The 115,343-nt window shown below is 38.5% G+C and carries 94 protein-coding genes, 1 tRNA gene and 2 pseudogenes (2 of these 97 only partly in view); 65 read left to right on the top strand and 32 right to left on the bottom strand.

The annotated features are described in order from the left end of the window. On the bottom strand, positions 1 to 368 hold the 5' portion of the coding sequence (locus PLEUR7319_RS0122590; RefSeq protein ID WP_019507512.1) for a DMT family transporter. Its footprint begins 502 nt before the window's first position; the window shows 368 of its 870 coding nt (coding positions 1-368); its start codon is at positions 366 to 368; its stop codon lies off the left edge, out of view. Positions 369 to 479: 111 nt separating this feature from the next. Between PLEUR7319_RS0122590 and PLEUR7319_RS0122585 the strand changes: the two genes are divergently transcribed. The 7 genes from PLEUR7319_RS0122585 to PLEUR7319_RS0122560 all read left to right on the top strand — a co-directional run bounded on the left by PLEUR7319_RS0122585 (position 480) and on the right by PLEUR7319_RS0122560 (position 7,964). Then, a complete protein-coding gene (locus PLEUR7319_RS0122585) occupies positions 480 to 1,151 on the top strand; it encodes an HAD-IA family hydrolase (RefSeq protein ID WP_026102710.1) in 672 nt (223 codons plus the stop codon). Positions 1,152 to 1,329: 178 nt separating this feature from the next. Then, on the top strand, positions 1,330 to 4,533 hold the full coding sequence (locus PLEUR7319_RS0122580; RefSeq protein ID WP_019507510.1) for a DEAD/DEAH box helicase: 3,204 nt from the start codon (positions 1,330 to 1,332) through the stop codon (positions 4,531 to 4,533). A gap of 270 nt (positions 4,534 to 4,803) precedes the next feature. Continuing rightward, positions 4,804 to 5,298 (top strand): GAF domain-containing protein, encoded by a 495-nt coding sequence (locus PLEUR7319_RS0122575; RefSeq protein ID WP_019507509.1) that lies wholly within the window; start codon positions 4,804 to 4,806, stop codon positions 5,296 to 5,298. A gap of 49 nt (positions 5,299 to 5,347) precedes the next feature. After that, a complete protein-coding gene (locus PLEUR7319_RS42830) occupies positions 5,348 to 5,872 on the top strand; it encodes an LptF/LptG family permease (protein ID WP_051044459.1) in 525 nt (174 codons plus the stop codon). Beyond that, complete coding sequence (locus PLEUR7319_RS42825; protein ID WP_371265401.1) at positions 5,812 to 6,513, top strand: LptF/LptG family permease; 702 nt, start codon at positions 5,812 to 5,814, stop codon at positions 6,511 to 6,513. Before PLEUR7319_RS42830 ends, PLEUR7319_RS42825 begins: the two co-directional genes overlap by 61 nt. A 3-nt stretch (positions 6,514 to 6,516) precedes the next feature. Next, a complete protein-coding gene (hetL, locus tag PLEUR7319_RS0122565) occupies positions 6,517 to 7,236 on the top strand; it encodes a heterocyst differentiation pentapeptide repeat protein HetL (RefSeq protein ID WP_019507508.1) in 720 nt (239 codons plus the stop codon). Positions 7,237 to 7,328: 92 nt separating this feature from the next. Beyond that, positions 7,329 to 7,964 carry a glutathione S-transferase family protein gene (locus PLEUR7319_RS0122560; RefSeq protein ID WP_019507507.1) on the top strand — a complete coding sequence of 212 codons (636 nt, stop codon included), beginning with the start codon at positions 7,329 to 7,331 and terminating at the stop codon, positions 7,962 to 7,964. A gap of 52 nt (positions 7,965 to 8,016) precedes the next feature. Here PLEUR7319_RS0122560 and acsF read toward each other — a convergent pair whose 3' ends face one another. Further along, complete coding sequence (acsF, locus tag PLEUR7319_RS0122555; protein WP_019507506.1) at positions 8,017 to 9,072, bottom strand: magnesium-protoporphyrin IX monomethyl ester (oxidative) cyclase; 1,056 nt, start codon at positions 9,070 to 9,072, stop codon at positions 8,017 to 8,019. A 237-nt stretch (positions 9,073 to 9,309) separates the two neighbouring features. Between acsF and hemF the strand changes: the two genes are divergently transcribed. From hemF to PLEUR7319_RS0122535, 4 genes are all read left to right on the top strand, one after another. After that, positions 9,310 to 10,335: an oxygen-dependent coproporphyrinogen oxidase gene (gene hemF, locus PLEUR7319_RS0122550; RefSeq protein WP_019507505.1), complete on the top strand. Its 1,026-nt coding sequence runs from the start codon at positions 9,310 to 9,312 to the stop codon at positions 10,333 to 10,335. A 33-nt stretch (positions 10,336 to 10,368) separates the two neighbouring features. Next, positions 10,369 to 10,590: a hypothetical protein gene (locus PLEUR7319_RS0122545; protein ID WP_019507504.1), complete on the top strand. Its 222-nt coding sequence runs from the start codon at positions 10,369 to 10,371 to the stop codon at positions 10,588 to 10,590. Between the two features lie 44 nt (positions 10,591 to 10,634). Then, positions 10,635 to 11,390 (top strand): heme oxygenase (biliverdin-producing), encoded by a 756-nt coding sequence (locus tag PLEUR7319_RS0122540; RefSeq protein WP_019507503.1) that lies wholly within the window; start codon positions 10,635 to 10,637, stop codon positions 11,388 to 11,390. Positions 11,391 to 11,534: 144 nt separating this feature from the next. After that, positions 11,535 to 11,840, top strand: coding sequence for a hypothetical protein (locus PLEUR7319_RS0122535; RefSeq protein WP_019507502.1), 306 nt, complete (start codon positions 11,535 to 11,537; stop codon positions 11,838 to 11,840). Positions 11,841 to 11,902: 62 nt separating this feature from the next. Here PLEUR7319_RS0122535 and PLEUR7319_RS0122530 read toward each other — a convergent pair whose 3' ends face one another. Then, a complete protein-coding gene (locus PLEUR7319_RS0122530; RefSeq protein WP_019507501.1) occupies positions 11,903 to 12,094 on the bottom strand; it encodes a hypothetical protein in 192 nt (63 codons plus the stop codon). 19 nt (positions 12,095 to 12,113) lie between these two features. On the opposite strand from PLEUR7319_RS0122530, the gene PLEUR7319_RS0122525 reads away from it, so the two are divergent. The 3 genes from PLEUR7319_RS0122525 to PLEUR7319_RS0122510 all read left to right on the top strand — a co-directional run bounded on the left by PLEUR7319_RS0122525 (position 12,114) and on the right by PLEUR7319_RS0122510 (position 15,049). Further along, positions 12,114 to 13,316, top strand: coding sequence for an RNA-guided endonuclease TnpB family protein (locus tag PLEUR7319_RS0122525; RefSeq protein WP_019507500.1), 1,203 nt, complete (start codon positions 12,114 to 12,116; stop codon positions 13,314 to 13,316). Between the two features lie 565 nt (positions 13,317 to 13,881). Then, entirely contained in the window at positions 13,882 to 14,415 is a 534-nt protein-coding gene (gene petC / locus PLEUR7319_RS0122515) for a cytochrome b6-f complex iron-sulfur subunit (RefSeq protein WP_019507498.1), read from the top strand. 295 nt (positions 14,416 to 14,710) lie between these two features. After that, positions 14,711 to 15,049: a hypothetical protein gene (locus tag PLEUR7319_RS0122510; RefSeq protein ID WP_019507497.1), complete on the top strand. Its 339-nt coding sequence runs from the start codon at positions 14,711 to 14,713 to the stop codon at positions 15,047 to 15,049. 26 nt (positions 15,050 to 15,075) lie between these two features. Here PLEUR7319_RS0122510 and PLEUR7319_RS0122505 read toward each other — a convergent pair whose 3' ends face one another. Then, the gene (locus PLEUR7319_RS0122505) at positions 15,076 to 15,816 is read right to left on the bottom strand and encodes an SDR family NAD(P)-dependent oxidoreductase (protein WP_019507496.1); all 741 of its coding nucleotides are present in this window, start codon (positions 15,814 to 15,816) and stop codon (positions 15,076 to 15,078) included. Positions 15,817 to 16,128: 312 nt separating this feature from the next. Here PLEUR7319_RS0122505 and PLEUR7319_RS0122500 point away from each other — a divergent pair. After that, positions 16,129 to 16,332 (top strand): annotated as a pseudogene (locus PLEUR7319_RS0122500) (nitronate monooxygenase); the annotation flags it as partial. A gap of 134 nt (positions 16,333 to 16,466) precedes the next feature. Continuing rightward, a complete protein-coding gene (locus tag PLEUR7319_RS0122495; RefSeq protein WP_144054359.1) occupies positions 16,467 to 16,898 on the top strand; it encodes an HPP family protein in 432 nt (143 codons plus the stop codon). 31 nt (positions 16,899 to 16,929) lie between these two features. Here PLEUR7319_RS0122495 and PLEUR7319_RS0122490 read toward each other — a convergent pair whose 3' ends face one another. The 6 genes from PLEUR7319_RS0122490 to PLEUR7319_RS0122465 all read right to left on the bottom strand — a co-directional run bounded on the left by PLEUR7319_RS0122490 (position 16,930) and on the right by PLEUR7319_RS0122465 (position 22,573). Continuing rightward, positions 16,930 to 17,289, bottom strand: a complete 360-nt coding sequence (locus tag PLEUR7319_RS0122490) for a helix-turn-helix transcriptional regulator (protein ID WP_019507493.1) — start codon at positions 17,287 to 17,289, stop codon at positions 16,930 to 16,932. A gap of 146 nt (positions 17,290 to 17,435) precedes the next feature. After that, positions 17,436 to 18,380: an SUMF1/EgtB/PvdO family nonheme iron enzyme gene (locus PLEUR7319_RS0122485; protein WP_019507492.1), complete on the bottom strand. Its 945-nt coding sequence runs from the start codon at positions 18,378 to 18,380 to the stop codon at positions 17,436 to 17,438. 33 nt (positions 18,381 to 18,413) lie between these two features. Next, positions 18,414 to 19,343, bottom strand: a complete 930-nt coding sequence (gene crtB, locus PLEUR7319_RS0122480) for a 15-cis-phytoene synthase CrtB (RefSeq protein ID WP_019507491.1) — start codon at positions 19,341 to 19,343, stop codon at positions 18,414 to 18,416. Between the two features lie 134 nt (positions 19,344 to 19,477). Then, complete coding sequence (gene pds, locus PLEUR7319_RS0122475; RefSeq protein WP_019507490.1) at positions 19,478 to 20,896, bottom strand: 15-cis-phytoene desaturase; 1,419 nt, start codon at positions 20,894 to 20,896, stop codon at positions 19,478 to 19,480. Between the two features lie 134 nt (positions 20,897 to 21,030). After that, positions 21,031 to 22,158, bottom strand: coding sequence for a 5-(carboxyamino)imidazole ribonucleotide synthase (locus tag PLEUR7319_RS0122470; RefSeq protein WP_019507489.1), 1,128 nt, complete (start codon positions 22,156 to 22,158; stop codon positions 21,031 to 21,033). Between the two features lie 97 nt (positions 22,159 to 22,255). After that, complete coding sequence (locus PLEUR7319_RS0122465; RefSeq protein WP_019507488.1) at positions 22,256 to 22,573, bottom strand: DUF3067 family protein; 318 nt, start codon at positions 22,571 to 22,573, stop codon at positions 22,256 to 22,258. A 273-nt stretch (positions 22,574 to 22,846) separates the two neighbouring features. Between PLEUR7319_RS0122465 and petC (PLEUR7319_RS0122460) the strand changes: the two genes are divergently transcribed. The 5 genes from petC (PLEUR7319_RS0122460) (at position 22,847) to psbA (ending at position 28,037) form a co-directional block, all read left to right on the top strand. After that, entirely contained in the window at positions 22,847 to 23,386 is a 540-nt protein-coding gene (petC, locus tag PLEUR7319_RS0122460) for a cytochrome b6-f complex iron-sulfur subunit (RefSeq protein ID WP_019507487.1), read from the top strand. 68 nt (positions 23,387 to 23,454) lie between these two features. Then, positions 23,455 to 24,441, top strand: coding sequence for a cytochrome f (petA, locus tag PLEUR7319_RS0122455; RefSeq protein ID WP_019507486.1), 987 nt, complete (start codon positions 23,455 to 23,457; stop codon positions 24,439 to 24,441). A gap of 176 nt (positions 24,442 to 24,617) precedes the next feature. Next, positions 24,618 to 25,823, top strand: coding sequence for an RNA-guided endonuclease TnpB family protein (locus PLEUR7319_RS0122450; protein WP_019507485.1), 1,206 nt, complete (start codon positions 24,618 to 24,620; stop codon positions 25,821 to 25,823). Positions 25,824 to 26,156: 333 nt separating this feature from the next. After that, positions 26,157 to 26,747 (top strand): pseudouridine synthase, encoded by a 591-nt coding sequence (locus tag PLEUR7319_RS0122445; RefSeq protein ID WP_019507484.1) that lies wholly within the window; start codon positions 26,157 to 26,159, stop codon positions 26,745 to 26,747. A 207-nt stretch (positions 26,748 to 26,954) separates the two neighbouring features. Then, the gene (gene psbA / locus PLEUR7319_RS0122440) at positions 26,955 to 28,037 is read left to right on the top strand and encodes a photosystem II q(b) protein (protein ID WP_019507483.1); all 1,083 of its coding nucleotides are present in this window, start codon (positions 26,955 to 26,957) and stop codon (positions 28,035 to 28,037) included. A 331-nt stretch (positions 28,038 to 28,368) separates the two neighbouring features. Here the strand turns inward: psbA and PLEUR7319_RS0122435 are convergent, their stop codons facing one another. Then, positions 28,369 to 30,015, bottom strand: a complete 1,647-nt coding sequence (locus PLEUR7319_RS0122435) for an NAD(P)H-quinone oxidoreductase subunit 4 (RefSeq protein WP_019507482.1) — start codon at positions 30,013 to 30,015, stop codon at positions 28,369 to 28,371. 386 nt (positions 30,016 to 30,401) lie between these two features. Between PLEUR7319_RS0122435 and lgt the strand changes: the two genes are divergently transcribed. The 10 genes from lgt to PLEUR7319_RS0122385 all read left to right on the top strand — a co-directional run bounded on the left by lgt (position 30,402) and on the right by PLEUR7319_RS0122385 (position 42,548). Then, positions 30,402 to 31,262, top strand: a complete 861-nt coding sequence (gene lgt / locus PLEUR7319_RS0122430; protein ID WP_019507481.1) for a prolipoprotein diacylglyceryl transferase — start codon at positions 30,402 to 30,404, stop codon at positions 31,260 to 31,262. A 26-nt stretch (positions 31,263 to 31,288) separates the two neighbouring features. Then, entirely contained in the window at positions 31,289 to 32,092 is an 804-nt protein-coding gene (cobM, locus tag PLEUR7319_RS0122425; protein WP_019507480.1) for a precorrin-4 C(11)-methyltransferase, read from the top strand. Positions 32,093 to 32,238: 146 nt separating this feature from the next. After that, a complete protein-coding gene (locus PLEUR7319_RS0122420) occupies positions 32,239 to 33,108 on the top strand; it encodes a 3'(2'),5'-bisphosphate nucleotidase CysQ (RefSeq protein ID WP_019507479.1) in 870 nt (289 codons plus the stop codon). Positions 33,109 to 33,868: 760 nt separating this feature from the next. Further along, the gene (locus tag PLEUR7319_RS0122415) at positions 33,869 to 34,657 is read left to right on the top strand and encodes an MOSC domain-containing protein (protein ID WP_019507478.1); all 789 of its coding nucleotides are present in this window, start codon (positions 33,869 to 33,871) and stop codon (positions 34,655 to 34,657) included. A 244-nt stretch (positions 34,658 to 34,901) separates the two neighbouring features. Continuing rightward, entirely contained in the window at positions 34,902 to 36,053 is a 1,152-nt protein-coding gene (gene corA, locus PLEUR7319_RS0122410; RefSeq protein ID WP_019507477.1) for a magnesium/cobalt transporter CorA, read from the top strand. Between the two features lie 271 nt (positions 36,054 to 36,324). Beyond that, positions 36,325 to 38,109, top strand: coding sequence for a penicillin-binding protein 2 (gene mrdA, locus PLEUR7319_RS0122405; RefSeq protein WP_019507476.1), 1,785 nt, complete (start codon positions 36,325 to 36,327; stop codon positions 38,107 to 38,109). A 71-nt stretch (positions 38,110 to 38,180) separates the two neighbouring features. Further along, on the top strand, positions 38,181 to 39,278 hold the full coding sequence (locus PLEUR7319_RS0122400; RefSeq protein WP_019507475.1) for an amino acid ABC transporter substrate-binding protein: 1,098 nt from the start codon (positions 38,181 to 38,183) through the stop codon (positions 39,276 to 39,278). 146 nt (positions 39,279 to 39,424) lie between these two features. Next, entirely contained in the window at positions 39,425 to 40,585 is a 1,161-nt protein-coding gene (locus tag PLEUR7319_RS0122395; protein WP_019507474.1) for an amino acid ABC transporter permease, read from the top strand. Beyond that, positions 40,582 to 41,799 (top strand): amino acid ABC transporter permease, encoded by a 1,218-nt coding sequence (locus tag PLEUR7319_RS0122390; protein WP_019507473.1) that lies wholly within the window; start codon positions 40,582 to 40,584, stop codon positions 41,797 to 41,799. The genes PLEUR7319_RS0122395 and PLEUR7319_RS0122390 overlap by 4 nt, the downstream gene beginning before the upstream one ends. Continuing rightward, positions 41,796 to 42,548, top strand: coding sequence for an amino acid ABC transporter ATP-binding protein (locus PLEUR7319_RS0122385; RefSeq protein WP_019507472.1), 753 nt, complete (start codon positions 41,796 to 41,798; stop codon positions 42,546 to 42,548). Before PLEUR7319_RS0122390 ends, PLEUR7319_RS0122385 begins: the two co-directional genes overlap by 4 nt. A gap of 11 nt (positions 42,549 to 42,559) precedes the next feature. On the opposite strand, the gene PLEUR7319_RS0122380 is transcribed toward PLEUR7319_RS0122385, so the two are convergent. From PLEUR7319_RS0122380 to rlmD, 3 genes are all read right to left on the bottom strand, one after another. Beyond that, positions 42,560 to 42,631, bottom strand: a tRNA-Cys gene (locus PLEUR7319_RS0122380). 79 nt (positions 42,632 to 42,710) lie between these two features. Next, the gene (locus PLEUR7319_RS0122375) at positions 42,711 to 43,187 is read right to left on the bottom strand and encodes an ATP-binding protein (protein WP_026102706.1); all 477 of its coding nucleotides are present in this window, start codon (positions 43,185 to 43,187) and stop codon (positions 42,711 to 42,713) included. Positions 43,188 to 43,531: 344 nt separating this feature from the next. Continuing rightward, the gene (gene rlmD / locus PLEUR7319_RS0122370) at positions 43,532 to 44,893 is read right to left on the bottom strand and encodes a 23S rRNA (uracil(1939)-C(5))-methyltransferase RlmD (RefSeq protein ID WP_019507470.1); all 1,362 of its coding nucleotides are present in this window, start codon (positions 44,891 to 44,893) and stop codon (positions 43,532 to 43,534) included. A 231-nt stretch (positions 44,894 to 45,124) separates the two neighbouring features. On the opposite strand from rlmD, the gene PLEUR7319_RS0122365 reads away from it, so the two are divergent. Next, entirely contained in the window at positions 45,125 to 46,825 is a 1,701-nt protein-coding gene (locus PLEUR7319_RS0122365) for an iron uptake porin (RefSeq protein WP_019507469.1), read from the top strand. A gap of 123 nt (positions 46,826 to 46,948) precedes the next feature. Here the strand turns inward: PLEUR7319_RS0122365 and PLEUR7319_RS0122360 are convergent, their stop codons facing one another. Beyond that, entirely contained in the window at positions 46,949 to 47,572 is a 624-nt protein-coding gene (locus tag PLEUR7319_RS0122360; RefSeq protein WP_019507468.1) for an RraA family protein, read from the bottom strand. A gap of 193 nt (positions 47,573 to 47,765) precedes the next feature. Here PLEUR7319_RS0122360 and def point away from each other — a divergent pair, with 193 nt between their 5' ends. Next, complete coding sequence (def, locus tag PLEUR7319_RS0122355; protein WP_019507467.1) at positions 47,766 to 48,332, top strand: peptide deformylase; 567 nt, start codon at positions 47,766 to 47,768, stop codon at positions 48,330 to 48,332. 60 nt (positions 48,333 to 48,392) lie between these two features. Continuing rightward, positions 48,393 to 48,593: a hypothetical protein gene (locus tag PLEUR7319_RS0122350; RefSeq protein ID WP_026102705.1), complete on the top strand. Its 201-nt coding sequence runs from the start codon at positions 48,393 to 48,395 to the stop codon at positions 48,591 to 48,593. A gap of 265 nt (positions 48,594 to 48,858) precedes the next feature. Here the strand turns inward: PLEUR7319_RS0122350 and infC are convergent, their stop codons facing one another. Continuing rightward, positions 48,859 to 49,395 (bottom strand): translation initiation factor IF-3, encoded by a 537-nt coding sequence (gene infC / locus PLEUR7319_RS0122345; protein WP_019507465.1) that lies wholly within the window; start codon positions 49,393 to 49,395, stop codon positions 48,859 to 48,861. Between the two features lie 251 nt (positions 49,396 to 49,646). Between infC and PLEUR7319_RS0122340 the strand changes: the two genes are divergently transcribed. The 5 genes from PLEUR7319_RS0122340 (at position 49,647) to PLEUR7319_RS0122320 (ending at position 54,747) form a co-directional block, all read left to right on the top strand. Beyond that, positions 49,647 to 50,555: an alpha/beta fold hydrolase gene (locus PLEUR7319_RS0122340; protein WP_019507464.1), complete on the top strand. Its 909-nt coding sequence runs from the start codon at positions 49,647 to 49,649 to the stop codon at positions 50,553 to 50,555. A 47-nt stretch (positions 50,556 to 50,602) separates the two neighbouring features. Next, positions 50,603 to 50,818, top strand: coding sequence for an NAD(P)H-quinone oxidoreductase subunit O (locus PLEUR7319_RS0122335; protein ID WP_019507463.1), 216 nt, complete (start codon positions 50,603 to 50,605; stop codon positions 50,816 to 50,818). Between the two features lie 125 nt (positions 50,819 to 50,943). Beyond that, a complete protein-coding gene (locus PLEUR7319_RS0122330) occupies positions 50,944 to 51,246 on the top strand; it encodes a hypothetical protein (protein ID WP_026102704.1) in 303 nt (100 codons plus the stop codon). A gap of 322 nt (positions 51,247 to 51,568) precedes the next feature. Further along, on the top strand, positions 51,569 to 52,768 hold the full coding sequence (gene pgk, locus PLEUR7319_RS0122325; protein ID WP_019507461.1) for a phosphoglycerate kinase: 1,200 nt from the start codon (positions 51,569 to 51,571) through the stop codon (positions 52,766 to 52,768). 851 nt (positions 52,769 to 53,619) lie between these two features. Next, on the top strand, positions 53,620 to 54,747 hold the full coding sequence (locus PLEUR7319_RS0122320) for a DUF1972 domain-containing protein (protein WP_019507460.1): 1,128 nt from the start codon (positions 53,620 to 53,622) through the stop codon (positions 54,745 to 54,747). A gap of 50 nt (positions 54,748 to 54,797) precedes the next feature. Here PLEUR7319_RS0122320 and PLEUR7319_RS0122315 read toward each other — a convergent pair whose 3' ends face one another. From PLEUR7319_RS0122315 to PLEUR7319_RS0122295, 5 genes are all read right to left on the bottom strand, one after another. Continuing rightward, a complete protein-coding gene (locus tag PLEUR7319_RS0122315; RefSeq protein ID WP_144054358.1) occupies positions 54,798 to 55,619 on the bottom strand; it encodes a sulfotransferase family 2 domain-containing protein in 822 nt (273 codons plus the stop codon). A 35-nt stretch (positions 55,620 to 55,654) separates the two neighbouring features. Then, positions 55,655 to 56,278 (bottom strand): sulfotransferase family protein, encoded by a 624-nt coding sequence (locus PLEUR7319_RS0122310; RefSeq protein ID WP_019507458.1) that lies wholly within the window; start codon positions 56,276 to 56,278, stop codon positions 55,655 to 55,657. 65 nt (positions 56,279 to 56,343) lie between these two features. Beyond that, complete coding sequence (locus tag PLEUR7319_RS0122305; protein WP_019507457.1) at positions 56,344 to 57,024, bottom strand: FkbM family methyltransferase; 681 nt, start codon at positions 57,022 to 57,024, stop codon at positions 56,344 to 56,346. 263 nt (positions 57,025 to 57,287) lie between these two features. Then, positions 57,288 to 58,331, bottom strand: coding sequence for a hypothetical protein (locus PLEUR7319_RS0122300; RefSeq protein WP_144054357.1), 1,044 nt, complete (start codon positions 58,329 to 58,331; stop codon positions 57,288 to 57,290). Next, positions 58,321 to 59,166, bottom strand: coding sequence for a sulfotransferase (locus tag PLEUR7319_RS0122295; RefSeq protein ID WP_019507455.1), 846 nt, complete (start codon positions 59,164 to 59,166; stop codon positions 58,321 to 58,323). The genes PLEUR7319_RS0122300 and PLEUR7319_RS0122295 overlap by 11 nt, the downstream gene beginning before the upstream one ends. 338 nt (positions 59,167 to 59,504) lie before the next feature. Here PLEUR7319_RS0122295 and PLEUR7319_RS38425 point away from each other — a divergent pair, with 338 nt between their 5' ends. From PLEUR7319_RS38425 to PLEUR7319_RS0122280, 3 genes are all read left to right on the top strand, one after another. Then, positions 59,505 to 60,398 (top strand): aspartyl/asparaginyl beta-hydroxylase domain-containing protein, encoded by an 894-nt coding sequence (locus PLEUR7319_RS38425; protein WP_019507454.1) that lies wholly within the window; start codon positions 59,505 to 59,507, stop codon positions 60,396 to 60,398. Between the two features lie 32 nt (positions 60,399 to 60,430). Further along, positions 60,431 to 60,943 (top strand): cupin domain-containing protein, encoded by a 513-nt coding sequence (locus PLEUR7319_RS0122285; RefSeq protein ID WP_019507453.1) that lies wholly within the window; start codon positions 60,431 to 60,433, stop codon positions 60,941 to 60,943. 189 nt (positions 60,944 to 61,132) lie between these two features. Then, the gene (locus PLEUR7319_RS0122280; RefSeq protein ID WP_019507452.1) at positions 61,133 to 62,032 is read left to right on the top strand and encodes a hypothetical protein; all 900 of its coding nucleotides are present in this window, start codon (positions 61,133 to 61,135) and stop codon (positions 62,030 to 62,032) included. 14 nt (positions 62,033 to 62,046) lie between these two features. Here PLEUR7319_RS0122280 and PLEUR7319_RS0122275 read toward each other — a convergent pair whose 3' ends face one another. Both PLEUR7319_RS0122275 and PLEUR7319_RS0122265 read right to left on the bottom strand, forming a co-directional pair. Further along, positions 62,047 to 63,405, bottom strand: a complete 1,359-nt coding sequence (locus PLEUR7319_RS0122275; protein WP_019507451.1) for a flippase — start codon at positions 63,403 to 63,405, stop codon at positions 62,047 to 62,049. Positions 63,406 to 64,071: 666 nt separating this feature from the next. After that, the gene (locus tag PLEUR7319_RS0122265; protein WP_019507449.1) at positions 64,072 to 65,430 is read right to left on the bottom strand and encodes a flippase; all 1,359 of its coding nucleotides are present in this window, start codon (positions 65,428 to 65,430) and stop codon (positions 64,072 to 64,074) included. A 928-nt stretch (positions 65,431 to 66,358) separates the two neighbouring features. Between PLEUR7319_RS0122265 and PLEUR7319_RS0122260 the strand changes: the two genes are divergently transcribed. Both PLEUR7319_RS0122260 and PLEUR7319_RS0122255 read left to right on the top strand, forming a co-directional pair. Then, on the top strand, positions 66,359 to 68,284 hold the full coding sequence (locus PLEUR7319_RS0122260) for a response regulator (protein ID WP_019507448.1): 1,926 nt from the start codon (positions 66,359 to 66,361) through the stop codon (positions 68,282 to 68,284). Positions 68,285 to 68,295: 11 nt separating this feature from the next. Continuing rightward, positions 68,296 to 69,177 carry a glycosyltransferase family 2 protein gene (locus tag PLEUR7319_RS0122255; RefSeq protein ID WP_019507447.1) on the top strand — a complete coding sequence of 294 codons (882 nt, stop codon included), beginning with the start codon at positions 68,296 to 68,298 and terminating at the stop codon, positions 69,175 to 69,177. 95 nt (positions 69,178 to 69,272) lie between these two features. On the opposite strand, the gene PLEUR7319_RS0122250 is transcribed toward PLEUR7319_RS0122255, so the two are convergent. The 3 genes from PLEUR7319_RS0122250 to PLEUR7319_RS36405 form a co-directional block, all read right to left on the bottom strand. Further along, positions 69,273 to 70,382, bottom strand: coding sequence for a glycosyltransferase (locus PLEUR7319_RS0122250; protein WP_019507446.1), 1,110 nt, complete (start codon positions 70,380 to 70,382; stop codon positions 69,273 to 69,275). A 238-nt stretch (positions 70,383 to 70,620) separates the two neighbouring features. After that, complete coding sequence (locus PLEUR7319_RS0122245; protein WP_019507445.1) at positions 70,621 to 71,541, bottom strand: sulfotransferase domain-containing protein; 921 nt, start codon at positions 71,539 to 71,541, stop codon at positions 70,621 to 70,623. A gap of 55 nt (positions 71,542 to 71,596) precedes the next feature. After that, positions 71,597 to 72,409 carry a sulfotransferase gene (locus PLEUR7319_RS36405; RefSeq protein ID WP_083892519.1) on the bottom strand — a complete coding sequence of 271 codons (813 nt, stop codon included), beginning with the start codon at positions 72,407 to 72,409 and terminating at the stop codon, positions 71,597 to 71,599. 250 nt (positions 72,410 to 72,659) lie between these two features. On the opposite strand from PLEUR7319_RS36405, the gene PLEUR7319_RS0122235 reads away from it, so the two are divergent. The 10 genes from PLEUR7319_RS0122235 to PLEUR7319_RS0122190 all read left to right on the top strand — a co-directional run bounded on the left by PLEUR7319_RS0122235 (position 72,660) and on the right by PLEUR7319_RS0122190 (position 85,290). Continuing rightward, a complete protein-coding gene (locus PLEUR7319_RS0122235) occupies positions 72,660 to 73,610 on the top strand; it encodes a glycosyltransferase (RefSeq protein ID WP_019507443.1) in 951 nt (316 codons plus the stop codon). Positions 73,611 to 73,971: 361 nt separating this feature from the next. Continuing rightward, a complete protein-coding gene (locus PLEUR7319_RS0122230; RefSeq protein WP_019507442.1) occupies positions 73,972 to 74,748 on the top strand; it encodes a right-handed parallel beta-helix repeat-containing protein in 777 nt (258 codons plus the stop codon). A 182-nt stretch (positions 74,749 to 74,930) separates the two neighbouring features. Next, positions 74,931 to 75,884, top strand: a complete 954-nt coding sequence (locus PLEUR7319_RS36400) for a glycosyltransferase family A protein (protein WP_019507441.1) — start codon at positions 74,931 to 74,933, stop codon at positions 75,882 to 75,884. 269 nt (positions 75,885 to 76,153) lie between these two features. Continuing rightward, on the top strand, positions 76,154 to 77,638 hold the full coding sequence (locus PLEUR7319_RS0122220) for a hypothetical protein (protein WP_019507440.1): 1,485 nt from the start codon (positions 76,154 to 76,156) through the stop codon (positions 77,636 to 77,638). Between the two features lie 52 nt (positions 77,639 to 77,690). After that, a complete protein-coding gene (locus tag PLEUR7319_RS0122215; RefSeq protein WP_019507439.1) occupies positions 77,691 to 79,457 on the top strand; it encodes a hypothetical protein in 1,767 nt (588 codons plus the stop codon). A gap of 314 nt (positions 79,458 to 79,771) precedes the next feature. Further along, complete coding sequence (locus PLEUR7319_RS0122210; protein WP_019507438.1) at positions 79,772 to 81,025, top strand: dipeptidase; 1,254 nt, start codon at positions 79,772 to 79,774, stop codon at positions 81,023 to 81,025. Positions 81,026 to 81,135: 110 nt separating this feature from the next. Then, positions 81,136 to 83,763 (top strand): PD-(D/E)XK nuclease family protein, encoded by a 2,628-nt coding sequence (locus PLEUR7319_RS0122205; protein ID WP_019507437.1) that lies wholly within the window; start codon positions 81,136 to 81,138, stop codon positions 83,761 to 83,763. Positions 83,764 to 83,874: 111 nt separating this feature from the next. Further along, positions 83,875 to 84,270, top strand: a complete 396-nt coding sequence (locus PLEUR7319_RS0122200) for a universal stress protein (protein WP_019507436.1) — start codon at positions 83,875 to 83,877, stop codon at positions 84,268 to 84,270. 23 nt (positions 84,271 to 84,293) lie between these two features. After that, on the top strand, positions 84,294 to 84,428 hold the full coding sequence (locus tag PLEUR7319_RS40855) for an MOSC N-terminal beta barrel domain-containing protein (protein ID WP_019507435.1): 135 nt from the start codon (positions 84,294 to 84,296) through the stop codon (positions 84,426 to 84,428). A gap of 172 nt (positions 84,429 to 84,600) precedes the next feature. Beyond that, positions 84,601 to 85,290: a TVP38/TMEM64 family protein gene (locus PLEUR7319_RS0122190; RefSeq protein WP_019507434.1), complete on the top strand. Its 690-nt coding sequence runs from the start codon at positions 84,601 to 84,603 to the stop codon at positions 85,288 to 85,290. 25 nt (positions 85,291 to 85,315) lie between these two features. Here the strand turns inward: PLEUR7319_RS0122190 and PLEUR7319_RS36395 are convergent, their stop codons facing one another. The 3 genes from PLEUR7319_RS36395 to bchI form a co-directional block, all read right to left on the bottom strand. Further along, positions 85,316 to 86,533 carry an MlaD family protein gene (locus PLEUR7319_RS36395; protein WP_019507433.1) on the bottom strand — a complete coding sequence of 406 codons (1,218 nt, stop codon included), beginning with the start codon at positions 86,531 to 86,533 and terminating at the stop codon, positions 85,316 to 85,318. Between the two features lie 27 nt (positions 86,534 to 86,560). Beyond that, a complete protein-coding gene (locus tag PLEUR7319_RS0122180; protein ID WP_019507432.1) occupies positions 86,561 to 87,385 on the bottom strand; it encodes an ABC transporter ATP-binding protein in 825 nt (274 codons plus the stop codon). Between the two features lie 81 nt (positions 87,386 to 87,466). After that, positions 87,467 to 88,540 (bottom strand): magnesium chelatase ATPase subunit I, encoded by a 1,074-nt coding sequence (gene bchI, locus PLEUR7319_RS0122175; protein ID WP_019507431.1) that lies wholly within the window; start codon positions 88,538 to 88,540, stop codon positions 87,467 to 87,469. A 731-nt stretch (positions 88,541 to 89,271) separates the two neighbouring features. Here bchI and PLEUR7319_RS0122170 point away from each other — a divergent pair. The 3 genes from PLEUR7319_RS0122170 to PLEUR7319_RS0122160 all read left to right on the top strand — a co-directional run bounded on the left by PLEUR7319_RS0122170 (position 89,272) and on the right by PLEUR7319_RS0122160 (position 92,608). Further along, positions 89,272 to 89,499, top strand: a complete 228-nt coding sequence (locus PLEUR7319_RS0122170) for a hypothetical protein (protein ID WP_019507430.1) — start codon at positions 89,272 to 89,274, stop codon at positions 89,497 to 89,499. An 89-nt stretch (positions 89,500 to 89,588) separates the two neighbouring features. Continuing rightward, positions 89,589 to 90,872 carry a ketopantoate reductase family protein gene (locus PLEUR7319_RS0122165; protein ID WP_019507429.1) on the top strand — a complete coding sequence of 428 codons (1,284 nt, stop codon included), beginning with the start codon at positions 89,589 to 89,591 and terminating at the stop codon, positions 90,870 to 90,872. 89 nt (positions 90,873 to 90,961) lie between these two features. After that, on the top strand, positions 90,962 to 92,608 hold the full coding sequence (locus PLEUR7319_RS0122160) for an anion permease (RefSeq protein WP_019507428.1): 1,647 nt from the start codon (positions 90,962 to 90,964) through the stop codon (positions 92,606 to 92,608). Here the strand turns inward: PLEUR7319_RS0122160 and PLEUR7319_RS0122155 are convergent. Both PLEUR7319_RS0122155 and PLEUR7319_RS40220 read right to left on the bottom strand, forming a co-directional pair. Beyond that, positions 92,556 to 94,031 (bottom strand): ABC transporter substrate-binding protein, encoded by a 1,476-nt coding sequence (locus tag PLEUR7319_RS0122155; protein ID WP_019507427.1) that lies wholly within the window; start codon positions 94,029 to 94,031, stop codon positions 92,556 to 92,558. The two genes, PLEUR7319_RS0122160 and PLEUR7319_RS0122155, sit on opposite strands and share 53 nt — an antisense overlap. Before the next feature lie 576 nt (positions 94,032 to 94,607). Further along, the gene (locus PLEUR7319_RS40220) at positions 94,608 to 95,459 is read right to left on the bottom strand and encodes an MgtC/SapB family protein (protein ID WP_019507426.1); all 852 of its coding nucleotides are present in this window, start codon (positions 95,457 to 95,459) and stop codon (positions 94,608 to 94,610) included. Between the two features lie 398 nt (positions 95,460 to 95,857). Here PLEUR7319_RS40220 and PLEUR7319_RS36385 point away from each other — a divergent pair, with 398 nt between their 5' ends. Next, complete coding sequence (locus PLEUR7319_RS36385; RefSeq protein WP_019507425.1) at positions 95,858 to 97,792, top strand: tetratricopeptide repeat protein; 1,935 nt, start codon at positions 95,858 to 95,860, stop codon at positions 97,790 to 97,792. 133 nt (positions 97,793 to 97,925) lie between these two features. Here the strand turns inward: PLEUR7319_RS36385 and PLEUR7319_RS0122135 are convergent, their stop codons facing one another. Continuing rightward, the gene (locus tag PLEUR7319_RS0122135; RefSeq protein ID WP_019507424.1) at positions 97,926 to 98,453 is read right to left on the bottom strand and encodes a COP23 domain-containing protein; all 528 of its coding nucleotides are present in this window, start codon (positions 98,451 to 98,453) and stop codon (positions 97,926 to 97,928) included. Positions 98,454 to 98,754: 301 nt separating this feature from the next. On the opposite strand from PLEUR7319_RS0122135, the gene PLEUR7319_RS0122130 reads away from it, so the two are divergent. The 7 genes and pseudogenes from PLEUR7319_RS0122130 to PLEUR7319_RS0122100 all read left to right on the top strand — a co-directional run. Beyond that, positions 98,755 to 102,645 (top strand): filamentous hemagglutinin N-terminal domain-containing protein, encoded by a 3,891-nt coding sequence (locus PLEUR7319_RS0122130; RefSeq protein WP_019507423.1) that lies wholly within the window; start codon positions 98,755 to 98,757, stop codon positions 102,643 to 102,645. Then, positions 102,635 to 104,560 (top strand): ShlB/FhaC/HecB family hemolysin secretion/activation protein, encoded by a 1,926-nt coding sequence (locus PLEUR7319_RS0122125; protein WP_019507422.1) that lies wholly within the window; start codon positions 102,635 to 102,637, stop codon positions 104,558 to 104,560. The genes PLEUR7319_RS0122130 and PLEUR7319_RS0122125 overlap by 11 nt, the downstream gene beginning before the upstream one ends. Positions 104,561 to 104,596: 36 nt before the next feature. Beyond that, entirely contained in the window at positions 104,597 to 107,251 is a 2,655-nt protein-coding gene (locus PLEUR7319_RS0122120; RefSeq protein ID WP_019507421.1) for a CHAT domain-containing protein, read from the top strand. 130 nt (positions 107,252 to 107,381) lie between these two features. Further along, positions 107,382 to 108,659 carry a serine protease gene (locus PLEUR7319_RS0122115; RefSeq protein WP_019507420.1) on the top strand — a complete coding sequence of 426 codons (1,278 nt, stop codon included), beginning with the start codon at positions 107,382 to 107,384 and terminating at the stop codon, positions 108,657 to 108,659. Positions 108,660 to 108,893: 234 nt separating this feature from the next. Further along, positions 108,894 to 111,050 carry an iron uptake porin gene (locus PLEUR7319_RS0122110; RefSeq protein ID WP_019507419.1) on the top strand — a complete coding sequence of 719 codons (2,157 nt, stop codon included), beginning with the start codon at positions 108,894 to 108,896 and terminating at the stop codon, positions 111,048 to 111,050. A gap of 331 nt (positions 111,051 to 111,381) precedes the next feature. Continuing rightward, positions 111,382 to 113,579 (top strand): annotated as a pseudogene (locus PLEUR7319_RS42820) (iron uptake porin). Positions 113,580 to 113,902: 323 nt separating this feature from the next. Continuing rightward, positions 113,903 to 115,343 carry the 5' portion of an iron uptake porin gene (locus tag PLEUR7319_RS0122100; RefSeq protein ID WP_019507416.1) on the top strand. The gene runs 773 nt beyond the window's last position, so 1,441 of the gene's 2,214 nt are visible here — the first part of the coding sequence; it begins with the start codon at positions 113,903 to 113,905; its stop codon lies off the right edge, out of view.

The raw sequence follows: 115,343 nt of genomic DNA, 5'->3' as shown, positions 1-115,343 counted from the left end.
TGCGTAATACTTTCTTGAAGCCAGAACCAAGAGATAAAGGGGATAATTAAAGGGATAGTTGACTTGATCAACATTGAATCTCCCAGAGGAATATGTGCCAAAGCATAAAAAAAGGTATACATAGCCGCCATCCCAAAACCAGACCGGAGCAAATGCAGATGCAAGCAATTTGTATGTAGTATTTTAGAGCCAGCTTTGATTAATAAAGGAGTTAGGATAACTAATCCAAATAAATTGCGGAAAAATACAATCGATTCATTAGGTAAGCTGGCTGATACCAACTTAATAATGGTTGCACTGAGAGCAAAACTGAATTCGGAAGCAACAATGTAACATGCCCCATAGATAATATTTTGACTTTTGGTCATATAAAAAATAGCAATTTTAGGGGACTAGTATTAATCGTAATCTAGCTAAATTTTTTGAATTAATAATGTAGTGTTAAATCAATATAAGGTCAATTGTTATTTTTAAAATCTATGTTTAAATCCATTACCCACGTTATCTATGACATGGATGGATTGCTGTTAGATACAGAATCCCTAAATGAACAAGTAAATAGTGAGATTGTGCAACGCTACGGCAAATCTTTTGATGCGAAGCTTAAAATTGCGATCGCGGGAAGAACAACCATAGATTCAGCCAGAATAATCATAGATACTTTGTCAATTCCTCTCACAGTTGAAGAATATATTGTTGAGAGAAATAAACTACTTTATCCTTTGTATTCCACAGCTCAAGCTTTACCAGGAACCAGAGAACTGATTCAACACCTAGCAAAACATAAAATTCCTCAGGCGATCGCCTCTAGTTCGACCCGTAAACATTTTGAGATGAAAATGGTGAATCATCAGCAATGGTCAAACATGATTCAAGTAATGACCCTAGGGGATGATCCTGAACTAAAGCGAGGAAAACCGGCCCCAGATATTTTTCTACTGACAGCTCAGAGATTAAATGCTGACCCTAGACAGTGCTTAGTGTTTGAAGATTCTCTGGCGGGAATGAAAGCGGCGATCGCGGCAGAGATGTCTGTAGTTATTATTCCCGATCCTGTATTTGACAAACAACCGTTTCAGGATGCAACTCAGGTACTAAATTCGATGACAGAGTTCAATCCTCAAGCATGGAATTTACCAGGAATGTCCTGATTTTAGTCGTATAAGCCAGCAAAAGTAAAAAGGCAACGGAAATTAACTCTTTTTATAGAAATCTATTTAATCTCTGAAAATTGGTAAACTGAGGCAATGTCTTAATTAGTTTCTTCTCGAACGTAATTTAAAGATGTGTTTAGAGATGAGACGACTTTTTGCTTTTAAGTTATCAATTATGTCAATTATTCACGGCAGTTGGAGTGTTAATGCAGGTAAAGATTATTTCTTTATCTGGGGAGAAGTATGGCGTTCTTTAGTTAACGAAAATTATACGACTAATGAAGCAGGTGATTTAATTCATCCTTTTGATTTATCTTGCCCAGAGTTATTGGAGCTACTTAAAAGCCATGAACTAGATTTTGCAGAATTATTTGACAATAGTAAGTGGCAAACTCAATTGATTGCCATTCCGACGATTATTACTGGCTCAGGAGAAAACAAGAAGATACAACCCGTTTTTGCCAAGGATAACGTAGAATCTGAGTCAACTTTAGACTCATATCTTTGGGAGGTAGAAGGGTTTCGCTTAACTCCCCATGAAACCATAAAATTATTGCAAGTTTTATCTCTGAGTTCTTTACAGGCAAGTACTCAGTATCTAGCAGGAGATATTTGTTTTTGGTCGCACATTTATCGCTGGGTATTAGATTTAATTGTCAGGCAAAAGTTTTTACCTGGAATTGAAGCTCCTAAGTCAACAGAAACTAGTTACAGAAGTATCTGGCAACCCTTAATCGATAGCGAAGTTGATCGTGTGCGGTTAGCAAAATTCACCCAAGCTATCCCAGAAGCTTGTTTGGCCTATCTTGATGCTGAAGAATCGGAAGCAGAAACCACTGACGAAGAGCTGTTATTGCGATCGCTTTCCTTAATTTTAGATGCTCAATTGCGTATCTGGACAGATTACAAAGCTAGTAACGTTAAGGATGTTACGGTTTATCCTTGGTTAGAATCACTTTCAGAGTCTCCAGTATTAGAAGCAGAACAGAAAAGTATTAATCGCTTAAATAATGCTCTATATAATTGGACGTTACCCATCAGCGAATATATTGTCAATCGTCAGAATAATAACTTAGGACAAAATCGCTATCGTGTTTGTTTTGTCCTCACTCCGCCGACCAAAACTACACCCGACGGAGAACAGAATGATTGGTATTTAGATTATTATTTACAGGCGTTAGATAATCCTGATTATATTATTGGTGCTGCCACAATTTGGCAATGTGCCATCGATACCCTAACGATTAATCGTCGTACAGTCGAAAATCCCCAAGAAATTCTCTTAAAAGGTTTGGGTTTGGCTAGTCGTATTTATGAACCAATTAAAATAAGTCTCGAACAAAGCCAGCCCTTATCTTGTCTCCTCAATCCCATCCAAGTCTATGAATTTATCAGAGCGATCGCTTGGCAATTAAAAGACAATGGTTTAGGAGTAGTTATGCCTCCTGGTTTAACCCCAGGCACAAGCGAACAAAGGTTAGGCATTAAAATGACTGCTAGCGTGAATCAAAAAAAAGGAGAACGTTTAAGTCTGCAAAGTTTACTGAAATACAAATTAGAAATTGCCTTCGGTGAACACACTGTTTCTAAGCGAGATTTCAAAAAATTGCTGGCTCAAAAGTCCCCCTTAGTAGAAATAGATGGGCAGTGGATTGCACTCCAACCTGCTGATGTTAAAGCTGCTCAGGCGGTATTAGATAAATCTAATGAGCAGTTGAATTTATCGGTGGAAGATGCCTTACGTTTATCCACTGGGGATACCAAAACCCTAGCCAAATTACCTGTAGTTAAGTTTGAGTCTAAGGGAGTATTAGCAGGATTAATTGATAATTTATCGGATCATAAAACTGTTGAACCAGTTAAAAAGATCAAAGGTTTTTCGGGTGAGTTACGCCCTTATCAGGCAAAAGGAGTTGGTTGGTTATCTTTCTTGGAAACTTGGGGTTTAGGGGCTTGTTTGGCGGATGATATGGGTTTAGGGAAAACGATACAACTAATAGCTTTCCTGCTTAATTTGCAACAACAAGATATTTTAACTAAGCCGACTTTACTAGTTTGTCCTACTTCCGTAATTAGCAACTGGGAGCGAGAAGTGAAGAAATTTGCCCCTAAATTAAAAACAATTATTCACCATGGCGATAAACGAGAGCAGGGAAAAACCTTCGCTAAACAGGTCCAAGATAAACAATTGGTAATTACCAGTTACTCCTTGGTTTATCGAGATTTAAAAACTTTTTCAGCTATAGAATGGCAAGGAGTAGTATTAGACGAAGCCCAAAATATCAAAAATCCCTCCGCTAAACAATCTCAAGCCGTCAGAGAAATTCCCGCAGGATTCCGTATTGCCTTAACGGGAACCCCTGTAGAAAATCGCCTCGGAGAATTATGGTCAATTTTAGACTTTCTCAATCCTGGTTTTTTGGGGAATCGTAATTTTTTCCAAAAAAGATTTGCCGTGCCGATCGAAAAATATGGCGATCGCGAATCTTTAAATATCTTAAGATCTTTGACGCAACCATTTATTCTTCGCCGTTTAAAAACTGATAAGAATATCATTCAAGACTTACCAGAAAAGCAGGAAATGAATGTCTACTGTGGACTTTCTACCGAACAAGCAGAACTTTATCAACAACTGGTAGATAATTCTCTCCAAGAAATCGAAGACTCTGAAGGAATTAAACGTCGTGGGTTGATTCTGACTCTTTTGTTGCGTCTCAAACAACTCTGTAATCATCCTGAATTACTCGCAGAAACTAAGAATAAAAAAGTCAAAGTCAAATTAGAGTCAGACAATTTTGGCGATTGCCCGAAGGGCAGTGGCTTCGCCAATCGTTCTGGTAAATTATTACGCCTGGAGGAGATGTTAGATGAGATTATTGCCGAAGGCGATCGGGCATTGATTTTTACCCAATTTTCTGAGTGGGGCAAAATCTTAAAACCTTATTTAGAAAGTAAATTACAAGGAGAAGTTTTATTCTTGTATGGTGCTACTCGCCGTCAAGCCAGACAAGAAATGGTAGACCGCTTCCAAAATGAACCCAATGGACCTAAAATATTTATTCTCTCTCTGAAAGCTGGTGGTACGGGGCTTAATCTAACCAGAGCCAATCATGTATTTCATGTCGATCGCTGGTGGAATCCGGCGGTAGAAAACCAGGCAACAGATCGAGCTTTTCGCATTGGACAAAAACGCAATGTTCAGGTACATAAATTTGTCTGCACAGGTACTTTGGAAGAACGCATCAATGACATTATTGAAAGTAAAAAAGACCTTGCAGAACAGACGGTAAATGCTGGAGAACAATGGCTCACAGACTTTGATAATAGTAGTTTACGTAATTTATTGCTATTGGATAGAGATGCAATTATCGATGAGTAGAGTCAAATAAGTAGTCGTGCAAAATTAATTTAATAGTTAGGATTGGTAAAAGGGAAAGGGGGAAGGGGAAAAGGAGTATCGAATATACAATCAATTTTGCATATGTACTTACTGAACCAAAGATTAGCATTCAAAAAAAACTTATTTATCTTAAAAAAAAATTTAAGTATCTGACTGAAGCGCCAAAAAACTTTATGATGTTACCCAGTCTTGGAAATTAACTGAGCAATTAGACGTATCAAGGAATTTTACAGTGTTACTCCCTCTATTATGCCCGATCCTGGTTTAGAAAAGCTGTTTAATCGTCTGTCTAAAAGTCTTGCTGAAGATAAACTAGTTCAGGACGTGACCAACGATATCAGAGCAAAACTTGATGTTGATCGAGTGGTTCTTTATTATTTTTATCGTCAATGGCAGGGCAGAGTGACTTTTGAATCTCTTAGTTCCTCAAAGTATTCAATTTTTGGTTCAACGGGACCTGATGAATGTTTTAACGGCGAGTATGCTGCTCTATATCAGAAAGGCAGAGTCAGTGCGATCGCTAATATTGAAACGGCACCGATTGCGGAATGTCACCGAGATTTTTTAACCACAATTCAGGTAAAGGCTAATTTAGTTGTACCCGTTTTACCTCCCAAAGGATTATGGGGTTTACTAATTGCTCATCATTGCCAAAGTCCTTTTGATTGGTCAGCAGACAATATCCAAACTATGCAAACAGGGGCAGCAACTCTTGCTCAAGCTCATGCAATTCGTCAGGGTTGATAAAGTGAGTTTGGAATTCGGAGTTCGAAGTTAGGAGTTTCAAAAATAAATGAAATTAAAGGTCAACAGTATTAAGAACCTGCTTCGCTGCCGTATATCTTTAATAGATCGTTATTTAGTCAAAGAACTAAGTGTATTTTTTTTATTTAGTGTCGGCTTATTTTCTTCTTTGGGAGTAACGATAGGAACAGTTTCCGACTTAGGGTATAAAATTACCGAACACCAATTACCAATTACTGTCGCCATTTTGATTTTTGGCTACAAAATACCAGAATATATCGCTTATGCCTTACCTATTTCGATATTACTCGCTAGTTTAATCATTTATGGTCGCCTGAGTCGCGATCGCGAACTAGTTGCTTTAGCTAGTTTTGGGATTAATTTTTATCGCATCATTACCCCAGCTTTGGTATTTAGCTTAATAGTCACTGGAGTAACTTTTTTATTTAATGAATTAATCGTGCCTGGGGCAAATTATCAAGCAAACTTAGTCCAAACTCCTTTTGTTGATCAATCAGAATTAAACCTGCAAAAAAAAATATCTTTTATGCTGAATATCAATCAAAGGGTCTAAATGCTTCATCTGCACCAGGAAAGCTAAATAAAATCTATTTTGCCGAGCAATATCAGGAGCGAATTTTACAAGGAATAACAGTTATTTATTTTGCTCAGGGAAAAATAAGTCAGATTGTTACGGCTAAATCTGCTACTTGGAATCAAGAACAACAACTATGGAATTTAGTTGCTGCTGAAATTAACCATATAAACCCCCGTATTGAAGACATGGTTACGGAAAACTTCGGTAGCCTCAAATTACCCCTATCGGCAACTATGTTTGAAATTGCCAGGAAAAAACGTAGTCCCGAAGAGATGAATATTCGTCAGGCACAAGAATATTTAAAGATCATCAAAAATAACGGTAAAAAAACTGAGATAACTAAGTTTGAGGTAAAAATTCAACAAAAATATGCCTTCCCTTTTATCTGCCTGGTGTTTGCTTTGGTAGGGTCAACTTTAGGGGCTAAATATTCCCAAATCAATAGAGGAAAAGGATTTAGTCTTTGTGTCGGGATTGTATTTTTTTATTATCTATTAGGATTTGCCAGCGATTCATTGGGCATTGTGGGAGTCCTATCACCTTGGTTAGCAGCTTGGCTACCCAATATTTTATGTTTAATTGGGGGTATTTACTTGTTAGTCAATGTTAATCGTTAAACTATGGTACTAGAAACAATATTGACACGATATGCAGCAGGGGAAAGAAGCTTTCCTCAGTTGAATTTACGAGAAGCTGAATTAATCAAAGTCAATCTCAGCAGTATTAATTTAAATGCAGCAGATTTGCGACAAGCACGACTTGGCAGAACTAATTTTAGTTATGCTTGTTTGCGTTCAGCGGATTTAAGTGAGTCCATACTTTGGGGTACAGACTTAACTCAAGCGGATTTATTTGAAGCTAAATTAAGAGAAGCCGATCTTAGTGGAGCAATCTTAACTCAAGCTAATTTAGAAAAAGCTAACCTGATTAAAGCTATTTTAGAAGGAGCAAATTTCAGTAGTGCTAAACTTTGCCACGCCCTAATGATTGAAGTAGACTTACGCCCAGCCTCAGATTATCGCACTAATCTTAGTCAAGCTGATTTGAGTCATGCGGATCTTAGCTACGCCAATTTGAGTATGGCTCTTTTATATCAAGCTAAGTTAGATGGAGCTAGGCTTTGTCGGGCTAATTTGAGTAAGGGTAGGAGAGAAACTGCTTTAGCTACGGATTTAACTGAAGTGAGTATGCGTGGTGCAGATTTAAGCTATGCCGATTTCACCGGTGCAATTTTATCCAAAGCTGATTTAACGGGTGCTGATTTAACAGGAACAATCTTAACAGATGCCGATCTTAGAGAAGCAATTATGCCTGATGGTACTGTTTATAAAAGTGTTTAGAATAGTTTTTTTTGAGTATTTTACTTATATATTCAAGATATTCAAACTCAGCAATGCTTTTAATCAAAATCTAGTTTTTTATAGTTCGAGAAATGAAACTTTACTATATTCCCACAACAAGAGCAGTTCGCCCTCGATGGCTTTTAGAGGAAATGGGTATTGAATACGAATTAATTACCGTTTCCATGGAAATGTCTCGCCAACCTGAGTATCGTATACTCCATCCTCATGGGAAAGTTCCCGTTTTAGTTGACGATCAGGTAACTATTTTTGAGTCCGCAGCAATTTGTACTTATCTTGCTGATAAATATCTTGAAAAAGGCTTTGCTCCAAAGATCAATTCACCTGCTCGGGCTTATTATTATCAATGGTTATTTTATGCTTCCCTGACCTTAGAGGCTCCAGTGGAACAATATTTGTTTCACGTATTACCCAATTTGCCAGAAAAAGTATTACCGAAAGCAGAAAAAACCAGAGTGACCTCAGAAGAAGTAAAGGAATGGTTTGCAAAAGTATGTCAACCACTTAATCAATTACTTCAAGATAATGATTATTTAGTAGAAAATCGTTTCACTGCTGCGGATATAGTAACCGGTGGTGTATTGTTATGGGCATCGAAATTAGGAATGCTAACTGATGAGAGTCCAGTTAAAGCTTATATAACTAAATTAGGACAGCGTTCTGCTCTACAAAGGGCTGATATTGATGTTGATGCCCAAGTAGATTAGGGCGATCGCCCTAACAGTAAGATTGAGAACTAGCGATCGCTGATTTTATTTTCTAACGTACAGTCCCTCGTAAAGATTCAGCATCAATTGGCTTGAGTAAATATAAACGCAATAAATCAACAAAAATACCAGTAATTAACGGTAACTTACGCAAAAACTTAACTAACTTGGAAGCATTACTAGAATCGATCGCTTTTAACTTTTCATTGCGATCTGCACAACGTTCTAACCGTGGGAAAAATTGAGGATGATCTATATTGAGATTTACAGGAAAAGCTCTGGCTGCGGTTTCATTAGTCTTACGAATTACTTTGCGATCATATTTCTGGGCATCTAAGCCTACAGCTTCATAAAAATCAGCCCGTTCATGAACAGTTAGGGTATGGGTGGCAAATACGGTTAAGAGGAAGAAACGCGCCCATAATCTAGCTTGCCAATTGTTCCACATCTTTGATTGCGATCGCAGTAACGCTTTAAAAATATCTCCGTGACGGTTTTCATCCTGACACCAACTTTCAAACATCCGAAAGAGGGGATAAAATTGATATTCGGGATGTTTTTCTAAGTGACGATACATCAAAATATAACGCCAGTAACCAATTTTTTCAGAAAGATAGACAGCGTAAATTACCCACTCTGGTTTAAAGAATGTATAGGTACGATGTTTCGTTAAATATCCCAGATCGAGAGAAATATTAAAATCGCTCATCGCTTTATTGAGGAAACCAGCATGACGAGCTTCATCCCGCGCCATTAAATGAAAAATCTCGGCTAAAATTGGGTTGCGACCTTTGAGTTTACGAGATAATTCCTTAAACAGTAGAAAACCCGAAAATTCCGAAGTACACGAGCGTTCCAGAAAATCGACAAAAACACGGCGAGTTTTCTCATCAATATGTTCCCAAGATTGTTTAAACTCTTCGTCTCGGACAAAATGATAGCGATTATAATCTGTCTTCATCTCGGCAATCATGGCTTTAAGTTCTTCTTCTTGAGAAGAAATATCCATCTTGGCGATCGCATCAAAGTCTGTAGTGTAAAAACGAGGTGAGAGTAAGGTTTCTTCAGTAGAGGTTTTAACAGTGGATTGAGGCGTAGTAGCAATCATATTCAATAGCTATATAACTGATTGGCTATTTAATATATAAATCGCAATAGACTAAATTTGAACCTGTATTTATCAATTCTTAACAGAATATGTCTCCTCGTTAACTGGTTGATAGATAGTAAAAATCATTAAGTTCATAGGCTAAATAGAGAAACATAAAGTTTTATCAAACAAGCTAGTAACTAAAATACATTGCTATATAGTTATATATCAGGAAAACAAACTAAAATTATCCAAATGAGAAATCAAACTGTAATTGATCCTCAAACTACAAATAAATCTATTCTTCCTCCTACAAATTCCAGAGAACAAGTCAAGAATTTTGTACAGCAGTTACAAGATGATATCTGTCAGGGTTTAGAACAACTTGATGGTCAAGCTAAATTTAGGGAGGACAATTGGCAGAGAACAGAAGGAGGCGGAGGACGTTCTCGTGTAATCAAAGACGGGAGAGTGTTTGAGCAAGGAGGAGTGAACTTTTCTGAAGTTTGGGGAGATAGTCTTCCCCCTTCAATTTTGGTACAGCATCCTGAAGCAGCCGGTCAAGATTTTTACGCCACAGGAACATCAATGGTGCTACATCCTCGTAATCCTTATGTTCCCACGGTACATCTTAACTATCGTTATTTTGAGGCGGGTTCTGTTTGGTGGTTTGGTGGTGGAGTGGATCTAACTCCTTACTATCCTTTTAGAGAAGATGCAGTACATTTTCATCAAACAATTAAACAAGCCTGCGATAGACATCACTCAGAATACTATCCAACTTTTAAACGTTGGTGCGATCAATATTTCTATTTAAAACATCGTCAAGAAGCAAGAGGTATTGGTGGAATCTTTTTTGATTATCAAGACGGTAATAGTCAGCTATATTCTGGTTCCGATACGGATAGCCCTGCTGGGGTTTATAGCGATCGCGTTGGTAAGGTAAATCGTAGTTGGGAGGAAATATTTGCTTTCGTTCAAAGTTGTGGCAATTCCTTTTTACCAGCTTATGTTCCCATTGCTGAAAAAAGACAAGATACTGGCTATGGACAAAGAGAAAGAAACTTTCAGCTATACCGTAGGGGACGTTATGTAGAGTTTAATCTGGTTTATGATCGCGGTACTATTTTTGGCTTGCAAACCAATGGACGGACTGAATCTATCTTGATGTCTTTGCCTCCCTTAGTACGTTGGGAGTACGACTATCAACCCGAACCGGGAACCCCTGAAACAGAATTATACGAAGTATTTCTCAAGCCTCAAGATTGGGTTAATCAATAAAAATCAAGCAGATAGGAGAATAACATGAAACTCATGACAAAATCCAAAACCCAAGATATTCGCTTCAAGTTATATCATCAGCTAGACGAAACCTACCATCAACTCTTAGATAATTTGGCTCAAGCCGAACTTACCGATGGCGAAATTGGCAAAATTGCCCAAATGTTAATGCGTTCTCGCCTGGAAGCACTCAAACCTTTAGTTTCAGAGAAAGAAATGGACGCATATTACGAAACCTATCCCCAAGATCGATAAAACCATTCAGACCATCTCTAATAAAATCATGAGGTAACTTTTAGATGAGTAGTAATTTAGCAAGTCAATTAAGAGAAGGAACAAAACAATCCCATACTTTGGCAGAAAATACAGCGTATATGAAATGTTTTCTCAAAGGTATGGTGGCGAGAGAACCCTTTCGTAAACTGCTGAGTAATTTGTATTTTGTGTATAGTGCTTTAGAAGCAGAACTATTGTGCCATCGCTATCATCCAATTTTAGGTAAGATCTATTTTCCTCAATTAGATCGCAAAGCTCATTTAGAAGAGGACTTAGCCTACTATTACGGTAATAATTGGCGGGATAAAATAACGCCATCAGAAGCTGGAATGGATTATGTGGCTCGTCTACATCAGATACCTAATATCGATGAACCCGCCTTATTAGTTGCCCATGGTTATGTACGTTATCTAGGCGATCTTTCTGGAGGTCAAGCTTTAAAAAATATCGTTCGTTCAGCGTTGGAATTACCAGAAGCGTTAGGAACTCGGTTTTATGAATTTGATAATTTTTCCTCTGTCGCTGAAATAAGAGCTTTTAAAGGTCAATATCGCGATGCTTTAAATTCTCTTCCTGTAGATGAGGAATTAGCAGCCAAGATTGTTGCAGAAGCTAATTATGCATTTAGTCTTAACCGTGATGTTCTTCATTCTCTTGAACCAGAAGTGAAAGCAGCTATTGGCGAGAATAGGTTTGCGGAAATTACCAGTGAAGATCGAGGAGGTAGTACGGAACACTCTTCAGAAGATAGTTCTGAGAATTTAGTTACTGCTGAGTAGGGTAAATTGAGCAGGCGATCGCGAGGAATAGAATGTATATACGAGAGGCATCAGATTCAGATCTGAACGATGTATTATCTGTCGAACGTATAGCTTTTGGGAATTATAATATCGTTGTATAAAAATGCCATTATTAAACAAAGAATGAATCTCGAAGCTGAAAATCCTTTAGAAAACAAACTAAAAGCAGAACTGCAAAACTCTGAATGGCTGCAAAAATTCAAGCAGTTAGGGGATACTTTGAGATACGTGAAATCTGAAATTCCCTTAACTCAACTCTGCGATCTGAAGTGGAACACCGAAGATGATAGTTTAATCATTAATTGCCCTAATGAAGAAATCTGGCAAGAATTATCTCAACAGCCAGAAAAAATAGCTAAATTGAACCAAAAAGTCAATCGTTTGATTCTTAAATATGCTAACTATCAAGAGCTTATTTTTGATAAATAGAATCGCGATCGCTAACAATTGATAATCAAAAAAGTTTGGTCAGCATATTTAATTATTTATTTTTAGGGATCTTTATTGCTGTCTTTCTCAGTTGGTTTAAACGGAGGAATAGAAACCTGACAAGCATCTATATTTCCCTTCACCGAAAATTTGGGTCTGAAGCCCTGTCCTTCTTGCTCAATAAGCTCAACGGGGGGAACCCCCGCAACGCTTTTTCGCGCTTTTAGGACGGCTTTATATTTCTTGGTATTCATATGTGATATAATTAATCGTATGAAACAAGTATTGACAATCGTTTGCAAACTCAACCCTTCTAATGAAGTGATTCAAAAAATTGAATCTACATTAAAGGCGTTTGCTAATGCTTGTAACTATGCCAATCAAACTGTAAAGCCAACTATAACTAGCAAAACTACTATTCAATCTTTGGTTTATCAAACCATAAGAAAAGAATTTGATTTGTCGGCTAACTTGGCAGTTAGGGCTTGCGCGAGGGTCGGTGCTAACAGAAAGACTGCTAAACAAAAGAAAAAGCCTGTCAAAGAATTCAAACCAACATCGGCTGATTACGATGCTCGAATTTTTGCTTTTCGAGAAAAAGACTGGACTGTTAGTTTGACTCTTGTTGGTGGTAGAGAGCATATTCCAATTGTTACTAGTAACTATCAAATTGGAAAACTCAAAGGTAGAAAGCCAACTTCTGCACAGCTTTGCAAGTATAACGATGGTAAGTACTATATTCATATTCAACTTAAAGACGATGCTCCTAAACCAATCAAAGCTAATAATGTAATTGGCATTGACTTGGGAAGGACAGATTTGGCTTATACTTCTCAAGACAAAAAATGGTCTGGCAAAGATATAAAAGACGTGAGAGATAAATACTCTCGACTCAGAGCTTCGAGCCAAAAGAAAGCCTCGAAAGGCACGCGCAGTAGCAGACGTAGATGTCGGCAACTGTTGAAACTGCTGTCGGGGAAAGAGCGAAGGTTTCAGCGTCATATCAACCATGTCATCAGCAAGACAGTAGTAGCTGATGCACTTCAAGCTAACAGCATCATTGCACTTGAAGATCTTACTGGCATTAGAGAAGATACTAATCAACAACCAAGAACTAAGACTGAAAGACGACGCTCTAACTCGTGGGCATTTTTTCAACTTCGACAATTTATCGAGTACAAAGGAATTACTCAAGGAGTTGAAACTTATATTGTTCCACCAGCCTACAGTAGTAAAAGTTGTCATAAATGCCTACACCTTGGTTTAAGAAGTGGAAAGAAATTCAAATGCGCTAATAGTGCGTGTAAATGGTCGGGAGATGCCGATCAAAATGCTAGTCGAGTTCTAGCAATTATTGGAGGGGTTGTAAGCCTCCTTCGAGGTTCGGATTCTTTGTCTTGTACATGGGATTCAGGGCTACTGAAACATTCCACTGACGGCGGAGTGCGAAAGCCCCGTCACTTCAGTGCGGGGTGAGCTTACATAGACATTAAGTAATTTACAGTAACCCCAGCGATATCCTTCAAGTTTAAAATTACGACAAAAACAGAAGTGATATTGATTATTATTAGATTTTGTAGTATTCATTAATGATTCTGAACTTGTAATAAGAGCGTATCTAAGTTATTTGGCAGAAATACAACTATACTTTTTTATAACCCCATTCCCATACCAGACCAACTTCTTGATGCTCTATTTCTCTCAAAAACTCAAAACCAGACTTCTTTAAAACTGATGTAGAGGCGTTCTCTTCCAGCAAAGTTTCAGCAGTTATACAAACTTTGGCATTCCACAATTACTGGAGCAGAAAGCAATATTTCTATTTCTAAAGGGTTTTCTGCTGCCAAAGAGAAGACCAACTTCACCGAGCGATCGCAGGTAAGGTTAGAAATAATCTCTTTAATATAAAGAAAATATTAAGCACATCGTTATATTGCTAAATAGTTATGTAATATAAATACATGATTGCTAAGAAATGTAACCGAGAATTACGTTTTAGCAAAACAATTATCAACAGAGGTTTTTAAGAGGCATTTTGACGATGGAAGAAAGTTTCCCTTTAGACAGTCCTTCAATGTCACGAAGGCAATTACTCAATTTTCTCACTGGTGCAGTCGTTGCGGCTAGTGCTGGTGCAGCCTTATATCCTACTGCCAAGTTTTTTGTTCCACCCCAAGAAGTTGGCGAAGATGGTTCGATTATTGCTAAGGACATTAATGGGAATATCATTCCTGTCAGCCAAATTTTAGCAGAACAACCAGGAACTCGTGCTTTAGTTGCGGGATTAGCAGGAGAACCCACTTATCTCACCGTTCAACAAGACGGTACGCTACATCCTTGGGGAATCGTCGATAACTGCACCCATTTAGGCTGTACTTTTCCTTGGAATCCTAATGACAACCAATTCCAATGTCCCTGCCATGGTTCTCGCTATGACAACGAGGGGAGAGTAGTACGAGGTCCAGCACCTCTTCCTTTACGACTAGCTCACGTTAACGTTACAGGGAACTATATTCGCATCTCTCCCTGGATAGAAACTGACCCCCGTACAGGACAAAAACCTTGGTGGGTTTAGTATTTTTATTGCAGTTTATCCCGATTTATCCCTTCTTTCTACTAATTTCTCTTGCTCTGGCGATCGCTATTACCGTATTTGGAACTTAGGAAGGAGTCGAAATCATCTTGATTATTGGGATAGGTTACATCATCCTGGTTCGGGCTGCTGCATGGTATGTGAAGTTAACCAATAAAGTTTTTGGTACATTCCATAAAGCCAGTCCAGACTTAAGCTTTGAGAGCGTCACAAGTTTCTCAATTTGTTTTTTTAATCTCTAAATTGAAGGCTCATATTTTGCTTAGGAGTTAGCATTATGACTGGTCAATATTTAACTTGCAATCTCGAAACTGATGATATAACCGTCTCAAGTCATCTCTCTTCTCTTACCGTAGTAGGTGATAAAATATCTCAACTACAAGGAGAAGGCAAAGATTCAACATCGATTCATCTCAATTTTGCAGTCAAGGAACGTCAAGATGAACCCTGTATTTTAGCTGGAGCAGAAGAATTAGAATTGATTCTTGACTCTAAAGATGCTTTTGAATTGGGTTTACTCTTAACTGCTATGGGCATGAAAAATCATAAATCCTCAGAATTATCAGTAGTTGAAGTGAAGCTCTACAATTTGATTGCAGAGTTAAATCAGATGTAACCAAGATCCAAGTCTCACGATCTGTATTATTTAGAGAAAATACTGGAAGTAGATTCTCCACCGTCGACCGAATAAAGCCCTCCGGTAACATACGACGCGCGATCGGAAGCAAGAAAAACCGCAACGTTGGCGACATCTTCAGGAGTGCCGATTTTCTTCATAGGATTCGCTTGAGCATACAACTCCAAATCAGCTTCAGATGTTAGGCAATCTCGCAAGAGATCTGTATCGATTGGTCCGGGTAAAATTGCGTTAACACGAATCCCTTCCTGAGCATACCTTTGAGCGAGACACTTAGTGAGCATTACGATTGCCGCTTTCGAAGCGCAGTAAGCTGGTGATTCTGGTTCCGGGACGAATGCTAGTCCGGAAGCTATGTTAATGAAGCAGCCTTTCGACTCGCGAACCAGTGGAAGAAGGCGTTTGGTAATTAAATAGGTACCTTTGAAATTCGTATCTATAATCTTATCAAGATCAACAACTTCGGTTTCTTCCACACTTGCTTGAGCATATACTCCTGCATTGTTGACAACAATATCTATCTTTTTGAGTATGTGAGTTGCCTCAAGAATTTGCTCATCGTTTCGGACATCAACCTGATAGAACACGACATCGTCCTCAGACGGGAGCAGATCGAAGACCACGACGGACGCACCACTCTCTAAGAAAGCTTGCACGATCGCCCGTCCAATTCCCTTGGTTCCGCCGGTGACGAGAGCTGTTTTGTTTTTCAGGCTAATTTCTATGTACTTGTATCTTGATAACAAACAAATTGGGACAGGCAGTCAACTAGCTATTATAAGTAAACTTTCTTATTTAGAAAAAAATATAAATTTTGCCAACTAATTATAAAACCAATTAGTTATATAATTAGTTGGCATGTTAAAGATGAGTAAAAAAATCTATGATGATTTTTTTGCTTGCTTCGACTCACTTTGTATAAATGACGAGTTTTGTTTCCAAAGCAAGATAAATATTAACCATGACAATACTTCCACCGCTTCGTATTGGTAAACATATTGCTCCATATCCCATCATTCAAGGGGGAATGGGAATCAGAAGAAGCGATCGCCTGTGACCCAAATTTAGAAAGACGTTGTATTGCTAACTGTTTGCAATCTTGTAAATGTCGTGACTTTAAAGAAACCTATTGCCTTATCCAAGCCTTAGATAAAGCTACTCGCGGAGATGTGGAGAACGGTCTTATTTTTGCGGGGAGTAATGCTGGACGTGCAGCAAAAATTATGCCTGTAGCGGAATTGATGCAGGAATTAGTTAACTAAGATTATGTAAGGAGAAAGAGCATGATCGCTAAACTAATTTGATTTTTTAAGATTATTTCCATATTTATCTTGGTCTATTAACTTCAGGATTGTCTAAACTTGTGTCGTATAAGTTCAGCCAGATGTCTTAACCAATGACGCTTTTAGACCATAAAAGAATGCCTACTGTTGCGACTTTAATGCAGCCTTTCCCCTATTTTGCCGAACTTAATGATTCTGTTGCACGTATCTTAGAATTGATGCACGATCATAATATTCGTCATATACCAATTAAACAAGGTGATCGAGTTATCGGTATTATTTCCGAAAGAGACTTACGCTGGATGAAAAGTCCTGCAATAGTGATCCCCGCAGCCGATGAAATTCCCGTTCATCATGTCATGACTTACAACCCTTATGTAGTTGATATTAATACTCCTTTAACAACAGTAATTTCTAGAATTACTAAAGAGAAAATTGGGGCAGCGATCGTAACTAGTTCTGGTAGACTAGCGGGTATTGTCACTGTTATTGATCTGTGCCGCGCTTTGGCAGAGCTATTAGATACAGAATTTAGCGCTAGTTGATAGCCTGAGATTCATTGCCAATACTATCCAATTAACGTTTAGCAGTAGAACTGAAACTATTGAATTTTTTAAACTGTTTTGCTTGCTCCTGCATTCGTTCATAAAGGCGATCGCAGACTAACTCACATAACTCAAAAATTAAAGGGTCGCTAATCTCATAGTAAACACTTACTCCTTGAGGCTTACGAGATAAAATACCTGCTTGAGTCAACACTTTAAGGTGTTTTGAAAGATTAGCTTGTCCTAACCCAGTTTCAGCACCAATTTCGCTAACATTCATTGCTCCTGATTTTAAGCAACTTACAATTTGAAGCCGACTAATTTCTGAAAGAACCTTAAAATATTCAGCTACTGGAGTGAGAAACTCGGTAGTGCTTTGTATCTGCGACATAAATATTATGGAGATTAATTTGGTATTGGTAAAACGAAAAAATTTTATGAATGATAATATTATATAGCCATACAGTTAAATAGCAAAAAAGCGTAGTCATTCTGAAATATTTACTCAACATTGCCAATGGCAAAATTAATAATTAATTATTCTTCCCGAACTAAACGAAAGCCAAACAGAATATGGCGAGAATTAACGGGGCGGGTGTGTTGATAAGCAGCGCGGCAAAAACCTGGTAAATCGTCCCAAGAACATCCTTTCATAACTGAGCGAGTACCTTGCCATTGCAGAGTTGAAGTGTATTCAAAAACATTACCTGCCATATCTTCCACGCCATAAACACTTTTACTGAGGGGGAATGTCGCGATCGCATTAGTATAGTCCAAACCACTTACTCCGGTATTTGTTGCTTCATCTAGCCAATTATTACCCCAGGGGAAATATCTTCCATCTTCGCCTCTGGCAGCTTTTTCCCATTCTTTAGCAGTAGGTAAGCGATAGGTTGCACCTGTTTGTGCTCCATACCAAAGAGCATAAGCCAGGGCATCTTCATAAGATATCAGTACCACAGGATGTTGCTCTTTTCCGGTCGGATATTGTCCGTCCTGCCATAAAAAATCTTGAACTTTTGAGTAGGGATGAACTAAAAACCCCTGTTTTTGATATTCTGCTGCGCTAATACCTGGGGATTGATGGTCAGTGGCTTGGATAAATTGCTGATATTCTTGATTAGTGACTAAATTACGACCGATACAAACGGCTGGAAGAGAAAAAGTTTTACGGGAGGCCTCTCGATCAAACCAACCTGTTGCCCGTAACTTTTGTTCAGCCTGAGTAATTTCTGACTCCGTATCAGCAATTGCCTGTGCCGAAATACTATAAGCAAAATCTTGTTCCTGGCGATCGCTACCAAGAATAAATTCACCAGCAGGAACATACACAAAAGCTTGGTCTTGTTCGCATTCTTGACGGGTAATTGACTCAGAAGAACCAGCGGACTGGGAGATTTCACAACCGCCCAAGGCGATCAACGAAGCAATTAAAGTGACAATTACCCTAATTTGTTTATTTAAGCCTTTAGTGAACACCATGCTTTCATATAGAATCAGACAAGCATTCAAAGTTTACAACACTTGCGCTCTTAGCCAAGCAATTGGCAGAGACAGAGTTTTCTTATGTTTAGCTACATAAGCTCTCTTATTAAATACGTCATAATTATTGGCTTCAATCTCATTTAAGATACCCTGATAGAGCATCAATGAAGCCCAGACAGGTAATCGGGAGTCAGGAATTAGATAGCGGATACCTGCTTCTGCTTGCTTATAGTATTCTCTGGCTCGTTTGATTTGAAATTTCATAACCGCTTTCCAACGATCATCAATTACCCTAGCCAATAAATCTGCTTCTGTGTAATCGAAGGCATGTAAATCATCGAGAGGCAAATAAATGCGATCTCGCTGCAGATCTTCCCCCACATCCCGCAAAATATTGGTGAGCTGCATCGCTATTCCTAAGGCGATCGCTTCTTCTGTCGGTACATAAATTGGCTTATCTTTTTGCCAAGGTACACCATTAGAGTCTGTTCCAATGCCTAAGACCGCATTGGACATTAAGCCTACTGTACCAGCAACGCGGTAACAATAGAGTTTTAATTCTTCAAAAGTTTGATAGCGATTACGCTCCAGATCCATTTGCTGTCCAGCAATCATGTCCCTAAAGGGTTTAATTCCCATGGGATAGCGTTGTATAGTGTCTACCAGAGCAACATCCGTATCATCTATTGGGTATCCAGCAAATACAGATTCTAGCTGTTGTTCCCATTTCACCAAGGTTTCTTCAGTCGTATATATAGCTTTGGCACCGTCTACCAGTTCGTCTGTGAGGCGACACCAAGCATAGATTGCCCAAATAGCCTTACTTTTCTCTTTGGGCATTAACAAAGTGCCCAGATAAAAAGTTTTAGCGTATTCTGCCGTAATTTGACGACAGAGTTCGTATGCCTCGTCTACCGAGACTAATTTTTTTTTCGTTTTTGATTTTGGTAATTGCAACATTCAGAAGCAAGCAGAGATACTGTCTTTTGTTTGGCAGGAGTTAGGGTGATTTTTATCTATGTTTGTTGCCCTAGCCAATTAGCATTGTCTCATCCTATTAGCTACTAGAGGCAAATAACAAGTAACAAATATTATCAAATTGCGACGGCAGCGGTTTCTTTGTCAACTTGTTTGGTGGCTGGATAGTCTTGGTTGATCGCTTTGGCTGCTAGTTTACCAGAAAGCACCGCACCTTCCATACTCCCCAAGTACTCTTGCTTGGTATAGCTTCCCGCCAGATAAAAATTATTAATAGGGGTTTTTTGAGTAGGTTTACAGGATTGGGTTCCCGCTACAGCACGATAGACAGAACGGGGTGTTTTAACTACTTTCGATTTAAGCAACTTGGCTTGATCATCACTATCAAAATGATGAGGAAATAATTTTTTTAGCTCCGCCATCGTAGCGGCAATTATCTCTTCGTCAGACTTGTTGATCCAGTCTTTAGCAGGGGCTAGAACTAGTTCCAACATTGACTGATCGGGATTAGCATATTCTCGACAAGTATTGCTCATGTCAGCATAGACACTGAGTAAAGGCGATCGCGAAAATAGTAAATGATCAATTTCGGTAATTTTGCGATCAAACCAGAGATGGAGGTTGATTACTTCTACTCCCTCTAATTTAGCCATCTGTTTAAAGAAAGTTTGCTCTTTCCAAGATGTGGGCAGCATTAGTTTTAAAGCATCAACAGACATAGCTGAAACATAGGCATCAGCAGCTAAGACTTCATCTGCCGCACCGTTTAGACCTCTGAGTAAAAATCCAGTTACTGTACCATCTTCTGCGGTCATAATTTCTTTTAGAGGTGCATTGAGGCGTACTTCGCCACCCCTTTGGGTGATGTAATCAACCATCGGCTGACAAAGTCTTTCGGTAGGTGAACCATCCAGAAAAGCCACCTTGGAACCATAACGCTCTTTAAGGAAGCGATTGATGGCTGTTAGGGGAATAGTTGCAGAAACATCTTCAGGATTGATAAAAGTCAGCGCTTTTGAAGCCGCAATAAAGATATCACTATTGACTCGGTCGTCAATTCCCTGCTGTTCTAACCAAGCTAATAAATCATACTTATCCATATTTTCGACATACTGTTGTCCCCGGATAATGGCAGGTAACAACCCCAGAGCAAACTTGAATTTCTGTGTCCAAGTCAACATGTCATTGTTGCGTAAAATGGAAATAATAACGTTAAAGGGAGCGGGAATATCGGGAACATTGAAACGAGAGTATGTCCCTGGCTTCTCTGGTTGATTGAAAATTAAAGCGTGTTGCTTCCACTGTAGTCTGTCTTCAATTCCTAACTCTTTAAATAATTGAATCATATTGGGATATGCCCCAAAAAAGACGTGTAGACCTGTTTCGTACCAGTCTCCATCCTCATCTTTCCAAGCAGCCACCAAGCCACCAAGAACATCTCTTCGTTCTAGAACAATCGGCTGATGTCCTGCATCAACTAAATATTTAGCACAGGCTAATCCTGCTAATCCTGCTCCGGCGATCGCAACTCGCATTTAAAAATACTAATCTCAAATAATGGTTTGTACTTTGGGTCACTAATTAAATTTTTGTGACTTAATTTGATTATTATACTTTGCAATTCGTTACATTTGCTCAAATCGATCAACAATTATCGACTGATTACTGATTATTTGTACCAAATTGACTCAATTTTTTTGATAATTGATGGAGCTTGAGCCATTTGTTCTGCGTCGAGAAGGACGGTAGCATGACCTAATTTTCTGCCCGGGCGAGATGATTTACCGTACCAGTGAACAAAGCTATGGGGAATTTCTAAAATGCGATCGCGTTTTTCTAGATAATCAGATGCCGATTCTTCAAAGCCCAATAAGTTAACCATCAATGCTCCCCCAGATTTTAAATTAGTATCTCCTAAAGGCAAATCGGTAACAGCTCTTAGCTGCATAGCAAACTGAGAAGTATGACAACCATCGAGGGTGTAATGTCCTGAGTTGTGGGTACGGGGAGCAATTTCGTTAACCAAAACTCGGCGATCGGCAGTGAGAAAAAATTCAATCCCTAATACTCCAACCACCTGGAGCTGTTCTAAAATAGTGCGGGCGATCGCTTTAACTTTAGTAGCTATCTGGTCATCAATATCTGCTGGGGTAATTGTCCAGTGACAGACTTGATTTTGCTGATAGGTTTCGGTAACAGGATAAAGGGCAATTTCTCCTGATGCATTTCGGGCCGCAATAATGCCTAATTCCCTTTCAAAAGGAATAAATTCTTCGACTAATAACTCAGGAATGGGAACGTGCTGAGCCAAGATATTTAAAGCCTGAGCATCTTTAATAATAAAAGTTCCTTGTCCATCGTAGCCATGACGACGAGCTTTTAAAACTACAGGAAATCCAAAATTTGAGGTAATATCCTCGGAAGATGAACCCAAATTAAATTTGGGAACGGGAACACCAATATCTTTGAGGTAACTTCTCTGATGGTATTTATCTAAAAGAGGAGCTAGGGTATCTAAACTTGGTCGAAAACATACTCCTTGTTGAACTAGTTTTTGTAAGGCTTCGAGGTCGATGAATTCGTTTTCAAAGGTAATGACATCGCAAAAAGTTGCTAATTTTGCCGTAGCCTCAGCATCATCAATGGCGGCCTGAACTAATCCACTTGCTCGGCTAACGGCTGGATCATCTTGGCTGGGAGTCTGCACCAACAACTTTATGTTCAAACTAGGTGCTGCGCTCCCCATCATCCAAGCCAATTGTCCGCCACCGATCACCCCAACTCGTTTCCCTTTCATATTGCTTCTCGTCAGTAACCATTAATAAGTTTACTGTTTAGGCATGGGCAAACCGAGCAAAATTTTTGTTGTTTTTCGTAACTTTTATTAACAAAACTCAAGCATCATCGAGAATCCATTCGGAACTTCGTTCCCCTAAATCTAATTGAATACTCACGGCTTTTCCCAGTCGGGGACGTTCACGGGTTTTGGCAATAAAAGATTGTAGTTGTCCTACTCCACCCCAACCATTTACATAGTTGGCGATCGCGTTTAAGTTTTCCGCATATTGTTGGGGAGATAGAGGAAAAGAAGCTTGTTCCAGATATTTCCACATCACCTGAACATAAATCTTGCCTTTGACTTTTCTCAGTTGTACATCGTAAGAACAGCCCCACTTCTCCAATAAAATTTGGTGTAATTGTTCGCCTGTCATCATTATTTTTACTCAAAAAGTAACTACTCTATGTGGAATGGATACTCGATCTCTGTAATAATCTAATACATTGGTTCATATTGCGTTTTAAGTACAGCTTAAATGAGTACGATCAGATCTATCTGGCAACAACTCTTAAGTAAACTTCAAAAACTGACACGCAACTGTTAACTTTTAAAGACGGAGAACTCCCTGGATATTTCTGGGAATCAAGAGTAAGAAATCTCCTCGTCATTATCCTACGTTTACAAAAAATACAATTTATCTATAGTTATGGCTCAAATTTCTGGCTCCTCTGATGTCCCCGATATGGGGCGCAGACAATTTATGAATTTGCTTACCTTTGGCTCAATCACAGGAGTAGCCTTAGGGGCTTTATATCCAGTAGTAAAATATTTTATTCCCCCTTCCAGTGGTGGTGCTGGTGGTGGGGTAACTGCTAAAGACGCTTTGGGTAACGATATCGTTGTCAGCGAATTCATTGCATCTCACCAGGCAGGCGATCGCACTTTGGCTCAAGGTCTAAAAGGTGATCCCACTTATGTCGTCATTGAAGGGGATTCAACTCTGCGTAACTACGGTATCAATGCTGTATGTACTCACTTGGGTTGCGTAGTTCCCTGGAACGCTAGTGAAAATAAATTCATGTGTCCTTGTCATGGTTCTCAGTATGATGAGACGGGCAAAGTAGTTAGAGGACCAGCACCTTTGTCCTTGGCACTAGTTCACGCTGAAGAGACTGACGACAAACTAGTCTTTAGTCAGTGGACAGAAACTGATTTTCGTACCGGTAAGAAACCTTACTGGGCATAAAGAGTGCGTTAATTAACTAACAAATATTATTCATAAAAGTAATCTTTTCGAGATTTTTGACCAAACACATGAGAACACTAAAACCATTGGCAATAGTAAGATTTGCCAAGGAAATAATTGCTAAATCTGCCGTTGTGGCGATCGCTACCGTTGCTATTTTCTTCGCTAGCGATCTTGTTATATCCCAATCTGCAGCAGCATATCCTTTCTGGGCGCAACAAACTGCTCCAGAAACTCCTAGAGAGGCTACAGGTAGAATTGTTTGTGCCAACTGTCATCTAGCATCAAAAGAAGCAGAAGTAGAAATTCCCCAAGCAGTATTGCCAGACTCTGTATTTGAAGCTGTAGTGAAAATACCCTACGATTTAGACAGTCAACAGGTATTAGCAGACGGCTCTAAAGGTGGCTTAAATGTTGGTGCGGTGTTGATGTTGCCTGAAGGATTCAAAATCGCTCCTGATGACCGTATTCCTGAAGAAATGAAGGAGAAAACTAGCGGTGTTTACTTCCAAGAATATAAAGAAGGTGATGATAACGTAGTTATCGTTGGTCCGTTACCTGGCGATCAACATCAAGAAATTACTTTTCCTGTGCTTTCTCCTAATCCTAAGACTGACAAAAATATCCGTTTTGGTAAGTATGCAGTTCACTTAGGTGCTAACCGCGGACGCGGACAGGTATATCCTACTGGTGAGCCTAGCAACAATAATCAAATCAAAGCTTCGGCAGCGGGAACAATTGCAGCTATCACTCCTCAAGATGGTGGTGGTTACGAAGTAACGATCAATACTGCAGATGGAACAGCAACCGATGCTATCCCAGCTGGACCTGAACCAATCGTTACCGAAGGACAAGAAATTGCTGCTGGTGAAGCTTTAACTAATAATCCTAACGTTGGTGGTTTCGGTCAAATGGATACTGAAGTTGTACTACAAAGTCCAGCTCGTATTGCTGGTTTGATGGCTTTTGCTGGCGGTATTATGATTTGCCAAATTTTACTTGTAGTTAAGAAGAAACAAGTAGAAACCGTTCAAGCAGCAGAAATGAATTTCTAATCAATTCTATTGATAAGAATTTCTCAATTTTCAGGCAGGTTTCACACCTGTCTTTTTTTTATTTTTTAGCTTAATTGGCATTCATCCCAGACTGATTGCTAGCGCAATACAGTGTGGGATGAATGCCAGTCCACGATAACATTTAACAACAAAATAATATGTGTTAAAATACAGTCATGAGAAACGTAGTGAAAGTCAGACTGTATCCAACCCTAGAGCAAAAACTCTCATTGGCAAAAGCTTTTGGAAGTTGTAGGTTTATTTGGAATTATTGTCTTGCTGAAAATAACCGTATCTATAAAGAAACGGGGAAAGGTATATCTGCTATTGCTATGAAAAAATGGATACCTCAACTGAAGAAAAAAGAGGATACGGAATGGTTAAAAGAAACCTATTCTCAATGTCTTCAGTCTTCAGTAATTAATCTTGGTATTGCTTTTAAAAATTTCTTTGAGAAACGAGGTGGTTATCCTCGTTTCAAAAGCAGGTATGGGAAGCAATCACTACAATATCCACAAAATGTCAAGGTAATAGATACTGGTCTTTATTTTCCTAAGATGGGAAAGGTTAAGGCTAATTTACATCGTTTGTTTGACGGTGAACTTAAGACAGTAACTATAAGCAAAACCAAGACTAATAAATACTATGCTTCTTTATTGTTTGACGATGGCTTGCCCGAAGTTAACCCAAGTAGTAATGGCAAAGTGCTAGGTATCGATCTTGGTATCTCTAGCTACTGTATTACTAGCGATGGAAGCAAATACGATAATCCACGACATTTCAAAAAGCACGAAGCTAACTTAAAACGAAAACAACGTAAGTTATCTCGCAAACAAAAAGGCTCAAATTCTAGAAATAAAGCTAGAAGACTAGTAGCCAGAGCGCACGAAAAGATAGGTAATGCGCGTCAAGATTTTTGGCACAAACTGTCTCGTAAATTGGTAGACAAAAGCCAAGTTATCGTTTGCGAAGACTTAAATATTAAAGGACTTGTCCGTAACCACAAACTAGCTAAAGCTATAAATGATTGTGGTTGGGGAATGTTCCTTAATTTTCTTGAATACAAGTGCCAGAAAGAGGGTAAAGTTTTTCTTCAAATAGATAGATTTTTTCCTAGCTCAAAAACTTGTAATCATTGCCTGAATGTAGTTGATAGTTTGCCTCTTGATATCCGTACTTGGGATTGCCCCAGTTGTCATGCCCAAGGCATAGATAGAGATGTTAATGCAGCTAGAAATTGCAGAGATGAAGGTATAAGAATATTGTCTTGTGGAACGCGAGACACTGCCAATGGAGGCAATGTAAGACAACGCAGAGGGCGTAAGTCAACTGTTCTTGATGCAGTAGCTCATGGGGCAAACCCCGCCGCGAGAGTGGAATAAGCTGGGGTTTCCCCAGCATTTCCCCTCGCAAAGACCGCTCTGCATCGCTTGTTGCTGTTGCCGATGAATTTGGAAGCCCACACCGTACCGCGTAGCGTGTCGGTGCTGGGTAGTTCACAGCGATTAGCTTTCAGCTTTTGATTATTAACTGCTTAAAGAAATTGTCACACCTGAAATGATATAAGACCCCAAAGTCTACTTTTGTTTACAATCTCGAATGGAGACGGCGGGGTAATCTGTGACCAGACCTAAAATAGTGCGATCGCGAAGCGTACCCTGCGGGTAATCGCCTCTGGCGGTGAGCTTCGCTCAATCGCAGTCTGCATACTAAAAATGAAATATATTCTGTTTTATAAACCCTATGGAGTCTTGTGTCAGTTTACTGATGGTGGTAGCGATATTAAACGTCCTACCCTAAAAGATTATATTTCTGTTCCGAGAGTATACCCCGTTGGCAGATTAGATTTAGACAGCGAGGGGCTATTACTATTAACTGATAATGGGCAATTGCAGCATCGATTAGCTAACCCTAAGTTTGCTCATCCCCGTACATATTTTGTTCAAGTAGAGCGTATCCCAGACGAAAAAGCATTAACCAAGCTACGAAACGGAATTACAATTAAAAACTACCGTACTCGAAAAGCAAAAGTATACCTCTTACCAGAGGAGCCTCAATTACCTCCCCGTATTCCCCCTATTCGCGATCGCCGAACTATTCCTACCTGCTGGTTAGCGATTACTCTTTACGAAGGACGCAACCGTCAAGTAAGACGAATGACTGCGGCAGTTGGCTTCCCTACTCTTAGGCTAGTAAGAGTTTCTCTAGGTTCTAATTCCCAACAAATAAATTTAACAGGTTTACAACCTGGTCAATGGCGTAAATTAACTGATCAAGAAATTAAAATGTTAATTAATTTCAGATAAATACATCATATTTTTGCAGTAATTAATATTGAGAAATAAAAGTTTTCAATGTAATTGAATACAACAAAATATTAAGTTTTTCTTAAAATAAAGATAGATAATTTTACTAAAAATTACGTCTCAACTAAAAGAGATGTAAATATACTTATGAAGAGAGACAAAAAATTGTCTCAATTTAATGCAAATACATTCAGCTATACATAATCTATGACAACAACTATCCGTACAGACGATAAATATAACTCCTGGGAGAAATTTTGTCGCTGGGTTACTAACACAAACAACCGTATTTATGTCGGTTGGTTTGGTGTTTTAATGATCCCTTGTCTCCTTTCAGCTACCATCTGTTTCATAATCGCGTTTATCGCGGCTCCTGCAGTTGATATTGACGGTATTCGTGAGCCTGTTGCTGGTTCACTGCTCTACGGAAATAATATTATTTCTGGTGCAGTTGTTCCTTCCAGTAATGCTATTGGTCTACATTTTTATCCAATTTGGGAAGCAGCTTCTTTAGATGAGTGGCTCTATAACGGTGGTCCTTATCAGCTAATCATATTCCACTTCCTCATCGGTATTTTTTGCTGGATGGGTCGTCAGTGGGAACTTAGCTTCCGTTTAGGGATGCGTCCCTGGATCTGTGTTGCATATAGTGCACCTGTATCCGCAGCCACAGCAGTATTCTTAATCTATCCTCTAGGACAAGGTTCCTTCTCTGATGGAATGCCTTTAGGAATCAGCGGAACATTCAACTTCATGTTGGTCTTCCAAGCAGAACACAACATCTTAATGCACCCCTTCCACATGTTAGGTGTAGCTGGTGTCTTCGGTGGTTCTCTGTTCTCCGCAATGCACGGTTCTTTGGTAACTTCTTCCTTAGTACGTGAAACTACTGAAGTAGAATCACAAAACTACGGTTACAAATTCGGTCAAGAAGAAGAGACTTACAACATCGTGGCAGCACACGGCTACTTCGGTCGTCTCATCTTCCAATATGCTTCTTTCAACAACTCTCGTTCCTTGCACTTCTTCTTAGGTGCATGGCCCGTAATCGGAATCTGGTTTACTGCAATGGGTATTAGCACCATGGCATTCAACCTCAACGGATTCAACTTCAACCAATCGATTATGGATTCTCAAGGACGTGTAGTTAACACTTGGGCTGATGTCCTCAACCGTGCTAACCTCGGTTTTGAAGTAATGCACGAACGTAACGCCCATAATTTCCCCTTAGATTTAGCTAGTGGCGAAGCTGCACCAGTAGCAATAAGCGCACCCGCTATCAACGGTTAATTATAATTTTGGCTAATTGGCTAATTACAGCAAAACGCTCTTCTAGTGAAGGGCGTTTTTTCTTGTTGATGAGCAATATTATGCTAAATGATGAGTAATGATTGCTCCAGTCTCCCAATCAGCCCGATACTGTTCGGAGAAGCATAATTTATGCTTCACTTGTTTCCCTTGCTCCCCTGCCTCCTTATCCGAAGGTGTACCACAAGGGCATTATATATCCTTTAGGGCTGCTACCCTGCTTTTCTTATACCAGTAACTTTTCTTAGCCGAACAGTATTGCTAATCAGCCTGCATAAATAACTTTTGTCAATCTGATTTAGTATCAGCAATTCTATTGCATTTCTTCATTAGTCAACATTTGAGCGATAGCTACCTGCTTCTGTTGAGCAATTACCGCTTGAGACTGAACAACCTCAGTATTAATTGCCACTGTCTTAACGTCATATATTTGAGTAGCAAGTTTAGGATAGATCCCGATACCTAAGATTAAAGTTAAGAAACAGGCGGCAATAAAAATTTCTCTGGGGTTCGCATCCTCAAAAGGAGCTTCACCAGGTAGAGCACAGTTATTACCAAAACAAACTGCGGCATCGTTAGTAGGTAGTTTCAATTTGGCTCGATCAATATCACAAGCTAATGCTTCGTTGGAACTGAAAAACACTAGTCTCAGCATAGACAGAAGGTAGATAGGAGTCATGATAATTCCTACTGCTGCGAGAAATATAAGTACCGTAGAGAAAGTAGGATTATAGACATCGTTAGTTGTTATTCCTACGAATACAGAAATTTCACTAGCAAAACCACTCATTCCTGGAAGAGCTAAGGAAGCCATTGCGCCTGCGGTGAAGAGAGCGAAAACTTTGGGCATCACTTGAGCAACACCATCCATTCTATCCATAAATAGGGTATGGGTGCGATCGTAAGTAACCCCGGTTAAGAAGAATAGTACTGAAGCAATCAAACCGTGAGATAGCATCTGAAGCATTGCGCCACTAGTACCAATATCTGTAAAGGAAGCAATCCCTAACAGAACGAAACCCATATGAGAAACGGAAGAATAAGCCAGACGGCGTTTCATATTGGTTTGACCGAAGGAGGTAAAGCCACCATAGATGATATTAATTACCCCTAAGGTTGCTAATAAAGGAGCAAAATAAATATGGGCATCGGTTAGTAGTTCCATATTGAAACGAATTAAACCATAACCACCCATTTTGAGGAGAACACCTGCCAAAATCATAGATACAGGAGCAGAGGCTTCTCCATGAGCATCGGGCAACCATGTATGTAAAGGAAAAATTGCCAGTTTAACACCAAAAGCAATTAATAGTCCTGCATACAGAGGAAGCTCTAGAGCCAGAGGAAAATCTTTTAATGCCAGCGCAGCAATATCAAAAGTATGATTGTCACCGTAGAAGACCATGCCCAATCCCGCTACCAGGATGAATACGGATGAAGCTGCCGTATAGAGTAAAAATTTGGTAGCTGCATAACGACGTTTTGAGCCACCCCAAATCGAAACTAGTAAGTAGACAGGAACTAGCTCTAGCTCCCACATGATGAAGAACAACAATACATCTTGAGCAACAAAAACCCCTATTTGGGCTGAATATAGCACCAACATCAAAAAGTAAAATAGACGGGGTTTTCTGTCTAATTGCCATGCGGAGAACATGGCTAGGGTGGTGACAAATCCTGCAAGCAAGACTAAAGGGGCAGATATGCCGTCTACCGAAATTGTCCAACCAATTCCTAATTGAGGAATCCAGGAATAATTTTCGGTTAACTGAAACTGAGCACTACTGGGATCGTAATGATTCCAAAACGCAAAACTGATTAAGATTAAATCTGCAATACCAACAATTAGGGCATACCAACGGACGGTCTTACCTTTTGTGTCGGGGATAAGAGGAATTGCTAACGCAGCTAGAAAAGGTAAGGAGATGATCGCGGTAAGCCAGGGAAATTGAGCTACCATAGTAAATTTTTGCCGTAAAACTTAGTACTTAGCAGAAGTATACTATATTAATATTTGTTAAGAAAGCCTTTAAATAAATTTAAAATTGAGAGAAAAAAGCCTAACTGAGTTCAAAGTACGTAGTGGTAGTATTTTGAGACAATTAAAGTCATAGAGCATAAGCCGGAAAAAATTATTTTTGACATAATCTTGACAAACAATTTTCAAAATAATTACTATAGTAATTTAGCTATAATTACTGCCTGCAGTTTGATATTGGGCTTCAATTTGAATTGGGAATGCTTTGATTCAAATTGATTCAAAAGTTGTTAAACCTGAGATAATAGTCAGCGATTAGAAAATAGACTAACTAGAGTTCAAACAAAATCTTGCCAACTAATTTAGACATGCTGCTTGCTTTTCAGTTTCAATCTCCTGGGCCAATTATTTTGGAAGTTGGTCCAATTGTGGTTCGTTGGTATGGTTTATTAATCGCCTCGGCAGTTCTAATTGGTGTAACTTTGTCTCAGTATTTAGCCAAGTTTCGAGATGTAAATCCGGATTTATTAGGTGATTTGGCTATTTGGTTAGTTGTTTCAGCAATTCCCTCTGCCAGACTCTACTATGTTTTGTTTGAATGGCAGGAATATTCTCAACGCCCTGGAGATATCATTGCGATTTGGAAAGGAGGAATTGCAATTCATGGAGCGATTATCGGTGGAACGATCGCCACAATTTTATTTGCCCGTTGGAAGCGTATTTCTTTCTGGCAGCTATTAGATTTAGTTGCTCCCTCTTTAATTTTGGGTCAGGCGATCGGGCGGTGGGGGAATTTTTTTAATTCAGAGGCTTTTGGTAAACCGACAGATTTACCCTGGAAACTCTATATTGCACCCAACTATCGCCCTTTAGAATTATTGAATTTTGATTATTTCCACCCTACTTTTCTATATGAATCTCTTTGGAATCTGGGAGTTTTTATTTTGCTCCTATCTTTGTTTTTTTGGGGTCTTCAACCATATAATCGCTTGAAAACGGGGACTCTTGCCGCCGTATATCTAATTGCCTACAGTTTAGGTCGAGTTTGGATTGAATGGTTGCGCACTGACAGTTTAATGCTTGGTCCTTTAAAAATTGCTCAGATCGTTAGTTTGAGTGCGATCGCCTTAGGCCTAGTAATTCTTGCATGGCTCTACTGGTATAAACGAACTCTACCTGATGTGGTATCTCCTCAAAAACAGCAGAGAACCATAAGCGATAAATCATAAGCGATAAATCATCACTTATTTAATCAATGAAATCAACCCAAACCTTTCTAAAGCCAGCAGTTTACATTATTGGAGCTGGACCTGGAGATCCAGAATTATTAACTCTTAAAGCTTATAAAATTCTCACCCAAGCAGATGTAATTCTCTATGCTGATTCCTTAGTTCCGAAGCAAATTTTAGAGGATGTTCGTACTGATGCGGAATTAATCCAAACTGGCAATAAAACCCTAGAGCAAATTATTCCTCTGACGATTGAACGAGTGAAGCAAAATAAATCAGTTGTACGTCTTCACTCGGGGGATCTTAGTTTATACAGTGCGATTAGCGAACAAATGCAAGCCCTTGAAAAAGCTAAGATTCCATTTGAATTAATTCCTGGAATCAGTGCTTTTCAGGCTGCTGCGGCGAAACTTAGTACTGAACTAACTGTTCCAGAACTAGTACAAACAATTATCTTAACGAGAATCAGTGGTAAAGCCTCTTCTGTACCTGAAACAGAAGAATTAGCTTCTCTAGCTACCCATAAAGCCAGTTTATGTCTCTATTTAGCTGCTCGTCATGTCGAAAAAGCTCAAGCCAAGCTATTAGAACATTACCCCAAAGATACCCCCGTGGCAGTGTGTTACCGTGTTGGTTGGCAAGATGAACAAATTTGGGTTGTACCCTTAGCGGAAATGGTTGCCGTGACTCAGAAGTACAATTTAATTAGAACCACATTGTATTTAATTAGCCCTGCCCTTCAAAAATCTCTAACTTCTCGTTCTCGCTTATATCATCCCGAACATTCCCATTTATTTCGTCCTGCCAATACTCAATACCAGGAGTTATAGAAGGCGAAAACCCACGCGCTTTAGCCGTGGGAGTGTCAACTCAAGCATCGGTTAAATATCTCACCTTAGTATTTTGTTGCACCAGTTAATATATATTGGTTGGTTAAGATTATCAAAAAACAACGCCATATTACTAGGAGATAGCTTTGGATAATAATCAAGCTGAAAAGTTAGCAGAAATTCTGAAAATTGCTCGTTCTGTAGCTTGGGGAGCTGCTGATATTCTCAGTTCTTTTTATCATCAGGATACTTCCGATTTAGATGTTAAAGATAAGAAGGATGGTCCAGTAACACAAGCTGATTTAGCAGCCAATAAATATATTCTCGAAAAGCTGCGAGGAGAACTAGGAACTGAAGACTTTGGTTATTTGTCTGAAGAAACTTTTGATGTTAAGAAGGCTGAACCTGTAGACCATGATTGGGTCTGGATTATCGATCCTCTTGATGGTACCAGAGATTTTATTGATAAAACTGGGGAGTATGGAATGCACATTGCCTTAGCTTATCAAGGTCGTCCTGTAATCGGTATCGTGGCTATCCCAGAAGCAGGAAAAGTTTATTTTGCTTCTCAAGGTAATGGTACCTATGTAGAAACGAAAGATGGAACCATTACCCCAATTAAAGTATCTGAGCGGAATAAAATTGAAGACTTATATTTAATTGTCAGTCGTTCCCACCGAGATGATCGCTTTCAGCAGTTGATCGATCGCTTACCCTTTGCGGGCAAAAAGTATATGGGAGGAGTTGGAGGCAAAATTTCTACCCTTTTAGAACAAGAATCTGATGTCTACATTTCTTTATCAGGTAAATCAGCAGCTAAAGATTGGGATTTTGCAGCACCAGAATTAATTCTCACTGAGGCTGGTGGTAAATTCACTTATGTTAATGGCGATCCCGTTCTTTATAATCAAGGAGATGTTAAACGATGGGGTTGTATTGTTGCTACCAATGGCAAGTGTCACGAGGCTCTGTGTACCAAAGCTGCAACTATTATCGACGAAATCGATAACGTGTAATATAGTTAGACGAGTCACAGATTACCCCGCCGTCCCCATTCGAGGATAAATAAGACGATGAGGACTTCTTACGAAGTTGCGTTGCTGTGACCATTGGTCAAATTTTGCTCAAGAGGATTATTGCTCGGCTGAATCAAGCTAATGCTTAATTCAGCTTTTACATAACATTTCTATGATGCCGGCAAATATATTAAGAAATATTGCGTACGCTAGCTACGACTAGATTATTGTAAGTCATGGCTAAAAGTATATGCTGTAATAACAATGCAAACTTGTGCTAGGAGTTTTCTGACTATTGTTTGCATTGACAATACATTGAATTACACTAAATTTTGGCTCATTAAGTAAAAAAACTGTTAAAATTATTTGTGTTCTCAATATAATTTCCCAAAGAAACGTACATCAGTTGGCTACTGATGCACGCGGGGAGATCTATTTTAATTTAACGTGACAGATTGCTCACGATTCTAAATTTACGATTATACGTCGCAATATTAAGGGGGTTATCTGGCTGGTAGCACCCTTTTCTATTAATTATACTGACTTGGCACAAATCTATCTGTCTTCCGTATAATTACTTAAAGTCATTTAAGCTCTTTTTGCGCACGCCTATATTTTCACGCAGGAATTCCGATCTTTATATAAAACTTGAATGAAGTTTATATGAAGATAGTATGAAGTTATCCGATCTGAGCTTTTGAGAACTAAAGTTTTACTGATACCTTCAATTTGGTAGTTAGTTTTCGAAACTAGAAGTGTCATGAAACCTCATGTCTCTAAGATATTTATCTATCCAATAAAATCTTTAGATCGAGTATCATGCGATCGCGTTACTATTTTGCAATCTGGAGCTTTACAGGGCGATCGCGCCTGGGCTATTTTTGATCGGGCTGGTAACTTTGTAAACGGTAAACGTAACCAGAAAATCCACGCCTTGCGTTCGGAATTCAATTTAGAAACTAATACTCTTTCCCTACGTGTACAGAATACCAATAGACCAGCGAAATTCAATCTAATTGAAGAACAAGAAAAAATTTGTAACTGGTTGGAGTCATACTTTGGCTTTCCGGTAGCGATCAAGCAAGATTTAAATATGGGCTTTCCTGATGATACAGTTGCTTCAGGAGCAACCATAGTTAGTACTGCCACACTAGAGGAGATCGCCTCCTGGTATCCTGAACTAGATACAGAAGATATTCGCCTCAGATTTCGTGCCAATATCGAAATTGCTGGTGTTCCTGCTTTCTGGGAAGATCAACTGTTTACCATTTCAGGACAGACGATTAAATTTAAACTCGGCAATGTAGAGTTCATGGGAGTCAATCCCTGTCAACGTTGCGTTGTTATTACCCGCGATCCGCGAACTGGAGAGACTTATCCCAAATTTCAAAAAACCTTTATCAATCAAAGAAAAGCAACTCTTCCGGAATGGGCAGAACGTTCACGCTTTGACCATTTTTTTCGACTAGCAGTTAACACCAAATTATCTCCCCCTGAAGCTGGCAAAATAATCAGGGTAGGAGATAAAGTTGTTTTGGCTACTGACTGAAATTAAGAATCGCATATCGTAAACTTTGAAATATAGGCAAGATAATTATTGTTTGTTTACAAAAATAGCGTATCTTCTGTTACAATTCTTAGTAAGTCAGAGATTAGTAGTTGCCTCGTTGGGGAACGCGCAACTAAAGATTTTTCCAGACTTAAACAACAACAATTTTATCTGCCCAGCGATCGCCTCGCTGGTATTTTTTTTGCGTAATAATTATTGAATATCCCTAAGCGAGTATCTTCTCATGAGTTACGAAAACCAAGTAAACCTAAATGTAAGACTATCGCAACCAGAAGAAGATTTATTTGATTATGCTTACGAGCAGCCAGGCAGTGCGCCAGGAACCCTGAACATCGAGATAGATGCAGAATTACCGGAAATCATATTAATTGACTACAATAGCGATCGCGCTAATCGGTTCGACAGTTTAACCCCTGAAGCCTGTGCCGAACATTTGGACACAGAATCCGTATCTTGGATCGATGTCAAAGGATTGGGTAGCGAAAATATTTTGCAACGACTTGGTAAAGTGTTTAATTTACATCCTTTAGTTTTAGAGGATGTGGTTAATGTTCCTCAAAGACCTAAAGTAGAAGACTATCCCCAACAGCTAGTAATCATAACCCAAATGGTTGTTCCTAAACCATCAAGGGAAGGTTTTTGTTTAGAACAAGTTAGTTTGATTGTGGGCAAAAATTATCTTTTAACCGTACAAGAAAAGCCCGATCAAGATTGTTTTCGACCTGTGCGACGACGAATCAAGTATCAAAAAGGTACAATCAGAACTATGGGAACTGATTTTTTAGCTTATGCTCTGTGGGATGCAATTATTGATGGTTTTTTTCCAGTTTTGGAAATCTACGGCGAAAAAATTGAAAATCTAGAAGACGAAGTGATTTTTAGTCCCAATAATCAAAGTTTAGCTAAGATCTACCAGATTAAGAGAGAATTACTGGCTCTACGGCGGGCAATTTGGCCACAAAGAAATGCTCTCAATACTTTGATTAGAGATGGTAGTAGTGTAATTAGTCCTGAAATTTTAATCTATTTGAGAGACTGTTATGACCACGCTGTACAAATTATTGATATTATCGAAACCTACCGTGAACTGGCTTCTGGTTTAACAGACATTTATCTTTCTGCTGTCAGTAATAAAATGAATGAAGTAATGAAATTACTGACGGTAGTTTCGAGTATTTTTATACCTCTGACCTTTATTGCCGGTATCTATGGCATGAACTTTGATACTTCAGTTTCTCCCTGGAATATGCCAGAATTAGACTGGTATTGGGGCTATCCTCTGTGTTGGACATTAATGATAACAACTGCTATTGGTCTAATTTATTTCTTTTGGCGACGGGGTTGGTTTAAAAGTTTTTCTAAAATACCGAAATAAGTAGGTGGGTGAAATTAAATATAAAACGGTTTTTGCCGGGGTTAGGGGTTAGGGGATGGATGATAGGGAAAAGATTAATTACCTGGGTTTTATAAATTATTATGCCTATCTACTTAACTGGTGGTGTAGTTCAGGCTTTGATTGGGAATACTAAAAATGTGATTATTTGCCAAACAGAGACATTAAGATAATCACAATTTTGTAAAAGCTAAAAATTGACGACTAATAACTAACTGAACTAATAAATATTAAATATTAAGTAGTTATTTTTATGACCTCTATTGGTTCTATTTTTTTTAAAACCAAACCTCAAGATCTAGAAAATCGAACTGTTGGGAGACAACTCCAGGCGGTTCCGATCGCCATGGTAATTAGTTTAATTTTCTTTGGTGGTATAGGGTGGGGTTTAGCCTATCTTCAATTACAACAGGGAGAAATTAATCAGCTAAAAGCTGAGAAAAATCGGACTCGCATTGTTCCCAAGCCCCCTATTAGGGGCATTATTCTTGACCGTAAAGGAAAAATTTTAGCCACAAATCGTCTATCTTATTCAGCTTACTTGTGGCCTAAGGCACAAAAACAAGAAAATTGGTCAACCAACCGCCATATCATTGCCCACATACTAGAAATAGACCCCGAAGATCTCCAGAAACGGGTAGAAGCAGCAGGGTACAATTATCCTAGTTTAATTCCCATTGCCCGTAATCTCACCCCTACTCAAATTACAGCTCTTGAAGAATATCATTCCCAATTAAAATGGGTAGAGATCGATGTTGGTAAAGTAAGGGAATATCCCCAAGGTAAACTGGCAGCACATATCATAGGCTACACAGGAGAACTTAACCAAACAGAACTAACGCAGAAAAAGTCTCAAGGTTATCGTTTGGGAGATGTCATGGGCAAGATGGGGGTTGAGTATGCCTATGAAAAAGAACTCCGAGGCGAATGGGGAGGATTAAAATTAGGAGTTGATGGTGCTGGACGTATTGTTAGTTTATTGGGAGAAAATCCCGCCCAAGTTGGCCAAGATATTACCTTAACTATAGATGCCAATGTTCAGCAAGCTGCGGAAAAAGCATTAGGTACAAGGAGAGGTGCAATTGTGGCTATGAACCCTAATAATGGGGCTGTGTTAGCTATGGCCAGTTATCCTAGCTTCGACCCCAATATTTTTTCTTCTCCCATTACCAATGAAATATGGCAGGAGTTCCAGTCCCAGGGAAATCCATTTTTAAATATGGCTTTGCGTGGTTTTCCTCCTGCTTCTACTTTTAAAATTGTCACTGTTGCCGCAGGCATGGAATCAGGTAAGTATCCTCCCAATACAATTTTAGGCACATATCCCTATTTAAATGTGGGTGGGACGAGGTTTGGTGAATGGAACAAAAGTGGTTTTGGACCGATGGGCTATGTATCCGCCTTAGCCTGGAGTAGTAATACTTTTCATGGTCAAATTGGTCGAGGTGTTGGGGGCAAAACTCTAATTAAATGGGCGCGTCTATTTGGTTTTGGCAGACCAACAGGCATCGAGCTAAAACAAGAATCTTCAGGATTAATTGCTGATGATGCTTGGAAGCGTCGCAATTTTAATAACTGGGGTTGGACTGTAGGAGATACAGTTAATATGTCTATTGGACAAGGATTTACTACGGCGACTCCTTTACAAGTAGCCGTGATGTTTAGTGCGATCGCCAATAATGGATATCGAGTTCATCCCCATTTGTCACAAGCAATCAGTCAGGAGAAACAAAACCAAAAAGTTAGTCTTAATCTCAAACCCACAACACTGACGACAATTAAACAGGGATTAAGAGCTGTAGTCAATGGTGGCACTGGGACCAAACTAAATTCACCTCATATACCCCCAGGAGCAGGAAAAAGTGGCACAGCAGAAGCCCCTCCAGGAAAGGCTCATGCTTGGTTTGGAGCTTATGCACCCTTCGATAAACCAGAGATTGTGGTGGTGGCATTTGCCGAGCATTCTGGAGGCGGTGGCGGATCGGTGGCGGCACCTTTAGCGAGGCAAGTTATGGAAGCATACTTTAAGAATAAATGAAGCTCATACAAAAAAGATATTTCTTTAGATACAAATACAGAATAAATATTTTATAGATATTAATTAAGCATATGTATGACAAAGTTTCCCTAATCCGTAAGTGGAGTTCTGGACTGCTAGCAATCTTAATGCTGATATCTTTAAGTGCCTGTGGAGGTCAACAATCCGAAACCACAGGTACCACAGGATCTACAGATACTACTACCAGCAAGAAGCAAACAAAAACTAGCCGATTGGATACGGTCAAAAAACGAGGAAAGCTAATCTGTGGTGTCAGCGGAAAATTACCAGGATTTAGTTTCGTTAATGAAAAAGGTGAATATTTAGGGCTGGACGTCGATCTTTGTCGTGCGGTTGCTGCCGCTTTATTTGACGACCCAAATCAGGTTGAATACCGTAATCTTGGTTCTGCACAGCGGTTTACTGCCGTACAAACAGGAGAAGTTGATTTACTCTCTCGTAACACTACTTGGACAATTAGCCGCGATACCTCAGTAGGGATGGAATTTGCACCTACTATTTTTTACGATGGTCAGGGCATGATGGTGCCATCAGATAGTGGAATTGAAGAATTAGAACAGCTTCAAGGTAAAACTATCTGTGTCAAGTCAGGAACCACCACAGAACAAAACTTGGCCGATCAGATGAGCAAGAGAAATATCAAATATAATCCTGTAGTCTTTGGCGACGAAGATACCCTCTACAATTCCTATGTACAAGGTCGTTGCGAAGCAATTACTGCCGATCGCACACAATTAGTTGGTCGTCGTGCTATTCTGCCAGATCCCGATCAACATTCCGTTTTAGAAGTAGTTATGTCCAAAGAACCATTAGGACCTTTAGTTGTCAATGGCGACTCTCAATGGTTTGATGCGGTTAAGTGGATTACCTATGCCTTAATTCAAGCTGAAGAATTCGGCATTGATTCTAAAAATATCGCAACTTTTATGAGTAGTTCCGACCCCAGCATCAAACGATTTTTGGGTGCAGAAGGAGATTTGGGAAAATCAATGGGACTGCCCAACGACTTTACTGCCAGAATAGTTAAGCATGTAGGTAATTACGGTGAAATTTACGAGCGTAATATTGGTGTGCCATTTGAGCTAGATCGAGGACCTAATCAACTATGGACTGAAGGAGGTCTACTATACTCGCCTCCATTTAGATGATCTTAATCTGTCAATTTTCTCTAGCTATCAAAAAGCTCTAAGCTATCAACCTTAAGCTATAAGCTCTCAAGTTTACTCATTAGTTGTCTAACAGCTTATAGTCTATAGCTGGAGAGAATCTCCTTATATTGACTACCCTTACCTTGATGTCTGAAGCAAAAATTCCCCTCTGGCGCAATCAGCGTGTATTACGCATTTGGCTCCAAATTATAGTAGTTTTACTTGTACTCGCTATTCTAATAGTGCTCGGGAATAACCTGGTCAATAATTTTCAGCAAAAGAATCTGAGCCTTGGGTTTGACTTCTTAAGCAGAAGAGCTTCTTTTGATATCGGCGATAAATTAATTGATTACCGTCGCACCGATCCTTATATCAAAGCAATTTTAGTTGGATTGTTAAACTCCCTGCGGGTGATGGTTGTGGGTATTGTGCTAGCAACTTTTCTCGGTATAGCTGTGGGAATAGGCAGATTATCTAATAATTGGCTGGTACGGCAGATAACTGCAGTTTACGTAGAAATTTTTCGGAATACTCCTCTGTTGCTGCAACTATTCTTCTGGTATTCGGTTGTCTTTCTCAACCTGCCTCGGATTGGCAATTCAGTGGTTTTGCCAGGGTCAATTTATTTGAGTAATAGAGGGATCAATATTCCTTGGCCTGGGGGAACAAGATCGACTTGGTTCGCTTTAGGTTTTTTATGTTTGAGCGTGATTATAGGTATTATTATCTGGCGTAAGCGCATTGAGGCAATTGAACAACAAGCTTCTTCAGCACGAATACTGCAAGTAGTATTACTCGGAATTGCGATCGCTGCTACTTGTGCTCTAGTCTGGGGATTGGATTGGAGACAGCCTCAATTAGATAGGGAGGCTAGTGTAATCTTAGGAGGAATAAGCTTTTCTCCAGAATTAGCCACCTTGCTACTTGGATTAACAGTCTATACTGCGGCTTATATTGCTGAAGTTGTTCGTGCAGGGATTCAGTCAGTCAGCCAAGGACAGTGGGAAGCAGCCAAAGCATTAGGACTCAAGTCTAGTTTAGTCATGCAGATGATTATCTTTCCTCAAGCATTGCGGGTGATGATTCCGCCTCTAACTAGCGAGTATCTTAACCTGGCCAAAAATTCTAGTTTAGCGATCGCGATCGGCTATAGTGATATTTACTCAATCGCCAATACCATTTTTAACAACACTGGTCGTTCTGTGGAAATGTTGTTAATTGTCATAGTTGTTTATTTAATTATTAATTTGATTATTTCTCTATTAATGAACTGGTTTAATGCCAGAGTTCAATTGCCAGAAAGATGACGACCACTAATTCTAAGTCACAAGAACCATCTCTTCCTCCAGCTAGTCAAGTTAGTCCTGGAACTTGGGTGAAAAAAAATTTATTTAGCACCTGGTATAACTCTATTCTGACTATTATTTGTCTATTATTTATTTACTGGGTTGCAACGTCATTGATTGGCTGGGCATTTAATCAGGCAAAATGGACAGTGCTGACGGCAAATCTACGGATCTTTTTAGTTGGTTACTATCCAGAGGCATTACTGTGGCGTCCTTGGACTGTACTAGGAATAATTGTTGGTTTAGCAGGTTTTTCTTGGGGTATCTTGTCTGAATCTTCGACTCTATTCAACCGAAGCAATTTAATTATTCTGACTATTTTGGCTACTATCTGCGTGGCGATCGCCCCATTGGTCGGAGGATATTCGAGTAGCTTACTCTTGGGAATGCTGGTGCTTTTGATTCTAACTGCCTCTCTGGTCAAGAAATTGGCAAAAAGCCTGCCTTTTTTGAAGACTTGGTTAGTATCGATGTGGGTACTGAGTTTTTTTGTAGTTCTATGGCTTCTAATAGGAGGTTGGTTTCTCGAACCAGTCAGGCTAGCTAATCTTAGTGGTTTAATTCTCACTCTTCTGGTGGCAGTAGTTAGCATTTTCCTCTCTTTTCCCTTTGGCGTTCTGTTAGCATTAGGGCGACAAAGCGAATTACCAGCAATCCATTGGCTGGCAACTGCCTATATTGAACTGATCCGTGGTGTGCCTCTGATTGGAATTCTGTTTATGGCTCAGATAATGCTACCTTTAGTGCTGCCAAGCGATGTCTTATTGGATCAAGTTATCCGAGCTATTGCTGGGTATACCATATTTACTGCTGCTTACGTAGCAGAAAACGTACGGGGTGGTTTACAGTCAGTACCTAGTGGTCAGACTGAAGCAGCTCAAGCCTTGGGATTAAGTTCCCCTTTAGTAGTTACCTTAATTGTTCTTCCTCAAGCTATCAGAGCAGTAATTCCTACCATTGTTGGTCAGTTTATTAGTTTGTTCAAAGATACATCTTTGCTGGCAATTGTAAGTTTGGTAGATTTGTTGGGAATATCGCAATCAATTTTAGCTAACCCTAAATATACAGGTCGTTCAGCCGAAACATATTTATTTATTGGCTTAATTTACTGGATTTGTTGTTATTCTATGTCTCTAGCAAGTAGAAAGTTGGAAAGCGAGCAACTAAAAATATGATTAACTCAGAATCATCTGAAGCAATTATTATTGCTCAGGACGTACACAAGTGGTACGACAATAACTTTCATGTTCTGCAAGGAGTTAGTCTGACAGTTAACAAACAGGAAGTAGTTGTAATTATGGGACCTTCTGGGTCAGGGAAATCTACCTTTATTCGTACTTTTAATGCCCTAGAACCTTATCAAAAAGGAAGTATCGAAATTGATGGCATCAAACTTTCTGATGATCTCAAAAATATAGAAGCTATACGCCGGGAAGTAGGAATGGTTTTTCAGCAGTTTAATCTCTTTCCTCACTTAAGAGTGATTGAAAATGTTACTTTAGCTCCTATTTGGGTGAGACGCTGGACGAAAAAACACGCCCAAAAAGTAGCCATGGAACTATTAGAAAAGATCGGAATTGCGGAACAGGCTTACAAGTATCCTGGTCAACTCTCAGGTGGTCAGCAACAAAGAGTGGCGATCGCCCGTGCTTTAGCAATGCAACCAAAAATTATGCTCTTCGACGAACCCACCTCCGCTCTCGATCCAGAGATGGTAAGAGAAGTATTGGAAACGATGCAAACCCTAGCTGATTCTGGGATGACAATGGTTTGTGTATCTCATGAAGTTGGTTTTGCCCGGGAGGTAGCAGATCGGATGGTATTCATGGATAACGGGACAATCGTAGAAACAGCTCCGCCAGAAGAATTTTTCAATAATCCCAAACAAGAGCGAACTCGCCAATTTCTCTCGCAAATTATTTGATATTAAAAACAAGGCGACACCCAGATTCGAACTGGGGGATAATGGATTTGCAATCCACGGCCTTACCACTTGGCTATGTCGCCACACGTTACCCGTGTAATGTCATAACAGTATATCAAATTCTGCTCACGAATGATCCGAAGTATCTGAGACTAAATCAGATTAGCAGATAGAAGGCTGTTTTTCCTTTTTAGAAACGATTGCTTTAGATAAGGTTAATTGTGTTCCTTCTCGATTCCAATGCACATAATCAAAAACCTCATGCAAGATCGAAAAACCTCTGCCATTTTCGGCTTCATCTTTAGGTAATTGTTTAACTAAATGCTGTTTAACTAAATGCTGGTGACTAGGAATATAACAATGCTCTGCTCCAAAGCCCTTACCTTGATCCACGATTACCCAACAATATTCTTTGGTCGTGACTGTAAATCGGACAACAATGGTTTTAGTAGGGTCAAGCTTGTTACCATGTTTAGCAGCATTGACTAAAGCTTCTTGTAAGCCTAATCTTATTTCCGGTCGCCATTCTGGAGATACATTTACTAGCAGCAAATCAAGAACAGGGCAGAGATAAAGTGTTGAAGTAAAGCTCATAGTACTCCAGTTACTTCTACTCCAAGGAATAGGGATGGCAATCACTAATTTATACCTCTAGGTTAAATTCCAAGACTTATGGGGTTTAGACTTTGAAACTCGATCAGCTTCAGAATTAATGTTAACTGCTTGTTAGACATTAAAGCTAATTTAAGCTAAAGTTATAGCCCAAACAAAGCTTTAAAATCTGATAGATTTACGTGTTTTTAAGTAGCTAAAATGCTTTATTTCAACAATCTCATTCTTGAAATAACTCTGTTGGTTGATTAGGCAATTCAACAGTCAAAACCATAGTGTTCCCCTTCAAGGCTGCAGTAAAATTGTACATGTCGTATGTATATTAATAATTATACTAAATTTTATAAATTAAACAGAGAAACTATGGTTATTTATTGCTTTTTTAAAATGACAAAACATTCAACATGAGTAGTTTGTGGAAAAAAGTCAACAGGTTGAATATAGATAGGTTGATAAATATCTGATTTACATAAAAGTTGGATATCTCTAGCAAGAGTCGCAGGTTTACAACTTACGTAGACAATATATGGTGATTGAAACTTTAATAAAGTGTCAATTACTTGAGGATCGCAGCCTTTTCGGGGGGGATCGAGTAGGAATATATCTGGTTTAACCTTGATTTGAGCTAGACAATTTTTGACTTTCCCAGTATGAAAGGTAATATTTTTGATTTGATTTAAGACTGCATTTTTTTCGGCTTGTTGGATTGCACCATAGTTAATTTCAATTCCCACCACCCGACGTACTTTTTTGGCTAAAGGCAAACTAAAAGTACCGATACCACAATAAGCATCAATTATTGTTTCGTTTCCCGTCAAATTCAATTGGTCAACGATCGTCTGATAGAGTAGTTCTGCGGCACTAGTATTAATTTGAAAAAAAGTATCCGCCGCAATATGCAACTCTACACCAGCAAATATTTCTCGTAAGTAAGATCTACCGGCAATAGTATGGGTGATTTTGCCTAAAATAGCGTTAGTGCGATCGCTGTTAATATTTAAGCAGACTCCTACTAGTCCAGGATATTTATCTAACCAAAGTTTGGCTTGTGCTTCGATACTGGTTAACTTGGGACTAGTTGTCACCAAAGTCAGTAACATTTCTCCTGTATTAACACCAATTCGGAGAGCAAGATGACGTAATTTGCCCTGGTGAATGCTTTCATTGTAGATTGACCATCCTCGCTCTTGAATATCTTGTTTAACTTCTTTTAGTAGAGGATGTAGACGCTCATCTTGCACGGGACATTGATTGAGATTAATTAGTTTGTGACTACCCTGGCGATAATAGCCAGCTTGAACTTGTCCCGAAATAGATCTGGCTAAAGGATAAGTTGACTTATTACGATAATTAAGGACATCTGAAGTATGTAAAATTGGTTGTACTTGGATGTCTGCAAATCCACCGATCCGTTGCAAAGCTTGAATTACCTGCTGACGTTTTGCTTCCCTTTGGTAGGCAGATTCAATATGCTGCCACTGACAACCACCACATTTATCAGCCACCATACATTGAGGGCGAATTCTGTGTGGCGATGGTGCAGTTAATTGCTCAACTATGCCGCGAGCAAATTTAGCCTTAGAATGCACGATCTTAGTAGTTAGGCGATCGCCCGTTACAGTATTGGGGACAAAGACAACTTGACCTTCATATCTTCCTACTCCTTCCCCACTGGTATTGAGGTCAGTTATCTCTAGTTCGATTATTTGACCTTGCTGCAATTTGTAATTCATTAATGAGGACAAAGTATCTAAATTTAGGTGTGGATCGGAGTGAGATCATGCTTTATATGATATGTCTTTAATCTTAGCTGTGAATTGTCGCCAATTACCGCTGAATGAAAGCTAGATTAATCAGTGACTGCTGAAAAATTTAGATACGGGATCGCCTACTTGACTATCTTCTGGGATATTAACTATCTTCTGAGATATTGGTAGTTGCTGATGAATTATGAAAATTAGGAAATGAATTATAAATCTTGGGGAATTTGGTTATTCACTTCTATGTTGTTTGCGAGTATCGTAACTCATACAAGTAAAGTGTGGGCCCAAGAAATTGAACCTTATATCGGAGAATTAGAACAAGTTACTAATGTTAATCAATTAAAAGATGTTGCTCCTACAGACTGGGCCTACGAAGCATTAAGAAGCTTAGTCGATCGCTACGGTTGCATTGCTGGTTTTCCGAATCAAACTTATCGTGGTAGTCAGGCTTTGACTCGTTATGAATTTGCTGCGGGTTTAAACTCTTGCCTCAATCAAATTGAACGATTGATTACATCTTCTGAAACAGTTAGTCAAGAAGATTTAGATAAAATTAATCGGTTAACACAAGAATTTGAAGCGGAACTAGCGACTATTGGCGGTAGAGTCGATAACTTGGAAAGTCGTACCGCTTTTTTAGAAGATCATCAATTTTCTACAACAACTAAGCTAGCAGGAGAAGTAAGTTTTGCTCTCAGCAGCGTTTTTGGTGATGAAAGAGCTGATGGTAGTGGTGAGATAGATAATGTACCCGTCTTTGACTATCGCGCGCTCTTAAATTTCAATACTAGTTTTACTGGCTCTGACTTGTTACAAGTCAGTTTAAGCGCACTTAATACTACTCCCTTTGGTTCGGGAGAGGAAGAGGATGATCCTAATGTTACTGGAACCAACATGACTCGTCTAGCCTTTGATGAAGGTACCGATGGTTCAGTGGAGATCGACAAAGCGTATTATACTTTTGCCTTAGGAGCACAAGGAGGTTCGGAAGACGAAGCAGAAGAGTTTGAAGGCTTAGACGGAGAAGAAGAATTAGAAGAGGAAGAAGAAGAGTTTGAAGGTGCAGCAGAGGGCAAATTATCTTTTGTCATTGATGCCGTTGGAGGAGAGTTCAGCGAAAACTTTACTAATTACAATGAATATTTTTCCGAAGAAATATCTGGGGCAGTTTCTTTCTTCGGACGCTTTAACCCAATTTACTATCAAGGTTCTGAAGGTACAGGGGCAACAGTTAACTACGATTTGAACGATGCGATTGCTTTATCTGTAGGTTATCTCGCCCCTCGTGGCAATGAACCCTTTGAAGGAGCTGGTTTATTTAATGGTACTTATTCAGCGATCGCCCAAATAGGAATAGAACCTACAGAAAATTTGGGGTTAGGTTTGACTTATTCACGGGCGTATTATGCACCAGATGAACAGGCAGTATCTGGGGAAGCAGGAAGTGAAAATGCTAATGCCCCCTTTGGAGAAGAAATTCCCACTTCTGCCGATCATTTTGGTTTACAAGGTAGTTATCAATTGAGTGACCGGATTAATATCTCAGCTTGGGGCGGTTTTAGCTTGGCTTATGCCGAGACAGATGGAGAAAATGAAGAGATTGAGGTAAATAGTGGCGATAATGCCAATATATTTAACTGGGCGGTTACTTTAGCTTTTCCCGACTTGCTTGCCGAAGGTAACTTGGGTGGTATTATCTTCGGACAACCACCAAAAGTAACTAGTAACGATGGTGGTGAAGAAGATGAAGATAGTGCATGGCACATCGAAGCCCTGTATCGCTATCAAGTCAACGATAATATCTCGGTCGATCCTGGCTTTTTCGTAGTTCTTAATCCTGAAAATGATAGTGACAATGATACTATTTGGGTTGCCTCAGTTCGGACAGTTTTTGAATTTTAATCTATTTAGATAGTTTTCGTAAGGGCGAATCGCCCTTACAGAGCTTATCTATCTCAACATTTGCTTTTTCTGTTCCCTCTGCTCATCTCAACCCATTAATTTTAAATTGACATACCACTAGTCTCAATCTACAAAACCCCGTGCCTGAAGAATTTGCTCAATTTTGGCTTGGTGTTGTGTTTGCCATTGGTCAAGAGTTTGTTCTGAATCTTTGATCGCTCTTGCTTGGGCAATCTCATATACCCGATCTTGTTCGGCAGCGGGAATAACGGCAATTCCTTCTTCATCTGCCACGATTATATCTTTGGGTTTTACGGCTACTCCACCACAGTTTATTGTTTCATTTAGTGAACCCAAAGTTTTTTTGACCCCAGGTTTAGGCATTACTCCTCTGGCAAAGACGGGAAACTTAGCCTCTCGCACTTCAGCCAGATCGCGAATTACCCCATCAACAATGAAACCGGTAATTCCCTGTTTTTGAGCGATCGCACATACGTTACCTCCTGAGACTGCATAGTCAATCGAGCCGGCTTCAACCACGATAATAGAACCTGGTTCAGCTCGATAAATGGCGGCATGAAGCATTAAGTTGTCTCCGGGGTGACACTTAACTGTATAGGCTTTTCCGGCAATCCTTGGTATTGGAGCCCATAAAGCCTTAATGCCAATATCCATAAACTGTTGACGATCTAAAGCATCAGCATAAGTAGTAGGTGATAAATCTTGGAACTTTAAACAATCTTTCATAAATTTGCTATGGTTAGTTAAATTACAAGTAAAATAATTTCTGAATTCTTACTTAAAAATGTTTACTCAGCTTATTTTTTAATTGTTAAACTTTAGTATTCCATTGGTTCAAAGCCTAAGGGATACCTAATGAAATCTTTAATTAACGATAAAATAAAATAAGGAAAAACTTTGAGATAGTGCTATCAGATATATGACCACTGTTGTTGCAGTAGAGAAAAAAAAGTTAGAACAACCACCTTTAGATATACATTATTTAGGCGATCGCGTACTACGCCAACCAGCTAAACGCGTTGCCAAAGTGGATGATAACATTCGCAAAATTGTCAGGGAAATGTTGCAAACGATGTACAGTGCTGATGGCATTGGTTTGGCAGCTCCCCAAGTAGGAATTAATAAGCAATTGATTGTGATTGATATTGCTTTGGATCAACCAGATCAGCCTCCTCTTGTGTTAATAAATCCCAAAATCGTTAAGTCTAGTAGTACATTCTGTAAAGGGGAAGAAGGATGCTTAAGCATCCCAGGAGTTTATTTAGATGTAACTCGTCCTGAAGAAATTGAAGTCTCCTATAGAAATGAGCAGGGCAAACCTAGTAAACTAAAAGCTACTGGTTTATTATCCCGTGCTATTCAACATGAAATGGATCACCTAAATGGTGTCATGTTTGTAGATCGAGTTGATAATAATATCGCTCTTAATGAAGAGTTAAAAAAGAGAGGTTTTGCTGTTAGTGCAGTTAAACCAATTAACAAGTAAATTTAAGAACCGCTAACCCAATCAATAATTTTAAGAGGAGAGTAACTAATAATGATTTCAATGACACCTAAGAGTGGTGTATGTTTAGTTTTGTGTTGTATTACGGCGATCGCGGGAGTCGGCTCGGTTTTTGAACTATCCTCAGGTAATCCTGAATTGGGCAGTATGGTTACAAGTCTAATTTTGGCTGCGAGTATTCCTCTCACAGGAATTTTGTTTTGGGTAGCGGTACAAGATACTAAAGCCAACCAAAATCAATAAATAGAATTTAAAACTTTTTAAATTAATAATTGAATAATTAAGAAGCACAGAGAAGGACAATTTTGTCTTTTCTGTGCTTTTTAAAATAAACTCTACCAAAAAATGCTAATTATGACATTTAATTAGTAGCTGAACCTCATAAGTGAAAGATATAGTAATCTAACATTAATATACAGCTAATTAATAACTAAAAAAGCTGATAGCTAATAGCTAAAATTAATGTTAGCCAACAAAAACTTATGACTTAGTTTCACCAATAATCAAATTATTTTTTAGGCGAAAGCATCATCATCATATTGCGTCCTTCCCGCTTTGGTGATTGCTGTACTTCGGCATAATCTTCTAGATCTTTAGCCATACGACGTAGTAGGTCTTCAGCCAACCTGGAGTGCTGAATTTCCCTTCCTCGGAAGCTAATAGTAGCTTTGACTTTATCTCCAGATTTAAGAAAACGTTGAGCATTTTTGACGCGCACATTATAATCATGCTCTTCGATTTTATAGCGCATCTTCACTTCTTTAACATCAGCGTTATGCTGTTTTTTCTTCGCTTCCTTTTGTTTTTTATCTTGCTCGTATTTATATTTCCCATAGTCCATAATTTTACAGACCGGGGGATCTGCGGATTCGCTGACCAAGACCAAATCTAAGCCTTTTTCTTGCGCTATGGCCAGAGCCTCTTTCGGAGTAATAATACCTAATTGCTCACCTTCAGAGTCAATAACACGAATATTGGGGAAACGAATTCTTTCGTTAGTTTTGGTTAGATCGCGACTACTGTTACTGCGTCTTCTATCTCTCACAGGCGTATTTTTTTCTTTCCTTTTGTAATAGTTTGATATCGTGAACTAAAATTACAGTGATAAATATTTGTTATCACTTACTATTTTACATTTATTATTATCATTTGTTATTTTACCGATTTTTCTATTAATAAAACAATAAGTTAACTTTATCTTTTAATTTAACTTATTTTTTATCAAAGTATCAATATAACAATAGCTATAGTTAAAGTAATAAGACGAGAATTTGTAAATATTTTTAAAGTAAAAATTTGACTATAAATCAATCTTGGCAGGAGCGTATTGGGAACCAAAGAGACTGGGTTTGGCGAGGATGGCAAACTCGTTACACATATTTGAGGGCGAAGAAAAATGGTGCTGAAAGCAAGCAACCTCCCTTAATATTTATTCATGGCTTCGGTGCTAGTATTGAACACTGGCGTAATAACCTGCCTGTAATTGCTCAATCTCACACCGTCTATGCTATTGATTTACTAGGTTTTGGAGCCTCCAGAAAAGCAGATGTTGAATATAGTACAGCTTTATGGACAGAACAAGTACATGACTTTTGGCAAACTTTTATCGGAACCCCAGTAATCCTGGTGGGCAATTCAATTGGTTCACTAGTTTGTTTGACTGCTAGTGCTACCTATCCAGAGATGGTTAAAGGTTTAGTAATGCTGAGTCTGCCAGACGTATCGGTGCGGGAAGATATGCTCCCTCCTCCAGTTCGCCCTGTGGTGACGGCGATCGAGAATTTAGTTGCCTCTCCTTTGTTGATTAAAAATATTCTCAAAATTGTTAGACAACCGAACATAATTCGTCGTTGGGCAGGAGTGGCTTATCCTAACAAATCGGCTGTAACTGAAGAGTTAGTGGATATCTTGTCAAGCCCTGCTTATGATGATGGAGCCGAACAAACTCTAGTTCGTTTATCCCGTAGCGTTAGACAAGCCACTTTTGCTAAGTCTGTTAGAGATTTATTACCTCAGATAGTAATCCCTATACTCCTAATTTGGGGGATGCAAGATAAAATGATTCCTCCCAAGCAAGCCCGGGCGATCGCGGCTCTTAATCCTAATTTAAAGCTAGTAGAATGGGATAATGCAGGACATTGTCCTCATGACGAATATCCAGATAAGTTTAATTTGCTATTGTTAGATTGGCTTAAATCTATATAATCTAACTTAGTCAATCTAAATAACTACTAAAACAATAATAATTAAACATGGCAAAGATCAAAAAAGGAACATTAATACGTGTAATCAAAGAGAAACTAGAGGGCAGTTTGGAAGCCAAAGCTAGTGATGTACGTCTTCCTGATTATTTATTTAATAGCAAAGGCGAAATTGTCGACTTGAATGACGAATATGCTTTAGTTCAATTTTATGTTCCGACTCCTAATGTTTGGCTGCGCTTAGATCAATTGGAAGTCATTAAGTAAAAATCCAGCTCTCTTAAAATTGAATGTATTTTAATCATCTTATTTTAGAGTATCTGAAAGAATCTAAATGTTCTTTCAGATAAATAATCATAAGAAACCTGTTTTATGAAGTACATCCGAATCGTATGTCTACGTTTACCTGTATTTGCGGATTTATCACGAGGGAATCGGAGGAAGCTCCTGAGACAAATGGTGTGCTGATTTCTTTGAGAACTCTAAATCAGCTTGTCGTGAGACAAGCTTATGGTCTAAGCAAACTAGTTGAAACAACTCAAGAAAGTAAGAATGACTGGGTTACAAAGTATTTAGGCTCTGATTATCCGCGAAATTTCTCTATTACCGAAGTTATTGAAGACTTTCTTGATGCCGAAATCAATGTGATTCATCTTTTAGATCAACCTTTGTCTGTCCCAATTGTGGAAGATTAAGTATTTCAAATTCCGCAGGTGAATGGGATTTCTTTAACAAGGAACATGGCTCCACATAAATAGATAACCAAAACATTTTGTAACAGATAATAGTCTGTAAACTCTTTCCAAAAAAGTTTTTAGCTAGATGAGGTTCGGATTTCTAAGTAAGACAGATGCTGCAGAGATCGAAGCAAACAATTACAAGCTAACTACTGCTTCAAGTGCTTTCCTTAGTGCAACTTCCTCTGGTAGATTAATCCTAGTCCCAAAATTTAAATTTATCTTTAGACTTGGGTAATTTATTTAATCTATTTAACAAGCAACTAGGAGGAAAGTAGCAGTGGCGAAGAAGACTGTAGCGAGCTTAACAGAAGCCGATGTCTCTGGAAAAAAAGTTTTAGTAAGAGCCGATTTTAACGTTCCACTAGATGATAGTGGCAATATTACAGACGATACTCGCATCAAAGCTGCTTTACCAACAATTAAAGATTTGGTTGGCAAAGGTGGAAAGGTTATTTTATGTAGCCACATGGGTCGTCCCAAAGGAGCAGTAAAAGAAGAATTACGTCTGACTCCTGTTGCTAAAAGACTTTCTGAATTGTTAGGACAAGATGTGACTAAGTGTGACGACTGCGTTGGCGATGCGGTAGCTTCTACTGTTAATGGTATGAGCAATGGTCAAGTTGTACTCTTGGAAAATCTTCGTTTTCACAGCGAAGAAACTAGCAACGACCCTGAATTTGCTAAGCAATTAGCGGCTAATGCTGATTTATACGTTAACGAAGCATTTGGGACTGCTCACCGCGCTCACGCTTCCACAGAAGGGGTAACTCATTATCTAAGTCCAAGTGTTGCCGGCTACTTAATTGAAAAAGAATTAGACTATCTTCAAGATGCGGTTGATAATCCCAAACGTCCTTTAGCGGCAATTATCGGTGGTTCAAAAGTTTCTAGTAAAATTGGCGTAATTGAAACTTTACTAGACAAGTGTGACAAGCTACTAATCGGTGGTGGAATGATCTTCACTTTCTATAAAGCTCGTGGTTTAAGCGTTGGTAAGTCTTTGGTAGAAGAAGACAAACTAGAATTAGCTAAATCTCTAGAAGCGAAAGCCAAAGAGCAAGGAGTTGAATTGCTTTTACCTACTGACGTAGTAGTAGCCGATAACTTTGCCCCCGATGCTAATTCTCAGACTGTAAGTATAGATAACATTCCCGATGGCTGGATGGGATTAGATATTGGTCCTGATTCTATCAAAGTATTCCAAGATGCTCTTGCAGACTGTAATGCAGTGATTTGGAATGGTCCCATGGGTGTATTTGAATTTGATAAATTTGCTGCTGGTACAGAAGCGATCGCCCATACCTTAGCCGGCAAATCTGATGCTGTAACCATTATTGGTGGTGGTGATTCTGTGGCTGCGGTAGAAAAAGTTGGTGTTGCTGAAAAAATGAGCCATATTTCTACTGGTGGTGGTGCGAGTTTGGAACTACTTGAAGGAAAAACTCTTCCTGGTATCGTTGCACTCGATGACGCTTAATTTAAAACTCTAGATAATAGTTTTAAATGTATCTTGCCTGTAGATTAACTCTAAACTGTCTACAGGCATTTTTAGTAGGAAAATTATTAGAGTAGAACAATTTTTTCAAGACGTTCTGCAAATAGCCATTAGAAAGTTAATACTCAATCGTTAGCGTTTTTTTGGGTAATCACGCTAAATTTTTGCCAATAAAAACTAATTTCGGCATAAAAAGAGGTAACTACAAGCTCTTAGTGGAGTTTATAAAAGCTTTTTGAAATATTGCATCAATTTTACGCAGAAAAATAATCGTATTGATTAACGTGATTATATACCAAACAAATGCAATTTATAGGTAATAAAAATCAATTTTAATAAAATCTTTCGCTATACAAAAAGATCTTTAAGTAACCTTTCTTGAGCGGGTATTAAATAAGCAAAAAGTAATTTAAGTAACCGATTCGTTACTTTTTACTGATATAAAGAAAGGTAAGTTGAGGATAAGGAGCTTCTTACTTAGTGGAGTGTGGTCAGTTATCCTTTGATATCTCATTGTTACTTTAAAATAGGCAAAAGTAAAATTCCTGGGAAACAACTTTTTTTCTCAGAACGTAATTAATTTTATTCACCATTTACTCGTGTAAACCGAAATTTGCCTAGTTTTTTCTTATTAGACTTGATGAAATATAGATTGGGGAGCGTAAATTTTTACTTCAGTCTATTTGTACTCATTAATCTATGTAGATTCCTATACATGGTTTAGTTTTCGATATTAATAGTTACTTGGCGAAAAAATAATCATATTTTCTTTCTTGGGAATGACTATAAATTTCCATATTTTTCAAATCATATTTATCTAGCTCATTTATTTAATGAAAAAGCACAAACTATTAATACTTGGAACTCGTGGTATCCCTGGAAATCATGGTGGGTTTGAAACATTTGCTGAACGTTTGGCTCTGTACTTAGTGAAGAAGGGATGGCATGTTACAGTTTACTGTCAAAGTAATGGTGAAAAATTTTACCGTCGAAAATTTTACTACAGTCTTTGGCAGGGAATCAATCTAGTTCATATACCAGTTCCCAAAAATAGCTCTTTCTGGTCTATCTTGTTCGATTTCAAAGCGGCTTTTAATGCTGTCAATCAAGAAGGTATCGTTCTGACGCTTGGTTATAACACTGCCATTTTTTCCCTACTTTATAAGCTTAGAAACCGTCTCAATGTGACCAATATGGATGGTATGGAATGGTGGAGAAAAAAATGGAATTTCTTAGAGAAAGCTTGGCTATACATTAACGAGAGATGTGCTGTCTGGTTGAGCGATCATTTAATCGCCGATCACCCACAAATTAAGAAATACTTACGACAAGAAGTCAAAACTTCTAAGCCAATTTCCGTCATACCCTATAGTGCCCAAGTCGTAACTAAGGCGGATGAAACACTACTCAAAAGATACTGTCTCGTTCCTCGAAGATATGCATTAGTGATCGCCAGACCTGAACCAGAAAACTCGATTCTAGAAATTGTATCTGCCTTTTCCCAAAGACCGAGAAACTTACTATTAGTAATCTTGGGGAATTATTTTCCACATAAAAATGCCTATCATCAACAGGTTTTAGCAGCGGCCAGTGATGAAGTAATGTTTTTTGGAGCTATTTATAATCAAGAAGTGGTTAAATCCTTAAGATATTATACTAGGCTCTATATTCATGGACATCAAGTAGGCGGCACAAACCCTTCTCTGATAGAAGCTCTATCGGCAGGCAGCCCAATACTTGCACATAAAAATCCATTTAATTCTTGGGTGGCTGGAAAAGATGCTTACTATTTTCAAGATGAAAATGATTGTTCGCAAAAAATCACTCAAATCCTAGATGATGAAACAAATATAGAAACAATGAAACAAAATAGTTTTGCTAGATACTATGAGGAGTTTGCTGATGATCGAGATTTAAAAGCTTATGAAGATTTATTTTTGAATCGACTTAATCACAAATGATAGCCAAATTCGATTAAATACTACTATTTTTTTGGAGAAAATACTTTTATCTAGCAGCGTCCGAATTTCTTTTTTGCATATTCAAAAAGCTCTAAATCGGGAGCGCAGATTTTATTGATTTTCTTCATTGTTTCCCGATCTATATCAGGATTACTTACAGGATTTTTTCGTCTATGAGATATTTTTAATTTCGTTCCTGTGTAATGTCGAAACTTTAAGCTAAAATCCTCTAAGTTTTCTAAAAAACCTATAATTGCTAGTTTATCTAGATTATCTTTGGCACGTTTAATTGCTGCTGAGGTTGTATAGTCATAATCAACTCGATCTGATATGCCACCAAAATATCTTATATATTCAAAGCCGCCTTCTTGACCTCTTGGGGTAGTCAAAAAAGTAGGTAAATCTTCCTTAATTTTGAAATGGTCGCTTTCTTTAAAAGCATTATAAAAATAATTGGATATGTATCTTTTCACAGGATGTCTTAAACAAGTTATGTAGACATATTGCTGATGAAACTTTTCCCAAGTTTGAGTATTATAAGATACGTGACCTGAAATGTATTGAATTTCTTTGAACATTTCATAAATAACTAGCTGCTCGCGGAGCTGTAAAAGTCTACTTGATTCACCTTTTTCTATATCAATGCCATAAAGCATTTTAGCTGTTTGATGGGAGGGAGAGTCTTCAATTCTGCTATAGCTATGACGATAATGTTTAGCGATCGCCTTATCAATAGAAGTTCCTCCAGACTTAGGAATATGAATAAAAAATACTTTGGTTTTATTTGGTATTAATAATTTACGAAGATTTTGTTTTATTTTCCATTTAATTAAGGAAATATCCATTTCTCTAGTTTTAAACTTATTATTCAATTCCTTTTCAGAGAAAATTGTTATGGGAAATATGATTATTGAGATATATCTGAGAAGCTTTGAAGATTTTTCTTGATATTTTTGACAGCTCTTGCCAACTTTTTATTCTGTTTTTTATTAACGTGAGGGAATTCAACATGAGGAATTTCCTTTTCCAGGAAAGGACAAATTTTTTCCCATAAGTTGTCTTGATTAAGCTGAAGTACTAATAGATCGTTCGGTCTATCTTTAAAATATTCAATAACTTCGGCATTGTGCCTTTCATATCTTTCAATATATATTTTTTCGTTTCCTTTGGGATGTCCTACTCCATAAATCCACTCTCTCATATGAGTATTTCGACTGCCAAAATGACTAACTATACTGTTAATCCAACTGTCTACTGGTCTGATAATCAAAATGAATTTACTGCCAGGATATTTTCGATCTAATTCTTGATATAAGACGGGCCAAGGATTATCTTGAAAAGCATCATATTTTGCTACTAAAGTGTCAGCTATTTGATGCACTTGCTCTTCTAGATTAGGGTTGTGAATACTAAATGAACCACAAACTCGATATCCCAGTATTTCAAGAGCCTTACCCAATGATTTGGTTCCTGTTTTGTGAAATCCAATGCCAAATACTTTAGCCACACTTTTTTCCTGACTAGTAAACATAATAAAAATTTTGAACTAATATCTGATCGCTTCCCGTAACTCAACTGAACTTGCTGCCAAACCTCTTAACGCTCAAAGTAAAATTCTTCAGAGCTTGCGGCTTCCACCAAATGAAAACCTGACTGAGCGAGTCTATTGTTGACAAATTGAATTTGTTCGGGAGTTAAACAACTATGGATCTCAATCATCAGCTTTCTAATATTGTGAAAATCAGCATATTCAACCAACTCATATTCTCCACCTTCAATATCAAGCAACAAAAATGTGGGATCGATCTGCCTGACTTTTTCGTTAAAGCTGATGACAGGAACTGTTATTGGTTTTGCTCCTTTGGCCTTATTGTAAATTGAGCTTGACCAAAAATTATTACCCACATAGAAGTCTCTGAAACCAGAGCGATCGCCAACTAAACAGATCTCTAATTGTGGCTCGACAAGATTAAGGGCATAATTCTCTTTAATGGCTGGTTCTAGTGCAGGGTTGGCTTCAAAGGTGAAAACCCGGTCATTACCAATTTGTTTAGCACAATAAGCAGAGGTCAATCCCAAACCGCCACCAATTTCCATGACAACATCTTCTTGAGTCAGCTTACTTTTTATCAGTTGCAATTCATCTGATTCATAAAATCCCCCATATATTGCCTTACGAATCACATCAGACGTGAATGAAGGAATTTTGACTTTTATACCTTCGATTTGAACAACTTGAGGTTGAGTAATCTTATTAAAATAGGATTTGATTTTCATAGATCTTATTTTTTGTTGTTAAATTAAGCGGAATCGTTGGAGATAAATGCCTGTTTCCCCAAAAAATCACTGATTATTTTTTATTTAATTTGTAAAATGTTCCTGGGTTTGACTTATATAGCCTTTCTAAAATTAGTGAGGTACAAATATAAACTTAGTCAAAAACCTTATAACCTCTGTTCCCTGTTCCCTGTTCCCTGTTCCCCAACTCTACCAAGGTGTATCTAATTAATACAAGAAACGCCATAGTCTAATTTTTGATCTTAAAAAAACTCTTTTTGAAAAGCCTGAGCCATTTTTTTCAGAGCAAACTGACGGTCTTGAGGAGCAAGAATACATTGATCAGATGGTAGAATTAGCGGTTCAAATAATAATCTCGATGAAGGAGTATTGTTAGCATCAACAACGTATATTCGTTGATCTGTTTGATCTTTCAAGATATCTAATTCACCGTAGTCTAACCCTAATTTTTGGCAGAATGATAAAATTTTGCTGATTTCATCGTCGTTAAATATTTCTTTGGTTTCGGCTACCTGAACTGAGATTAAGCTAGGATAACCAAAAAATCGTTGTGTTTCTGTTTGGTTGTGTTTGATATATATATAGACACAAGGAATTTCTTGATTAAATATAGGAACTCGATAATCTAGAACTTTTCCCTCTTCGATCTCGTTATCAACAAGTTTTTGATAGACAACTCCTGGCTCTGTTTGCTCAATCGGACAAGAAATTATTTTGCCATCGTGTTGAGCATTTAAATTAGATTTGACTACACATTTTCCTGTATACGTCAGTGGATTTACAGTAATATTATAATTAAAAGCTTCATCAAATAATTGGTTGGTTAGTGATTTACTAACATCTTTACAGTGAAGATTGATAACCTTACAATTCTGTTCTGATAAATGAGATAAAATCGGTTCTTCTTCAAAGAAAGTTTGATATCTTTGCCATTTAATTGCTAAATCAAACTTTTCTTCTGGATTATCAGTAATGTCATACCCTAAGAACAGACAAATTTGATAAATAGTAGCTTTGCGGTAAGGAAAATCTGGATAAAATAATATTTTTTTTCTCTTGTCAAATATTTTTTTGGTTGTTTCAGCTAGTTTTTGGGCAATACTTAATGGCTGTTGATTTAAGCCAACAGATAGATTATAAGTATATGTTCTGTGTAAGTTGAGTAGAGAAACAGGTATCTGTTTCTGAAGATACATCTTGATTCTGTTTAGAGGATTATCAATATCTGTTGAATCAGTTTTGGCAATACTGGATAAAAACGAAAATGGAGAAAATTTAATCATCATAAGAATATCCTTGCAAAAATTCATATTGCTCTATTTGATTTTTGACCAACTCAATTGATTTATCGTCCCACTGATAAGTAAATCGAGTTTTCTTAGGTGATTTAAAAACAATACTGGCACAGTCATCTAGATATTTTTGACTGGTCTCAACTTCCAAAAATTTACAAACTTGACTTAAAATAGCTTGTGGATTATCAATTAATGATTCGTGCCGAACATCTAAAATATCTTTTGTATCTATTTGTGTTTTTAGGTAAGCAACAGTTTTACACTTAGTAAAGTACGAATTTATCCCATATTCCAAATTAGCTTTTTTACGAGTAATCATGGTTGTAATATTGTCAAAGGGATTTCTGACTACATGGATAAATTTAATAGGAACATTAAGTCTATTTGGTAAGACATCTAAAATTTTAGGATTAGTACGAATAATAAAGTTAGTTGCACTTCCTCTTTTATCACCAATAACTTTTAAGGTTTGAAACTTTCCTTGCCATTGATGAGGAACTTGATAAGAATAACCGGTTTCTTGTCGTCCCTGGGTTGCTTTTCGCTGCGAATTTTGAAGCAATAAATAGTAAATTTTCTGATAATTAACACTCTTTTCAAAAAGCTGAAGAGCATTCAGTTCGTGTCCAATAATTATATTGGGATGGGCATCTAGCAGTGAACCAACTAAACTATGTCCGCTCCTAGTATAGCCAACAAACATACAATACTTTTCTATAGATTTAAATAAATCTTCACTTTTGAATAAGTCATAAAAATAATATTGGCAGAGATCACTAATTTGTGTAACTCTATTTTTAGCTTGCTTATACTGAGATTTTAGCATTCTAGGTGATCGCTCCAATAGTAGTTTTATAGATCAAATTTTTTTAATATTTAAAGGCTATTAACACTGAGTTATAAAATGATCTTACTAGATAAAAGTAACGAAAAAGTGACTTTTATCTGAGTGATAGAATTCAGGTATTTTTTTAAAGATATTTAAAACAAAAATAAAAGTATAATTAATCAAAATCGATTAAAAATTGCTAGTTATCACTGATTTGGATTTTTTTGTTATTTTCGTCTAATTTGTAAAGAATTGACACCTACTATAAACTAATAACCAAGTTGGCAATCTGCTAACTAATTGCAGTTGATTAATAAATATGATCTAGTCAACTTATGAAGACATTTGTAACAAAACTCAGAAATAAAAAAGCTCGTGTAGTTAGCTTTTATCAGCTTATTCAATATTTATTTGAGGTTAGTAGAGATATCGAACTTCATCCGATTCTCCGCTCCTATGCAGGGAATTTTCCCTTATGTCTTTTTTCTGACCCTCTAGTCTGGCTTAAAATGGTGCGTAACGCTGAATCTCGATTTCTCGAAGATAAGCAACGCCCTTATGCATTTTACGCTACTCATCTTCGGGCTATTCCGTTTGGTGAACCAGATCGAATCTCCAAGTTCTTAGAAGATAATTTGGCGGCGATCGCCAGAGAATTTTCTCGCTGTGCTCCTCCAGAAGTACCAACTCCTTCTAAAGCTTTAGTCGATCAGGGCATTTGGAATACATTTCCCCTGAGACGCTCATCCAAGACAGTCCCTGAAAATATCTCCCGTTGTCCTCAAACTTGGTCATTAGTTCAAAAATGTCCACTTTTACAAGGTGTTGAAGGGGGAGTTTATTTCTCTATTGTTTATCCAGGCACACATATAAGCAGTCATTGTGGTCCGTCTAACCTTAAACATCGCTATCATCTAACTATAGAAGAAGCCGAAGGGGCAAAAATTAGAGCGGGAGATAAATGGCGTACCTGGCGGCGCGGAGAATGTTTAATTCTAGACGATTCCTTTGAACATGAAGTAAAACACAATGGTGACAAAAGACGGGTTGTATTGATTGTCGATTGTTGGCATCCTGACTTAACTGAAAAGGAAAGGGATTTTTTAACTAATCTCCATCGAATCTGGCAAAAACCAACACGAAAAGCAGCCGAAAAGCAAGGAACTTCACGTCAGCCAAGAGAGCAGCAGAAGCAAACAGTTGGTGCAACTAGCGCCAAAAGTAATTAACTTTAAGCAAATAATATAGATTGATTGATTTGATGAACTTTAACACTTTAAATAACTTTATCTTATCTTGGAAGAACAAGTTTTCTAATTTACTGAAGGGAAAGCGTGTAGCCAGTGATGTGGAACCACAAATTTTCCAAGTCAAAACCCAACTTTTGAGTAAAGGAAGAAGTGATTATACCTTGGCTCGTACTGAGGCGATGAGTATCAGGATTAAATGTTACGCCCAAGGAGGAGAAAACGTTCTCCACACTCACCCTGGTCAAGATCATACATTTGTTGTCATGGCAGGGAAAGCAAAGTTTTATGGCATAAATGGAGAAGTTACTGAACTGACTAAAAATCAAGGTATCTTAATTCCTGAAGGTTTTTACCACTATTTTTCTAGTTGCGGAGATGAGGCACTGGTAATGCTGAGAATATCAGCAGAAAAAAGAAAAGTTCGCGCTCGTCGTATTGGCATTGATGGCAAACCTTTTGTGGGCAGGTCACATGAGAACAATTACGAAGAGAAAGTTCCCATTGAAGGACTCTTTTATGAGTAAATAGAATAAGCTGGGGAAAACTTTTCATCACAGAGTAACAATTTTCTCTTTGTATTGCATTGAAAACTCATTAGTATTTTTTATATAGACTTGCTTGACACAAAACAAAAACTTTGATTCAAGAAATTCATAGCATCTAGAGTACAATATCAAAGTTATAAATATCCAATAAACTTTGATTTCTCAAGAATGCCCAATTATTTGAAAAGAATTGAGGTCAAATGGAAAAGATACTATAAGTGGGCTCTTGCAGATTATAGATGGCTTTTCATGTTTTTACTAAGTCGATTTAAATCCATTCGTAATTTATCGACACTTTTTCTAGATCAACCTCATGAAAATCCCAAAAAATTGTCAGAAACTTCCTGTTTAAACAACATTAAGGAAGATGAAATTAGTGACCTTTTGAAAAAAGATGGTCTTTATGTAGGAATCAATTTGCCCAGTAAGCTGATTAAACAAATTCATAATTACGTTAACACTGCACATTGTTATGGCAATAGAGACCGCCTACTTCCTTTTCTTCATACGGAAAAAGAAATAGCAGAGAAGAAATACGAGCAAACCTTTATCATTGGTGATTATCTCGATGCGCATAAGGATTGTGAAGCTATAAGACAACTTCAAGGAGATCCTAAATTATTAGAGATAGCTACTCAATACTTAAATACCAAACCTGTACATTTATCTACTAAACTTTGGTGGAGTTATGCGACTGAAGCATCTTTAACTGACCGCTTGAATTTTGCTCAGGTATTTTTTCATTATGATCTTCTTGACTATCGTTGCCTACAATTCTTTTTTTATCTAACCAATGTGGATTTATCTAGTGGTCCTCATGTCTGCGTTCGTGGAAGTCATCAAAATAAAAAACTTACTCATCAATTCTCTTTTTTTACTGGACGCTCTGATAAAAATATCGTTGACTACTATGGTACTGATAATCTAGAGGTCATATGTGGAAAAGCTGGTTTAGGATTTGTAGAAGATCCTTACTGTTTTCATAAGGGAATTTCTCCCAGTAAGAAGAATCGTTTGATACTAAAGATAGTATTTAGTGCTAATAGTTATCGCAGTGGTAATCTTTAAAAGAGTAGTTCAAATTAGATCAATTTTCCGAAGGCAGTGCAATGAATGCCCAGCTTTTTGCGTGCCCAAATTGTATTTTCAAGATTTAATAAAATCGTACTGCTAGCCGTAGCTATAGCTGCTCCTTCGAGTCCCCATCTGGGAATCAATAAAGCGTTTAAAACTACATTCAAAATGGTACTACCACCACGGCTAATCAGAGTGTAACGCTCATTTCCAGTCATGTTTAGCAACAAACCAACTGAACCGGCGGTTATATTTGTTAGTTGTCCCACACAAAGAATGATTAGAGCTGTATTTCCTTGGGTAAACTCCTTGCCAAACAATGATAAATACCAGTAGCCAAATCCAATCAGACCAATAATTATTGGTAAGGAAGTCAAAAATACCGTACGAGAACTTTTGATCATAATTCTTTGTATCTGTTCGATCTTTCCTTCGGTATAAAGACTAGCAATGTTGGGTTCGAGAACTGCGTTGGCAGCATTGGGAATGAAGTCGAGCAGTTGGGCTCCTCGACTAACAGCAAAATAAATCCCTACTGCTTCAGCACTCTGCAATGCTCCTAACATCAAAATATCAGATCGTGATTTAATCATGAACATACTTCCTATAAACATGAAGGGTAAGGCGCTGTACAACCATTGCTTTGCTTGGTATTCGGGGGGAGTTTCTTTAGCTGCAGAGGGCAAAATTTGATGAAGCAATTTTACGCCGATTACCAGAGTAACAGTCGCAGCAAATACTTTAATTAATGCTACCAAGGTAGGAGTTAAACTTCCGTCTAGCAATAGATAAGCAGATCCGGTTAAGACTAGTAACAATAGGGGAGCGATAATCCACTCTGGTACTAGCCCCATCACAATTTTATGTAGTCCTCTCATCGCTCCTAATCTTATATTTCTTAGAGTCTCGATGGGAATTAGAAGCATAGCCACACAGAAAACTATAAACTGTTCGGAGTTAGCTGGCATATTTAAGCTCCAGGCTACACCTATTGCTCCCAAAACTAAGGCGACAGACATCGCTAATGCTACCCAGTTAGTCCAATGGATTAGACCCCGCATCAAACCCCAGGCTGATTTCGTTTTATAGATAGCTACTTCACGGACGATTAATTTATCTAGCCCTAGGGTTGCCCCGATGGTCAGTAATTGAGTCCAGGTAAAGGCGTAAGTGTAAACACCAAAACCTGATACTCCTAACAAGCGAGCAAGGAGTATACCAGTAAGAAAATTTAATCCAGTAGCTACAAGTCTCAGACTAAAAGTACCCGCTGCACCTCTAATTAAACGTTGTTTGAGGCTGGTATCGTTATTTTTAGCTAAGAAGGTTTGCCATAAGTCTTGGAGATACTGAACTCCTTTATTCATAATGTTTATGGTCTTTAATTATTATCAAATTTATAGTTATACTAAATCCGATTGACAGAGGTTATTTATTTAGGCTGACTGGGAGACTGAAAGGTATTTAATACTTATTACTTCGTTCACTTAGGTAACCTACACCAACAGAATCTAGTTAGAGCAAGAGTTAGATTTGAGAATTGTGGCGATCGCTCAAAGTTCGAGCATATTTGAACCATAAGAAGTATTGACAACAATAGCTCAAAGTCATTTAGGTTTGTCAAATTGGCAATAGAGCAATTAGTCAGGGTCTTCATAAGAATAACCTTGCAAAAATTCATATTGATCTATTTGACTTTTGACTTGATCGATAACCAACCAGGGTGTGACCACTTCTTGGGTAGCCAACAAACATACAATATTTTTCTACTGATTGAAAAAAGTCTTCATGCTTAAATAATTCATAAAAATAATATTGAAAGTGACTGTTGATTTGCGCTGCTTTTATTTTCGCTTTCTTATATTGAGATTTCAACATATTATTTAGCCAGTTTATGAGTAATTTTTTGAATGATTTTGATGATTTATAGGTTAATGTTATTCACATTAAAATAGTGGTTTATTATACTGGCTAAATGTCACAAAAAAGTGACTCTAATAACGAGCAGTGATTAATCCTGAGAATAGATCGCTTTAGATTACTTTTCCCAAAGCAGTGCAATCAATACCAAGTTTTTGACGTACCCAGAGTGTATTAATAATATTGACCAAAATCGTGGTGCTGGTCGTGGCTAATGCTGCACCTTCAATTCCCCATCGAGGAATTAATAAAACGTTCAAAATAACATTGAGTCCTGTTCCTGCCACGTTAGAAATAAACGTAAAACGTTCATTTCCAGTCATATTGAGTAATAAACCGACTGAACCGGCTGAGGCATGTGCTAATTGTCCCACGCATAGAATGGTCAAAGCCTGTTGTCCTTGAGAAAAATCTTTCCCAAACAGCGATAAATACCAATGGCCTAGTCCGATCATAGTGGCAGTTATTGGTAAAGCAATCAACAATACAACACGAGCACTTTTAGTCATAACCCGTTGTAGTTGCTTCGTCTTGCCTTCAGCATAAAGATTGGCAATATTGGGTCCTAAAACAGTATTCACAGAACCCAAAATGAAGTTAATTAGATGGGCTCCTCGACTGACAGCAAAATAAATTCCCGCTGCTTCAGCACCTTGGATTGCTCCCAGCATCAGAATATCAGTCCGAGATTTAATTATGTATAGACTACCCAAGAACATGAAGGGTAAGGCACTACTTAGCCAAGTCTTGATCTGATATTTAGGAGTGGCTTCCTTGGCAGCATTGGGCAAAGCTAGGTCTAGCAATTTCACGCCGATCGCCAGAGTAATAAGAGCCGCGACCACTCTCATTAGTACCACCCAGAAAGCGTTCAAACTATCTCCTAGGAATAGATAGGTAAATCCAGTCAAAACGAGCAGCAATAGAGGAGCGAGGATCAATTCTGGCATAAGTCCGATCACGATCTGATGTAGTCCTCTCATCGCTGATAGTCGCAGATTTCTCAGAACAGCGATCGGGATTAACAGCATCGCCACACAAAAAGCCCAAAACTGTTCAGAATTAGCCTCCATATTTAAGCCCCAAGCTACACCTATGGCTCCTAGAGCCAATACCACAGAAACAATGAGGACAATTTGATTAGCCCACTGCAATAGACCACGTACCAAACTCCATTCTGACTTGGTTTGATAGATGGCTACTTCACGGACGATTAATTTATCCAGTCCTAAAGTTCCCGCCAAGATCAACAATTGAGTCCAGGCAAAAGCGTAAGTATAAACACCAAAACCTGATGCTCCTAACAAGCGAGCTAGGAGTATACCAGTAAGAAAATTTAATCCAGTAGCCGCAAGTTTCAGACCAAAAGTACCAGCTACACCTCTGATTAAACGTTGTTTGAGGCTGCTATCGTTATTTTTAATTAAGAAGGTTTGCCATAAGTCTTGGAGATACTGAACTCCTTTATTCATAATGTTGATAGTCTCTAATTATTGTCAAATTTATAGTTATAAGCCGTTAATAAGAACCTGATGAATTTCTGACTAACGAGGGCGATCGCCCCTGATCTTGAAAGCTCAGTCTGAGTTTTGATTAGGTATATAATGTTTAGCTCTACACAATCAACCTCAAATAATCTCTATGTTGAATCGAGTGCCGTAGACAGCCTATTTCAGTATAAACACTGTAATTAAGCAAATTTTTATCGAGTTTGTTACTTTTTTTTCAGTACTATTAACTAGTAACCAATCGAATTATCTTTGTCATTCAAAGTTACTTGGCTCAAGAATTTTTATTGGGTTTAACTCTCTAATAACTTCTATTGAATTTCGTGAATTTTCAATTGCCAATGTCTATTTATAAGATATTTTACAGCAGCACATGGTGAATTTAGACCTTTGGCTGAATAGTTTGTATATCCCAATAATTAGACAAAATTAAATCAAATTTGGCAAAAAATATAGTTGTTTTTAAAGAAGCGTCACTGAACTATTTTTAGTAGTAGTTTAATTACCGTTTATATTCAAATTTAGAAAGTAACTGACCAATTATGTATTTCTTAGCAAAATCAGAATCCTTCTCTTGAAAACTATAAAGAGTTACTGAAGTTGAGGAAGCTAATTGAGATTTTATCAACTCTATCCGAGGTAAATATGTTTTGGTAGCTGTTATACCAGAATCTAAAAATTCTATTCTTGAGATTGTTGTGCTTTTACCTAAGTGTATATAAGAGATGAAATTAATAATTTAAAGACGCTATTGATTGACCACAAATAATTCCTGATTATCAAGAAGTGAGCCAACAGCTAGTGACGAAGTTATTTTTACTGGGGCTATTTATAACTATGAAATATTTGATATTCTCAGATTTTAAGTTCGTCCTTAACTAAACGTGACCATATGATTAATCTTCTTATAGTCGAAGACCAACAGACAATTCTACAACTTTTAAAAAATTATTTAGAGCAAGAATCAGATTTAAGAATTGTGGCGATCGCAGCTGATGGTCAAGTAGCGATCGACAAAGTAGATAAGTTTAGACCTGATGTGGTCTTGATGGATGTGGAAATGCCAGGAGTAGATGGGATTTCCGCTACCAAAATTATTTCTGAACGTTATCCTGAAGTAAAGGTTTTAATCTTAAGTACTCATGATGACGATCAAATCTTTAACCTAGCTCTGCAAGCGGGTGCGAAAGGATATATCCTCAAAACTACTCCTGCTCCAGAACTAATTAAATTTATCCGCTCTGTTCATAGGGGGCGTTTACAGGTAGGCTCAGGGATGGTGCAGAAGTTACCAACAGAGTATAACCCGGTAATTAGTAGAGACAATTTTAATGGGCAGCAACGTCCTGATTTATTTTCTACTCAAAAACCTGCTTCTAGAACACCCTATTATCTACTGGGAGTTTTACTAAACTTTTTAGTTTGGTTGGTAGTAGTGGTTTATTGGAAAATTGCTCCACCTCAATACACAAGCGAATGGGGACTCAAAGTACTGGGTAGAGGAACAGGAGTGGAACTGAGCTTACCTAGCATTGGAAGGGCATCATCTAATTCTAAATCTGAACAGAGTGGTGAAGACATTAGGGTAGATTATGCTTATATTGCTGCTGATTCATCTATCTTAGAGCGAGCCGCCATAGAAGCGGGTCTGTCTGCAAAAGACTTTGGCAAACCAGAAATTATTACTGACGAGGAAGGTAGCATCATTACCTTGATGATTGAAGGGGATACTCCTATAAAAGCGCAACAAAAAGCCTATGCTTTTAATCATGTTCTGACTGAAAAAATTGATAAGTTGAGGCAAGCTGAAGTAGAACGCCAAGAACAGCATACTCAAAAAACCCTAGAAAAAGCACGTCAGAGACTGGATTCAGCTCAGGAAAAACTTTCGTCATACCAAGTTTCCTCTTCCTTGAGTTCGGAGGAACAGATTAAACAGATAACCAACAATTTGGAAGATTTATATCGTCAAAGAGCAGAGTTAACAGCTCAAGAAAAGGGATTAAATAATCTCTCTCAACAATTGGGAGAAGAGTTGAATTTGTCTTCGACAGAAGCGACGGCTGCTTATAAATTGCTGGATGATGATGTTTTCCAACAACAGTTAGAGCTTTATGCTCAAGGGAGAGGAGAATTAAATAATTTATTGTCTCGGTTTACGGCAGTAAATCCAGCAGTCATCGAAAAACAATCAGAGTTAGAAGAGACAACTACATCTTTACAGGAACGAGCAGCTTTTTTATTGAATCGATCGGTAAGTAAACAAGAACTAGAAAGAATTATTTACCTTACTCTCGATCCGAAAGTTAAAACAGTTAGGCAAGAAGTATTCAAAGATTTAATTTCCAATGCGGCCGAAGAGCAAAAATTAGAAGCTCAAATCCAAGAGTTAGAAAATCAGATGGGACGACTAGAAAGCCGTCAACGAAATATAGCTCAAAACAAGCTAAAAATGGATCGCTTTCAGCGAGATCTACAAGTAGCAGAGGCAGTATTTGCCACGACTTTAGCAGAATTAGATTTGGGTAAAGAACATGTCTATTCCCTTTATCCCCCTCTTCAGTTGATTAAAGAACCAAGCCTGCCCAAAGAAAATCAACCAACGAGTCCCAATCTTCGTTTGCTGTTGTTGGGTGGTATGGCAGGTTCTTTTCTGGTTACTACTGGCTTGATTTTACTTTGGTTTGAGCGACAACCTGCTTCGTTGTCAACTCCAAATTTAAGTAAAAACCCTCCTGTTCATAGGATTGATCGAGCTCAAGTCAACTCATCTTCAAGAAAGCATCGTTCTCTGAACTCTAAGACAGATAAATATTAAATAGAGCCATCATGGATCAATTTGTTTCGGTAATTATTCCCGTGTTTAACGATGCAGAGCGTCTAAAAATATGTTTGGCAGCTTTAGAAGCGCAAACTTATACTCAAGATTATTATGAAGTGATTGTTGTCGATAATGGGAGTGATGAAAGTCTCGAAGGTTTAATCCAAAATTTCTCTCAAGCTAAATTTGCTTACTGCAACAACCTTAGTTCTTATGCTGCTCGCAACCACGGTATTACTCTGGCTAAAGGGGAAATACTCGCTTTTACTGATGCTGATTGTATCCCCAAAGAAGACTGGCTCGAAACAGGGGTCAAAAAGCTTTTGAGTACTGCTAATTGCGGGCTAGTGGCGGGGAAAATTGAGATTTTTTTTAAAAATCGCGATCGCCCTACAGCAGTTGAACTTTACGATAGCGTTACTTTTTTCAATCAACCACAATATATCAAAGAGCATAAATATGGCGCGACCGCGAATATATTTACCTATAAATCCGTGTTCGAACGAGTAGGTTTATTTAATTCCCAACTCAAATCTGGAGGAGATAAAGAATGGGGTCAAAGAGTTTTTGCTCAAGGATATGATTCAGTTTATGCAGATGAAGCTTGTGTCGCTCATCCTGCCAGATATACACTGGGACAAATGTATCGCAAAATCTCTCGTGTTAGGGGAGTAGGCTACGAACAAGCTAGAGCAACTCAACCACTACTAGTCTATTTACTCACAACTCTATCCCACTTAAAACCGCCATTTCGTACTACCAGACGCAAACTAAATCAATTATCTCAAGAAGGTAGGCTTAAAAATACCTTGCAGACAACCCAAGTTATCTTCGTCAGTTTAGCCATGCATTACCTAGGGTTTTTCGCCCAAACCTATCGCGATCAGTAGTTAACGTCAGTTTTGTTTAAGGCGGTTTAAGGGTGAGGTTAGCTCTAAGCTTTTAGGTAATCAGTAATTAGTAATCAGTAATCAGTAATCAGTAATCAATAATGACGGCAAATTTCTGCTGCATACTCTTTAGCTGTAGTTTGCCATTGTTGACCTCTTGCTTCATCGGGAGGAGATGGGCTATTTTGAAGTTGTTTTAAGAGTTTTGTTGCTCCCTCGTGAGGATTAAAAGCATCTACAGGAATAATTGCACTCCCTCCAGCTTTTCCGCTTGCTTGATTAGTTTGACTTACGACAACCCAACGACCAAAAGCAGCAGCTTCGGCGACAGGTAAACCAAAGCCCTCATTTTCTGAAAGAAAAACTACGGCAGTTGCTTGACGATACCATTGAGCTAAAGCTCGATCATCTACATAACCCAGATAATGAACCCAATGCTTATTTTCAATCGATTTCAAAAAAGCTTCTCCGCTTGCTTGAGTACTGGTGTTCATTCCTCCTATCAAATGCAATTCCCAGGGTTGATTAGTCATTTCTCTCAAAGCTGAGACTAAAGCTACTGCTTCTGGTAAACGTTTGGCAGTTGGATCGATTCTGCCGACGGATAAGAGGAACGGCCTAGTAGGGGCAGGTATTGCAACAGGAGCTAGATCGATTAGTTGGGAGTCATTACCATTGGCGATCGCTTTTAGCTTGAACTTTAATTGAGGAGTGGGACGAAAATGACATAAATCTTTTTTAGCCACCTCACTGCTGAGAATTATTTTTCGTGCGTAGTGCAGTGAAGCATCAAGATAAATTTTTGAGCGCAGCCAAGTTTTGAGGCGACTGCCATACTTATTGGCTACTTTCCATTCATTGACATCGTGAATTACGGCGATAGTAGATGGATGCCAAGGCAATACAATCGGATTGGAAAGCCAAACTACCGTCTGTATCTTTTCACGACGACAATAGTTAGCCAGATTAGTAGCTACCCAAGCATACCTTCTGACTGGAGAGTAATCTAAGGGAGGAAGAATTCTAGCTAGAGATTTTAATTTCTGTAGAGCAGGTGTCTGTTCTACAGCGTTAGGAGAGGCGAAGATTATTACCTTAGCCCCCAGGTCAGTTAGTTCATCAACTAAGGGCGGTAACAATCGCTCTAGATACTGTCCAATTCCCAAACGAGGACCGAGATAATGAGCGATGAGAGCAATGTACATGAGTAATATACGTTTTTATATACGTTTTAAGTGAATTAAAAAATTAAGTAATGAGTAATGAGTAATGAGTAATGAGTAATGGGTAATGGGTAATGGGTATTAATTAATAAAACTTTTTAGAGAAACTTAAAATCTGCAAACTAAATTTGCCAAGGGGACTTAGTATAAAAATCGTTTAATCTTAAACAAGCTAATTCATCTCAAGACTAATCAAGAAAATCATACTTAAATCATGCTTCTAAAACAGTAACCATTGAGGAAGGTTAGTAATATTTCTGGCTGCTAGCTGTGTTGCCAATTTTTGATTATAAGGTTGATAAAGAGATTGCAAATAGTTTAGAGTTTGTTCGCTAATTTCTTCTTGATACGGCATATTATTCAAGTTATAGTAAATATTTCTCAAACCCTTTTTGATTCCTGGATTAGCTCGCCAGAATTTTTCCGCTTTATGGTTAATCAATAGAGCCAGCTCTTGTAAATATTTGTTTTTGTAATTTAAGCTTTTATTTTCTACTGTTAATTGTTGTGATTTAAACACAATATCATCTATTTCTAACCAATTACAAATATTAGTCAGCAATAGCTTAGGATTATATTGCAGTTCGTCAAAAAAAGTAATATAAATAGATTTGCCAAAAATATTCAACCAATCTTCTAAGTAATTAGTATAAAATCCACCTTCAATACCCCAATAAGTATCATTTTCTTTTTTTATTCTTTCTTCAGGTGATAAAGCAATACATTGTTCTAAATATTTAGTTAAACTTAGTTTTTTATCTAGTTCTAATCTACTCTTTTTATACTTAAAAAAAGAAATTAGTCGTGAAACTGGTTCTCTCAGAATAATAATAATTTTTACCTGGTCTCCTAGAGTATTTTTGATGGTTTGAGCAACTGTTTTTTTACCCTCAAAATAACCAGGACTAGCTTCCATTACATACTTTTGATTCTCACAGTGAACAAAGTAATTCTGATACTGCTTAAATGGATCGTCGTTGTCACTATACCAAGGATCCCACTGACCGTATCGATAGTAAGAGAAATAGCAAGTTTCTTTGACAGTGGAACAACAAATTTCGGGATGAAGGGATAAGTAACTATATAACGAAGTCGTTCCTGCTTTTACAACTCCAGCGATTACTAAATTAGGTAATTTCATTCAATCAAAACTAAATACTAAAAACTTCTTAAATCGGGTTATCGGGTTAAATTACTTATCTGCTGTGCAAATTACGCACATATGCTGCCAAAGCTCTGCTATATTTACCCCTCATGCGTTGTCTAAGCTCTGAAGTAGTAAAATATTCAGGCCAATGACTCTCACTTAAATCGGGAGATACATTTTGCAGCTCATTTAGCCAAGAGTCGTCTGATTCGTATCCATATTCGATCAGATCTTGAGCGATCGCTTTTTCTCCATGGAGCTGAAGTTGTCCTGCTACTCGTGGAAGATGGTTGCGCCATTTACCAACGCTATTAGAAGCGACAGGACGTATACCACGTAGCGCATCTAGGGAACGTTTTGAGGGTTGAGCAAACTCATGATAACGACTAAAGGAAGCTCGTTTTTGTAAAAAAGGCATTTGCTGCATCAAATATGCTTGAACATTATCGGGTTTTTGGACTAAATCTTCATAGCGAACTGTCATAAATCGCGGATGATGTTGCAATTTGCACCCATAAGGAGTGTATGCCTTCCAATAGCGCAGACTTGCCCAATATCGCTTAGGATCTTTGCGATGTTTACTGGTGATTGTATCCCGAGGATCGCGCAGCATATAGATTACATAAAGGTTGGGTAGCATACGCAGTATAGGATCTACAACCAGAATATCGCGAGGACGTTTAGTTAAAAAGATTTCCCCTGGGCGAGAGGGACGAGTATAAATACTATCTTCATGTTCTGTATAGAGATCGATTTTCCAGCAGGCGATCGCCATTTCCGCCATCAGGGTTGTGCCCGTGCGCGGCCCGCAGCCTACAATGTGTATTCTGATTCTCGAACTATTGTTATTAGACAAAATCATCCTTATCTGGAGACTGAGATTTTGTTCGTCTCTACTTTGTAACCTGGTTGATTATAAAATTTAAAGGTCAAAGAAAAGATAGCTAAACCGCATCTAGTTTGAGCGTGGGGGATGCTGAATTTAGTTCAGCATATCCAACCACGCTGTTGAAAGCTGTAGTTTTTAATGTAACTGTTCGAGAAAGTAACAAGTAACAAGTAGCAAGTAAAAAGTTGTTCTTGATTCTTCTAACTCAAACTTTATTTAACCAGTGAATAATAACCATAACCCCTTAGTCAGTATTGTCATCAATAACTATAATTACGGTTCTTTTATTGCTAAAGCAATCGATAGTGCCATAAACCAATCATATTCACCCATAGAAATTATTGTGGTTGATGACGGTTCTACCGATAATTCGCGAGAAATCATAGCTAGTTATGGAGATAAGATTATTTCCTTACTTAAGGAAAATGGCGGACAAGCCTCAGCCTATAATGCTGGGATTGCCAAAACTACCGGAGAAATTATCTGTTTTCTCGACTCTGACGATTTTTTTCATCCGGAAAAAGTCGCTCTTGTAGTCCAAGAGTTTCAAGCAGACCCAGAGATTGGCTGGTGTTTTAATACCGTAAAATTAGTTGACGACCAAACCAATAATCAAATTGGGTTAACTCGCCAAAGCGGTGTTGGCAAATGTGACTTTCGCGACGTAGTTAAACAAGGAACTTCCCTTTATATTCCTCCTTCTTCAGGTTTATGCTTTCGACGCAGTCTTCTAAACCAAATTCTGCCCATACCGGAAGTATTTGTTAATGGTGCAGATGGCTACCCGATGATAGCTGCTCCCGTTCTCAGTCCTGGTTTTATGCTAGAACCAGCATTAACTACTATGCGAGTGCATAGAGACAATAATTCTACTGGTCGCAATGATAGACCACAATTAGAAACTAAAAATCTCGTAACTGCTTATTTTTTAAGAACTAAATTTCCCCAATTAGCGAAAATATGCAATCGAATGTTCGCTAGAGGTTTGAGTGCTTACTGGAAATATAAAGTGGTTTATATTCGCTTCGGTGTTCCGTATCAGGGATATCGAGAAGCAATCAAAAATTATTTTTCTAATCTATCTGTACTAGAAAAAATTGAGATTATTCTGAGAACTATCTACTATAGTCTTTCAACAAAAGCTAATAATTCAATTAATCTTGTTCTCAAATAGATAATAATAATTGTTATTTTCAACTAGCATTTGTTCTACTGAATAAGTAGATTTATTTACTTAATTGTTGCTAAAAATTTTACTAAATAAGTAAATAATTTATCGAGTTATTAACAACTAAAGTTTTAAGATCGAGCTTAGAGGATATCTGAAAAGTTACTTTATACAGGCTTTGATTTGATTTGTGTCCCCCAGCTCACCAAATTCGGGGGAAGAAGAATTAAAAGTTCCCTAATTTGGGGAGACACAGAAGGCGACGTAAAATCGCCTAATTGAATGCTGTGAATTTAGCAGGAAGTTTGAATGTATAAAATTAGACTCTTCAGAAGACCTCATAAAGTGTTCAGAAGTAAAGTTCATCATGACTACATTTACCGTATCTAACATCGAAGACTCGGGTGCAGGTTCATTTCGCGATGCCATCATTGGAGCCAATCAATCTTCAGGTCTGGATGAAATTATTTTCGATATTCCTGGATCGGAACCTCATACAATTCAAGCTCTTTCACCGCTGCCCGATATTACTGATTCAGTCATCATCGATGGAACCACTCAATCGGGCTATGCTGGTACGCTAATCATTAAGCTGAATGGAGAAAATACTGGAGATAATGTTGATGGCTTAACCATTACAGCAGATGGCAGTGGAAGTATAATTCAAGGACTAGCAATTCATAGCTTCAGTGGCGATGGAATTATCCTGGATGGTTCAGATTCTAATCAAATTAGTGGTAACTATATTGGCACAGATTCAACTGGGATTATCGATCTTGGTAATCAGGGAAATGGTATCAGCCTCATAAACGGAGCCGACAATAATCTAATTGGTGGGACAAGTGGTGCCAACCTTTCGAGTAATGCTTCTGATGCTCTCAGTCTTGGTAGTGAGGGAAATCTCATCCTTGGTAATGATGGTGATGGAATAGAACTTAGTGGTTCGGGTACGAACCTCAATCAAATTACCAACAATTATATCGGTACAGATGTGACTGGTACTCAAGTGATCGCCAATGAGGATGGTGTTTCAGTTAACGACGGTAGTTCGGAAAATATTATCAATCACAACCTCATTTCCGGCAACTTGGATGATGGTGTGCCTATAGCCGATCCAGAGACAATCGATAGTATTTGTCTATAGAATTGCACCTTAATCCTTTCTTTTTCATCTTGGAAGATGATGTAATACTGAATAGATCGAGTGGCTTAGAAAAATTTTTAGCTATCTATCATTTACCTCCTGCCTCCGAAGCTCATACTTCGGTCAACTGTTTAGTAGCGTCCCACTAAATTAAAAACTGTAGAAAATTTGTTGTGAAGTTGATGGTAAAGCAACCACTAGTTAGTATCCTGATCAATAACTACAATTACGATCGCTTTCTACCTAAAGCAATTGAAAGTGCCTTAAATCAAACTTACTCCCCTCTGGAAGTTATTGTCGTCGATGATGGTTCCACCGATAATTCTCAAGAAATTATCCATAACTATGGCGACAAAATAGTTCCCATATTAAAGCAAAATGGAGATCATGCTTCTACCTTTAATGCCGGTTTTTCAGCTTCTCAAGGAGAAATTATTTGTTGTTTAGATGCTGACGATCGCTTTCTCCCAGAAAAAGTAGCTCAAGTTATTAAAATTTTTAATTCTTATTCAGAAATTGGGTGGTGTTTTCATCCTCTCAAATTAGTTAATACTAAGACAGAAGAATTTCTCGGTATCACCCGTGCCTTTCCCGAATTAGAAGAAGATTTCTCAACTCTCTGCGATTATCGGACACAACTTCAAAAAGGTGGACTGTCATTTTATCCACCGTCAACATCTGCTCTGTGTTTTCGACGCAGTCTCTTACAACAAATCTTACCCATGCCAGAGATTCTCAAACAAGCTGCAGATCGATACTTAACTTATAGTTCTCTCTATCTAAGTCCAGGTTTTTTTCTTAATCGAGAATTAACTATTCAGGGAATACACAGTACTAATGATGGTACTCTCAAACAAGGACAAAAATTTAGACGGCGAAAAGCTCGCAATCAAATAGTCGCAGCATATCTGCTACGGTCCAAATTCCCAAAGTTAGTTAAATTCACTAATCGCTTATTTGCCAGGGGTTCTAGCTATTATTTGTTTAATGAAGTTGAAAAACCAGAAGCTAAGAAATTTATTGATGATTATCATCAATCCGTCACTTTATTGTCCAGATTAGCTATCTTTTTAATGACAATTTATCATAGTCGTCCTTGGAAAAAAGCTAAATTGTATAAAAAAAAGAAGTCTTAAACCGCTTCGCGGTAAGCTATAAGCCATCGGCTATCAGCTAATTAATTAGTAGATTTAACTACTAATTACTCTAATCTCTTCACCTCTTCAAGGTAGAAGAGGGGACTTAAATCCTCTAGCTTAGAGCTTAGAGCTTAAAGCTTTTGTTAAAAAGAAATAATCACCCAGAAATTGACTAGTATATTCGTGTTTTTCAGCTAGTGAACTTTCAGAATAAATAAATTCTACTTACATAAAAAAATACTTTAGACCATATTATTTATTGTTAGATGAGTACCAAACCAAGTGAAATATTTTGGAGAATAATTGACTGGTATCAAATAGCTAAACTTAGAGGAGAAAGAACTTTTTGGATTGTTTGGGCGATCGCTATTTATCTTCCTTTTGAAGAGGTTATCCTGAGATGGACACCTGGTCCATCAATTTTTATTCTATTTATACGATTTTTACATGAGTTTATACTTTATTTCTTGTGGATTAGAGTTTTCTATAAGCGATTAGTTTCAGGCGATCGCTTGATAAAATCTTCAATTGAATTGGCTTTTATTTGCTTTGTACTATGGGCATTAGCTTTACTGGTTGTTAATCAAACATCAATTTTTGCAGGACTTGATAATTTAAGAACTTTGATTCGGTATTTTGCTGTCTATTATATTGTTGTAGACCTCAAAATATCTAGAAAAAAAATAAATCTGCTATTAAAAACAATTTTAATTTTGGGATTAATCCAAGGTTATTTAGTTACAATTCAATACTTTGCTCCAGCAGGTTTTAATAATTTATTTGTTCCTCAAACTATTAATTTGGAAGCAGGAGGAGTCGCAATTAAAAAAGGTTCTGAAGTTGGTGCTGGAATTTTAAAAAGTGGTGCCGTCAATGGTACTTTTGCTAATACTGCTAATACTTCGGCATTTTTACTCGTTTGTTTTATTGTGTTGGTAGTTTTAGCTCTAAAAAATACTACTAATTCATTTTTATCAATCAGTCTATTGAACTTTTTGATCATGTATTTTGCGTTTTTTGCTACCTATAAGCGAATTGCACTTTTGTTTGGTTTGATGATTCCCGTAATCATCTTATTTTTGTTTCGTAAAAAACTCTTGGTAAGCAAAATCATCTGGTTTTATTCATTTGGTTTTTTTATTCTACTATTTTGCTCTTTATTCTTCCTCAATGTGGATAGCTCAATAGATAGTTGGTCAATTAGAAAGGGAGCAGATTTGAATCCCATAGCTTACTTTGAACAACTTTTTTCAGCTGAATACTGGGAACGGGGAACAAGACAATGGATTATCAAAACCGCCTTCAAAGGAATTATTGGTACGGGAAATTGGTTTGGTTTAAGTCCCGCACCCCATGAAGCAATTCAAAATTTAGCAGAGTTAGTTCCTAGACAGAAAAGTTTAATTTTAGAAAGAGAATTTTGGTTTGAAGATGTTTATTGGAGCTCCATGTTAATTTATTACGGAATTCCGGGAATTGCTCTCTTGGGATATATACTGCAACGTCTATATAAAACTTCTCGATGGTTAATTGATTATTGTTTAGAAAGTCAGAGTCGAAACCTGGGAATAGCATTTTGCACTTTAACTATTATTGCTATTTTCTATGGTTTTGTCGAACGCATCTTTGAGATTAAATGCTTTTCTTTTTATTTATGGCTTTTAGCTGGCACCGTGGTGAATATTTATACTGATTATTACCAGGAATCCTCAAGAGTCGTGAATAAATTTAATAACTTTTCTGAAAATTAAAGTTGGTTTCGATTGTGCATGACTACTGCTGAGAACGTATATCTTATTTCAGATGTTGAAAACCTTTTCTAGCTCTATTTATTGGTTAAATTGCTTTGCCTTAACTAGTTTATTATTAACTAGTGGTTGTAATAGACTAAAAAATCCTGGAAAACAATCGGTGTCCGCACAGCCATCAAGTGTAAATGCTTCTCTTTCATCATTTTCTCGTCCTCTATCAGAAAACTATGCTTGTTTTAATGTCAACTCCTTACTTGTAAAATCCTGGGAAAACCCAGATTTTCAACAAGCAACTAAGCAAGTATATCCAAAATTATTAAGAATTCCAGGAGGAACAGAATCCAATTATTGGGATTGGCAAAAAGGCGGATTAATTCCCAACGTTTGGGAAGCAATGGCTGGTTATCCGATTAATTTTAGAAGTAAAGATCTTAAGTACGATGCTAGTAAATTAGAAAATATCCAAGTGGGAATAAAAGCAACTAATACTACTCCCATTTTTGTTTTAAATTTAGCTACTTCTACTTTGGATTCGCAATTAGATATGTTGCGAACAGCCAGAGATTTGGGAATGTCAGTCAAATACATAGAGCTAGGTAACGAATTTTATTTTGATGTACCTAACTACAAGCAAGTTTTTCCGACTGCGGCAGATTATGCGGAAACTGCTAGTCAATGGACAACTGCTATTAAAAAAGAGTTTCCAGCAGCAGAAATTTCCCTGGTGGGAGTAATACCTAAACCAAAAGATTCACTCCGCGAACAAAATTGGCAAAAAAGTCTTTTCAACTCAGCTATCTATGAGGCAGATGCAGTTACACTTCATATCTATAACGGACATGGTTTAAAATCTCCAATAGACTCTAATTCCACTTATCCCTTTTTTACTGCCGAAGAAGTACCGCTAATTTTGGGGCAACCTTTCAGAAGCTGGCGAAAACTGCAAAATAATGACCAGTTAAAGTTAATTCCCGACAATAAGCAAATATGGATTACAGAATACAATTTATTTGAAAATATATTTGGCAACAAAAATCAGGAAAAACAACAAAGAGTTATGGGGAGTTGGACTCATGGACTTTATGCTCTGACACAGAGTTTATTATTTCTTGAAGATTCCCGCGTGGCGATCGCTTGCAACCATGTCTTAATTGGTAACTCTCGATTTGCGGCGATCTTTGCCAATAAAAAAAGCTTTCTCAATCCTAGTGATGAAGATTTTAGAGTTGAACCAATGAGTCTTTCTGCTACTGGCTCAACTCTAAGTTTACTGGGAGAAGCAACTTCAGGCATGACAGAAGCGCAGAAAATTGATTTTTCTCCTGTCCCTACTCTAGTTGGCAAGAAAAACTTTAAATATCCTGCTTTGTATGGCTGGGTGTTTCGCGATCGCCTCTGGCGGTGGGCGGAGCCCAATCGCTATAGCGGTGGCGGAGCCAATCGCGAAGCCTGGACGAAGTCCAATCGCCTCTGGCGGTGGGCGGAGCCCAATCACGAAGCCTGGACGAAGTCCAATCGCCTCCGGCGGTGGGCGGAGCCCAATCGCTATAGCGGTGGCGGAGCCAATCGCGGAGCGTACACCCATTCGAGTGCAAGCCCGGCGGGTAATCGCACAAACTCACAAGGAATAATCGTTAATTTATCTAATCAAAATATCAATATCAATTTAGAGCAACTGTTTTCAGCTTCAGTAAGCTATCAACAATTTTCGTCAAATCCACAAACTTTAATCACAGGCAGTGAAGTTGTAAAACGCGAGAGTGGTAATGCATTTTCAGAAATTGTATTACCAGCATATTCAGTGACAAGATTAAAATAGGTCAAAGAAAATTTTTATAGAAGGTGAAAACCCACGTCATTTGGTTTTTATTTGGAATGACTATATAGTTCAAGAAATTTTGAAAAATTCCTGTAAATATATTTATACCAATTCACTAAATGAGCGCTATACATCAGACAAGTACGGCTTTTGATTTAGCTGAATTCATTTCTAGCAAAGTTAAAGTGAATTGGTATTAATATCTGACGTTAAGCAAAGGCTCTCATATTGAGATTAATAAAAAGTTTTTGAAACCAGACAGCAACTGTTTGATCCGCTGATAAATTCCTAAGAGAAGTAAACCGAAGAATTGGATGAAAGATATCTTGAAAATTTATATTTTGTTGATGCCAATGATTTTATTGGCTTTAAATGGATGCACGCTATCAAAATCATTGTCAGAACGAACCTCTGAAATTCACGATCAAATTTTAACAGTCGATACTCATATTGATTGGCCAATGAGACAGTTTTTAAACCCAGATTTCAATCCGGGCGTTAGGCATGCTCCTGGTCAACGTGAAAGTGGGCAATGGGATTTGATTCGCATGAAAGAAGGTGGATTGGATGCTGTATTTATGTCGATATTTACACCACAAAAAAAACGGACAGACGAAGGACATGCCACAGCCAAAGAAGTTGCGCTAAAGCAGATTGAATTAACTAAAAAGATGGTCGCCTACAATCCTGATCTGGCAGAGATTGCCTTAACTCCCGAAGATGCATATCGCTTGGAAAAAACTAGGAAACGCGCCATATTTATTGGCATGGAAAACGGCTATCCAATTGCTAAAGACCTTCGCAACTTACAATTATTCTTCAACCTGGGAGTTCGATACATAACCATAACTCACTCAAAAAACAATCAGCTGGGGGATTCTTCTACTGACGAGCAGCCCGAATGGGGTGGTTTGAGTCCATTTGGGGAGAAAGTTGTACAGGAAATGAATCGTTTGGGGATGATGGTTGATATTTCCCACGTACATGATGAGACCTTCTGGGATGTAATCAAGTTGACGAAAGCTCCCGTGATTGCTTCTCATTCTAGTGCACGCATGTTTCACGATGTTCCTCATAATATGAGTGATGAAATGCTCAAGGCGATCGCCAAAAACGGTGGAGTTGTTCAGGTGGCTCTGTTAGATGATTTCATTAAAGAAATGGAACAAACTCAGGAACGAGCGACGGCTTTAGAGGAATTAAAAGAAGAAACCTTTGCCTTGCTTCACGGAGAACTAAGTCAAGCTGAGCACAAGAAAGTCATGGAAAAAATGCACAAAATTGACGAAAAACATCCTAAAAATAGACCAACTCTCGCCGACGCGATCGATCATCTCGATCATATGGTTCAAGTCATGGGAATCGACCATGTGGGCATCGGCTCTGATTTCGATGGTGGTGGAGGACTTGTGGGAATCGATGACGTTTCGGAAATGCCAAACATCACGAGAGAATTGCTAGCTCGCGGTTATACAGCAGATGAAATCCGTAAACTCTGGGGTGGCAACTTGATGCGCGTTTTTAATCAAGTTATTAAGGTGGCAGAGGAACCCCAAAAACAGAACTAGAGTTGAATTTACAGACCTAAAATGAAGATTGAGGAATTTTACCTTTGAACTTATAACTGTAAAGAAGGAACGGGTTTGAAACTTTAATTATCTCCTGGAAAATACTACTTATGGGCAGATACATCGCAACTGAATTAAGTTCATTAGTTTCCCTTAATTCTAATATTCAGGTAATCACGCCAAGTAAACCAATTGCTTCCAGCCTCAAAGTTCCTCACTATAGTTTAGAAAGTCTGGCACAAAATATTGTTCGTCGCCAAGGGTTCGGAATTGCCTCTACCCTATTTAGCCGTCGTTTATTACAGAATGCTGTTCAACAAACTATTGATACTCAAGATGTAGCGGGTACGGCTAAAGCATTTTTAGTAACTATTAAAGACCTGTTTCGTGGCGGAGTAGATCTAAGGGTACTGCAAAAATGTTCTGACCCCAGAATACGACAACTAGGTAATTTAGCGATCGCCTATCGACAGCAGTTAAGAAAAACGAAGCGGATTGATGCAGCCGAAATCTATTGGCAGGGAGCAGTTGATGTCACCTATCAAAAAGCATATCTATTTTACGGTTATTTTGCCCCAGGTAAAGATGAATTAGCTTTGATAGATGCGATCGCCGGAGACAACAGTATTTTAGTCTTACCGCAAGATGAATTATTTCCTCAGAATCAAAAGGCGTTAGGGTGGTTACAATCTCAGGGGTGGAAATTACTAGAGAGTCATTCAAATCAGGTTAAGAGTATCAGCCAACAATTACAAAAGTGTTTTAAGCAGTCAGCAGCTTTACCTACAGGAGCTAAGTTAAACCCTTTTCCTAATTTAGAAGCAGAAGTACGGGGAGTATTAACTCAAGTTAAGGTTTTATTGACTCAGGGAGTTTTGCCACCAGATATTGTCTTAATAACCAGGGAAGAGCAATTGTATGGAGAGACTTTAATTGATATTGCTTGGGAATACAATCTACCCGTGCAAGTATCATACGAAATTCCTCTAGAGCAAACTCGCATCGGTGCCTGGTTAAAATTGCTATTAGAAGTAATTAGGGATCAATGTCCCTTTGAAGCTACAGCGAAATTATTATCTCATCCTCTAGCTAAATGTATGTCTCCCGAAATTTGGTCTGAGGCAAGACAGCAACATCCTCAAGGTATAGTGGCTTGGCAGAAGCTGGGAATCGATTTGAGCTTACTCAATTTGTCACAAAATAGCTATCGCCGAGATATTTGGCTCAAACGTTTACAAGATATTTTAACTAGTTGGGATGTACTGGAAAAAGCTAAATATTGGGCACGAGAAATTGTCGCTTTTTATCGTCTTCAAGAAGCTTTACTGGAATTGTTCAAACCTGGAGAGCAACAGTTAAGCAAGGCGGGTTTTCTGACTGAAATCAATGAAATACTAGCATTATTGACTGTACCTGCCCAACCAGGTAGAGGCGGCATTGAATTACATACTCCCACTTCTTTGTTGGGAACTAAATATCCTTATGTATTTGTTTTAGGCAGTGCTGAGGGAATTTTACCAGCGGCGATCGCTGACGACTCGATTTTAGATTTTCATAGTCGTAAGCAGTTAACTAATCAAGGCTTAGACATTGAAACCGCTATTGATATTGCCCAAAGAGAAACTTTTAATTTTTATAGTCTTTTAGACATCCCAACTCAAAATATCACTTTTTCTTATCCAGAATTAATTGATCGCCAGCCTACCTTCCCCAGTCCCTATCTAACTCGTCTCGGATTACAACCCACAACCGTAAATACCTTACCTCTAGCCAGTATTGAATTGACTCGTCAAGCATATCTGCGTCAGCCTAATTTATTAGATCGACAAATAAGTTCTACTTTGTTGATACCTAGTATTACTACAGCTTGGCAGGTGGAAGCTCGTCGAGGAAGTGCGATCGCGCCTGATGAATATGATGGAGTAATCGGAATTAAGATAGATCCCCTGCGTAAGATTTTTAGTGCTTCTCAGCTAACTCAGTTAGGTCAATGTCCCTTTAAATGGTATAGTGCGCGGTTGCTGAAACTCAAAGAATTAACTGAAGCTGAATCCGATCTCAGTGCTGCTTTTCGAGGCAATCTTTATCATCGCACTCTGGAATTATCTTTAGAACAGATTAAAACTGCTAGTGACTTAGCCAAATTTAACCAAGAACAGTTAGCCCAGGCCTTTAAAACTGCTGAACAAGAATTAAACTTAACCCAATTACCAGGGTGGGAGGCTCAACGCCAAGAACATTTAGATTTACTTGCCCTCAATTTAGCCAGTACAGAATTTTTACCTCCAGAAAGACAAGTTCTTGCCAGAGAAACCAAGTTTGATACTCAATGGTATGGCTTGAAAGTTCAGGGACAAGTAGACAGAATCGATCGCACTGAGACGGGATTAACCGTAATCGATTACAAAACTAGTGGTGTCACTCCCGCAGGAGTAAAAGATGCCACAGGCAAAGCAAATATCGATATTCAACTGGCAGTATACCAAGATGCGATCGCTGAACAATATCCAGATAAATCTATAGAAGCAGCAGCCTACTATTCTGTAACCAAACAAAAAACTATTAGTCGTCCGCAAAAAGATCCCCAAAAATTAGCTGCATTCGCTGAAAAAGTTAAATCTTACCTCGAACAAGGACACTATCCCGTTGCTCCCGATATAGATCGTAAAGCCTGTCGCTATTGTGACTATGATTTAGTTTGTCGCCAGGGCGATCGCCTAAGTCGCCAATCACATTAGGGAAATATAGTTAAATTTATTAAATCCCAAGTACTTATCAAGTTTTTTCTGCCACAATATCTTTTGTGACTGTATTAATCTTGATTTAATGTGGTTTTTTGAGGTTTAGAGATGTTTAAGACAATTTTATTTCCCATTGAATTAACTAGAGAAGCCCGTAAAGCGATCGAAATTACGGCGAATATGGTCAAAATTCACAGTAGCAAACTAGTCATTTTATCTGTAGTTGAAGCCAATGCAGAAGGTGCTATGGGTTCTGAAGAAAAGGTAGCCAAACTATTAGAGGAAGCTAAATCATTTTTTGCCAATCAAGGGATTAATGCCGAAACAATAGAGAAAACTGGTCTTCCTTCCTTTACTATTTGCGATGTTGCCGATGAAATGAATGCCGATCTAATTATTATGGGCTGTCGGGGTTTAGGTTTAATTGACGAAGAAGCTGCTGCCGAAAGTGTCACCAACCGCGTTATTAATCTGGCTAATTGTCCTGTGTTAGTAGTTAATTAGTTAAGCATACAGCGGTTCTCATTATGAAGTTAGCTGGAACAATTGAGGGACTGTGGCGTTATCCAGTAAAATCTCTGCTCGGTGAGTCTTGTGAAGTATTACGTATTGATCGGCGTGGTGTAGTCGGCGATCGCTTATTGAATCGAATTTTTCACTGAATCGGACGACGATTAGATTGGTTTGAGTAATGTCACCGAATCTAAAAATTGGGCAACTGTGTTCAATATTACGCACTATTTAATCTAAGTTGAGATAAATTTTCAGCTATTTCTCAAAAACTAATGCCATAACTAAATTAGTTAATCTAGAGAAATAATTTCCTAAACGCTAATGAGCGAGCTTAATCTAATTCTCTCCGCAACTAGCAATATTATTTTAGGATTATCTCATTATAATCTGCAAGCAGCTTTACACCGTATTTTACAAGGAATTCAAGACTTAGGTTGGATCGGAATAATCGCCTTTATTCTGCTCTACATTATTGCTACTGTTGCTCTGATTCCTGGTTCGATTCTGACTTTAGGTGCAGGGGTAGTGTTTGGGGTTGTTTGGGGTTCAATATATGTGTTGGTGGGCGCAATTATTGGCGAGACTTGTGCTTTTTTGCTGGGGCGGTATATCGCAAGAGACTGGATTAGTCGCAAAATTGCAGGAAATAAGGTTTTTGACGCGCTTAATCAGGCTTTAAATCGAGATGGGTTAAAAATTATCCTGTTAACTCGTCTTTCTCCGATATTCCCTTTTAGCCTACTAAATTATGCCTTTGGTGTAACGGGAATATCTTTACGAGATTACTTCTTGGGTTCAATTGGGATGATCCCCATGACCGTTACCTATGTCTATTTTGGTTCTTTAGCGGAAGATTTAGCCAACATTGACAAGGCAACTAATCTAGCTAATCCTGAGCTGCAATGGCTGATAAAAATCGTTAGCTTCTTAGCTACTCTTGCTGCAACAGTTTATATTACTCGTATTTCTCGTAAAGCCTTAGAGGAATCTCTACAGAAGACTGCTACTTAACAAATAGTTGTCAGCTTGTTGGTGATTATTTGGCTGATTTCGAGTCATTAGGCGGAATAGACAGAGCTTCCTGCATCGGTTTGACATCTTGGCTAATTTTAATCTGTTGTTCTAGTTGCTCGGAAGAAGAGACTAAATTACTTAAACCATCAACTAAGGTGCGGAAATTTTCTACGAAAGCAGGGTCTCCCGTAATAGATTCGAGATCGGCAGTGATTTTTTGGGCATTATCAAATGTAACCCTTGCTGAATCCAAAGTCTGTTGCAGACCAACCAAACTTTCTTGATTACCAAAGCTTTCGCTAATGCTCTTTAAGTTCTGGGATGCTGCTGTAGCATTGGTGGTTAGCTCTTGCAAATTACTCGCTAATTTTTCTGTATCGGCAGCATCTACAGTTCGATCCAATTTGACTACCAAAGTTTGTAAGCGATCGCTGGTAGTTCCAATACTGTCTAGGGTAGTAACTAGATTGGCTTTGTTTTGAGTAACTAATTCTTGGACATTACTAGTCAATTTGTTGATCTGCTGGGCAGTATCTTGATAGCTTTTAGCGGTGGCAGTTAGTTCTGTAGAAGTCTGGTTAGCGACATCGGTTACTGTTTTAGTAATAGTAGAAATATTGGCCACTTCTTGTTGTAGTTCTCTGACCAAAGTTGAGGTATCTTTACTCAAATTGGCAATCTCCGATGCTGCCAGAGAAGCTTGCTGAAATGTAGCATCAATTTTTTCGACAAACTCTGGTTCGCCATAGGCTTTGCTAAAACGAAAAGTATAAGGTAGTAAATCGTCTAGGGTAATACCTTTTTCTCCTTGAAGACGAGTATTATCACAGATGATTTTCGCTGAATCACATTGCGAACTAACTGGATTCATACTGAAGCTTTCCACAGGCACATTAGATTCAGGAATAATATCAATAAAAGTTTCGCCAATTAATCCCGAACTTCTAGCTTGAACAGTAACATCTCTGGGAATCAACAGCTTGGAAGAGTCAATTTCAATTGTGACATCAACTCCATTTGTCCGCGGTTGAATATCCTGAACTCTACCAATCTGTAATCCCCGATAACGTACTCCATCTCCCAATTGAATACCATTGACATCTGGAAAATCGGCAATTATTTGGTAGCTTTTTTCGCCAAATTTAATACCTCTAATCCAAAGCGCGAATCCACCAAACAAAACAATACTAAATATAATTAGTAACCCAACTGAACCTTCTCTCAGGGTACGCGATCGCATATTTTTCCTCTTCTCTATTCTTTTAGTTTAATCAATCACGCGAATTGGTCCTTCAACGCTAGCACTAAAAAACTGTCTCACGAGGGGATTATCGGTAGAGTCAATTTCTTCTACTGTGCCTGACCACTGAATTTTGCCCCCATACAAAAAGACTACACGGTCGGCAGTCCGACGAATAGTACTATCTTGATGACTAACCATAATATAAGTACCACAACCACGTTCTGTACACTGTAAATCCCGCACTAAATCTTCAATCACAGTGGAGGCGATGGGATCTAAACCAGCCGTAGGCTCATCATACAAAATTATCTCTGGTCTGCTTTTAAGGTTTTCTGGATTGTACATAATCGCACGGGCAAAACTAACTCGTTTACGCATTCCTCCAGATAACTCGGAGGGAAACAAATTATTGGTTCCCGTCAGCCCGACCATTTCTAACTTGTCGCTTACCAACTCTCTTATTTTAGGATGACTGAGATTAGAGTGTTCATAAAGAGAAAAGCCCACATTTTGTTCTACCGTAAGGGAGTCAAACAAAGCAGCTTGTTGAAACACCATACTGATACTAATTGGGTCTTCCTGGTCTTCGATTAAACCGGTACGCTTTTGACCATTGATATAGATTACTCCTTTATCGACCGGTATTAATCCGGCAATCATTCTAATAATAGTGGATTTACCAGTCCCAGAAGGTCCGATAATAACTAACGCTTCTCCTCGGTCTATCTTTAGATTGACCCGATCAAGAATGACGTTATTACCAAAAGATTTACTGACTCCTCGAAGTTCAATTAGCGGTGTTTCAGGGTTATTTTTGCTTACTAATTGATTGTCTGTAGATACTGCCATATGCTAATTATGGTATTGGCTTTGCCACTATTTAATCGCCTAGATCACCAAATTTGAGTGATTTTTTTGATTAAGTAATCTTTATTCTTCTAGTTCTAACCCAAAAACGCGAGCAACGGATTTATTTACTTTATAGCCAGAATCGATCGACTCTAGAGGATCTTTACGCAGACGATGACGTAAACTGAGAACAATCACTCTACGTATATCATCTACAGTTACTTCAGTCCGACCTTCAAAAGCAGCGATCGCTTTGGCCGCACGGTTGGTGACGATATCTCCCCGAAGACCATCGACATCTAATTCGGAGCAGATTTCAGAAATTTTAACTCGCAAATCGTAATCCATTGTTACGGAGGGGAGTAACTGTTGTGCTTGGACTATTTTGGCTTGTATGGCTGCTTGTTGCTCAGCATACTGATCACAGAAGAGGTTTGGATTGCTATCAAATTCCGCTCTTTGTTCGACGATTTTTACTCTCAGATCTGGCTCCTTAACAGTATGAATCTCCGCGTGCATACCAAAACGGTCTAATAGTTGAGGACGAAGCTCCCCCTCTTCCGGGTTCCCTGACCCCACCATGACAAATTGTGCTGGGTGACGAATAGAAATACCTTCTCTTTCCACAGTGTTCCAGCCACCAGCAGCAGAATCTAACAGTACGTCAACTAGGTGATCGTCTAGGAGGTTAACTTCATCCACGTAGAGAATGCCACGATTTGCTTTTGCTAGCAGTCCTGCTTCAAAGGCTTTGACTCCTTCAGATAGAGCCTTTTCAATATCAATCGTGCCACATACTCGATCTTCTGTTGCACCAAGAGGCAAGTCTACCATTTGAACTTTTTTCTTGACGGTTTCAAGGGGGAGCTGTTGTTCAATTTTTTGTTTAACTTCGTCGCTCATTAAGTCAGGATCGTTGGGGTCACTATTAAAAGGATCTCCTGCTACTACTTCGATTTCGGGTAATAAATCCGCCAACGCACGGATGGTCGTAGATTTACCTGTACCGCGATCGCCCATAATCATGACGCCACCAATCTTGGGATCGATTACATTGAGCAAAAGAGCTAGTTTCATCTCTTCTTGCCCTACAATAGCCGTGAAGGGAAAAACTACGCGGCGAGTCTTGGCAGGTGCTTGGAGTGTTGCAGTCATATCAATCTTTATTTATTGAATAGTTATGTTAGTTAGTAGAGATGCTAACCATTAATCTTTTATTAATAAGCGTATTTTATTGTGCCATGTTTCAGGGTTGTTGAGCTATGACAACTCTAAGACGATGAAGAATGAATTATCTAGAGTGAGAAATGAAGAGAATGTAAAGGTGCTGGTTAAATCCTAGCGTTTAATAGTTGTCAACAACTGATTTACTCATGATTTACTCATGAATTTAGTCGTTATCTTTTTGACAAGAGAATTTAAAACAAATTGATATCTTTAGAATTTAAAATACTTAAGTAGCAAACTGTAAAATAAGACACAATTCTTCTCAGTATTGTTGCTACGATATTAATAGCTTAATAACATCTTAATAGCTTTAATTACATCTTAATCTAAATGGTTTTGTAGCCTTAATAATTAAGTTTTAAAATCCTTATTAAGTATGTAAAAGGTTATTTTGTATAACTGTGTATAAAAAGCCTCAGCAGATCGAAGTGAGTAATGTTAACTAGAGTTTCTCATTTTAACCTAGTTGAGATACATAATTTGAAAAGTTACTTTTAAGTAATTTTAGTTACACCAAAGTAGCAAAGGTTACTTTTGAGAAGCTTTGATATTTTAAGATTGTGCTGATAGTCAGATAGTCTAAGTTACTTAGTTAATTAATTAAAGTTAATTGTTTGGCTGTCAACAAATCGCTTTGAAAACAAGAACAAAAAGTATTTATGCCGCAGCTTAAGTATTCTGAATATCTAGATCTTTTATCTGCCGCAGAACAAGTTTATTTACTTAGTTGTGCTGAAATTGAAGCTGCCAAAGACGCAGAATTAGCAGAACTAATCGTCACTCATCCCATTTTGACTTATGCGATCGCCATGAGCGATTTCCAACGCCGGAATGTACCCACTAAAAAAGTTGGTTCTCGGCAAAAATCTCTTTCTTTCTTAAGCTAAGTCAGCCCAAGAATCTATTAATTAGGATGGCCTTAGCAGTTCGTTTGCAGTTGTGAATAACTATTGGCAAAAAACATAATATAAAATCAATGAATAACATTTTAGTTATCGGTGCTGGTTCTGTCGGAGCATTAATGGGAGCTTCTCTCATCAAAGCAGGTTTAAAAGTCACGTTTGCGGGAAAACCCAATAGTACATATACTCAAAGACTGCAAAATCAAGGATTACAGCTATATTATGCTAACGGGGAAAGGCTCTGGATTTCTCCCCTACATCCCAATGTCAATTTTACAGATACCGCAACATACTTAAGTGAAAAATTCGACATTATTATAGTTGCTCTTAAGAGTAACGATCTAATAAGGGTTACTTCCTATATCCAATCTCATTCAACTCCAGACACTATTTTGATTCACGCGCAAAATGGGATTCCTTACTGGTGGTTTGACAATGATATTTACTTATCTTCACTCAACGACAATCTAGTTAATCAACTTAGTTGCCGTCGTTATTTGGATAGTGTCGATCAAAACGGTGCTCTGTATCGAGCTTTGAGCGATCGCATTTTAGTGGGCTGTGTGGTTAAAGCACCCTGTCAGAGAAATAAAGATGGGAAAGTCCAAGTCAAAAAACCACCCAAACTAATTTTAGGTTTAACAAAAAAAGATAGTCGTAACTTGAAACTACAAGTCACAATTCAACGCCTATGTGATTTATTTTCTCAATATGGAGTTGCTGCCAGTTACACCAATAAAATTCGTACAGCAGTATGCAATAAATTAGCTGTTAATGTTACTACTAATGTTCTTTCCGCTTTGACTGGTAGGGTAATTGCTGATTTGACCTCTAATCACTACACCAATAGCCTAATTAAAACTGTCATTGCAGAGATCAATCATGTTTTTGGCACCTACGGCATCAAGGCAGAGGATTTACCCACAGAACAAGGGATTTATGCCTATATCACAGCTCCAGGTAGTCAAAGTCATCTGCCTTCCCTCGCGCAAGACTTTTCGCAACGCAAACCAGGAGAAATAAGCTTGATTACTGCACCTGTAGAAATGGCACAGATTGCCCAAATTAATGTCCCAACACTATTGAGCTTGAGTGAGTTACTGAAACTGGGTCAAGACTATAACCTCAATATCTCTGATGATAAATCCAACATTCTCACCTTAGAACATCCTTCGGGGTGTAGCATGTTAACTTTAACTGACGATGTCTGCCAAAGTAGCGTAGTGGATAAATTACAGTTTTCTAATCTGCTAGTCCATCTACTGCGAGTTAATGCGTCCGCTATGACAATAGACCAAGTATTTACTCAAGATAAAACTTTTAACAAACAAGCTGACTTAATGCCAATAGCAAGTTAGAAAAATCTCTGGGGTAATTCTACAGAATCAAAACTAGAAAATTGGGAGTATCGGAGCAGTATTGTGTCGCATTAATTATTTTTATTTTCATGAAGCCTCTTGATACAGGTGAAAGATCTAGTCAGAGCAAAGGGTCTCGAAAGTCTTTGCGTTCACAAATACATCATAAATATCTTCCAGTAAAAGTCACCAGTCATCAAGATAAGCAGCAAGTAATAGTCGATCAGCTTAAACTGAATAAGCATTCATGGGCAGATTATTTACTAATCTTGCCCAGCTTTGGTTGGCTAATTAATCGCAAATTGGGATTTATTGAGATTGGGGAGGAAGTAAATCGTCCTAAGTCCTTTATATTTCCCCTTTTTGTCGGTATTTTGCTCTGGTTCATACCATCTCCTGAAGGAGTCAACGAGCAAGCATGGCATTTATTGGCGATTTTTTTGGCTACTATTATTGGCTTCATCACCAAACCATTACCTATCGGTGCAGTGGCAGTAATTGCTTTAACTGTCTCCGTCATTACTGATACCCTTACTATTGAGCAAGGATTAAGTGGTTTTAGTCACAAAACCGCTTGGCTTACAGTTTGCTCATTTCTGGTTGCCCGCGCAATTATCAAAACTGGTTTGGGAACCCGTATTGCCTATTTATTTATTACTATCTTCGGCAAAAATACTTTGCTGTTGAGTTATGGCTTGTTAATTACAGATTTAATTTTATCCCCTGTAATGCCCAGTGGTAATGCTAGAGGCGGTGGTGTGATTTTTCCGATTGTCAAATCATTGGCAACAGCTTTTGACAGCGAGCCTTATGATGGCACAGAACGTAAAATTGGTTCTTTTTTAATGACTACAGCCTATCAGGGAACTCAAATTACTACTGCCTTATTTCTAACAGCAATGGTGGCAAATCCTCTAATGGCACAGTTGGCTGATGAAATTGCCGGCGTGCAAATAGATTGGATAACTTGGGCTTTGGCAGCATTATTACCTGGAGTGATTAGCTTAATCGCAATGCCTCTAATAGTTTATTGGTTTTATCCACCACAGCTAAGATCTACTCCAGACGCTCCACAAATAGCTCAAGATAAGCTCAAGAAAATGGGGAAAATCAGACCATCAGAATGGTCAATGATTGTCATATTCATAGTCTTGCTGGTACTTTGGGGATGGGGTAATCAGCTTTGGGGCATAGAAAGTGTCACTACCAGTTTGATTGGAGTTATTTTACTTCTAGCTACTGGAGTATTAACCTGGAAGGATATTACACAAGAACAAAAAGCCTGGGATATTTTTATTTGGTTTTCTATCTTGCTGATGATGGCAACTTTTCTCAGTCAGTTTGGCTTTATTGGTTGGGTAAGTAATGTAATTGGCAGTGCCATTGAGAATTTATGGTGGCAAGTAGCTTTTGCCTGTTTAAGCTTGGTTTACTTTTATAGCAATTACTTTTTTGCTAGTAAAGCTGCCCGTGCCAGCGCGATGTTTCCTGCTTTTTTATCCGTAGCTATTTCTTTGGGAACACCACCAATGTATGCTGCCCTGGTTTTAGCTTTCTTAATTAATCTATCAGGCTGTTTAACTCATTATGGCACTGCCGAAGCACCAATTTATTTTGGTGCGGGATATGTAGATGCTGCCACTTGGTGCATACTAGGATTTTACTTAAGTCTAGCTTACTTGATCATTTGGACTTTACTCGGGGGTTGGTGGTGGCACCTTTTGGGCTTGGTTTAGGGGCTGCTTCGATAATCTGATCCATATTTAATGGTACAAAATCATAACCAGTTCCCGATTTTTTACCTGGCTTGATTTTGACCAGACCTCCTTGTAAATTGCGATCGCCCGATGGCAAAAAGCTAATTTCTGAAGTAGCCCCTTGAGTGGAAAACTCGGGATTAGCTAGAGTTTGTTGTAAATTTTGACGCTCTGCACCAGATGCGATCGCTTGAGAGACAGTTTGGGTTGCATCATATGCCATTGCCGTACGCCAATTGACTCCTCCCCCCCAAAATTCCTGTGCATTAACAATAAAAGAATTTCTAGCTATTGCTTTTTGATACCAAGGTACAGAGAGAACCATCCCACTTACATCATTCTGTCCATCCTTAAGAGTACTATAAGTATTTAAGGAATGATTTCCTAGCAAAGTCAAGCGATCGTCATTATCTGAAGCTATTTCCAGCGCTTTCTTGACTTTACGAACTGAAGGAGCCAATAACAATGTATCTGCACCAAGACTAATAGCTTGGGAAGGAATTTCTTCTGGAGAAAAATCTGCTGCTGCCAAATCACAATCGAATGGGGCAATCTTACCGCCATAATTGTATACTGCCCAGGTAAAATTCTCTTTGAACGAGACACTAACCTGAGAATCAGAATCGACACACATGGCGACGTTCTCGCTTCCAGCAACATTGACTGCATAATTAGCTAGAGTATCAGCTAAATTTCTGGTACTAGGAGTGGCACGAAAAATATGATTTCCCATTGCTGTTAATGTTTCGGCAGAACTGGTGGGAGTAATCATCACTAATCCCCCATCTTGATAAATAGGAGCTGCAGCAATAGAAGCGTTACTATCGTTGTGACCTACTACTGCCAAGATTTTCTGATCCCGCACAAATTTTTGGGCGACTTGTTGAGCTACTTCTGGATTGTTATCATCGTTGGCAATTTCAACCATCATTAACTTACCGCCAACACCGCCATTACGATTAATCTTATCTTGGGATTGAGCAACTCCCCTTAAGATTTCCTGAGCAACATTAAGATTTCCGCCGATGGGTACACTAACCCCAATCCTAAATGGAGATTCTGTTGTGGCAGCAATGGCATTATTAAGATAAATGCGAGTTTCAGGATCATTGCGAACCCTTTTAAGAGCAGATTGAAACTTTTCGATGGCAAGAACATAGTCACCACCAGCAAATGCAGTTATCCCTTCCTGTTTAGCTGCATCGTTGTTAGCTTTAACGAGTATTTTCTCTCCAATACTCATTCGCTTTTGAATCGGGTTTTTCTCAGCTTTTCCTGTAAATGGGAGTTGGGTGTTGTGGTTGCTAACCCAATAAACAACTGGACCAAATAAACCCAGAATAACAATATATAAAAAAAGTAAAAAGTTTTTTTGAGTGATATTGATTCGCTTATTTATCATTATAATAGATGACCAATTTAGACCAAGTAATATGTTGCTTTGAGCTGAATACGGAAACCAGTAAGCCTTAAAGTATTTTTGTGTGAGAGAGATACTTTCAAGCTGAGGTTATGTCGCTATACTTAAAATAAAGAGTAAGTAAGATATGCACTTCCCGAACTACAAGCCCTGATTAATGGCAATCAAGAATGTGAATACATAGAATACATAATCAACAAACCTGTCGCCAAAACACTATGACAACAAACCCGATGAGAATTTGTGAACGTCTTTTATTGCATAAAAGTTGTAGAAGATAATTCTAAAAAAAATTACACTTTAGAGTTTGTACAGAATTATAATATTTTTAGCACTACAAAATCAATTATACTCAACATCCTTTAATCTAAGCTTAAACATATCAAAGGCGCAACCGTGATTTCTACCAAAGAGCTCCTTGGTAATTGCAGACGAGTATGCTGATTAGACTGATATCGATCAAGTTAATTACTTTGATTATTTATCTAAATGTATAAATTTTTTTTAAAGTAGGATTAAGTAAAAGATCCTAAATATTAATAATTTAAATATTCAATTCTAAGTATTGACTGATAATAATTGCCAGGCAATTGATGTGACCTTGGCTTCAGCTTTTAGCAAGCTCACAATTTCCTCTAAATCTTCTAACTTAACTTGAATATCTTGAGATTCAAAATTGGCGTTAATCTCTACTCGTATTTCTCCAGACCTTACTCCATGATTAATATTTCTGCTTTGCATCCCTACAACAATTAAATTTCGTTCTCTAGCAAATTTAACCATTAACGTAAGCACTTTGGTCTCGACTTCTCGAAAGCAGATTAAGTGACAGCTGTATTGATTAGAATTACCTACAGGAGCAAGCTGAACACCAGGAACAGTTAAGTCATATATCTGAGGGGAGTTTGATTTTTGAGCAGTTACTGATGAAGATTTACTGTTTTTTTCTGATTGCCAGGTTTTATTTTGAGGCCAACGATTTACTTGAGCATCGGTCTGCTGCTTAAAAGCCTCCACTAGTGGTCTTAATAATAAATTAGCCCCAACAACCGCTATCGTGCTGAGATACGCATGTACTAAGTAACCGGAGCCTACCAAGGTACCAATCGCTGCCGCACACCAAAGAGTTGCTGCGGTGTTAATTCCTCGAACACTTGCTCCTTCACGCAAAATAACACCACCACCTAAAAAACCAACTCCAGATACTATTTGTGCGGATATTCTGGTAGGGCTGGCATCACCTGGAGTCATAATCGAGAGCATGACAAAAATTGCTGCTCCGAGGGTTACTAGTACATTGGTTTTTAGCACCGCTCTAGTTTTGAGCCATTGTCTTTCAATACCAATACCCATACCCAATAAAAATCCTACTAGGAGGCGAATTGAAAAAGTCGTCCATGTAATGGTCATAATTATGTATATCTCCGAGTCACTTTCGAGCTAAAGTTGTCTGTAGAATATAAATTTGCCCTTAAGCAATTCAGAGCCTTATTTCGGTTAGAAATTATTTTTCATAGGCGCAACTTATGAAAACACGCTGAGTTTAATAAAAGATTAAGCTTTATTAAATATTTACTTTTTGCGTAATATTTTCTATCGTGTTTATAATTCATATTAGACTTATAATGTTGTCTATATACATTAATGTCGGCATGTCGGCGCCAAAGCTTTTAGGATGAGTTTAGCGAGGTGCGACCTACATCATTACACTTGGCTAATCTATAATTTTTTGAATATTTGGATGAAAATATACTTACATCCAGAATAATTGAGTATTACAATATTTTTCGCGATTTAAATTAAAGACTGTGTCTAACTCAGAAAATAACATTCCCCTTGGCGCAGTTCTGCAGCTGGCTGGTCTTGTTTCTCATAAACAGCTCCAGCATGCTCTACAACAACAAAGCCAAAGTAATGACAATTTACGAATCGGTGAAATTCTAGCTTCTCAAGGGAGTATCAACTCGAAGACAGCTAATTTTTTTGCCGAGCAGTGGCCGACTTTAGTAGCCAAAAAAAAACAACAACCTATCGGTCAATACTTCAAACAGGCGGCGTTGTTAACCGAACAACAAATCCAGATTATTTTGGCAGAACAGATGCATACCCAGCTAAAATTTGGCGAATTAGCGATCGCTAAAGGTTGGCTTAAGGAAAAGACGGTAGACTTTTTTTTGAGATATCTTGCTTCCGACTATAAACACCAGAATCATACCACTAGAGCTATAACCAAGAATTCGGAACCCAAGATTTTAAACTCGATTAATCAACTTGACTATTCTCAGAAAATACACGAGCAGTTTCTCAAAATCAAATACAAGTTATTAAAACTAGAGGATCAAAATGCCTATTCTGAGAAAGTATTTAAAAAAGTTCTTTTTTGGACTGGAGGACAATCTGTTCTAACTCAGAGAGTATTTCGACTCATTGCCGACAATCAATCTTCAAATAGTCAAGACCATATTGCCCAACAAGTTGATTATTTAGTCAAAACAAAGATAATTCATGATTGGGAAAATCAGGAAAGTGGTCAGCATCTAATAGCCATAAAATCTCGATTGCTCAAAAATCAACAATGCGAATCGTCAAAGCTACTCAAGCTTTATCAACGAGTTTTAGAAGAAGAGGTGTTGCTTGACGACAGTCAAGAGCAGCAAGAACTAATTAATATTGGATTATTAGTCAAGCAAGGACAAAAGCTAATAGTAGCCAATCGAATATATCAATCGGTGTTCAATCGAAGTTGGGTCCAAAAAGAATTGGATAACCTAACTAATCACAATATCTCCGCAATTGCTATTGTTCCCGAAAACTCGACGGCAGTAGTTCCTGTGTCTAAAAGTCGACCTAGCTTTTTTCAACCCAGAACAATTCTGCTACTACTGGCTCTAATTAGTTTATTGTCGATATTTTTAAATATTATGTCTAAACGGATAGCAGTCAAAACAGCTTTTCAAAAAGGAAATGAACTATTAAAACAAGGTGATTTTGAACCAGCGATTCTGGAATATAATCGTCTGCTGAAAGTTGATAGCAATTATTTTCAAGCTTGGACAAATAGAGGTTATGCTTTAGCCGGATTAAAACAATACGATGAAATGCGGGAATCTTGCTCTACCGCAACCATCATTGAGCCGAAGGCTTTGTATGCTTGGAATTGTCAAGGAGAAGCGCTCCACAACCTTAAAAGAGAAAATGAGGCCGTTACTGCTTTTGAGACAGCAATCTCCCTAAATAAAAAGGAACCGATATTTTTGATTAATAAAAGTGAGTCTCTTAACGCTTTAGGAAAGTATGAGGAGTCTGTAGCCGCAATCGAAAAGTCAATCCAAATTTTAGAAGAATTGGAAGCAGCTAAAGGCAAAAAAGCTGTTAGCACCGAATTCGCGATCGCTTTAACTTATTTAGGCAATAGCTATAGAAGGAGAAAACAATATGCTATGGCGTTGATGACTTATAATCGTGCGTTAGAATACACTCCTAATTATTTTGCCGCCCAGATAGGGAAAGGAATTGTTTTAACCCAAGCAAAACGTTACCAAGAAGCTAGAAAAGAATTTACCGAAATTCTGGATAATGAACAACTAACAGAAGCAAAACAGGCACAAACTTGGTTTTATTTAGGCAAAACTCTTTGCGATTCACAGTTAAACCCTGAGGCAGGCATTGATGCTTTTGAGCAAGCCATTCAGCTAAGATCAGACTACGATGCAGCTGTAGAAGCTAAAAACAGATGCTACTAATTAATAATAGACAATTAGATTAATTAGATTATTTTGTTCTATTAATAACTGTATCTTAAAGTAGCATATGCTTAAACTCGACTCAATAAATTAGTTGAGTTTTGACAATTTCCAGACTTGATTAGCTTATCAGTTAAAAGGGTAATGGCCACCAAGAAGGTCTTAAGTCAGTATAAATGCGACTTACAGTTCTTGAGGAGGGAGGTTGAGAACCCTTAAAATTCCTGTCTAACATGCTATATAGTAATTCAGTTGGGCTAACTGGTTTGGCCAAAGAAAATAATATTTCACTGCCGTAACTGTTGCAATTTAGACCTCTTCTTTCCACTGCACATACTACTGGCTTCTCATCAATGGTGTCACTAGCCAAATAATTCATTCGATTTTGAGCGTAGAAAACCTGTAATGCTTGAGCAGTTTTTTGACAGTGGCGAAAACCATCATCTGCAGAAAAATACTGCGGCAAAAATGACAAGATGGGAGTAACCTGTGAGTGTTTTTGATTAGAAAAAGTTGCAACTACTGTAGGAACAGAAGCTTGTTGAACACAAGTGACATCAACTGCTTCGGAGGCTTCTCCTGGAGTTGAAAAGGAGCCTACAGTCACTAGAGCTATTGTAGGAACTGTTACTAAAGTTGCTAAATAACTTGAATTGTCCATGGTTCTTTCTGCTATAAACTACTTTTTTAGTATTAAGATACTAAGTATATACCACATAGTAATAATACTAATATATGATTTGAGGATCACTTTTATAGAAATAATTGTATTTTAAAGTAACTTAACCCCAAACATAATCAGCATTTTGAGCAAGATTTCTAAAATTGACGATCATGAAGGGGTTTGAGAGTAAATTAATCAGCGAATTAATCGATTTTCCATTGCTAAAGAATAGCAATAGATTGTATCTACTCCGCTTGGCTTGAGCAAAATACAATAAAATAGGACATTTATTCGTCAGATGATAGTTAGAAATATCAAACAAACAAATCATCAAGTATGGCAAAAGCTTAACGGGATATCACAACAATCAAGTCAAAGAACCAGTTGTCAAATTAAGCCAAATTGTGGCAAAAGTAAGGCTCAGTTAAATGTAGAACCAACTCTTTCTCTGGTTTGGGGAGGAATTTTGACTGCGGCTTTCCTCAGTAACATTAACACCCCAGTAACAGCTCAAATCTCATCTGATGAAACGGTTCCAACCCAAGTTAATCGCTCTGATAATGTTACTGAGATAACAGGTGGAACAACCAGAGGGGAAAATTTGTTTCACAGCTTCCAAGAGTTTTCTGTGGCAACAGGGAATACTGCTTTTTTTAATAATGCTATTGATATCAATAACATAGTGAGTCGCGTAACTGGTAACTCCATATCTAATATTGATGGTTTGATTCGAGCTAACGGTAACGCCAATTTAATTTTGATCAACCCCAGGGGGATTAACTTTGGTGCTAATGCGAGCTTAGACATTGGGGGATCTTTTCTGGGCAGTACAGCAGACAGCTTGGTTTTTGAAGATGGCACTATATTTAGTGCTAGGGATACGACTAATCCGCCCTTATTAACAGTTACGGTTCCTGTGGGGTTGCAGCTTGGACAAAATTCGGGGGCAATCAATGTTCAGGGGGTAGGACATAACCTGAGTCTGGCAACTCCTGTTTTCTCCCCGTTTACCAGAGGCAATGTGGGAGGCTTAAAGGTCAATTCAGGTCGGACTTTAGCCTTAATTGGTAATAACCTATCTTTGACAGGGGGGACTTTAACAGCAGAGTCAGGCAAAATTGAGCTTGGTAGTATCAACTTAGGTATGGTCGGACTTGATTTCAACTCTGAAAGTTGGGCTTTTGATTATGGAAATGTATCAAGTTTTAGCAATATCAACTTAGCGCAAAAAGCTTTGGTTGATGCTAGTGGTGATAATAATGGTTCTCTAAATCTATCGGGTAAACAAGTTTCTCTGCGAGATGGTTCGGCATTAATATTGCAAAATTTAGCTGATCGAACAGTGGGGAACATTAGTGTTGATGCGGCGGAATCCCTGACCATCGTTGGCGCAGAACCAGAAGGTGAAGTTGCCAGTGGTATATATACTGAAGCTTTGGGTACAGCTAAAGGAGGGAACGTTAACATTACCACACCGCAGCTAGTGATTGAGGAAGGAGCAAGTATTATCTCCACCACCTCTAGTAGCGCTATTGGAGGAAACGTCAACGTCGATGCCAGTGAATTAATTAGATTTGATGGGTTTTCTGAGATTAATCCTGGTCTTTTTAGTGCAATTTCTGTGCAAACTTTTGGGAGTGGCAATGCTGGAAATGTAACAGTCTTTACCCCAAAATTTACAGCTCTTGATGGTGCCAATATTTCTTCGGTAACAGGAAGCATGATGGGAACAGGCTCCGGAGGGAATATTCAGGTTGATGCTACAGAATCAGTAGAATTAATTGGAGCCAATTCAGTGGTTTTGTCTCCCAGTCAAATCACGGCAGGCAGTGGTAGTCTTGGAAATGCTGGTAATGTCGTAATTAACACTCCTAAACTAGTAATTCACGATGGTGCTAGAGTCGATGCTTCCGCTACAGCAATAGGTAATGCAGGCAATATCACTATCAACGCCTCGGAATCTATTGAAGTGAAAGGAACTTTTCCTGGTTCAATTAACCCTAGCTTAATTACTGCTTCGGCTAATATTCTCGATCCCCCAGTGAGAGAATTATTCGGCTTGCCTGACGTACCCAGTGGTGACTCTGGGAGTATCACCATTAATACCCCACAGTTGCAAGTGATGGATCGGGGGCAAGTAACAGTCCGTAATGATGGTACGGGAAGTGCAGGGAACTTAGATATTAAAGCTGATTTACTTAAGATCAATACCAATGGTGGCATTACCGCAGCAGTTCAAGAGGGAGCAGGGGGAACAATTGAGTTGCAGGTAGCCGATTCATTAACTTTAAATAGTGGCGGTCAAATTGTCAGTGATAACTTTGGTACCGGAGATGGAGGTGAAATTAAAATCTCTACTCATTCTTTAAATATCAGCGATCGCTCTTTTATCACCACGACTACTTTTGGGTCAGGTAAAGGAGGAGATATTACTCTTGAAATCGCCGAATCATTAAACATAACTGGAACTGGATTTGAGGAATTTCAACAGACCTTTCAAGCCAATGCTTTAGATGGCACCCTAGAACCAGGTACTAGGGGGACAGGGATATTCATTGGGACAGCCCTCAATGGGACATCGGGTAATCTGAAAATCGATACTAATTCTCTGAGTCTGACTGAAGGAGGAATTATTTTCAGCCCAATTTTTACCAACGGTAGAGGTGGAGATTTAGAAGTTAATGCCCAAAATATAGAAATAGTAGGCTCTGCCTTACAAATTAGTCCAGGATTAGACAGCACAGATTCTGCTCAGGCGGGTGATATTCTGATTGATACTGAGAGGTTGATGCTCCGAGATGGAGCAACAATTATTAATGCTACTTTTGGTGATGCGAGTGGCGGTAATATTAATCTAAATGCTGCCGAACTGGTCAATTTAAAGGATACTCCTCAAGAAGCACTATTATTTACCGGAATTTACTCTGGTACCAGCATCGGTACCGGCAAAGGAGGTAATATCAACCTTAAAACCGAAAATTTAACCATCGATGATGCTTTTATTAGTAGCAATACGGGAGGATTTATTCGCGGTGGTCTGAACTTTGGTGGCGGCGGAGATGGTGGCAATATTGCAGTTGAAGTTGCAGATACTCTCGAAATCACAGGTACTTTTGACGATCCCAGATTTGCTAGTGGGATTAGTTCTAGTTCCTTTACCAGTGGTGCGGCTGGAAATGTAGAAATTTTGACCGGTAATTTATTGGTTAGAGATGGTTCAGAAATTGCAGCTACAACTATAGGTTCTGGAGACGGGGGAGATTTGACAATTAAGGCTACTGATGCCATTGAGTTAACTGGTATCACCACAATGAACAACATGAAGCGAGGTGGTCTAGTAGCAGCTTCCGGTAGACCAGCTTTCCCCGAACAAGAAGCTAGTGGATCTTCAGGAGATATCGAGATTAGCGCGGGCAATTTGACAGTTAAGGATGGGGCAAGTATTGACGTGCAGAGTATCGGAACAGGAAATGCTGGTAATTTAAAGATTGAAGTTGAAGATTCAATTTTTCTCAACCGTCAGGGAACGATCTCTGCTGCAACTAACTCTAATACTGGTGGCAATATTAATCTAATTGCTGACAATATTTTTGGACGCGGTAACAGCACAATAACCGCTACGGCTAGTAACAATGCTGATGGCGGTAACATCGATCTTCAAACTAATAATTTTGCTTTGTTGGAAGCTAGCCAACTGACTGCCGATGCCAATATGGGTCAAGGTGGTCAAATCAATATTAATACTCAGGGATTGTTTATCTGTGAAGAATGTCGTATTAGTGCCAGCTCACAAGTAGGTTTTGATGGGGTAATCAATATTAATACCCTCGATCCGAATCCTAATTTGGAAGTGATAGATATACCTATACAGCTAACCCAACCCAAAGAGACAGTGGCATTAGCTTGTGGTGTGACCTCTCAACCAAATACCAGTAAGCTAACTTTCAGTGGACGTGGCGGGTTGCCACCTCGTCCTAATGAACCATTAACTAGTGAATCTCTGGTTAGCTTGGGAGTTGCTCGGCAACACAATCAGGGAACAGAAGAAAAACAAATTGAGCGTCAAGTTACATTTCCCCCACCTGCTCGTAACTGGTACACAAACTCCAAGGGAGTAGTCGTTTTGACAGCTCAATCTACTGCTGCTAATCCTCTTCAATTTAATTCTTCCAACTGTCATGTTCGCTGAATCACGTTCTTCTAGACCCAAAGTTAATCTATATCTGTCCGTAAAATCACATAAGTCTTTAATTGATTTAGCAGACTATCCAAATAAACGATTAAGTAGTCCTCAGCTAAAGATTAGTCAATGGGAAGTTTTATTGTATCGGACTTTAATTCTTAGCTGGCAATTGTCTGCTTCTAGTCAACCCCAAGGCATTAAGAAGCTATTCAAACTATTTAGTTATAGCTTAATCTTTTTACTTGCTGTATTTCGTCAACCCAACTCAGTTTCAGCGCAGTCTTTCGAGCCGTTAACCCCTGATCGCCCTCAACCTCGGCAACCTCAGCCTCTACCACCTAGGTCTAATCCCTTAAATGAATCCCTGAATGCTCCTCCAGTACCCGAATCTGTTCTGGATATTCCTGGTTCTATTGCAGTCGAACAATTTCAGTTTGCTGGCAATACGGTCTTTAGCCAGGCAGAATTGAAGGCGGCGATCGCTAATTTTACAGGTCAACCAATTTCTTTTGCCCAACTAATTCAAGCCGCTAATGCCATTACTGAGCTTTATGTTGCCAGAGGCTACATTACTTCGGGAGCTTACGTACCAGAGCAAAATCTGGATTCAGGAGTAGTCCAAATTCAAATAATTGAGGGGAGCTTGGCAGAAATTGAAGTTAACGTTGTCAAGGGAAGGTTAGACGAAGACTACATTAGAAACCGTTTAAAGAGGAAAACTCAAACCCCTCTCAACATTAATCAACTTCAAGAAGCACTACAATTACTCCAACTCAACCCTTTAATCGCCAGCCTAGATGCGGAGCTATCAGCAGGAATAGAACCAGGTACTAATACTTTGGCAGTGTCAGTTACTGGAGCAGATACTTTTAGTTTACAAGCGAGATTAAACAATAATCGTAATCCAAGCATTGGCACCTTTGAAAGAGGTATTGAACTGAGAGAAGCAAATTTATTTGGTATTGGCGATGGCATTCGTTTTGCATATTACAATACTGACGGTAGTAACCAGTACGAGGGAGGTTATATTTTACCCCTGAATTCTCGTGACGGTTCCCTCAGCTTTGATTTCCGAATTGCTAAAAATCAAATTGTCGAACCACCCTTTGACGATGCTGATATTGATATCAATTCCCGTAATTATGATTTAACCTGGAGACAACCTATACTTCAAAAAGCCACTCCCGAAGTAACCCAGGAATTAGCTTTAAGCCTAACTGCATCTAGACGAGAAAGCGATACTTCAATTTTGGATGTTCCAGAAGCTCTCTCTCCCGGAGCCAATGAAGATGGCGAGATTCGCACTTCAGTTTTAAGTCTTGGTCAAGAATGGCTGCAGCGTAATCGTAAACAGGTTATTTCAGCTCGCTCTCAATTCAATTTCGGTCTAAATGCCTTCAACGCTACAACTAGTGAAGAAGAGCCCGACAGCCAGTTTTTTGCTTGGCGAGGACAGCTATCATATCTCAGATTACTAAGTACACCGGAAGGTAATCCGGCGATTGGGTCAACTATCCTATTGCGTTCTCAATTACAGTTAGCAGCAGATCCTTTGATCCCAACAGAGCAGTTTAGTTTAGGAGGTGCGACAACCGTACGCGGCTATCGTCAAGATGTTTTGCTAACGGATAATGGTTTCTCTGCTGCCGCAGAGTTGCGACTGCCTATTGCTCACTTTGACAAAATTAATACCAGTTTGCAGTTTAGTCCTTTTATCGATTTTGGTACGGGTTGGAATGCTGATGGTGAATCAACAGAGTTTAGTACTTTGATGGGAACAGGATTCGGGTTACTTTTAGTTACAGAAGACCGACTATCTGCTCGTATTGATTGGGGCATTCCTCTAATCAATCACGATTTAGAAGATCGCACTTGGCAAGAAAATGGAGTTTATTTGCAATTGGACTTTAGTATTTTTTAAGTTAATTAATTTTTTAGAAATAATCTCGTTAAGCAAATGCAGCGTCGTATTTTAGTTTTTATTATTACAGTATGTTTGGCAGTCGCTCTTCATCTGCCAGGTCAATCTCAAGCACCTAATGCTCTAAAATTAGCGCAAGAAGCCCAGCAGCTTTATCGTACGGGTAAATTGGTTTCTGCCGCAACTACTTGGCAGCAGGCAGCGACTATATTTCAAGAACAGGGCGATCGCCTGGGAGCTAGTAAAAGTTTCATCAATCAAGCTCAAGCTTTGCAGGAATTGGGACTATATCCTAAAGCTTGTAACACTTTACTCAAAGCTTTTGAAGTCCAGCATCCTGATTGTACTGATCAACAGCTAGAGAAATTGCGGCAATCATTAACAACAAAAGCAAATTCTAAATTAACTATCACCCAAGGTATCGGCTTACGTAGTTTAGGAGATGTGCTGCGACGTAGAGGAATGCTCGCTCAATCTCGAAAAATGCTGGAATTGAGCGCAACAGCAACCCAAAATTCTCCTGAATGGGGGTCAACATTACTGGCATTAGGCAATATTGAACAAGCCTTAGGCAATCAGGTTCGAGATCGCTGGAATTACAACAAAATCACAGAAATTATTGACCGTCAAGATCCTGAACTGGCGTTAGAACCATATTTAAAAGCTTTTCAGGCTTATGAAAAAACTGTTGCCGACCAGCTTGCCAAACCGCTCACTCAAATTCAAGCTCAGCTTAATTATTTAAGTTTGTTAATTGAGATTGAAGACTGGTGGCAAGAACAAACCACTCGACGCATTAAATCTTGGCAACGGCTCGGGCAAATTGGCTTAACTGAAGCTGCAACAAACTTTTCTGACTTGTTAACGGCTAAATTAGCTCAAACTAGTTCTAGTTTAGTTACTGCTATTGAAGACAGTTGGTTCAATATAGCTCCTAGCCACCAAGGAATTTATGCTCGGATAAATTATACGAAAAGCCTAATTAAGCTGGGAGATCGAGCCCAAGTTGAATCAATTTTAAATACGGCTCTTCAACAAGCCCAAACTATAGAAGATCAAATCGCTGAGAGCTATGCTTTAGGATATCTTGGTCAACATTATGGTCAAACAGGTCAGTTGACCAAGGCGATCGCTTTAACTAATCAAGCTCTAATTTTGGCGCAAGCACAAAATATCAACGGTGATGCCAGAGAAGTTACTTATTTGTGGCAATCTCAATTAGGTCAACTATTAGAACAGCAGGGAAAAACTGATGAAGCGATCGTGGCTTATACTTCTGCCTTTAATACTCTCCAGTCACTGCGTACAGATTTGAACACGAATAATCAGGTCGTTCAATTTGACTTCCGCCAAGAGGTCAAACCCGTATATCTCAAGCTAGCAAATTTACTGTTACAGACAGATAACAATTCCTCAAAGCTTAAATCTCTTACCTCCCTCAAGTCCAGGAATACCCAAAAAGACGATTCTAATAACAATTTAGAGTTAGCTCGCCAAGTTATAGAATCTTTGCAGTTAGCAGAACTAGATAATTATTTTCAAGATCCTTGTTCGGAAACAGCCGATATCGCTGTGACTATTGATGATCTCGATTCTCAAGCTGCTGTACTTTATCCTATAGTATTGAGCGATCGCTTAGAGGTTATTCTCTCCGTAGCCGGAAAACCTTTACAAAGATTTAGCACCCCGATTGCCGAAAAAGAGGTCAACCAAACCTTAGATCTGCTTTACGATAGCTTATACAATCAAAGCGTCAACAATTCAGCGGTCAATATTTTTAGTACTACGCCCCTTAATCCCAAAGAATTAGAAGAAAATACTCAGACCCTATTACCAACGCTAAAACAAGTTTATAGTTGGTTGATTGAACCGTTAGAAACAGAATTGGCAGCTCAACAAATTCATACCTTAGTCTTTGTCCTCAATGGACAGTTACAAAACGTGCCGATGGCAGCACTTTACGATGGTCAGCAATACTTATTAGAAAAGTATGCGGTAGCCCTTGCTCCTAGTTTACAGTTGCTCAACACCAAACAAACAGCCAGAAGTAAGGTTAAAGTCCTAGCCGCAGGTTTGAGTGAGCAAGTAGTAATTCAGGGAGAAATTTTTCCGGCTTTAGCCAATGTTCCTGAAGAGTTAAGCAAAATCAAGGCTATTTTTCCTAAGTCCCAGCAGTTACTCAATCAAGAATTTACCACCAAAAGTATTGAGCAACAACTACAAACTGATTTTTCCGTGATTCATTTAGCCACCCATGGACTGTTTAGCTCCGATCCTCAACAAACATTTATTATCACAGGCGATCGCGATATTATTGACATTGAGACTCTTAGTACACTGTTAAGATCGAGCAATGGTAAAAAACCAGAATTAGTAGTACTTAGTGCTTGTGATACCGCTACAGGAGATGAAAGAGCTGTTTTAGGTCTAGCAGGAGTAGCAGTGCGCACGGGAACTAGCAGTACCTTAGCTTCTCTCTGGTCAGTTGGAGATGCTTCTACGGCTCGACTGATGAGTCAGTTTTATCGTGAGTTTGAAAATCCATCTGCTAAAAAAGCCGATGCTTTGCAGAAAGCCCAATTATCTCTAATTGAGTCATTACGAACTAACCCTCCTCTACCAGAGCTGAAACAATTACCCCCTCATCCCTATTATTGGGCTCCTTATGTTTTAGTAGGTAACTGGCAGTAAGTGATCAATGCAATGAGTAATTGCAATAAGTGATTAAAATTTAATAATTATTAAATTTGGCAACATTATCTGTTGTTACAGTTGTAGATATTCTTACAATATGAGACAATGATGTCTTTATTTTAAAAAAATGTTCGCTTTAAAAAAACTTATTATTCAGTCTTTTAGTGCTGCCTTCCTAAGTTTGATGGTAGTTTCGCCAGCTTTAACTGAATTGTCATCAGAAGCTCTACCAGAGTTGTCATTGGAAGAAATTAACTCAATTGCCAGACAAACTACTGTTTTAATTGCTCCTGGACTGACTCCTGAATTAATCAAAGAGTTAGAGGAAAATCGCAACAATCCCTTAGCTAGCAAAAGTAATGCTGATGGAGTTTGGAATCCTGGTTCAGGTGTGATTATTGGCAGGCAAAAGAATAACTATTACGTCTTAACTGTCACTCATAACCTCAAACAAAGGTATTTAAAATTAAATATTCCTCATGGAATTCGGACTAGCGATGGTCTAGTTCATCCCATTACTGAGGTTGATGATGGTAGAAATTGTCCTCTAAAAGAAGGTATTACTAGCGAGAATTTGATCCGGTTTGGTTGCTACTCAATTACAGTGCCTGGAAGAGTAGCTGGAACTGATTTAGCTGTAGTTAGTTTTCGCAGTGATAAAGAGTATCCTATTGCTTCTATTGGTGATGTAAGCAATATCGAACTCGGTGACACAGTCTATATTTCAGGTTGGCCAGATCCCGAAAAAGAAAAGGATCTTAAGACTGGTAAGTGTCGAGGCAAAGTTGCTCGAAGGCAAAGACGTCTTGCCTGGGCTCCTATGACGAGAACAATCGACACAAGTCAAGGAGAAAACGGTTATAGCTTATTTTATATCGATCTAACTCGCCCAGGAATGAGTGGAGGACCGGTATTTGACGGCAATGGCTTTGTTGTTGGTGTTCATGGTCGAGGTTCAGCAGATAAAGGGCAATTAGTTCAACAATATTGTTCTGTTGACCAAACTGAAACTGATAATCTAGGACTGGAATCAGAGGATATTGAGCAAGTGGTATCTTCGGCAACCACTTACGATCCTCCTATTTTGCATACGCAGTTTAGTAGTGGTCAAAATGCCAATAATTTTCTGACAATGTGGAATCCTTTGGATATTAAGGTTCTATTCAATCGAGATGCTCCCAGTAAAACTTTTATTGAAGCAGCCATGACTTCTGTATTTGCCACTAATAGTAATAACGGTGTGCTAGATGTTGCTGCCAGTAGAGACCTTACGGGTAGAGTCGACTTGGCTGAAAAGGAAGATGTTGTTGAAGACTTGTACAAAAGTTTCTCCTTAAAAAATATGCTCAGGGATGAACCTTCCCCAGGATGTGAATTTTTACTGTTAGGAGAAGATTGTAATTAATTGTTGAAAAGTGAAAGTACTAGATTGTAAGCTTTTAAGAGATAGTTACAAGTAATTTATCTTAAATAATTTTTATTACAAGCGGTAATACAGAACCCAGATTAACTATTTAATACACTCATACGGAAAAAAGCTAAAAATCATTATTTATTCTCTTAAATGAATTTTTGATTAATCAAATTAAATTTGTTTTTAGCTTTTTTAAAACTTACTAACTTTGGTGTGGGAGTGTGAATGAAAGCTAAGCTGATATTATCTGGGTTTTCTGGTCTATCTATATTTTTCCTATCGACCTCTATAGCTCAAGCAGAGTTCAATGGGCATCATTTTCATTGGCTCGATTCCAAGGAGATTGCCTTTAGTGATGGGTCTAGCTCAATCGCCGAAAATCAGAATTCTCATTCTAACTGGCAACAAAGCAGCGATTTATCAGACTTTCATTTTGATAAATTTGAGAACTTTGAGTTAGCATCGAAAACCAGTTTTAGTTCGCCCTTGGCAACCAAAACTTCAGGTGCAATAAATCCTTCGGATCATCTAACTTCACCAGTTTTAAATGATTACCAACCTCATGCTGGCTCTTTAGGCGAAGAGACAATCATCCCTGAAACTTATTTAGTTCAGACTACTAATGTGTCTCAAATGCGAGACGTTGCGCCAAATGATTGGGCATACGAGGCATTACGCTCCTTGGTAAACAGATATAGCTGTATTAGCGGTTTTCCCGATCAAACTTTTCGCGGGAACCAGTCCCTTAGTCGTTATCAATTTGCCGCCGGATTAAACTCTTGTTTACAACAAATTGAACGTTTAATCGCCAGCCAAGAAACTGTCAGTCAAGAAGATTTACAAACAATTAATAGACTAACTCAAGAATTTGAGACAGAATTGCAAGCGATCGCCGGACGAGTTGATAATCTAGACAGTCGTTTAGGATGGCTGGAAGATAATCAATTTTCCACAACCACCATTTTTAATGGAGAAGTTGTCTTTGCTCTAGCTGATTCCTTTGGTGGCGGACCTCCTGGAGGATGTACATTCATCTCAGAGGAATCATCAGAAAATGTTTTCAGTCAAGACGTAGTTGACTGTTCAGACCCACGAGATCCGGAAACCAATACAGTATTTGCTTACTTAGCTCGCTTGGGATTGCAAAGTTCTTTTACAGGTCAAGACCGCCTGCGAATGTTTTTAACCACAGGTAACTTTGATGATGGTGGTTTTACCAATATCCAATCCTTGAACACCTATATGGCTCGTTTGGGATATCAGGCAGGTTTAGAAAATCAAGTAGTGTTAGATATTTTGGAATATCGCTTTCCTGCTTTTGATGACAAGGTTGTTTTTTACGCTTCTACCTTTGGATTTGCCTTGAGTAATGTTCTGACTGCCAATTCTCCTTACTTTGATATTGGGCGAGGAGCAGTTTCCCGTTTTGGGCAACTAAATCCTATTTTTAGGATTGGTGGAGCAATGGATGCTGGAGTCGGTTTTGATTGGTTAATTACCGATCCAGTACGCTTACAGTTTGCTTATGGAACCAGAAATAGTGGCAACTCAGAGCAAGGATTTTTCGGTTCAGACCACAGTGCTTTAGGGGTGCAGTTCTTAGTGCAACCTACTGAAAATATTGTGGCGGGAATAAACTATATTAATTCCTATAATAGCGATGGAATTCTAGGCACTTTCACAGGTAGTGTCAATGCTGAAACTACAGGTTTATGGTCTGGAGGAAGGCTTCCAGATCAACCAAATGCACAGGGAGAACCCTCCGCTAACCCTGGCTTTGGTTTAGAACTGGGAGATTTTCCTGCTCAAACTAATGCCATTGGTGGAAGCTTGCAATGGCGTATAGTAGATAACCTAACCTTTGGTAGTTGGGCAGCTTATACTTTTACTGACTTCCTTAGGGAAATTCCTGAATTTGCAGGAGATACCCAAGGAGTAGCCGGACAAGAACCCTTTGGCAATACCCTAACTTATCTTTTTTCCCTCGGTTATAGCGATCCTTTTGGTCGTGAAGGAGATTTATTCGCTTTCCTTTTTGGAATGCCGCCTAAGTTAGTTGATGCGGGACCAATAACACGAGGTCAAGACGTGCCTTTTTTTGAACAGGTGATAAATAACGAGGAAGAGGAGGTTGTTACTGATAACGATCCTCGTTCCGATCCGCGCACGGGAAGTGATGGTAGTCCCAGACCACCAGGAAGCTCGGAACAATTTGGACGAGAAGATGAAGCCACTTCTTTGCACTTTGAATTTTTCTATCGCTATACAGTTAACGATCACATATCAATTACTCCAGGGTTTTTCTTCGTAACTAATCCAGGTCATATTGAGGATAATGATACTCTTTATGTCGGAACAATTCGGACTACTTTCCGTTTTTAAAGGTTAGTAAGGTTAGTAATTAACCTGAGATGCGAATGAATAAAGTCCTTGGATTTCACTAGACCGTGAATTATTGCTGTTAGGAGAAGATTATAGGTAACTGTTAAGAATCAAAGATAGTAGAGATTAAGCTCATAATAGATAGTTACAAAAACTTTTGCTTAAATAACTTTCATTACAAATGGTAATAAGGGACCTGAATTGGTCTAACTTAGCTATTTAACGCTTCTTTTGTAGAAGTCTAAAAACTACTAGAAATCATTAATCTAAACAATCAAACATTAATGGTTTTTAGGTGTTTTTAACTATTTAAAGTGGAATAGGAGTGTGAATGAAGACTAAACATATACTATCTGGGTTATCTGGAATACCTATATTTTTGTTATTATCATCTGTAGCTAACGCAGAGACCTATAAGCATCAGTTTAATTGGCTTGATGCCAAGGCAAGCATAGAAGATAAAAATCCTCGTTATAACTGGCATCAAAACCTCCATTTATCCAACTTCAACTTTGATAGATTTCGTAATTTTGGGTTGGCAGCAAAAACTAGTTGGAGTTTGCCCTTGCCAGCAAAAAATCCAGGACCAATCACTTCCTCAGATACTCCAAATGTTCCAGTATTAAAAGATTATCAGACAAATGCTAACTCTCTAGGAATAGAAACAATCATACCTGAGACTCATCTGGTTCAGACTACTAATGTGTCTCGAATGCAAGATGTTGCACCAAATGACTGGGCATACGAAGCATTACGCTCCCTGGTAGATAGATATGGCTGTATCAGTGGTTTTCCCGAGCAAACGTTTCGCGGCAACCAGACCCTTAGTCGTTATGAATTTGCCGCAGGTTTAAACTCTTGTTTAGAACAAATTGAACGTTCAATCGCTGAACAAGAAACTATCAGTCAAGAAGATTTACCAACGATTAATCGCCTAACTCAAGAATTTAAAACTGAACTGCAAGCGATCGCCGGACGAGTTGATAATTTAGATGGTCGCATAACATGGCTAGAAGACCATCAATTTTCCACGACCACCATTTTAAATGGAGAAGTTATCTTTGCTCTGGCTGATGCTTTTGGTGGCGGACCTCCTGGGGGATGCTCCATTTTAGACCTTAATTTGCAAAATGGTCGCACTAATAATTTAGTTAACTGTGGCATTCGAGAAGATGGAAACGCCATATCCACCGCTGAAGATCCTGAAACTGAGACGGTTTTTGCTTACTTGGCACGTTTGGGACTACAAAGTTCATTTACAGGTCAAGACCGTTTGCGAATGTTTTTAACCACTGGTAACTTCGATAATGGTGGGTTTACCAATCCTGAATCATTTAATACCTATGCACCGAATCATTTAATACCTATGCACCTCGCTTAAGTTATCAAGCAGGACTAGAAAATCAAGTTATATTAGACATTTTGGAATATCGTATTCCTGCTTTTAATGACCGAGTGGCATTCTACGGGTCAACTTTTGGTTTTGCTTTAAGTAATGTTTTAACCTCCAATTCCCCCTACTTTGACATTGGACGGGGGGCAGTATCCCGCTTTGGACAACTCAATCCTATTTTTAGAATAGGTGGAGCTATGGATGCGGGAGTGGGATTTGATTGGTTAATTGCCGACCCTGTGCGCTTACAATTTGCCTATGGTACAAGAGATACTGCCAATCCTGATCAAGGGTTTTTTGCTGCCGATCATAGTGCTTTGGGAGTGCAATTATTGCTCCAGCCTACAGAAGATATCGTTACAGGATTAACCTATGTCAATGCTTACTCTAAAGATGGTAGCTTAGGAACTTTTACTGGTAGTGTTAATGCCGAAACCAATGGTTTATGGTCTGGGGGAAGACTTCCTGATAGTGATTTAAATGCTTTTTGGGGCGAGGGAGTGGATATTGGCGATCTACCCGCACAAATTAATGCTGTGGGAGGAACTTTTCAATGGAATTTACGAGAAAACTTAAATTTTGGTGCTTCAGCAGCTTACACTTTCTCCAACTTTCTGAATGAAATTCCTGATTTTGGAGGAGATGGAAATCCACTCGTTGGTAATCCAGCTGTGGCCGGAGAAAAGCCTTATGCGAATACGCTATCTTACCAATTTTCCTTAGGTTTTTCCGATCCCTTTAACCGTGAAGGTGATTTGTTTGGATTTATTTTTGGTATGCCACCTAAATTAGTTGATGCTGGACCAACAACCGCAGGTCAGTCTGTACCTTTTTCTGAGCAGGTAATTAACAATGAAGATGCGGTTTCCGTTACCGATAACGATCCTAGAGCTTTTTTAACAGAAGACCCAGATGTAGGAGATCCTAATAATGGCAATCTTCGACCCGAAGGAACTGCTGAACAGTTCGGACGAGAAGATGAAGCAACTTCATTGCACTTTGAATTTTTCTATCGCTATACAGTTAACGATCACATATCAATTACTCCTGGGTTTTTCTTCGTGACTAATCCAGGTCATATTGAGGATAATGATACTCTTTATGTCGGAACTATTCGGACTACTTTCCGTTTTTAAAGGTTAGTAGTTAACCTGAGATGCGAATGAATAAAGTCATTGGCATTTCACTAGATTATGAATTTTTGCAGTTAGGAGAAGATTGTAAGTAATCGTTAAGAATCAAAGGTGGTAGAAATTCAACCTGTAATAGATAGTTACAAAAACTCTTGCTTAAATAACTTTCATTACAAATGGTAATAAGGGACCTAACTTGGGCTAACTTAGCTATTTAATACTTCTTTTGTAGAAGTCTAGAAACTACTAGAAATCATTAATCTAAATAACCAAACATTAATGGTTTTTAGGTGTTTTTAACTATTTAAGGTGGAATAGGAGTGTAAATGAATACTAAGCTTATAGTATCTGGGTTGTCGGGAATATCTATATTTTTATTATTAACTTCTGTAGCTAAAGCAGAGTCTTATAAGCATCAGTTTAATTGGCTCGATGCTAAGACAAGTGTAGAAAATAAAAACCCTCATTACAACTGGTATCCAAGTCTCAATTTATCAGACTCTAACTTTGATAAATTTAGTAACTTGGAGTTGGCATCAAAAACCAGTTTTAATCGGCTATTACCAACTACAAATTCAGAGGCAGTCAGTACCTCGGATAATCCAACTTCCCCGGTGTTAACTGATTATCAGTCTAATGCAGGCTCCCTGGGGGAAGAGACAATCATACCTGAGACTTATTTAGTGCAGACTACTAATGTTTCCCAGATGCGGGACGTTGCACCAAACGATTGGGCTTACGAGGCATTACGTTCTTTGGTGAATAGATATGGCTGCATTAGTGGTTATCCCGATCAAACTTTTCGCGGAAACCAGTCCCTTACTCGTTATGAATTTGCTGCCGGATTAAACTCTTGTTTAGAACAAATTGAACGTTTAATTGCCAGCCAAGAAACTGTCAGTCAAGAAGATTTACAGACAATTAATCGCCTAACTCAAGAATTTGAGACAGAGCTACAAGCGATCGCCGGACGAGTTGATAATTTAGACGGTCGTATATCGTGGTTAGAAGATCATCAGTTTTCGACGACAACCATTTTAAATGGAGAAGTGATCTTTGCTCTCGCCGATGCCTTTGGAGGCGATCCTCCAGGGGGATGTACAATTATCGAAGATTTGACAGATACTGAAGCTTCAGATGGTGCAGATTGTGTAAACCGCAATGATCCAGATACGGAAACAGTTTTCACCTATACTGCTAGATTAGGCTTACAAAGTTCCTTCACAGGTCAAGACAGGCTACGGATGTTTTTAACCACTGGTAATTTTGATGATGGTGGTTTTACCAACGCTGAATCTTTAAACACCTATATGGCTCGTTTGGGCTATCAAGCGGATTTAGATGACGAGGTATTTATTGATATCTTAGAGTATCGTTTTCCCGCATTTAATGACAAAGTAGTTTTTTATGGCGCGGCATATGGTTTTGCCCTCAGTAATGTTCTTACCTCTAATACACCGTTTTTTGATATTGGTCGGGGTTCTGTCTCTCGTTTTGGACAGGTTAATCCGATTTTACGTATCGGTGGTGCTATGGATGCTGGGGTCGGTTTTGATTGGAAAATTGCCGACCCGATAAGATTTCAAGCTGCTTATGGCACCAGAGATAGTGGAGATACCGAGGGAGGCTTCTTTGGCGCAGACCATAGTGCTTTGGGCGTACAACTTCTAGTTCAACCGACCGACAGTATAGTTACAGGAATCAATTATGTTAATGCATACTCAAGTGATGGTACTTTAGGTACTTTTACAGGTAGTGTCAATGCAG

Origin of the sequence: Pleurocapsa sp. PCC 7319 (genome assembly GCF_000332195.1) — a bacterium.
Lineage (GTDB): Bacteria > Cyanobacteriota > Cyanobacteriia > Cyanobacteriales > Xenococcaceae > Waterburya.
The sequence above is the reverse complement of the archived record's forward strand: the minus strand, read 5'-3'. Positions and strand labels throughout refer to the sequence as shown.

Coding starts and splice junctions, on each gene's coding strand:
- PLEUR7319_RS0122585 (WP_026102710.1), top strand. CDS start 480: ATGTTTAAATCCATTACCCACGTTATCTATGACATGGATGGATTGCTG.
- PLEUR7319_RS0122580 (WP_019507510.1), top strand. CDS start 1,330: ATGTCAATTATTCACGGCAGTTGGAGTGTTAATGCAGGTAAAGATTAT.
- PLEUR7319_RS0122575 (WP_019507509.1), top strand. CDS start 4,804: ATGCCCGATCCTGGTTTAGAAAAGCTGTTTAATCGTCTGTCTAAAAGT.
- PLEUR7319_RS42830 (WP_051044459.1), top strand. CDS start 5,348: ATGAAATTAAAGGTCAACAGTATTAAGAACCTGCTTCGCTGCCGTATA.
- hetL (WP_019507508.1), top strand. CDS start 6,517: ATGGTACTAGAAACAATATTGACACGATATGCAGCAGGGGAAAGAAGC.
- PLEUR7319_RS0122560 (WP_019507507.1), top strand. CDS start 7,329: ATGAAACTTTACTATATTCCCACAACAAGAGCAGTTCGCCCTCGATGG.
- acsF (WP_019507506.1), bottom strand. CDS start 9,072: ATGATTGCTACTACGCCTCAATCCACTGTTAAAACCTCTACTGAAGAA.
- hemF (WP_019507505.1), top strand. CDS start 9,310: ATGAGAAATCAAACTGTAATTGATCCTCAAACTACAAATAAATCTATT.
- PLEUR7319_RS0122545 (WP_019507504.1), top strand. CDS start 10,369: ATGACAAAATCCAAAACCCAAGATATTCGCTTCAAGTTATATCATCAG.
- PLEUR7319_RS0122540 (WP_019507503.1), top strand. CDS start 10,635: ATGAGTAGTAATTTAGCAAGTCAATTAAGAGAAGGAACAAAACAATCC.
- PLEUR7319_RS0122535 (WP_019507502.1), top strand. CDS start 11,535: ATGAATCTCGAAGCTGAAAATCCTTTAGAAAACAAACTAAAAGCAGAA.
- PLEUR7319_RS0122530 (WP_019507501.1), bottom strand. CDS start 12,094: ATGAATACCAAGAAATATAAAGCCGTCCTAAAAGCGCGAAAAAGCGTT.
- PLEUR7319_RS0122525 (WP_019507500.1), top strand. CDS start 12,114: ATGAAACAAGTATTGACAATCGTTTGCAAACTCAACCCTTCTAATGAA.
- petC (WP_019507498.1), top strand. CDS start 13,882: ATGGAAGAAAGTTTCCCTTTAGACAGTCCTTCAATGTCACGAAGGCAA.
- PLEUR7319_RS0122510 (WP_019507497.1), top strand. CDS start 14,711: ATGACTGGTCAATATTTAACTTGCAATCTCGAAACTGATGATATAACC.
- PLEUR7319_RS0122495 (WP_144054359.1), top strand. CDS start 16,467: ATGACGCTTTTAGACCATAAAAGAATGCCTACTGTTGCGACTTTAATG.
- PLEUR7319_RS0122490 (WP_019507493.1), bottom strand. CDS start 17,289: ATGTCGCAGATACAAAGCACTACCGAGTTTCTCACTCCAGTAGCTGAA.
- PLEUR7319_RS0122485 (WP_019507492.1), bottom strand. CDS start 18,380: ATGGTGTTCACTAAAGGCTTAAATAAACAAATTAGGGTAATTGTCACT.
- crtB (WP_019507491.1), bottom strand. CDS start 19,343: ATGTTGCAATTACCAAAATCAAAAACGAAAAAAAAATTAGTCTCGGTA.
- pds (WP_019507490.1), bottom strand. CDS start 20,896: ATGCGAGTTGCGATCGCCGGAGCAGGATTAGCAGGATTAGCCTGTGCT.
- PLEUR7319_RS0122470 (WP_019507489.1), bottom strand. CDS start 22,158: ATGAAAGGGAAACGAGTTGGGGTGATCGGTGGCGGACAATTGGCTTGG.
- PLEUR7319_RS0122465 (WP_019507488.1), bottom strand. CDS start 22,573: ATGACAGGCGAACAATTACACCAAATTTTATTGGAGAAGTGGGGCTGT.
- petC (WP_019507487.1), top strand. CDS start 22,847: ATGGCTCAAATTTCTGGCTCCTCTGATGTCCCCGATATGGGGCGCAGA.
- petA (WP_019507486.1), top strand. CDS start 23,455: ATGAGAACACTAAAACCATTGGCAATAGTAAGATTTGCCAAGGAAATA.
- PLEUR7319_RS0122450 (WP_019507485.1), top strand. CDS start 24,618: ATGAGAAACGTAGTGAAAGTCAGACTGTATCCAACCCTAGAGCAAAAA.
- PLEUR7319_RS0122445 (WP_019507484.1), top strand. CDS start 26,157: ATGAAATATATTCTGTTTTATAAACCCTATGGAGTCTTGTGTCAGTTT.
- psbA (WP_019507483.1), top strand. CDS start 26,955: ATGACAACAACTATCCGTACAGACGATAAATATAACTCCTGGGAGAAA.
- PLEUR7319_RS0122435 (WP_019507482.1), bottom strand. CDS start 30,015: ATGGTAGCTCAATTTCCCTGGCTTACCGCGATCATCTCCTTACCTTTT.
- lgt (WP_019507481.1), top strand. CDS start 30,402: ATGCTGCTTGCTTTTCAGTTTCAATCTCCTGGGCCAATTATTTTGGAA.
- cobM (WP_019507480.1), top strand. CDS start 31,289: ATGAAATCAACCCAAACCTTTCTAAAGCCAGCAGTTTACATTATTGGA.
- PLEUR7319_RS0122415 (WP_019507478.1), top strand. CDS start 33,869: ATGAAACCTCATGTCTCTAAGATATTTATCTATCCAATAAAATCTTTA.
- corA (WP_019507477.1), top strand. CDS start 34,902: ATGAGTTACGAAAACCAAGTAAACCTAAATGTAAGACTATCGCAACCA.
- mrdA (WP_019507476.1), top strand. CDS start 36,325: ATGACCTCTATTGGTTCTATTTTTTTTAAAACCAAACCTCAAGATCTA.
- PLEUR7319_RS0122400 (WP_019507475.1), top strand. CDS start 38,181: ATGTATGACAAAGTTTCCCTAATCCGTAAGTGGAGTTCTGGACTGCTA.
- PLEUR7319_RS0122395 (WP_019507474.1), top strand. CDS start 39,425: ATGTCTGAAGCAAAAATTCCCCTCTGGCGCAATCAGCGTGTATTACGC.
- PLEUR7319_RS0122390 (WP_019507473.1), top strand. CDS start 40,582: ATGACGACCACTAATTCTAAGTCACAAGAACCATCTCTTCCTCCAGCT.
- PLEUR7319_RS0122385 (WP_019507472.1), top strand. CDS start 41,796: ATGATTAACTCAGAATCATCTGAAGCAATTATTATTGCTCAGGACGTA.
- rlmD (WP_019507470.1), bottom strand. CDS start 44,893: ATGAATTACAAATTGCAGCAAGGTCAAATAATCGAACTAGAGATAACT.
- PLEUR7319_RS0122365 (WP_019507469.1), top strand. CDS start 45,125: ATGAATTATAAATCTTGGGGAATTTGGTTATTCACTTCTATGTTGTTT.
- PLEUR7319_RS0122360 (WP_019507468.1), bottom strand. CDS start 47,572: ATGAAAGATTGTTTAAAGTTCCAAGATTTATCACCTACTACTTATGCT.
- def (WP_019507467.1), top strand. CDS start 47,766: ATGACCACTGTTGTTGCAGTAGAGAAAAAAAAGTTAGAACAACCACCT.
- PLEUR7319_RS0122350 (WP_026102705.1), top strand. CDS start 48,393: ATGACACCTAAGAGTGGTGTATGTTTAGTTTTGTGTTGTATTACGGCG.
- PLEUR7319_RS0122335 (WP_019507463.1), top strand. CDS start 50,603: ATGGCAAAGATCAAAAAAGGAACATTAATACGTGTAATCAAAGAGAAA.
- PLEUR7319_RS0122330 (WP_026102704.1), top strand. CDS start 50,944: ATGTCTACGTTTACCTGTATTTGCGGATTTATCACGAGGGAATCGGAG.
- PLEUR7319_RS0122320 (WP_019507460.1), top strand. CDS start 53,620: ATGAAAAAGCACAAACTATTAATACTTGGAACTCGTGGTATCCCTGGA.
- PLEUR7319_RS0122310 (WP_019507458.1), bottom strand. CDS start 56,278: ATGTTTACTAGTCAGGAAAAAAGTGTGGCTAAAGTATTTGGCATTGGA.
- PLEUR7319_RS0122305 (WP_019507457.1), bottom strand. CDS start 57,024: ATGAAAATCAAATCCTATTTTAATAAGATTACTCAACCTCAAGTTGTT.
- PLEUR7319_RS0122300 (WP_144054357.1), bottom strand. CDS start 58,331: ATGATGATTAAATTTTCTCCATTTTCGTTTTTATCCAGTATTGCCAAA.
- PLEUR7319_RS0122295 (WP_019507455.1), bottom strand. CDS start 59,166: ATGCTAAAATCTCAGTATAAGCAAGCTAAAAATAGAGTTACACAAATT.
- PLEUR7319_RS38425 (WP_019507454.1), top strand. CDS start 59,505: ATGAAGACATTTGTAACAAAACTCAGAAATAAAAAAGCTCGTGTAGTT.
- PLEUR7319_RS0122285 (WP_019507453.1), top strand. CDS start 60,431: ATGAACTTTAACACTTTAAATAACTTTATCTTATCTTGGAAGAACAAG.
- PLEUR7319_RS0122280 (WP_019507452.1), top strand. CDS start 61,133: ATGCCCAATTATTTGAAAAGAATTGAGGTCAAATGGAAAAGATACTAT.
- PLEUR7319_RS0122275 (WP_019507451.1), bottom strand. CDS start 63,405: ATGAATAAAGGAGTTCAGTATCTCCAAGACTTATGGCAAACCTTCTTA.
- PLEUR7319_RS0122265 (WP_019507449.1), bottom strand. CDS start 65,430: ATGAATAAAGGAGTTCAGTATCTCCAAGACTTATGGCAAACCTTCTTA.
- PLEUR7319_RS0122260 (WP_019507448.1), top strand. CDS start 66,359: ATGATTAATCTTCTTATAGTCGAAGACCAACAGACAATTCTACAACTT.
- PLEUR7319_RS0122255 (WP_019507447.1), top strand. CDS start 68,296: ATGGATCAATTTGTTTCGGTAATTATTCCCGTGTTTAACGATGCAGAG.
- PLEUR7319_RS0122250 (WP_019507446.1), bottom strand. CDS start 70,382: ATGTACATTGCTCTCATCGCTCATTATCTCGGTCCTCGTTTGGGAATT.
- PLEUR7319_RS0122245 (WP_019507445.1), bottom strand. CDS start 71,541: ATGAAATTACCTAATTTAGTAATCGCTGGAGTTGTAAAAGCAGGAACG.
- PLEUR7319_RS36405 (WP_083892519.1), bottom strand. CDS start 72,409: ATGATTTTGTCTAATAACAATAGTTCGAGAATCAGAATACACATTGTA.
- PLEUR7319_RS0122230 (WP_019507442.1), top strand. CDS start 73,972: ATGACTACATTTACCGTATCTAACATCGAAGACTCGGGTGCAGGTTCA.
- PLEUR7319_RS36400 (WP_019507441.1), top strand. CDS start 74,931: ATGGTAAAGCAACCACTAGTTAGTATCCTGATCAATAACTACAATTAC.
- PLEUR7319_RS0122220 (WP_019507440.1), top strand. CDS start 76,154: ATGAGTACCAAACCAAGTGAAATATTTTGGAGAATAATTGACTGGTAT.
- PLEUR7319_RS0122215 (WP_019507439.1), top strand. CDS start 77,691: ATGTTGAAAACCTTTTCTAGCTCTATTTATTGGTTAAATTGCTTTGCC.
- PLEUR7319_RS0122210 (WP_019507438.1), top strand. CDS start 79,772: ATGAAAGATATCTTGAAAATTTATATTTTGTTGATGCCAATGATTTTA.
- PLEUR7319_RS0122205 (WP_019507437.1), top strand. CDS start 81,136: ATGGGCAGATACATCGCAACTGAATTAAGTTCATTAGTTTCCCTTAAT.
- PLEUR7319_RS0122200 (WP_019507436.1), top strand. CDS start 83,875: ATGTTTAAGACAATTTTATTTCCCATTGAATTAACTAGAGAAGCCCGT.
- PLEUR7319_RS40855 (WP_019507435.1), top strand. CDS start 84,294: ATGAAGTTAGCTGGAACAATTGAGGGACTGTGGCGTTATCCAGTAAAA.
- PLEUR7319_RS0122190 (WP_019507434.1), top strand. CDS start 84,601: ATGAGCGAGCTTAATCTAATTCTCTCCGCAACTAGCAATATTATTTTA.
- PLEUR7319_RS36395 (WP_019507433.1), bottom strand. CDS start 86,533: ATGCGATCGCGTACCCTGAGAGAAGGTTCAGTTGGGTTACTAATTATA.
- PLEUR7319_RS0122180 (WP_019507432.1), bottom strand. CDS start 87,385: ATGGCAGTATCTACAGACAATCAATTAGTAAGCAAAAATAACCCTGAA.
- bchI (WP_019507431.1), bottom strand. CDS start 88,540: ATGACTGCAACACTCCAAGCACCTGCCAAGACTCGCCGCGTAGTTTTT.
- PLEUR7319_RS0122170 (WP_019507430.1), top strand. CDS start 89,272: ATGCCGCAGCTTAAGTATTCTGAATATCTAGATCTTTTATCTGCCGCA.
- PLEUR7319_RS0122165 (WP_019507429.1), top strand. CDS start 89,589: ATGAATAACATTTTAGTTATCGGTGCTGGTTCTGTCGGAGCATTAATG.
- PLEUR7319_RS0122160 (WP_019507428.1), top strand. CDS start 90,962: ATGAAGCCTCTTGATACAGGTGAAAGATCTAGTCAGAGCAAAGGGTCT.
- PLEUR7319_RS0122155 (WP_019507427.1), bottom strand. CDS start 94,031: ATGATAAATAAGCGAATCAATATCACTCAAAAAAACTTTTTACTTTTT.
- PLEUR7319_RS40220 (WP_019507426.1), bottom strand. CDS start 95,459: ATGACCATTACATGGACGACTTTTTCAATTCGCCTCCTAGTAGGATTT.
- PLEUR7319_RS0122135 (WP_019507424.1), bottom strand. CDS start 98,453: ATGGACAATTCAAGTTATTTAGCAACTTTAGTAACAGTTCCTACAATA.
- PLEUR7319_RS0122130 (WP_019507423.1), top strand. CDS start 98,755: ATGATAGTTAGAAATATCAAACAAACAAATCATCAAGTATGGCAAAAG.
- PLEUR7319_RS0122125 (WP_019507422.1), top strand. CDS start 102,635: ATGTTCGCTGAATCACGTTCTTCTAGACCCAAAGTTAATCTATATCTG.
- PLEUR7319_RS0122120 (WP_019507421.1), top strand. CDS start 104,597: ATGCAGCGTCGTATTTTAGTTTTTATTATTACAGTATGTTTGGCAGTC.
- PLEUR7319_RS0122115 (WP_019507420.1), top strand. CDS start 107,382: ATGTTCGCTTTAAAAAAACTTATTATTCAGTCTTTTAGTGCTGCCTTC.
- PLEUR7319_RS0122110 (WP_019507419.1), top strand. CDS start 108,894: ATGAAAGCTAAGCTGATATTATCTGGGTTTTCTGGTCTATCTATATTT.